The following is a 115,343-nucleotide window of genomic DNA, read 5'->3' as shown; positions in this document are numbered from 1 at the left end:
GATGTCGACGACGGGGATAAGGCCAACGCAGAGGAGCGCTCGAGCGCTGCCGTCGCCTCCGCCGAGCCATCCGCCTCCAGCGTCCGTTCGCTGCCCGACACAGTGGGCGCGCAACCAGAAGAGGACGCCTCACGCGCCATCGCGCCAACACAGGCCAGCGACGCGGTGTCGGAACTCAAGCCGGACGACGCCTCCGCGAGCCTGCGCACAACTCCCGAAGGAGAGAGCGAACAGCGAAACGACGCGTCGGCCTCACTTCGCGACAGTGGAGACGAGGGCGCTCAGTACAAGGACGACGCTTCGGGCATCCGAGGGAATCTCGACATCGCGAGCCCGCAGCCTGGAGACGAGGCGGCACCGACCGCGTCCACGGGCAAGAGCCCGTCGACTTCCGAAGACGCGCAGCGTGCGCAGGCAGCAGCTTCGCCCGGGGTCAGCGCGCAGCGAGATGACTCCGCGGACCGCATTCAGGGTGAGGACGGTGCGCAAGCCTCCGAACCCACCGCACGGCAAACGCTGGGACATGCAGACGCGCAGCGACAGGATGAAGCCGCGTCCAACGCAGCGAATCAGCGCGGCACGCTGAGCGCCGCGGTCTCCCCGGGCGAGGATGAAGCCCCCTCCCCCACGCCCATCGTTCGCCGTCCGCTCGGGCTCGATGATCCGCCGAGTGAGCGCGCCGGCCTCTCGCCCAGGAGCGGCAACCACCGTTCACGCTCCACGGCCGGTGCACACCGCGACGACGACTCACCGTCGCCCACTCCCATCATTCGCCGTCCGCTCGGGCTCGATGATCCGCCGAGTGAGCACGAGGGTTCGTCTCTCGCGAACGGGCATCGTCGCACGCGCGCGGATGGCTCGCGTCGTGAGGATGACACGCCGTCGCCGACTCCCATTGTCCGCAGACCGCTCGGCCTCGAGGACTCGCAACGGGAACGCGACACTTCGCAGGCCACGAGCAGCAAGCGTCGCGGAACTTCCACTGACGATGCGCAGGGCGAAGAGGATTCGCCGTCCCCTACGCCCATCGTTCGCCGTCCGCCGGGTCTCGAAGCCTCGCAGCGCAAAGACGATGCCGCTACGCGACCCGAGCGCGAGGAAGAAACGCCTCGCAGGACGGCTTCGTCCGGCCGAGTCGAGCGCGAAGAAGACGCGCTCACGGTTCGTCGACCGACGCCCCCTGAACTCGCCGCGCGCAATGAGGAGGACTCCGCCGCGGCGTTGAACGCGCGGAAGTCCGCGCCCATCGAGCGAGACGAGGAGCCCCCCGCCCCCACCCCCATTGTTCGCAGACCGGTGTTGGTGGATCGCGAGGCGGAGTCCCCGACTCCCACGCCCATCGTCCGCCGACCGGCTGCACTGGAGCGTGGCGAGGAGCCGCCCTCTCGCAAACTGAGCCCCTCGGATCGCGACGAGTCCGCGCCTCCGTCGCCCGTCCGTCGTCCGACGCCGCCCGAGCGTCCCGCGGAGCCGCCTCCCTCGCGAACCTCGACCGCCTGGGTCGAGGATCACGAGCTGCCGGCGCCCACGCCCATCGTCCCGATGCGCTCCGTCGTGCCGAGCCGCGTGCAGACGAAGACGGAGCTGCCTCGGACCACCTCGACCGGGGCATTCCCGGCCCTTCCGCCTCGCAGCCCGGATCCCGCGCGCAGCCCCGAGACGGAGCGCCCCGCCCCACCTCGGCTGAACACCGTGTCGGACACCGACCGCCCGCCCATCCGCGGCGGACTGCCCGCCTCCGACACCCCACGCACGGCATCGACGCGCATCCCCGTCCTCTTCGAGTCCGGCAAGGCCCCCGCCCCCATCCGCGGCGGCAGTGTCTCGGACACGGATCGCCCGCCGCCACTCCCTCCGCGCGCCACGGCCCCGCCGCCAGTCCCTCCCCGCCAGCCGCCGCCTCGGCTCTCGCCGGTGGACCTGCCGTCCCGTCCCGCCGCCCCGCCGGTCCTCAAGGCCTCCCTTCGCACCTACACGCCCGCGGACGACGAGCCCGAGGAGATCTCCTCGTCAGACGCCCAGCCGCTGGAGGACGAGGAGATCCACGAGATCGCTCCCGAGTCCGCCCGCGGTCGAGGCGACGAGCCCGAGGAGATCAGCGCCGACGAAGTGTTGGAGGCCGACGCCTCGCACGAGGACGCCGAGCTGGATGACGAAGGGCCTTCGCCCGAGCCACCGCCCTCGGCCCTCAACGCCTGGTTCGCCCAGCTCGCCCACGGCTACTGCCCTCCTGAAGGAACGCGCTTTGCCCGGCACACCCCACCCACGACGTTCCCCGGGCGGGATGACGGCCCGCAAACGCCTCAGGGCGCCTCGGATCCCGGCCCTGAAGGTCCGGTCCGCGGCCGCAACTCGTGAGGCAGCCAACCGAGCGACGCTTGGAAACTTTCCAAGGCTTGCTGCCGGCCGGTAGGATGTTCCGGTTTTCACTGCACTTTTTTCTGGGTCAAGGGCTTCATGGAGCGTCGGGTCCTCATCGTCGAAAGCCAGAACGACTTCGCCCTCAGCATGGCCACCGTGCTCAAAAGCGCGGGCTACCAGACGGCCATGGCGGCGACGTCCGCGGACGCTCAACGCGAGTTGGAGAAGCGCCGGCCTGATCTGGTCGTCGTTCGCGCGGAGCTGCCGGATCAGTCCGGGTTCACCCTCTGCGGGCAGATCAAGAAAGGCAAGTGGGGCCAGAACCTCAAGGTCCTCCTGCTCTCCTCCGACACGGGTGTGGAGGGGCTGAACCAACACCGTCAGACGCAAGGCGCGGCCGACGGCTACCTCGTCATCCCCTTCGAAATGGGCGAGCTGGCCTCGATGAGCGCCGGCATCGTCACGCCCGGGAGCGAGGACTCGGATGACTCGCTGGACGCGGCGCTCAACGGAAGCGCCCCGCGCGAGTCGCCGCCGCCCATGCCTCCGCCGCTGCGCACCAACGCGGGAGGCCCCCCGCGGCTGCCCAAGCGCGAGCGCCGCAGCGCCATCACCGACGAGGATCGCGCGTTCATGGACCGCGCCTTCCAGTCCATCGCGGACCGCAAGGCGGAGCTGCTGGCCGAGTCGCGCCAGCTCAAGCGCCCGCCCCCGCGCCGCGAGCTGATGGGCACCCCGGAGGGGAAGATCCAGATCCTCCGCGACGAGCTGAAGGGGCGCGAGGCCCAGCTCGCCCGCCTCTCGGAAATCTGGAGCGTGCGCGAGCGCGAGCTCCTGTCCGTCGAGGACCGCCTCCACGAGAAGGACGTGGAGCTGCAGGGCCTCAAGATGCAGGTGGATGATCTGCTGCGCCGCTTCAACGACGCCCAGCAGGCCATCGTCCAGAAGGAGCGCGAGCACGGCGCCACCGTGGATGACCTGCTCCTGCAGAAGTTCTCCGCGGAGAAGGACCTCATCGAGGTCGTCGCCTCCAAGGAGAAGGACATCAACGTCCTTCGCAAGGAGGTCCACAACCGCGACGACGAACTGGGGCGCCGGGCCGCGGAGATCGACCGCCTCAATGGCGAGTACGACAAGCTGGAGAAGCACCTCGGCGTCGTCACGCTCGAGTTCGAGGTCAAGGAGCAGGGGCTCCAGGAGACCGGGCGCGCCCAGGAGGCGGAGATCGCCCGCCTGCGTGAGCGCGGCGATGGGTTCGAGTCCGAGCTGGGTCGCACCATCAGCGAGCGGGATCAGCGCTACGCCGAGCTGACCGGCGAGCTGCAGGCCGTGCAGGAGCAGCTGCGGCGAACCGAGCAGGAGCGCGACGACACGGTGCGCGGCCTGGAGACGCGCTCGGCCACCGCCGAGGAGCACGCCGCTCGCTCCGACGCGGAGATCGAACGCCTCAACGCCGAGCGCGCCGCCCTGGAGCAGCGCCTCACCCAGCAGGTGGCCGAACTCGAAGGCGACCTGTCGCGCACCACGGGCGAGCGCGATCAGCTCAAGCTGGACAAGGACGCGCAGGAGGCGGAACTCACCCAGCGCGTCGAGGAGCGGGACTCGAAGATCTCCTCGCTCGAGCGCGAGCTGGCGGAGACCATCACCCGCAACGAGAACCACGAGGCCGACCTCAACTCGACCATCCAGCAGCACCTGGAGCGCATTGGTGAGCTGGAGGGCGAGGTCGAGGCCATCAAGGCCCACCTCGCGGACCGCGAGGCCGAACTCACGGGCGAGCTGGAAGCGCTCGGCCAGGCGAAGAACGAGCTGGAGCAGGACCTCACCGGGCAGATCCAAGACCTCCAGGGTCGCCTCCAGGCGCTCCAGGAGGCGAAGGACGCGCTGGAGCAGGACCTCAGCGGCCAGCTCCAGGAGCTGCGCGCGGCGAAGGAGGCCCAGGAAGCCGACCTCACCGGCCAGATTCAAGCGCTCACCGAGCAGCTCGAGTCCTCGCAGCAGCAGGGCGAGCAGCTCCAGGCGCGCGTGGCCTCGCTCGAGGACACCGTCGCTCAGCGCGACTCCACCATCGAGGGACTCCAGTCCGACGTCGCCGGACGCGACGCGCGCATCGCCGAGCTGACCGGCAACCTGGAAGCCACCAGCCAGACGCTGGCGGACACCCAGGCCACGCTCTCCAGCACGGAGGCCACCCTCGCCGAGACGCGCGGGGAGCTGGAGGCCACCAGCCAGCAGCTCGCGGAGACGCAGTCGCGCCTGGGCCAGACCGAGGAGACGCTGTCCAGCACCCGCGGCGAGCTGGAGGCCACCAGCCAGACGCTGGCGCAGACCCAGGAGACGCTCTCCCGCACCGAGCACGCCCTCGCACAGACGCAGGGCACGCTCGCCAGCACCGAGCAGACGCTGGCGGACACCCAGGCCACGCTCTCCAGCACGGAGGCCACCCTCGCCGAGACGCGCGGCGAGCTGGACGCCACCAGCCAGACGCTGGCGCAGACCCAGGAGCCGCTCTCCCGCACCGAGCACGCCCTCGCACAGACGCAGGGCACGCTCGCCAGCACCGAGCAGACGCTGGCGGACACCCAGGCCACGCTCTCCAGCACGGAGGCCACCCTCGCCGAGACGCGCGGCGAGCTGGACGCCACCAGCCAGACGCTGGCGCAGACGCAGGGAGCGCTGGAGCAGACCCGCGAACAGCTCTCCGCCACCACCCAGCAGCGCGACGCGCTGGATGCGGAGCTGAACGACACGCGCGGAGCCCTCCAGGAGACGAATGACTCCCTGGCGCGCACCACCCAGGAGCGCAACGCGCGCATCGCCGAGTTGCAGGCGCTCGGTCAGGCGAAGAACGAGCTGGAGCAGGAGCTGACCGGGCAGATCGGCCAGCTGCGCGCCGAGCTGTCGGAGACGCAGGGGAACTACGAGGCCGAGCGGGGCGCACACGCCCGACTGGCCGAAGAGACGACCGCGCAGATCCAGGCCCTCACGGGCGAGCGCGACGGGCTGGTGTCCGAGCTGGACGCCACGTCGCGGCAGCTCGCGGAGACGCAAGGACAGCTCACGGCCACGCGGGACGCCCTGGCCCACGAGCAGCAGGCGCACGTCACCTCCCGCCAGCAGGCGGCCAGCGCCCAGGCCGCGCTCGAAGGCCAGCTCGCCGAGGCGCAGACGCACGGCGAGGACCTGGCCGAGCAGCTCATCGTCACCAAGCACGAGCTGGGTGAGCGCGTCGCCGAGGTGACCCGCCTCACCTCCTCGCTGGCACAGTCCGAGGACGCACGGCACGACCTGGAAGAGCGCCACCACGCGCTCACCAACGAGTCCCAGCGCCGCGAGGAGCTGCTCCAGAACGACCTGACCACCAAGGGCAAGGAGCTGTCCGACACGCTCCGCAAGCTGACCCAGGTCACCCAGGAGAAGATGCGGCAGGGCGAGGTGCTCAACCGCGAGGTGGCCACCCGCACCGAGCAGCTCAAGCAGCTCGAAGGAAAGCTCCAGGCCCAGGCCGCCGATGCGAAGAAGCACGCGGATGCCATGGGCCAGCAGCTCGCCGGCGTCTCGGGCGAGCTGGACAGCGCGCGCAAGGTCATCGCCGAGCGCGACGGGCAGCTCCAGGGCGCGGCCCAGGCCCAGGCGCGGCTGGTCGCGGAGCGCGATGGCTTCGCGGGACAGCTCCAGCAAGCCGAAGCGCGCAGCCAGCAGCAGGCCCAGCAGGCCCAGGCCGCCGCTGGCGAGGCCAAGAAGCACGCGGATGACCTCGCCGCGAAGCTGGCCAAGGCGGAGCAGCGCATCGCGCAGCTCGGCCAGGAGGCCCAGGCTCGCGCCGCCGAGGCCGACACCAAGCTCAAGGACGTCCAGGGCCAGCTCGCGGCCCGCGTGAAGAAGATCCAGGACCTGGAGCTGGCCGTCGAGAACGCGCAGAGCGGCAAGCTCCGCGTCGAGAAGGAACTCACCGCCCGCGTCTCGGCCGCCGAGAGCAAGTCCACGGAGACCGCCGCGCGGCTCGCCACGGCCCAGAAGGAGCGCAAGGACCTGGAGGCCCGCCAGCTCAAGGAGCTGGAGGAGCAGTCCGCCAAGCAGAAGGCGGAGCTCGAGCGCCGCGACGCCATCAAGGCGCAGGAGGTCGCGCGCCTGCAGCAGTCCGTGCAGGAGAAGAGCAAGGCGCTCAAGGTCGCCGAGCTGGAGCTGGCTCGCTACAAGAGCAAGGCCCCCGCGGCGGCCGCCACGCCCGCCCCGGCCGCCAAGGCCGCCGTGAGCAAGACGCCCGCGCCGGTCGCGGACGAGGCGGATTCCGAGCTGCGCACCCAGCTCAACCCCGTGGTCCCCGCCGCGGCGGCTCCCACGCCGGCCAAGGCACCCGCGAAGCCCGCCGCCAAGGCCGCGGCGGCTCCGGCGGCGAAGAAGGCCGCGCCTCAGGCACCGCCGCAGCCCGTGCCGCTCGGCGAGGACCTGGAGGAGCCTTCGGATCGCACCGTCATGATGCAGCTGCCCACCAGCCCCGCCGCTGGCGAGGATGACTGGACCGCCCTGGTGGACGAGCTGGACAAGTAGCCAGAAAAGCGAGGGGCCCGCGCTCGACATGCCGAGCGGGGCCCCTTGCGTTGGTGCTTCATCTCATCCGCGGTCCGCCCGCTGACGGACATCCGGCACCCGCCGGATTTCCGGCGCCTACAGCGCCGCGCGGGCTTCGCGGATCAGATCCTTGAAGTGAAGGTTCGAGACCACGTCGCGAACCGACAGGCTGCGACCGTGCGCGCGAGCCTCAGTCCGAGCCTCACGCCACCGGGCACGCAGGGTGCGTGCCGCGATGTATGCCAGGAGCAGCGGGAAGCCGCCCGGCATGAACACGACCACGACCGCCATCGCCATCCTCAACCACGCCCACATGACTACCGACCTCGCTGCTGTTTCTTGGGTGCGCGCATAGAGATGCACGGTGCGTGCCCAGGGTGCGAAAAATATTTCTCACCCAAATTTCGAAGGGTTGCGGCGCGGCAGGACGGGCTGGGCGTGGAGATTCCGACCAAGACCCTGGCATTTTTGCCGCAGTTTTGAAGGAACCCCTCGGTTAAGGTCCGCTCGTGAACCCCTCGAATCCGACGACCGCCACCCGCCCGTTCGCCAGCGTGGAAGACGCCTCCAGCCGGCTGGAGCAGGTGGGATACCTGTCCTCTTCCGAGATCGCCACCGCGGCGTTCCTCGCGGACCGGATGGACAAGCCCATCCTCGTGGAGGGCCCGGCGGGCGTGGGAAAGACGGAGCTGGCCAAGGCCCTGGCCACGGCGCTCGACCGCGATTTCATCCGGCTCCAGTGCTACGAGGGGCTCGACGAGGCCAAGGCTCTCTACGAGTGGGAGTACGCCAAGCAGCTGCTCTACACCCAGCTGTTGAAGGACAAGATTGGCGAGATGACCGAGGGCGCCCGGACGCTCGCCGAGGCGGCGGACCGGCTCGCGACCGGCGACGCGGTGTTCTTCTCCGAGCGCTTCCTCCTGCCGCGCCCCATCCTGCGCGCCCAGCTCTCGGAGCGCCCTGCCCTCTTGCTGGTGGATGAGATCGACAAGGCGGACCCCGAGTTCGAGGCCTTCCTCCTGGAGGTCCTCTCCGACAACGCGGTCACCATCCCCGAGCTGGGCACCTTCAAGGCCCGGCACATCCCCCGCGTGGTGCTGACGTCCAACAACGCCCGGGAGCTGTCAGACGCGCTCAAGCGCCGGTGCCTGCACCTGCACATCGACTTCCCGGACCGCGAGCGCGAGCTGCGCATCGTCCGCGCGCGGCTGCCGCATGTGCCGCAGACGCTCGCCGAGCAGGTCATCGAGGCGGTGGCGGCCATCCGCACCCTGGACCTCAAGAAGGCCCCGTCCATCAGCGAGACGCTCGACTGGGCCCAGAGCCTGGCCCTGCTCAACGCCGAGTCACTGACCGCGGACGTGGTGGCCTCCACGCTGAACCTCGTCCTCAAGTACGAGGGCGACATCGAGAAGGCCCGCGCGAACCTGTCGCAGATCGCCCAGGCGTGAGCACGGTCTCTTGGTGAACGCCCTTCCGTGCTCCTGAAGGAACGCTTCCAGATAACGCGGCCGCTCGAGGAGATGGAGCTGGCACTCGTGCGCGCGTCGCTCGCGAGCCCCGGCCTGCTCGACGCGCGCGAGGAGGCCATCCTGCGCACGGCCCTGTCCCTCGCGCGGCTCTACAAGGTCCGCAGCGAGGGCTGTGACGTCGGCGTCGGCGCGCAGCTCACGCCCTTTCGCGAGGACGTGGAGCGGCGGCTCGGCCCCATCCTGCGAGGCAGCCGCCCCATCACCCGCGACCGGCTCGTGCCGCACGTGAGGGACTTGCGCGAGCAGAGCCTCCACGCCCGCGACGCGCTGGTGCGCCGCATGCGCTCGCGTGTGTCGGCAGAGGCCATCGACCACGAGGTCCGCCACAAGTCGCTCGTGCTCGTCGCGGGCGGAGGCGGTGGCACCGCGTTCGTCTACCTGGGCGCGATGAACCTGCTGGCCGAACACGGCCTCGCGCCCAAGCTGCTCGCCGGGACGTCCATGGGCGCCATCCTCGCGCTGATGCGCTCGCGCATGTCCCGGTTCGACCCCACCGAGATGATCAACATCGTCCGGGGGCTGTCGTTCCGGAAGCTCTTCCGCTTCATCTCCACGGAGAGCCGGTACGGCGTGCCCGCGGCGCTGCGGTTGTTCCTGCGCGCGGGCCTGGGCCGCTTCTTTGGCGCGGGCCCCGAGGGCAGCGGCATGCGCCTCAAGGACCTGCCGGTGCCCACCCTCATCGCCGTGGGAGGAATCCGCCGCGGCATGCTCCCCCGCCCGCTCGAGTACTACGAGCGCCTGCTGGGCCCCAGTCCCCTGGGACTGCTCAACCCCGCGAGCGTCGCGCGCCGCCTCCAGGCCGCGGTCGGCGCCATCTCCGAGCTGTTCACCCGGCCGGAAATCACCCTGCGCCTGCACCTGGGCGCGGACGACGACACCGCCGACTTCGACGCGCTGGACGCCGCGGGCTTCTCGTCCGCGCTGCCCGGCGTCATCCACTACGACGTGCTGCGGGAGGATCCGCACATGCACGGCCTGCTGGATGGCCTGATGGCGCAGCACGGCGTGGCGCGCCTCATCGATGGCGGGCTGGTGGACAACCTGCCCGCCAAGGCCGCGTGGCGCGCGGTGGCGAAGGGGCGCATCGGCACGCGCAACGCGTTCATCCTCGCGCTGGATGGCTTCGCGCCGAGGCTCGCCACGCCCCTGTGGATCCCGCTCCAGCGGCTGGCCGCGATGACGGTGGGCCCCAACCTGCCCTACGCCCACCACGTCAAACAGTTCACGCGCACGCTGTCGCCGCTGGACGTGGTGCCCTCGGTCGAGCAGGCCTCGAAGGCCCTGCACTTCGGGCGCAAGGCCCTCTCCGAGGACATGCCCTTCCTGCGCCGGATGCTCGCCCCGCTGCCGCCCATTGCCTGAATGTCCCCACGGGGGACTTTCACGCTTTGACCTCCCTGGTGGGTCGTGGAAAGAAGCTCGGGCGGTCCTCCCCCTCACCTCTGGAAGGAACCCCCATGAGTTCGACCAGCACCAGCACGCTGCGCGCGAATCACATCTGGCTGGACGGGAAGTTCGTCGCCTGGGACGAGGGCAAGGTCCCCGTGATGACGCACGCGCTCCACTACGGGCTCGGCGTCTTCGAGGGGATCCGAGCCTACAAGACGCACGACGGGCGGCTGGCCGTGTTCCGGCTGCGCGAGCACATCCAGCGCCTCCTCGACTCGGCGCACATCTGCATGCTCAAGCTGCCCTACAGCGAGGATGACCTCGTCGAGGCCACGCTGGAGCTGCTGCGTCGCCAGCGGGACTTGTTCGCCAACGGCGCGTACCTGCGGCCCATCGTCTTCATGGGCGACGGCGCCATGGGCCTGGGCGCGGTCAACCCCACCCGCGCCGCCATCACCGCGTGGGATTGGGGCGCGTACCTGGGCGACAAGGGCATCCGCGAGGGCATCCGCGCCAAGGTCAGCTCGTTCACCCGCATGCACGTGAACGTCAACATGGTGCGCGGGAAGATCACCGGCCAGTACGTCAACTCCATCCTCGCCAAGCGCGAGGTGGTGCTCGCGGGTTACGACGAGGCCATCATGCTGGACATCAGCGGCTTCGTCGCCGAGGCCTCCGGCGAGAACCTCTTCATGGTGAACAAGAAGGGCATCATCAAGACGCCGCCCCTCTCGTCGCCCATCCTGGATGGCATCACCCGCGACACCGTGCTGCGCCTCTTGCGCGACAGCGGCCGCCCCGTGGAGGAGGTCACCTTCACGCGCGACGCCCTCTACATCGGCAACGAGATCTTCTTCACCGGCACCGCCGCGGAGATCACCCCCGTGCGCGAGGTGGATGACCGCCAGGTCGGCGCCGGCAAGCCCGGCCCCATCACCCGGTTCGTCCAGGACACGTACTTCCGCGTCGTCCGCGGCCAGGAACCGAAGTACGCCGACTGGCTCACCTACGTTTGACGACATCCCCGTGACATCCCGGCGGCGGGAGGAAATCGAGTACAACCCCACCCGATGGCTCCCGCCGGGTATTCGTTCGAAGACAATCCGTTCAAGCTTGAGAACCCAGCCATTCTCGACATCGCCCCGGGCGAGCCGAAGTCGCTGGAGGACACCGGGCTCAAGATGGGCCTGCTGTCCGACATCGCGCTGAAGTACCTGTATTACACGGGAAACGGCACGGGGATGGGCATCGCCGACGAGATGCGCCTGCCGTGGACGGGCGTCGTCGAGCAGGTGGTGGACTTCCTCACGACGGAGAAGCTGGTGGACCTGCGGGGCGGCAAGGGCTTCGGCCGCGCCTCCGTGGAGTTCATCCTCACCGAGAAGGGCCGCGAGTACGCGCGCGACGCGCTCACGCGCAGCACGTACGTGGGCCCCGCGCCGGTGCCCATCGAGCAGTACAACGCGCTCATCAGCAGCCAGACCGAGGAGACGCCCGTCGTCAGCCAGGAGGACCTGGTGATGGCGCTCAGCCACCTCACCGTCTCCGCGGAGCTGATGGATAAGCTGGGCCCCGCGGTGAACTCGGGGCGCTCGCTGTTCCTGTTCGGCGCGCCGGGCAACGGCAAGACGAGCCTGGCTGAAGCCATCTCCCACATGTTCGGCGGTGAGGTGTTCGTCCCCCACTGCCTGGAGATCGACAACCAGATCATCAAGGTCTACGACCGGCTCATCCACACGCCGGTGCCGCTGGAGATGGGGCGGGACCAGTCTGGCCGCCGGCAGACCTTCGAGATGGACCACCGCTGGCTGCTGTGCCGGCGCCCCTCGGTGGTGGTGGGCGGCGAGCTGACGCTGGAGACGCTGGACCTCATCTACTCGGAGGGCACGCGCTTCTACGAGGCGCCGTTCCAGGTGAAGGCCAACGGCGGCATGCTCCTCATCGACGACTTCGGCCGTCAGAAGGTGCACCCCACGGACCTGCTCAACCGGTGGATCGTCCCGCTGGAGAAGCGGGTGGACTTCCTCACCCTGCACACCGGCAAGAAGTTCGAGATCCCGTTCGATCAGCTCCTGGTCTTCTCCACCAATCTGGACCCCAAGGAGCTGGTGGACGAAGCCTTCCTGCGCCGCATCAAGTACAAGATTGAGGTGGGCGACCCGGACGAGGAGACGTACCGGGAAATCTTCCGCCGCGTCTGCGAGGCCGCGGGCATCCCGTACGTGGAGCAGGCCGTCACCTACCTGCTGGAGCACTATTACAAGCCCCGCAGCATGCACCTGCGCGCCTGCCATCCCCGCGACCTGGTGTCGCTCATCAAGGACGCCGCCCGCTACCGCCAGCTCCCCCCCGCTTTGTCCAAAGATTTGCTCGACCAGGCGTGCGAGGTGTTCCTCGTCAACCTGTAGTGTGGGGATTTATTTGTTCCAAACGCTTGGAATTTCTAGAATCCGCGTGCCGTTGTACCGCCCGGCGCACGCTCCCGGACAGCGCCCGCGGAGGCCCGGAGCAAGAAGGAGCCGCAGTCCGTGAAGGAACGCTACCAGGACATCGACGAGAAGAACGAGGCGCTGCGCGAGTACCTCGACATCTACAAGGACAAGGCGCCCGCGCGCGAGTTCCTCGAGAAGTTCGAGATGTCGTGGATCTACCACGACGCCGCGCTGGAGGGCGTGGTCTACACCCATCAGGAGTTGATGGCGGCGCTGTTCCCCGCACGCACCAGTGCCGAAGCCTCCATGATTCCCGTGGTGCTGGAGGTCCGGAACCACAAGGCCGCCTGCGACTACATTCGCGAGGAATCGCAGGGCGCGAAGAAGCAGGCCGCCATCACGCTGACCACCATCAAGCGGATCCACGACCTGTTCCTCGGCAACACGCCCGAGGCCCTCACCGAGCGCGCGCGCATGGAGCGCCGTGAGCGCACGGAGAAGGAACTGGCCAAGGAGCGCGACCGCGCCGGCTTCCGCAAGGACATGCCGCTGCACCGCACCTACTTCCACGACATCACCCAGCCCGCGAAGATCCAGGCCCGGCTGGAGAAGCTCGTGGACTACACGGCCGGCGCCGAGTTCCGCGAGTTCCATCCGATCAAGCAGGCCGCCACGGTCCAGCACGAGTTCCTGCAAATCTTCCCCTTCACCGAGCACAGCGGGAAGGTGGGGCGCATGTGCAGCAACCTCATCCTGCTGCGCAACGGCTACATGCCCGCGGTCATCCACTCCATCGATCGCCAGCGCTACTACGAGTCCTTCCGGGGCCCGGTGGCCGCGTTCCGCACGGTGCTCATGGACGCGATGGAGAACTCGCTCGACAACGGCGTGAAGTACTTCCGCGACCTCAACCGCAAGTACAAAGCCATCGAGTAGGCGGCGGGGCGACATGTCCCCCATTCGGGGTGACGTGTCGCCCGCCCGGCGTGGGGGCACCCGGGCCCCTGTCGGTCGGGCTCCTGGTGAAGGACGGGCGGCGCGTCGACACCATTGAGGTGCGTGAGACCCGCTTCCCGAATGTCATCGGGAGGACATCCGACGGCTCGAATCCGCGGGCCGGAGGAAGTAAAGAAGAGCACCCATGCCCGTGACCCACTCTCTCCACAGCCGTCGCGCTCCGGTTGCCACCGGCGGCGAGCTGACGGAGCCCCCGCCAGCGCGGCTCGCCCATCTTCCTGCCCGCGACAAGCTGGAGCGCCTGCTTCGAGTGACCAAGGGACACCACCGGGCCCTCATCCTCACGCACGACAACCCGGACCCGGACTCGCTCGCGGCGGCCGTGGCGCTCGCTCACCTGCTGGAGCGCCGGGCAGGCATCGAGGCCCACGTGGGCTACGGCGGCATCATCGGACGCGCCGAGAACATCGCCTTCGTGAAGGTGCTGCGGCTGCCCGTGTCGCACGTGTCGCAGATCGACTTCACCGAATACGACCTGTTTGGTCTGGTGGACACGCAGCCGCCCGTGGCCAACCACTCGCTGCCGTCTCGGCTGCGCGCGGACATCGTGGTGGACCATCACCCGCTGCGCGACGAGAGCCTGCAGGCCCCCTTCGCGGACGTGGGCGGTGACTTCGGCGCCACGTCCACCATGCTGGTGGAGTACCTGCGCGCCGCGCGCCTGGAGCCCTCGGTGGAGGTGGCCACGGGCCTCTTCTACGGCATCAAGGCGGACACGCGAGACCTGGGCCGCGAGACGACCCAGACGGACGTGGACAGCTATCTGTGGCTGTTCCCGCGCTGCGACAAGTCGCTCTTGGGGCAGATCGAGCACCCCGAGCTGCCCGCGCGCTATTTCCAGATGTACCACACGGCCATCGAGCGGGCGAAGGTGTACGGGACCGCCGTCATCACCGACCTGGAGGAGATCTACTCCCCGGACATGGTGGCCGAGGTCGCCGAGCGCCTCATGTTCCTCGAGGGCATGAAGTGGTCGCTCGCGTATGGCACCTTCCGCAACCAGCTCTTCCTCAGCTTGCGCGTGAAGGACCGGCGCATGAACGCGGGGCGGCTCATCCGGGAGATCTGCGAGGACTTCGGCGGCTCGTCGGGCGGTCACGGCAGCATGGCCGGCGCGCGGCTCCCGCTGTCCGGCAACATCAACAAGCGCAAGGCCCTGAAGCGCGAGCTGGTGGCGCGGTTCCTCGAGTCGTTCGGCGTCTCGGATGAGCGGCCCGTCGCGCTGCTGTCGGCGCAGGACACGTGATCTACTGGGATCACAACGCGGCCGCGCCCTTGCGCCCCGAGGTGAGCGAGCTGCTCGCCCACACCTATTCGCAGGGCGGCTTCGGCAACGCCTCGAGCGTGCATGCGGCGGGACGCGAAGCGCGCGCGCGACTGGATGTTGCGCGCGCGCGCGTGGCCCGAGTGCTGGGCTGTGAGCCGAAGGAAGTCTGCTTCACGGGCTCTGGCAGTGAGTCGAACGCGCTCGCGCTCCGAGGTGCCTTCGCGGCGCGGACGACTCCCGCCCGCCGGCGCGTGGTGTCCTCCATCATCGAGCACCCCGCCACACTGGCCACCCTCGCGCAGTTGGAACGCGAGGGCACAGAGGTCGTTCGCGTGGCCCCGGGCACCGATGGCCGCGTGCCCCTGGACGCGCTGCTCGAGGCGCTCACTCCGGACACGGCGCTGTGCTCGCTCATGTGGGCCAACAACGAGACGGGCGTGCTGCAACCCGTGGCGGAGCTGGCCCGTGCGTGTCGTCAGCGAGGCATCCTCTTCCACACCGATGCGGTGCAGGCCGCGGGCAAGGTGCCGCTGAGCCTGCGCGAAGTGGACGCCGACCTCCTGTCGCTGTCGGCGCACAAGTTCGGCGGCCCGCAAGGCGTGGCCGTGTTGGTGGTGCGCAAAGGCGTGGACGTGCGCGCGCTCGTCCCTGGGCATCAAGAAGGAGGCCGCCGCGGAGGCACGCAGAACGTGCCCGCCGTGGAGGCGCTGGCCCTCGCCTTGGAGCTGGCGACCACCGAGCAACGCGAGTGCGCCGAGAAACAGGGAGCGCTGCGAGAGATCTTCGAGCGCGAGCTGCGAGCCTCCCTGTCGGGCGTGACAGTGAACGGAGGCGGAGCACCGCGCGTCCCCAACACCAGCAACGTGCGCTTCGAAGGCGTCGAAGCGGAGACACTGCTGATGGCCTTGGACCTGGAGGGCATCTGCGCGTCGTCGGGCGCGGCCTGCGCGTCCGGCACCCTGACGCCCTCGCATGTGCTGCTGGCGATGGGACTGTCCCCCACCCAGGCGCGCGCGAGCGTGCGCTTCAGTCTGGGGCCTGACACCACCCTTCACGAAGTGGAGCACGTGGTGCGAGCCCTGCGAGCCCATGTGCCCCGCGTCCGCGCCGTGACGGAGACACCGGTCGGTCGGAGCGCCTGAGCGTTCCGGCCGGGTCAGCGTGCCCCGGCTACCAGTCCTGCTCCGGGAGCTTCTGCTCGCGCACCTCTTCGTCCGGCTGCCCGTAGCCTGGGATGCCCTCCTTCGCCTCTCCCGGCTTGGGGGGATGCCGCTCGAAGCCGGGCGGCCTCACGGTGCGCTCGGGCTCAGCTTCGGTTGGGTCAGAACGGGGCTCGGTTGCCATGGCTCTCCTCCACGCGCGCGAACAGGCACGCGGAAGGAAAGGTCCGCATCCAGGCCAGGGCATCCAACCGAGGCCAAGGGACCCCACTGCCCCCTGCTCAGCCCACGCCCTTGCCGGGGCCCTGGGACTCGCTCGAAGCGTTGGCCGAACCCGCCGTGTCGTCACTCGCGCCGAACAGCCCGCGCACCACCGCGGCGATGGCCAGCGGCGTGCCGACCCGCTCGTCGTAGTGAGGCGCGAGGGCATGCGCGTACGCCTCCGCCGAGGGGAAACGGTCCTCGATGCGCTCGGAGAAAGCGCGAGCGACGACCTCCTCCAGCGCCGCCGGGATGTCCGGACGCAAGCTGCGCAGGGGCTGATAGTTCCGCGACAGGATGCCCGCGAACACCTCCTCGGGCGTCGCGCCGGTGAACGGACGATGGAGCGTGAGCAGCTCGTACAGCACCACCGTGGCGGCCCAAAGGTCCGCCTCCGGACTCACCGCGCCCTGGAGCGACTCGGGCGACAGGTAGTACGGCTTGCCCAGCACCTCGCCGCCCTGGAGCTGGCCGTCCACCAGCACGCGCGAGACGCCGAAGTCCCCCAGCTTGATCTCCCCCACGCGGGAGATGAACAGGTTGGAGGGAGACACGTCGCAGTGGACGATGCCCAGCGGCTCACCGCCCGGGCCCGTGGCGGTGTGCGCGTACGCGAGCGCCTCCATGAGCACCTTGCCCAGGTACACCGCGAAGTCGATGGGCAGCGGAATGCCGCGGACCTTGCAGCGCCGGAGGATCTGCCCCAGGTCCCGCCCGTCCACCAGGTCCATCACGATGAACGAGACGCCCTCGAGCACCCCCGCATCGAGCACCTTCACGATGTTGGGATGATCCAACTGCCGGGACAGGTGGGCCTCGCGCGCGAAGAGCGTCACCGAGGCAGGGTCTCGCGTCAGCGAAGGCAGCAGCCGCTTGAGCGCCACCGTCCAGCCCTCGAAGGGCCCGGAGCGCACGCGCGCGCGGTACACCTCGGCCATGCCTCCCTTGCCGAGCACCGAGAGGATCTCGTAGTTGCCGAAGACCCGCACAGGCTTCGACACAGGGGGCGTCGGGTTCACGGGCTGGCGCTTCCGAATCCTTGCGGCTCACGGCTCGCGGGCCGCTTGCGGCTGCGCGCCTGCTTGAGCAGCGGCTGGAACTCCGCGCCCGCATCGGACAGGCGCTTCAGCTCCGCATCCACCAGCCAGTGTCCTTCAGGCGCGGCCCAGCCTCGGCCCACGGCGCCCTTGAGCGCCTCCAACGCCTGCGCCCGCTTGTTCAGCCGGAGCTGCGCGCACGCCAACCAGAAGTACGGGTCGGCATGCCGAGGGTTCAGGGCCCGCGCGCGCTCCACTGTCGAGAGCGCCTCGGCGGCCTTGCCCAGCGCCAGCTGACTGGCGCCTCGGCCCAGCATCGCGGACAGATTCCGGTCATCCACCTGAAGGGCGGACTCGAACTGCGCCAGCGCCGAGCGCGCGTCCTGCGCCGCCAGCGCGCGGTGGCCCTGCTCCAACGCCAGCGCCACCTGCACTTCGGTCTTGCTGCGCTGTCCCGCCACGGAGGACGCGGGCCCGGAGCCACCACCGCTCGGAGCGGCCGGCGCCGCAGCAGCGGGAGTACCAGCAGGCGAGGGCTCGGCCGGTGGGGCGGTCGCTGGCGCAGCGGCGCCTCGGGGCGCGGCCTTGAGCACGAGCAACGAAGTCTGCGGCAGCGCCGACGACACCGGCGGGAGCGCGGGGGACGTGCAGCCCTTCTGCAGCCGCACCGTGCCCGACAGCGCACCGTCCTCCGGGTTCACCACGAAGAGCACGGGATACGTCTGCGCCGAGGGGCATCGCGGCCCGGACTGGCACACCGTCAGCGACGCCATGACGATGTTCCCCTGGAACTCCCCGGTGAGGAGCGTCTGCCGCGTGTCGAAGCCGCAGGGCCCATTGGGAGCGGGCATGCCCACCAGGTGGTCACCCTCGGTGTGAAAATTCACGGCGCCGAAGGCATCCCCTTGGTAGAGGCCGTCAATCGTCGCGCCCGCCCAAGCAAGGCAGGGAGCGACGCTGAGAATCGCCGCGAGACCCAATGTTGGAAACGGGGGCGCCATGCAGGGGCGGCGCTATCATAGGGGCCCCTCGCCTGGGTTGTAAACGCGCGAGGACGCCTTGACCGCACGCTCCCACGTCCTTATCATTTCGGAAGACTTCTCTGGGTTTTCCCAGCAGTTTCGAGAACTTAGAGATAGAAAGTTGTTGGAAGGGTTGTCCCCTGCGGGGCGCGTGATGCCCAGCAGAAATTCGAACCGATACGTCCATTCCGGGGTCCGTTTCGGTCGCCATGTGCAAGCCCTCCCCCTCACGGGGATGAGGGAAGCCTGCGGCGGCATGACTTCGGTCCCCACCTGGCTTTTAGGGTTCAATGGACGCTGGGCACACGGCCATACGGCGGGGGACTTTTTTTCGGGGGAGCGGCGGCGGTGAGCGAGACGGCGGTGGAAGAGGCGGCGGCGAGGAAGCAAACGCTGCGTGAGGAACTGACGGCGCGCCGCAAGGCGATGACTCCGGACCTCATCGACGTGCGGGGGCTCAAGGTCCAGTCTCGATTTCTGGCGACGCCCTACTACCAGCGGGCTCGGACGGTGGCGCTCTATGCCCCCATCCGGGGCGAGGTCCCCACGCGGGACATCCTCATCGCGGCCCTCCAGGACGACAAGGTCGTCTGCTATCCCCTCTCCCATGTGCACGGGCGCATCCTCTCCTTCCGGGCCATCAAGTCCGAGGCGGAGCTGGAGCCCGGGCGCCTGGGGGTTCGCGAGCCGTCGAACTCGTCGGACCTGATCCCCGTGGACCAGATTGACCTGTTCGTCGTTCCGGGCCTGGGCTTCAGCCGGGACGGCAAGCGGCTCGGTCGAGGCGGCGGGTACTACGACGCCACCTTGCGCGCCGCGAGCGCACGCAGCCGCCGCATCGGTCTGGCCTTCAGCGATCAGATCATCGAGGTGCTCCCTACCACCAGCGACGACGTCGACATGGACCTGGTGGTGACGGAGGCCGAGTCCCTGCGCGGCCTGCATCGAGACTGGGAGTTCGTCGACACGTGAAGGTCCTCTTCATGGGAGATGTGATGGGCCGCCCGGGAGTCGAGGCGATCCAGACGCTCCTTCCGGGGCTGCTCTCGCGGCATGGCGTGGACGTCGCCATCGCCAACGCGGAGAACAGCGACCTGGGCGCCGGCATGACCCCGGAGACGGCCGAGGCGCTGCTCGCCAGCGGCGTGCGGCTGCTGACCAGCGGCAATCACTTCTGGAGCAAGAAGCAGATCCTCCCGTGGATCCAGGAGCACCCGGACCTGCTGCTGCGTCCGGCCAACTACCCCAAGGGGACGCCGGGCCTGGGACACGGCCTGGTGCGCTTGCCCGACGGACGGTCCCTGGGGGTCATCAACCTGGAGGGGCGCGTCTTCATGAAGCCGCTCGACAACCCCTTCCTCGTCGCGCAGGGGTTGGTCGAAGGGCTGCGCCAGCAGACGCCCTGCATCCTGGTGGACATGCACTGCGAGGCCACCAGCGAAAAGAACGCCATGGGCGTGTACCTGGATGGCCGCGTGTCCGCCGTGGTGGGCACGCACACGCATGTGCAGACCGCGGACGAGCGCGTGCTCCCTGGAGGAACAGCGTTCATCACGGACGTGGGCATGTGTGGCCCGCTCGACTCGGTCATCGGGGTCCGCAAGGAGCAGTCCGTGGAGCGCTTCGTCACCGAGCGCCGGATGCCCCATGAGGTGGCCACCGGGCTCGTGTACCTGCAAGGTGTGGTGGTGGACATCGACGATGCCACTGGACTCGCGCGGGGCATCGAGCGCGTTCGCGAGCGTCTGCCCGGAACCTGAGCCCATGGAGCGCGCGGGAAGTCCGTCGCTTCGGGAGGGCTTTCAGGTAACGTCCGCCGCGCCATGAATCCGGACGCGCTGCGCAAGGCCACCCCCGAGGAGCAGTTCGAAGAAGTCACCCGAGGCACCGTGGATCTCCAGGTGCCCGAGGACCTGAAGAAGAAGCTCCAGCGCTCGTATGAGAAGGGCAAGCCGCTCATCATCAAGGCGGGCTTCGACCCCAGCCGTCCGGACCTCCACCTGGGCCACTCGCTGCTGCTCACGCGCATGCGGCGGTTCCAGGAGTTCGGCCACACGGTGGTGTTCCTCATCGGTGACTTCACCGCGCTCATCGGCGACCCCACGGGGAAGAACACCACGCGCCCAGCCCTCACCCGCGACGAGGTGAAGACGAACGCGGAGACGTACAAGCAGCAGGTCTTCAAGGTGTTGGACCCGGACAAGACGGTGGTCCGCTTCAACTCCGAGTGGCTCGATCAGCTCGGCACCGAGGGGATGATCAAGCTCGCCTCGCGCTACTCGGTGCAGCGCATGCTGGAGCGCGACGACTTCAAGAAGCGCTTCCGCGACAACCTCTCCATCGCCATCCACGAGTTCCTCTACCCGCTCTTGCAGGGCTGGGACTCAGTGGCGCTCAAGGCGGACGTGGAGCTGGGCGCGACGGATCAGCTCTTCAACCTGCTCGTGGGCCGGCAGCTCATGAAGGAAGAAGGCATGGAGCCGCAGGTCATCATGACCGGCCCCATCCTCGAGGGGCTCAGCGCGAAGCTCGTCGACGGAAAGATTGTCGGCGACAAGATGTCCAAGAGCCTGGACAACTACGTGGGCATCAACGAGCCGGCCGAGCAGATCTTCGGCAAGTTGATGAGCATCACCGACGACCTGATGTGGCGGTACTACGAGCTGCTGTCGTCGATGCCGCTGAAGGAAGTGCACGAGCTGCGCGCGAAGGTGCAGCGCGGCGAGGTGCACCCCAAGGCGGCCAAGACGGGCTTCGCGGAGGAGATGGCCGCGCGCTTCCAGGGCACCGAGGCGGGACGCAAGGCCGCCGAGGACTTCGAGAAGCGCTTCGCCAAGAAGGAGCTGTCCACGGAGGACCTGCCCCTCTTCGAGCTGTCGCTCGCGGGCGTCGAGAAGATGCCCGTCATCAAGGTGCTGCCCGAGACGAAGCTGGTGGCCTCGGCCACCGAGGCGCGCAAACTGATGGCCCAGGGCGGTGTCCGGGTCAACGGCGAGAAGGTGACGGACCCCAAGGCGGAGCTGGGCGCCGGCGAGTACACCGTGCAGGTGGGCAGGCTGAAGGCCGCGCGGGTCAAGCTGGCCTGAGCCCCGCGCCGAGAGTCAGCGCGGAGTTGCGCTAGGCTGGGATGCGCCATGCGCGTGTCCCTGCCGCTGTCCGCCTGTGTCTCGGTCCTCGTCCTCCTCGCGCTCCCCGCGTGGGCCTCCGGGGCCTTCGTGTCGGAGGTCCCCGAAGACGCGGTGGAGCAGCCCGAGTCGAAGACCGTCGTCTTCACCGTGGAGCCCGGCGTCTCCTATCCCCTCATCAAGAAGGGGGGCCCCAATCGCGCGTGGTGCAAGCTGAAGGGCCCCACCGCCGAGGGCTGGGTGCGCTGCGATGGCGCACCGACTCCGGACGTGACGCCCTCCGTGGGCGCCAAGGCGCTCGTGGCCGCGGACCATGCGAACTCCGCGATGCAGGGGTCCGGGCAACGCAGCCCCGCGGCCGAAGAGAAGCGACAGGAGCCTTCCGCGCCCCCGAGCTGGAAAGGCGCCACGGGCTGCGCGACGACGTGCGAACACGCGCCCCTCTTCACGGCACCTCCGACGCTCTCCCCGTTGGACCGGGAGGTGCTCGACATGTGCCCCGCGCGCCCGGACGTCAGCGTGAGCGCGGGCGACGTGCAGCGCTTCTTCGCCCGGCACCATGATGACGCGCGGATCCAACGCGCGCTCTCCGCCGCGGGTCGCGCGGGCTCGAAGCAGGCGGACATCGAGTGGCTCACGAGCCTCTGGGTGAGCACCGGCCCGCGCAATGCCTTCACGCACGTGTTCTGCGGAGACGACTGGGAGCGCGGCCCCATTGGGGGACTGCACTTCCTGCCGAGGTACGCGCAGCTCGAGGCCGAAGGAAAGCTTTGCTACGGCGGCCCGGCGCGCGGCGGCAATGCCCTCCAGGGTGGGCAGTACCGCATCACCTTCCGGGGCGTGGCGCCGTGGTCCTGCGGTGAGAAGCGGATGGGCGGCTTCCAGCGCACGCAAGACGCCGTGAGCATCGCGGCCATCGGGACGCGCGCCTTCGTCCGGTGCTGCGCGCGCGGTGGCGCGAAGAAGGAAGGCGGCGTGTACAGCGCACCGGACCTCGGTGGCTCGGCGTGGCGCATCTGGTGTGGCACGCGCAACGGCACCTACGGCATCGCGTCGCTCTACCCCACCGACGAAGCCCCGACCTGCTCGGAGTGAGCCGGGAGCGCGCCGCCCCACCCTCGCGGGGGACCGGCGCGCGCCACGGTCGAACTACTTGCTCGGCGCCACCGTCAGGCGAGCACCCGTCGAGTAGGCGGTGAACTCCGGCGCGTACATGGACTGGACCGTGGCGGGGCTCACCCGGAACGTGCCGGCCATGTTGGCGCGCAGCCGGTACTTGAAGGTGTACTCACCGGCCGGCAGCCACTCGAAGAAGAAGTTCGTCCCCGAGTCGCGCGTCTCCTCGTACCAGACGATTCCCAGGTCCCACTTGTGGCGGGACTGGGCGTTCTCGGGCTCCAGGCCGGCGGCCCGGGGGTCTCTCAGGTGCACGTACTCCGCCGCGTGCTTGGCGCGCAGGGACAGTTGCACCTCCACCTCGTCACCGGGCTGGAGCACCGCGCCCTCCTCCAGCGGCTTCAACGTGGCCTCGCGGCCCTCGTGCACTCGGCGGAAGTAGCGACGCGACACGTGGAAGAAGTCCCCGCGCTCCTCCTCGGGCAGCTTCTCCGTGGAGAAGCTCCACGTCGTCGAGGCGAACGCGAAGCCCGGCGTCGTCTTCTCCACCACCGTCGTCGCGGTCGCGGCGGAGACCTCGGGGCCCTGGAGCACGACCTGGTTCTTCTTCCCCGTGTACTCCTCGGGAGAGAAGGCCATCTCCACCACCTTCGGCCCCACCGTCACGCGGGCATCCTCGCGCACGCCCAGCGCTCCTTCCGCCTCCAGGTACTTCACGAGAGCGTAGAGCGCCTCCGCGGTGGCGCGCGTGGACTTCCAGTGGTTGAGCTTCTTGTCGAGCAGCAGCCACTGCACCAGTCCGTCGCGACGCGCGTCCTTCGGGCGCAGCTCCATCAGCGTGCCCAGCGCGAAGGCGTGGGACTCGGTGGTGTCGTTGTACCAGAGCCAGCCTCGGTCCTCCGGAGCCCAGTACGTCCCGAGTTCCTCGCTCGTCTTCGCCGAGTCCATCACGCTGTCCCAGACGCGCTGCGCGTCCTTCTCCCGCCGCGAGCGGTGCAGCGTCAGCGCGAGGTAGCCCTTGAGGTACGGCGAGTGCTCCTTCCAGTGCTTGAAGCTGAAGTCGAGGATGCGCTGGCGCTCGGCGGTCGTGAGCGCTTGTCCCGTGTAGTTCGAATCCGGGTACGCCGAGGCCGTGTAGTTGAGGAACGTGAGGAACTCCCAGCCCGTGTCCTTCTTCATGAGCTTGCTGGCGTACTCCTCGCGGAAGTGCCGGGCCAGGTAGCCCCAGGCGCGCTGGGTCATGTCCTGCGGAACCTCCACGCCGTACTCCATCGCGCGCGACAGGCCGTGCACGATGTACAGCGTCATGTACGGAGACGGCGGTCCGCCCGGCCACCAGGGGAAGCCGCCACTCGAGGTCTGCGACTTGACCAGTCGGTCCATGGCCGCCGCGCGCTCCGCGTTGGCCACGCGGGGATCCAACACGCGCACCAGCTCGCCCTCGGACTCTTCGCCCCCCCGAGCCGTCTGCAGCCAGGGCGTCTCCTCCAGGGCCATCTTCCGGTTGGGATCCACCGCGTCCCAGGTCTCGAAGCGGGTCGGCCGCTGGCTCAGCTTCTTCGCCATCGTCGCGACCGCGGGATAGCGGCTGTACAGGCTGGAGAGGATGCCCGACGACACGAAGCGATTGAGCGTCTGCTCCGTGCACTCGTAGGGGTAGTTCACCAGGTACGGCAGCGCCTGGAGCGCGGAGTAGAAGAGCTGCGTGTCCACCGTGACGACCAACTGCTCGTTCACGCGCGAGGGGTCATCTGCCTTGCGCAGATCGTCGAAGGTCATCACCTTCTTGTCCTTGCCGTGCAGCGTGACGAAGCGCGACTGCGCCAGGTGCATGCGGCCGGGCAGCACGGGCAACGGACGCAGCTCCCCGTCACTGAAGCCCGCCGTGCGGGCCACGACGCGGAAGGCCACGGGACCCACCCGCGTGGGCGTGGTGAGCGCGAAGCGCAGGTGCGTCCCCTTGCCGGGCGCCACGGTGAACGACTGGCTCGGATTCGAGACGCCGAAGTCCGCGAGCAATCCCTTCTGCGTCTCCGGATCCAAGATGTCGAGCGTGAGGGTGCCCTGCTGCGGCTGCGTCGAGGCGTTGTTCACCACGACCTCCAGCACCGCGCTGTCGCCCTCGCGCAGGAAGCGCGGAACGTAAGGACGCACCATGAGTTCCTTCACGCTTCGCGTGGTGCGCTGCACCGAGCCGCCCTTCAGGTCCCGCGTGAGCGCGTGCACCCAGACGCTCCAGGCCGTCACCGAGTCGGGGACGGTGAACTCCAGGGACGCCGAGCCGTCCGGCCCGGTGAGCACCTGCGGAATCCAGAAGGCCGTCTCCTCGAAGCGAGAGCGCATCGCCACCGCGGGCGCCGCCTGGGCGGACGCGCCGCCGGCCGACTTGGCGTTGGTCGCGACAGCCGATTCATCCCCTGCCAGCGCGGCGGCACGCGACTCCTCGCGCACCTCCCCAGGAGGCGCGGGAGGAGGCGGCGGAGCGCCCGGGGCGCGCGCGAACTCGGAATCCGCCGAGCGCATCGCCTTTCGGCGAACGCCTCCCAGGGTGCCGCTGACGAGCCCGCTGTACCGCTGGCCCGGACCGCCGATGCCATACCCCTCCTCGAAGCGCAGCCGATCCGGCTCAGGAGGTGACCAGGAAGGAATGCTCCCCAGGCCCGAGTCGAAGGCCCAGGACGCGGACATCTGCCCCAGCGTGGAGCCAAAGCCCACCCACCCCGCGCGCTGCGGGTACAGGTCCGCGACGGCGGGCGGCTGGTGCGGGCCAAACAGGTCCAACGACTGATCGTACATATAGGCGAGCAGCTCGGCGGCGCCCGCCTCCACCTTCGCGCCCTTCGGCCCCTTCACGCTCACGCGGAAGGTCTCCTTCGCGCCCGGGCGCAGCGTGTCCCGGAACGTGGCGAACTCGACGCTCAGCTCCTTGTTGTCATAGGGCACGAGCACCGTCTGCGAGGTGTGCATGAACTGCCAATCCCGCACCGTGGAGAGCACCGCCGTGAAGCCGCCACGGAGCGCCTCCGTCACGGGAATCTCCACCACGGCGGGTGACCTGCCGCCCGTCAGCTCGCGCCGCTCGATGCGGCGTTCGCCCTGGTACAGCTCCAGCACCATCGGCTGACCCTCGAAGCCGGAGAAGGCCAGCAACCGCGCGACCTCCCCCACGCGAACCGAAGGGTGCTCGAGCGACAGGAACGACGGGAGCGCGATGGGCGCGCGGTCCCCCGCGACCAGCAGCTCCTTCGCGGTGGTGAACTTCTGACCGAAGGCATCCAACGTCTCGTAGTGCAGACGGTAGGCGCCGGGCCGCAGCGCGGGCAGCTTCACCCGCGCCACGCCATCCGCGCCGTGCTGCACGTTGCCTTGCGCCTGCTCCGCGCCATCCGCCCACGCATGCAGGCTGCCCTCGGCCGAGCCGGGCTCGGCCCACCGCGGGCGCAGGGCATCCCCCGGCGTGGGTGTCACCACCACGTCGGGGTCCTTCGTGTCGACCGCCGTCGCGGGAGTCATCGGCTCCTCCGCGGGCAGCACCGGAGTCGCGGGCTGCTTGAGCGCCACCAGGCGCCAACGTCCAGCGCCCGCGAGCGGCGTCCCATCCAACGTGGAGCGCATGAGGCGCACCTCGGGGGTCGATCCCTCGCGGATGAAGCCCTCGTCCGTATCCACGCGCCCTTCGACCGCGACGAAGCCCAGCCGGAAAGCGCGACTGGCCGAGCGCGTCTCGCCGCCCTCGTCCGTCGCATCGGCCTCCACGCGATACCGCCACGACAGCTCAGGGGAGCGGGCCGAGCGCTCATCCGCCTCGGGCGTGAAGGTGACCTTGAACGAGCCATCGTCACCCAGCGCGGACGTGCCCGACGCCACCACCTGCGGCTGCGTATTCACGCGACCGAAGCCGCTCCAGAACCACCACCAAGGGAGCACAGGCTCGCGCGACACACGCCAGCGCACCGTGCCGCTCGCCACGGGCAGGCCGAAGTAATAGCGGGCCTCGCCCTGGAATGTGGCCGGCCGGTTGAGGCGCAGCGAGCCGTCCGCGTCCTTCAGCGTCACCTCGAACGTGGGCCGCTTGTACTCCTCCACGCGGATCGTCGCGGTCCCGGCGGGATCCGTCGACACCTGCCATGCCCCCAGCACGCGGCCCGTGGGGATGGTGAACTCCCCCGCCACCGAGCCGAATCCGTTGGTGCGCACCTCGCGCGTCTCCACGACCTGGTAGTTGGGATCCATCAGGGACACCGTCACCCGCGCATCCGGCTGCGTCTGATAGCGCGCCTGATCTCCCCGGCCCCTGAAGGACACGACCTTCCACGACACCTTCTGGGTCGGGCGGTAGATGCTTCGGTCGGTGAACACCAGCGTGCGCAACTCATCGGACTCGGGCGGCCGCTCCTGCTGGAACGAAATGCTGCCGAAGTTCACCAGCGCATCCGGCCCACGTCCGGCGACCAGGAAGAAGCCTCGGAACTGGAGCCCCTCGGGCGACTCGAAGGTGGCCTCGCCCCGAGGATCCGTGCGCCGCGTCGCCACCTCGCGGAAGCCCTGACGGTAGTCCGCGAGCACCAACCGCAGCTCCACCTCCGAGACGGGCTTCCCCGTCGCGCCGTCCACGACGCGCGCGCTCAAGCGCGTCCCATTCTCCATGCGCGAGATGAGGACCCACGGCGTCACCGTGAACGCGACGCTCAGCACCCGATTGCCCTTCGCCTTGAAGTCCTCGCGAGCAGAGGCCGCGATGACATAGGTCCCTGGCTTCGTCAGGGGCGGCGCCACGAACGTGCGGTGGTCGCGAAAGTCCGTCGTCGCGGGCAGCGCGGTGCTCCACGTGGCCACGGGCCGCTGCGTCTCGATGAGGTGCCGCAGCGAATCCCCATACGGCAGGAGGTTGTAGTCATCCACCTTGGAGAGCTGCTTGTCGACGTCGAGCGCGAACGCGCGGAAGTACAACGTGGGGAGGTTGCGATGCGTGACTTCCAGCGAGCGCTTCCCCGCGCCATCCGAGCGCATGGCCTCGAGCGCGTAGGTCGGCGCCTCCATGGACTTCTGCAGCGTCAGGCACCGCTCGCCGCCCACAGACTCCGGATAGGCCGCGGCGCACTCGGCCGCCAGCGCATGCGCGCGCACGCCGTGGTCCGCCGCGTTCTCGAAGTCCGCGAGCTGCCCCTGCCCCATGGCCCACCACGCGGTGTCGCGGAAGCCGGGCAAAAACGCGGCGAGGTGACGGCGCACGCGCGCCTTGTCCTCGGCCTCGCTGAAGTTCGAGTGGAGAATCTCGTAGCGCTTCAGCCGGGCCTCCAGCGTCGCCTCGCGCCGCCCACCCGCGCGGTGCCACGCCTCCAGGTCCCCCAACAACGAGGTCACCTTCACCAGCGGATGGACCGCGGGGTCCAACATCGCCACCGAGGGCGACTGCTCCAGCAGCGTCTTGGGGTCCAACCGGAACACCTCGTTGGATTGGTCGGGGAGCCAGTTGCTGCTGTCCGCCAGCAGGCCCACCCACAGGTACGTCACGGCGTCGCGCAGCGTGGAGCGGATGCCAGCGGGGTACGTGTTCGGCTCGATGTACTCGGCCAGCGCCTTCACCGACTCAGCGCCCAGCGCCTCGCGCTCCTTCCAGACGTCCGCATAGGCGCGGTTCGCCTCGGTGAGGATCTGCGCGTGTGTCCAGGACTTGAGGTCCACGGGACCGGTGGAGGTCACCTGCTCACGCTGGCGAACCTCCCAGCTGTAGGCGCTCGCATAGGTGACGAGCGCGTTCGCGTAGACGAGGTTCAGCGTCGCGCGGGACAGCACGCCCTTGGGCCAGGGCTGCTCGCGAAGGAACCGCACCGCCGTCTCGTAGCCATGCAGCGCCGTGCGCAGCTGCACCGTGCGCACGAGCGCGCGCGTCCACTCCGCTTCATCGGCGCGGGCCTTGGCCTGAGCGAGCCGGGCCTCGGTGCCTTTGGCCGCGGCCTCCAGCTTTTGATCCCGGACCTGTTGCTCGATGGTCCCCCACGTCGGAGGGGCGCCCCCCTGCGCCGCAGCAGGCGCCGAGCACAACACGAGCAAGAGGAGAGACAGCGTCGAGACGAGCGCCCCTAGGCGCGGGAATTCGAACATGGCCGGCACTCTAGACGCTGCCGGGCCCTCGTGCGTTCCCTCGCGCGTGTCACGTCGCGGTCGCGGGCGGGGCGGCGCGTCGGCGCAGACCCACGACGTAGACCTCCATGCTGGCGCCGCGCGTGGCCTCGGGACGAATGATCTTCACGTCCTCGAAGTGCGTCCGGACATCCGCGCGGAACTGCTCGAAGTCACCGCCCATGAACACCTTCGCCACGAACGACGAACCGGGCCGCCCCCGCGTCGCCGCGACCTCCAGTGCCTTGCCCGCGAGCCGCAGGCTGCGCGCCTCGTCCGTGGCCTTGATGCCGCTCGTCTTGGGCGCCATGTCGGAGATGACCGCGTCGAAGGGCCCGTCGTACATCGCCGCCAGCTTCGCGTCGAAGTCGTCCGCCAGCACGTCCAGCACCGCGGTCTGCACGAACTTCTGCGAGAACGGACGGATGGCGACGATGTCCACGCCGATGATCCGCCCCGTGGGGCCCACCACATCCACCAGAATCTGCAGGAAGCCGCCCGGCGCGGCCCCCAGGTCCAACACCGCGCCGCCCTTCTTCACCACGGGCAGGCGCTTGAGAATTTCATCCACCTTGAAGGCGGACCGCGCCCTCAACCCTTCTTGCTTGGCTTTCTGGAAATAGTGGTCTTTAGGACGGTAGGGCTTGCCCATGGCAGGAGCGGTCCCTACCATCCGCTACTGTCTTCGGAAAGCCGGAGCAGATGCGGGTGTCCGCACCCGCGCAACGGACGGACTTCCGGAGGGGTGATTTCATGGGCACCCGGAGCGTGACAGCGGCGCTGTGCATCTCGCTTCTCGCGGGCGGGGGTGCGGCCTTCTGCTACGTCCGTGCCGAGGCGCTCCAGTCCGAGGGGCGCTGGCTGATGGCCCGAGGCAGCGCCCAGGCCACGGAGTACGCGCAGCTGCTGGACGGCACCGTGGCGGACGCGCAGCTCAAGACCTTCACGGAGCGGCGCGTCGTCCTGGAACGGGCGGCACTCTGGCAGCGGGGCACGCTGCTGGGCATCCTGACCGCGGTGCTCTCGGCGCTCGGCGCCTATGTGCTGTTCCTCCTCAAGCGCCTGGACGAGCAGCTCCAGGACGCCGCCGCTCCCCTGGCGCCGGAGCCAGAGGACCCGCGAGCGCCTGCCCGGGCGTTCACGCCCAGTCCCCAGCGCTGAGTCCCCCGCGTCGCGCCGCGGCTCTGGCAGGATGCGGCCCGCCTCGTCCAGGAGGGACCATGCCCGGCTGCGCGCACTGTGGACGCCCGCTCGACATCATCGCGAATCAGGTGGGCCGGCGAGATACCTGCCCGGGCTGCGGGGAGGACCTGCGCTCGTGTCGCAACTGCCGGCACTTCGACCCGACGGTCGCCAAGGCGTGCAAGGAGCCCTTCGCCGAGGTGCCCAAGGACAAGGACGAGGCGAACTTCTGCGAGCTGTTCCAGCTCGGCCAGGGAGGACTGCACGTCAAGGAGAGCCGCGACGCCTTGCTGAACGCGGCGGAGTCTCTCTTCAAGAAGAAGTGACGCCTGCCTGCCGGGAGGGGGAGTTGAACTCGAAGGCCCGCCCCCGGTATTCGGTGCGGCCATGTCGCCCGATACATCTCCCGTCGACTCGCCCATGGGCGCCCGCTGCGCGCGCCACGAGGACCTCCCCGCCATCGCCATCTGCGGCCGTTGCGGCAGCTACGCCTGCTTCGATTGCAGGCGCCTCGGCTATGACTCCGGCATCTACTGCGTGGGCTGTGCGCCGACGCACCAGCTGGCGGAGCGTGGCGCCCGCTTCTCCGCGAACCTCATCGACCAGATCGTCGTCTATGCCCCCCTCCTCGTGCTGGGAATCCTGGGAGGCATGTTCGGTGACGAGGAGAGCGCGTCGGTCGGGCTGATCCTGCTGGGCATCCTCGGAACCCTGGGCGCGCTGGTGCTCCAGTGCGTGCGCGTCCATCAATCCGGGCAGAGCATCGGCAAGCGCATGATGCGGATCAAGGTGGTGCGCATGGACGGCAGTCGCGCGGACACCGCGCGCATCATCGTCCTGCGCAACGTGATTCCGACCTTGGTGGGCTCGTTCTGCAGCGTGCTCAGCATCGTCGACCCGATGTTCATCTTCGGCAACGAGCGCCGGTGCCTGCACGACCTCATGGCCGACACCATCGTGGTGAACGTGGACGACTGAGTCAGGGCGTCACGGCCGCCGCGAACTTCCGCTTCCCTTCCTTGAGGGTCAGGATGACGGCGGGCTTCACGGGGTTGCGGCTCGCATCCAGCGTGAGCGTCCCCGTCGCTCCCGGGAAGTCCTTGGTGGCCGCGATGGCATCCCGCAGCGCGGGCCCGGAGAGCGAGGGCGCGCGCGCCATGGCCGCGAGCACCACCTTCGCCGCGTCGTAGCCCAGCGCCGACGCGGCCTCGGGGAAGCGGCCGTAGCGGGCCCGGAACGCGGTGATGAAGCGCTGCAGCTCGGGCGCCGGGTTGTCCTCGGCGTAGTGCGAGGAATAGTACGCGCCATCCACCGCGCCCCCCGCCAGCTCGAAGAGGCGATCGGACTCCCACCCATCTCCGCCCAACAGCGGAACCGTGAGCCCCAGCTCACGCGCCTGCCGCGCGATGACGCCCACCTCGCTGTAGAAGCCCGGCAGGTAGATGGCCTGCGGCTTCGTCTTCTTCACCGCGAGCAGCGGCGCGCGGTAGTCCGTGTCGCCCTTCGCATAGCTCTCCACCGAGACCACCGTGCCGCCGCGCTTGCGGAACGCCTCGATGAAGGCCTCGCTCAACCCGAGCGACGAGGCGTTCTTCGCGTCATGGAGCACGGCCACGCGCTCCAGCCCCAGTTGCTCGCGCGCGAAGCGAGCCATCGCACCGCCCTGGAACGGATCGATGAAGCAGGTGCGGAAGATGTAATCCCCCTTCTTCGTCACGTCGGGGTGCGTGGAGGACGGCGTCACCATGGGCACGTGCGCCGCCTGCGCCGCGTCCGCGATGGCCAGTGAGCCCGAGGACGTCACGTCCCCGAGGATGACCGGCACCGCGTCCTGCGTGAGCAACCGCTTGGCCGCGGCCACGGACTCCTCGATGCGGCCTTGGCTGTCATAGGAGCGCAGCGCCACGGGGCGGCCTCGAATCCCGCCCGCCGCGTTCGCCTCCTCCACCGCGAACCGGATGCCATCCAGCACCACCGTGCCGAAGGCGGCCTCGGAGCCCGTGAGGCTCCCGATGGTGCCGATGAGGATGGGCCCCTGTTCAGAGGGAGTCCGCTCGGCGACGGGGGCGGGCGCGGGGGCCGCCTCTGACCCGCGCGCGGACTTCTGCTCGCACGACAGCGAGCACAGCGCGAGCACCGCGAGGCACGAGACGAATCGGGACATGGCGAGCGAACTCCGGTTCATGGTTCCTCTAGAGCATCTTGCCGGGGTTGAGCAGCCCGTGCGGATCCACCGCGCGTTTGATCGTCTCATGCAAGCGCATCGACGTGGGCCCCAGTTGCACACCCAGGAACGCTCGCTTGAGCGACCCCACGCCGTGCTCGCCCGTGATGGTTCCCCCCAAGCTCAGCGCCGCCTGGAGGATATCGTCGAAGGCCTGCTTCGCGCGCGTCAGCGCCACCGGGTCCTCGCGATCGAAGACGACCGTGGGGTGCATGTTCCCATCGCCCGCGTGGCCAAAGGTGCCGATGAGCACCTGTCGCTCCTCGGCGATCCGCTCCACCGCCGCGAACAGGTCCGCGATGCGCGACAGCGGCACGGCCACGTCGTCCAGCAGCGTCGCCCCTTGATGCTCCAGCGAGGGAAAGGCGAAGCGACGCGCGCCCATGAGCAGCTCGCCCTCGGCCTCATCCGCCGTGCTCAACACGAAGGTCGCGCCCGCCCGCTCACAGCTCGCGCGCATCTGTTCAATTTCCGCCACTCCCTGCTCACCGCCCGCGTCCGAGCGCGCGAGCAGCAGCGCCGCGGCCTCGACATCCAGCCCCATGGGCTTCCAGGCCTCCACGGCGCGCACGGTGGCGCGGTCCATGAGTTCGAGCAGCGAGGGCCGCGTCGCGCGCATGATGTCCGTCACCGCCGTCCCCGCGGAGACCAGCGTGGGGAATGACGCCACGAGCGTGGTGGCGCGCGGCGGACGAGGACGCAGCCGGAGCGTGGCCTCGGTGATGATGCCCAGCGTGCCCTCGGAGCCGATGAACAGGCGCGTGAGGTCATAACCCGCCACGTTCTTCACCGTGCGGCCGCCGGTGCGCACGACGGAACCATCCGCGAGCACCACCTCCAGCCCGAGCACGGAGTCTCCGGTCACGCCGTACTTCACGCAGCACAGGCCGCCCGCGTTGGTGGCCAGGTTGCCGCCAATGGACGAGAACTCCCAGCTCGCGGGATCCGGCGCATACCAGAGCCCCTGCTCCGCCGCCGCCGCCTTGACCGCGCCATTGAGGACACCGGGCTGAACGACCGCCACCATGCCGCTGGGGTCCACCTCCAGCACGCGATTCATCCGCGCCAGCGACAACACGATGCAGCCGTCGATGGCGTTCGCCCCACCCGACAGCCCCGAGCCCGCGCCCCGAGCGACCACCGGCACGCGCCCGGCCGCCGCCACGCGCAGCACCGCCTGGACCTCCTCCGTCGTTCTGGGCCGCACGAGAACCCGCGCCTGCCCCGAGGGCGCCCACTCGGCCTGGTCGCGCCGATGCGCCTCGAGGACGTCGGGGTCGGTGACCCACCCGTCGGCGGGAAGCACGGCCGCCAGCTCTCGCACCAGGTCGAACGCTTCCATCAACACGAACCTCTCGCAGTCATCGCAGCCTCAACGCGGCGCCCTCCCCGTCTCATCCCCATCCGGGAGAACCACCACACGTTTCCTCGCCCTGCCTCGCGGACGCGCGCGCCAGCAAAGCGCGGGACCCCCACGACGTCCAAGCAGAACTCCGCGCGCGAGCCCCTTGGCAAGATTCATAATCGCTTATATTATTCTCGTATGAAGGCGGGACTTGGCACGCAATTGCGACACCTCCTGGAGCTGCTCGATGGCGCCGTCGAAGAGGCCTACTCGCAAGAGGGGATCGACTATCGCCCACGCTTCACCCCCATCATGCGCGCGCTCATCGAACGAGAGCCCTCCACGGTGGGGCAGATCGCCATGACCGCGGGCATCACCCAACCGGCCGTGACCCAGACCGTCGCGCTCATGGTCAAGGCGGGGTTGGTGGCCGTGAAGTCCGAGGCCGATGACCGGCGTCAGCGGATGATCCACCTGACCAGCAAGGGGCGCACGATGCTCCCTCGGCTCCAAGCGTGCTGGCGGGCCACCTCGGGCGCGGCGGAGGAGTTGGACGCGGAGCTGCCCATGGCCCTGTCCCAGGTCCTGAAGCACGCCATCGCGGCGCTGGAGGCAAAGCCCTTCGGTCAGCGCATCGCGGAGGCCCGTCAGCGGATTGCCCCCGCCGTCACGAAGGACAAGCCCGCCTCGGGCGCCCCCGAGCCCACCGCGCGACGGCCGTCCAAGCGGGCCTGAAGGTCCGCGCATCACCCACCGCAAGCAATGAACGTAGAATGTGGCCCGCTTCCTCGGAGACGGGAGCGGGCCGCGCCACGCCCGAAGTATCTCTCCACCAGGAGTGCCTCACGATGAGAAGCCTGTTTGTCGGAAGCGATGGCGTGCGCAATGGATGGCGGGTGGCGGGATGGCTGCTCATGACCGTCGCCGGTATCGCGAGCCTCTTCTTCCTGCGCTCACTGCTGCCGGACTCCGTGCGCCCCTTCGCGTCGCAGCCCGCGCTCGCCTTCTTCGGCGTGCTCATCCCGACGTGGGTCTGCGTGCGGAGGGAGCGCGACACGCTGTCCGCCCGAGGCTTCAACGTGAGCGCGCGCACGGCGCGCGAGCTGGGGCTCGGCATCGCGGGCGGCATGGTCGCCGTGGGCACCGTGGCCCTGTGCGGCCGCGCGCTCGGAGGCTTCCACTGGACGTGGTCGCCCAACGGCTCCGTGCTCACTGTCCTGGCGAGCGCGGGGACCATGCTCGCGGTCGGCCTCTTCGAGGAGGCGCTCTTCCACGGCTATGCGTTCCAGCGAGCCATCCGGGGCCTGGGGCCGCGCTGGGCACAGCTTCTCATCGCCACCTGCTTCGTCCTCGCCCACCCCTTCGCCGGTGAAATCGAGCGGAGCGTCCTCATCATCGCGATGATCAACACCTTCCTCGCGGCCCTCATCTTCGGCGCGTGCTACCTGCGCACCCGCAACCTGGCCGTGTCGGTGGGCGCCCACATGGGCTGGAACTGGCTCCTGGAGTGCCTCGGCTTCGGCGTGAGCGGCCACGCTCCGAAGGGCCTGTGGATGGCCGTCTTCGACGGCGCGCCCGAGTGGCTGACGGGCGGGAGGTATGGCCTGGAGGGCTCGGTCATCACCTTCGGCGTGCTGGTCGTCATCTGCGGCGCGGTGATGCGCTGGAAGGCCCCCCGCACGGAGACCATCGCGAGCGCATCCCCCCAGCCCGCCGCGTAGTCTTGCGGGTGCCCGGAGTCCGCTCCGGGCACCTGCGACTCAGAAGCCGTACAGCTTGGAGATGATCTCCTTCATCACCTCGGAGGTTCCTCCACCGATGGTGATGAGGCGAATGTCGCGCCACATGCGGGCGATGGGCGTCTCCTCGATGTAGCCCATGCCGCCGAAGAACTGCTGGGCGTCGTAGGCCACGCGCTGGGCGAGATCTCCGGCGAACAGCTTCGCCATGGAGATCTCCTTCACGGGGTCCTTCTTCTCGTTGAAGAGATCCACCGCGTGGTACGTGAGGCGCCGCGCTGCTTCGATGGCGGTCAGGTGCTCCACGAACTTGTGGCGCCACACCTGGAACTTGATCAGCGGCCGGCCAAACGCCTCGCGCTCGGTTCCATAGCCCAGGGCGTCTTCAATCATCCGCTCCATCGCGGCCACCGTGGTGATGGCCCCCACCAGGCGCTCGCCCTGGAAGTTGGTCATGATGGAGTAGAAGCCCTCGTTCTCCGTGCCGAGCACGTAGCGCGCGGGGATGCGGCAGTCCTCGAAGTAGAGGATGGCCGTGTCCGAGGACAGGTTGCCCACCTTGTCGAGCTTCTTGGAGACGCTGAACCCCTTCACGTCCGTGGGGAACGTCACCAGCGAGATGCCGCCATAGCCGGCCTCGCCCGTGCGCACCGCGAGCGTGATGAAGTCCGCGCGCGTGCCGTTGGTGATCCACATCTTCGAGCCGTTGATGACGTAGTCGTCACCATCGCGCCGCGCGGTCGTCTGGATGTTCGCCACGTCCGAGCCGCACCCCGGCTCGCTCACGCCCAGCGCGGCGATCTTCTCGCCCTTGAGCGCCGGCTCGAGGAACTCGCGCTTCTGCTCGTCCGTTCCAATGTCGTTGATGATGGGCGTGGCCATCTGGCTCTGCACCAGGAGCGCCATGTTCACGCCCGCGTTGCGGCTGCGGCTCAGCTCCTCCGCGAACGCCGTGACGTACCAGTAGTCCAGCCCGCTGCCGCCGTACTTGGGGTCGTGGTTGATGCCCAGGAACCCCAGGTCGCCACACGTCTTGAACAGCTCGCGAGGGAAGATGCCGGCCCGGTCCCACTCCAAGCCGTGGGGCGTCAGTTCCTTCTCCACGAAGGCGCGCACCGTCTTGCGAAACGCCTCGTGCTCCTCGGTGAACGGGTTCAGCATGCGGCTCCTCGAGCAAGATTGATTCTTGAATCAATAACAGGCGCTTGGGGGACCCACAAGCACGGCCCATACGTCCCGCCCGGCGGAGTGACGCCCGCCGTTCAGGGAGGTGTTCGGTTCGCTGGTAGGCAACCTGGCGCGGCGCGGAAATGCATGAGGTCGAAGATAGTCCGCACTCCGGAGTATCTTCTTGACAGACAGTCGAGGTTCCGTAGTTATACGCGCCAAGAGACTTGGCAGCCGGCAGCCGCCTTCCCCGAGGAAGGTCAGGGCCCGGCAGGAGCGCGGAAGCGTGAATCAGCGAATCTGGGTGGCCGCCGTGGTGGCCGTGGCGTTGTCGACGGGGTGTGCGAAGGCGGACGCGGAGAAGGCGAAGCTGCCCGAGGCGCAGGGTTCCACCGCGCTGGGCGTCAAGGCCATCACCCCCTCCACGGAGCTTGACGCGAACGTGACGCGGGTGACGGGGCAGGTCCGCTCCAAGCAGGAGGCCACGCTGAGCGCCCAGGCCACCGGCACCCTCTTCAAGGTGAACGTGAAGGTCGGGGACCGGGTGAAGAAGAACGACACCCTGGCGGTGCTGGACACGTCCAACGTGCGCATCGGGGTGGAGCAGGCTCGGGCGGCCAAGGACATGGCGGACGCGGCGCTGCAGCTCGCCACGAGCAGCCTGGAGCGCACCCGCAAGGTGGCCGAGTCCGGTGGCGTCTCCGCCAGCGGCATGGACCAGGCGGAGATTGGCCAGAAGCAGGCGGCCGCTCAGGCGGCCCAGGCCGCCGCCGCGCTGAAGATGGCGGAGGAGAACCTGCGCGACATGTCCATCCTGGCGCCCTTCGACGGCGTCATCACCGCGCGGATGAAGAACGTGGGCGACACGGTGGCGATGATGCCGCCCACGCCGGTCTTCTCCATCGTGGACGACAAGGGCCTGGAGGTTCGGCTGCTGGTGCCCGAGTCCGTCATCGACAAGGTGCAGCTCGGCCAGGTCACCCCCGGCACCGTCAACCCCAGCGGCATGCGCTTCGAGGCGAAGGTCGCCAACGTGGGCGCGGTGGTGGACAGCACCAGCCGCACCGTCGAGGTACTCGCGGACGTGACGGGCACCACGCCCAACCCGCTGCGCCCCGGCGCGCTCGTGGAGATGGACTTCTCCAAGGGCAGCAACTCGGCCGGCCTCTTCCTGCCCGCGCAGGCGGTCACCGCCCGAGGCCAGGACGGCTTCGTGTGGGTGGTGGAGGACGGCACCGTGCACAAGCGCGACGTCCGCGTGGAGCGCGTGCTGCCTGGCTACGTGCGCGTGCTGCAGGGGCTGAGCGCGGATGACCGCGTGCTCGCCGACTCGTCGCTGGACGTCAAGGACGGCTCCGCCGTTCGCGTGGTGCAGTGACGTCCTTCTTCCTTCTGGACGCGGTCCGGCCGTCACGCGTGGCGGCCCCGCGCCTCACTTCCTTTCTGGAGTCCTGGGTATGAGCCCGCTCAAGACATTCATTGCCCGACCCATCTTCACCGCCATGCTCATGGCGGCGGTGGTGGTGTTCGGTCTCTATGCCTATCCGCGCATCGGCGTGGATCAGTTCCCCGACGTCGACTTCCCCGTCGTCACCGTGACGACGGTGCTCCCCGGCGCCGACCCTGAGTCGATGGAGAAGAACGTCTCCGATCCACTCGAGGAGGCGCTCAACACGCTCAACGGCGTGGACCAGCTGCGGTCCATCAACCTGGAGAGCGTTTCGCAGATCATCGTCCAGTTCAAGCTGGACACCAAGGTGGACGTCGCCGCGCAGGACGTGCGCGACCGCGTGCAGGCCACGCTGAGCAAGCTGCCGAACGAGGTCGAGACGCCGGTGGTCGAGAAGTTCGACATCGGCGCGGCGCCCATCATGACGCTGGCGCTCGCGGGTCCGCTGCCCATCGAGGAGCTGACGCGCGTCGCGGATGACGTGGTGAAGCCCGCGCTCCAGCGCAACGGCGGCGTCGGCAGCATCGACATCGTCGGTGGCCGGGACCGCGAGATTCAGCTCGTGGTGGATCCGAACCGCCTGCGCGGCTACGGGCTGGCCATCAGCGACGTGAGCCAGGCCGTCAAGGCGCAGAGCCTGGATGTCCCGGGGGGGCGCACGCTGGAGAGCGGCCGCGAGCGCGTGGTGCGCCTCACCTCCGAGGTGAAGAACGTGGACGAGCTGCGCGACATCATCATCGCCAGCCCCAACGGCGCCCCGGTGCGCGTGCGTGACGTGGCCGAGGTGGTGGACGGTCCCGCCGAGGCCCGCTCCGGCGCCAAGAGCGACGGCCGCACCGCCGTGGCCATGGTGGTCCGCAAGCAGTCCGGCTCCAACACCGTGCAGGTCGCCGAGGCCGTCAAGGAGTCCCTTTCCGACCTCAACACCCTGCTCCCCTCGGGCGTGCGGGTGGAAATGGTGACGGACAACTCGCGGTTCATCCGCTCGTCCATCCACGCGGTGCAGGAGGACCTGGTGCTCGGCGGCGTGCTCGCCGTGCTCATCGTGCTCGCGTTCCTTCGCAACTGGCGCTCCACGCTGGTGGCCGCCATCGCGCTGCCGGTGTCGGTGGTCGGCACGTTCGCGGTCATGGCCGCGCTCGGCTTCACCTTCAACATGATCACCATGTTGGCGCTGACCCTCTCCATCGGTCTGCTCATCGACGACGCCATCGTGGTCATCGAGAACATCGTCCGGCACATCGAAGAAGGTGCCCGGCCGATGGAGGCCGCGCAGGAGGGCGCCGGTCAGATTGCCCTCGCGGTGCTCGCGGTGACGCTGGCCATCGTGGCGGTGTTCATCCCGGTGGCCTTCATGGAAGGCATGATCGGCAAGTTCTTCTACCAGTTCGGCGTGACGGTGGCGGTGGCGGTGCTCATCTCCTACGCCGTCTCCATGACGCTGACGCCGATGCTGTCGTCGCGCATGTTGAAGGCGCACGCGCACCCCACCGGCCTGAGCGCGGCGGTGGAGAAGGTGCTGGTCGCCACGGAGAACGGCTACCGCAACATCCTCGCGGGCATCCTCAAGCGCCGCGCGCTGACGATGATCGTCGCGGTGGCGGTGCTCTTCTCCACCTTCGCGCTGGCGCGCTTCCTGAAGTTCACCTTCATCCCCGAGCAGGACAACGGGAACATCAAGCTCGCGGTGGAGCTGCCCATTGGGTCCACGCTGCAGGAGACGCAGGTCGAGCTGGATCAGATCTCCAAGCAGGTGAAGGCGCTGCCCGGCATCGCCTCCACCTTCTCCACGGTGGGCGGTGGCGTGCAGGAGGAAGTCCACAAGGGCGAGGTGCTCGTCAACCTCGTGGACGTCAAGGAGCGCGTCTACAAGCAGAGCGAGCTGAAGTCGTACCTGCGCAAGGTCGTCAAGCCGCGCCCGGGCGTGAACGTCACCGTGCAGGACATCTCTCCGGTGTCCGGTGGTGGCGCGCGCACCCAGCAGGTGCAGTTCAACCTGCGCGGCGACAACTGGAAGGAGCTGACGGCCGCCTCCGAAAAGGTGCGGCAGGCCATGCTCAAGAACCCGGGCCTGACGGACGTGGACATCACGTACCGCTCCGGCAAGCCGCAGTACGACGTGCAGGTGGATCGCGACCGCGCCGCCACGCTCGGCGTGCCCGCCGCGGCCCTGGGCAGCACGCTGCGCGCCTTCCTCGGCCGCGACAAGTTCCTCGACTACCGCGAGGGCGGCGAGACGTACGAGGTGAAGCTGCGCCTGCCTCCGGAGACGCTCGCGTCCGCGGACGCGCTCGGTCAGCTCACCGTGCGCGCGCCCTCGGGACAGCTCGTGGAGCTGCGCAACCTGGCGCGCATCATCCCCGCGGATGGTCCGGTGCAGATCGACCGCCAGCAGCAGAAGCGGCAGATCACCCTGCTCGCCAACCTCGCCAGCAACTACTCGCTCAGCGAAGCCATCAACTTCATGAACAGCTACGCGAGCAAGGAGCTGCCCAAGACGATCATCCACGACTTCGAAGGCAACGCGAAGGAGCTCGGGAAGTCGGTGGCGGCGTTCGGCACGGCGCTGCTCCTGGGCATCATCCTCATCTACATGATCCTCGCGGCGCAGTTCGAAAGCCTGGTGCACCCGTTCACCATCATGCTGTCGCTGCCCTTCGCGTTCATCGGAGCGATTGGCGCGCTGCTCATCACCGGCCAGTACATGTCCATGTTCGCCCTCATCGGCATCATCATGCTCATGGGCCTGGTGGTGAAGAACGGCATCCTCTTGGTGGACTTCACGCTCCAGGTTCGTGAGAAGGGCAAGACGGCCCACGAGGCCCTCCTGGAGGCCGCGCCGGTCCGTCTGCGCCCCATCCTGATGACGACCATCGCGATGATCGCCGGCATGGTGCCGGTCGCGGTGGCCAAGGGCGACGGCGCCGAGACGCGCGCGCCCATGGCCATCACCATCATCGGCGGCCTCATCACCTCCACGTTCCTCACGCTGGGCGTGGTGCCGGTGGTGTACTCGCTGCTGGATCAGGTCGCCGGGAAGTTCAAGCGGCGAAAGAGCACGGACGTGGCGCCGGGAGGCGCGCATCCCGCGCCCGGTGGACAGGAGGCTGAGCCCGCAGTGGCCCGCGTGGAGACGGCCTGATGCGCCGGCCGGCCTCCCCACCTCCCGCTTCCGAGGAGCGCGACGAGCGCCCTGACGGAGCGGGAGGCAGCGAGGACACTGACGACAACGCCGCGAACGAAGCACTCGCGGCGCTGTCGAGCCAGTCTCCCACGCCCGACTCCCGGCGCATGCTGACGCTGTTGATGGACTTGGGGCGCTTCCGCTCACTGCGCGACCCACTGGCCAGCATCTGCGAAGACCTGAACCTGACGCCAACGCAGGTCCACGCGCTCGTCTGGTTGGGCCATGACGGGCCCATGCATGTTGGCGTGCTCGCGCAGCGCATCGGCATCACCAAGAAGACCATCACCGGCGTGGTGGATCGACTCGCCGAGATGGGCACGGTGGAGCGCACGCGAGACACCGAGGACCGACGCGCCGTCGTCGCGAGCCTCACCGCCAGCGGCACGCAGCTGTCCGAACGCATCGCCCGCACGATGGACGCGGGCGTGCGGCAGCTGCTGTCGCTGATGGAAGCCGAGGACCGCGACGCCCTCTTCGGGATGCTCGAGCGGATCCTCGCACGCCTGCGGGCTCACCAGGCCGAGTGAGCCGAGGTGCGGGAATGGACGAGGGCTGACACACTGCCTCGTCCATGTCCCTCGCCGCCTCGACGCTCCTGGGCCTGCTGCTCGCTTCGCCCCCTTCCTCGCCCGCCCAGGCACTCCACGCGCAGTGCCGCGCGCGGGCGGCGGACCCGGGCCATCCGTGGGCGCTCGCGCATGGCATGGACCTGGATGGCAAGACCTTCCGCGCGCGCGATGGTCGCCTCGCGGCGGACGTCATCGTGGGGGACTTCCTGCACCGAGCCCCCGGTGACGCCGCCACCGCGGATCTCTTCTTCGACGCACGCACCGCCGAGGGCGTGCCCGTGGAGCCCCACCCCGCGCTTCAGGTGAAGACCCTGCTCCTGGCGGGCCTGCCCTTGTCGCGCAGCTTCTCCACGCGGGACGGCACCGTGACGTTGCACGCGCTGGTGGAGGACCTGAAGCGCGACTTCCGCCCTGCCCTCGCCCAGTCACCCGACGGAGCGTGGACGATTGACGCGCTGTCGCATGTGCTCTCCCCGGGCGACACGTTCCGAGATGGCGCGGGAGACGAGGTGCGCATCGACGCCGTCATGGACACCGCGCTCGGCACGCTCGAGGCCGCGCAAGCCGACCTCGCCGCGGGGATGAAGTCAGGACTGCGCGAAGTCCCCAAGCGAGGCCAGGGCATCTACGCGCACCCGTGCGGTGGGCTGCACTGGTTCCAAGCCGTGGCGAGCTGGGCGCGCTTCGCCTCGGTGCGCCGAGCGTGGGGCCGGCGGCTGGACACGCAGGTGGACGTGCTCCTCTACCGGCTGGACTCGGAAGCGCGCCAGTACGAGACCGCGCTCTCCGCCGAGCCCGCGTACCGTGTTCGACTCCTGTCCCAGATGGTGAAGTTCTACGGCCACCTGCTGGAGTCACTCGGGCGCTACCGAGACGAAGCAGGCTGGCGCCCCACGGCCGCACAAGCCAAGGCCGTGGAGCGAGCCCTCACCTACCTGGAGCGCGCCACGAGTCGCCTGGAGGCAACGGGCGCCTACCGCGACACCGACACGCTGGCGACAAGCGATCCCCAGCTCGCACTGGACCTCGTGGGCGATGCGTGTCACGCCGCACGAGGTTGGGACTTGTGGCAGCCGCGCGCCCCGAAATGACACGCGTCAGGAGTCCCGTCGCGCGCCCTTGGGCATCAGGCGCCCCAGGCCCGCTTCGAGCACCGCGCGGCCCGACGTGACGAGGCGACGGCCGCGCTGGCGCGCCACGAACATGGCCCCCAGCACGAGCCGCTCGGCGCGCATGCGCAGCAGGTCCGCGCGCAGCTCGCCGGGTGTCACCAGTCGGATGCGTCCCGCCTCGTAGGCCTCGCTGATGGCGCGGCGCTGGAGCTTGCCGCTGCTCGTCTTTTGAATCTGACCATAGCGGATGAAGAGCACGTCCTCGGGAGACACCGTCACGCCCACGCCGGACAGGACGGACTCGCACACGCGGCGACGGCTCTCCTGCTCGCGCTCCAGCGCGGAGGGGTGATTCACCTCGGCGAGCACCACGATCTTCCCCTTCACCTGGATGACCACGGTGCGGCCCGCGCGGATGAAGGGCAGCCGCTCCACGGCCTGCTCGAAGTCCGGCGAGAAGAAGCTCTGCCCGTTCACCTTGATGCGATCATTCACGCGGCCGGTGATGTACAGCTCGCCGTCCTGGACGAAGCCCAGGTCGCCCGTCGCATAGAAGCCGTTCTCACCCAGCAGGGGGCGCTCGTCCTGGTAGTAGGTCGCCGCCAGGGTGCCGCCCCGCAGCTCCACCTCTCCCATCTCGCGCTCGCCACACACGTGTCCGTCGTCGGCGCGCAGGCGCACTTCGAACTCGGGCAGGGGACGTCCCACGGAGATGGCGGACTGGCCGTTGGGCGCCATCACCAGGCGCGACTCCTTGCTCGGTGCCGCGGCCGCCACCATCAGCACCACCTCGGCCATGCCATAGCAGGGCATGAACACATCCCGCCGCAGGCCGTACGGCGCCAGCATGTCGATGAACGCGTGCATGTTGGGGATGTTGATGGGCTCGCTGCCCAGGTAGACCGTGCGCAGCGCGGACAGATCCAACTTGGCCAGGTCCTGGCGGTCCGCCTCGCGCAACGTCTTCAGCGCGTAGTCGATGGCGAAGTTGGGGATGACCGCGTGCGAAGCGCGCTGCGTGCTCAGTTGCTCGAGCCAGCCCATCGGATCCAACAGGAACGCGGCCGGCTGCGACTGGTGCAGATCATTGCCGCCCGTGAGGGTGGACAGGAACGAACCGATGAGCCCCATGTCGTGGTACAGGGGCAGCCAGCTGCAGCAGCGGTCCTCGATGCGCCGCCCGTCGTGCCGCGCGATGAGCCGCAGGTTCTCGCGCAGGTGGGCCTGGGTGATGGGCACGCCCTTCGGGAATGACGTCGACCCCGAGGAGAACTGCACGAACGCCAGCTCGTCCGGCGACACCTCGCGCAGGCGAGCACCGGGCTTGCGCGCGTTGGCTGGCGGCAGCGCCAGGCGCTCCAGCGACAGCGTCACCGAGGACAGGCTGGGCGCCTCGAGCACCCGACGCACGCCGTACCGCTGGGCGATGCGATCGAGGAACTCGCTGTACGTCACGCGGGGCGTGCTGAGGATGTACGGCTTCACCGACAAGGGCAGCGCGCCCAGTTCGAGCAAGCCGAAGAAGGAGAAGATGACTTCGGGCGAGGTCTCGAACGGGAGGATGACCTGCTCTCCCCGACGAACACCGCGCGCCTGGAAGTGCTCGGCGGCCGCGGCCACGCGTGAGGGGAACTCCCGGTAGGGAATGAAGAGGGGCGCGTGAGCGAAGTCTTCGTACAGGAACAGGCCCTTGTGGGCGTCCTGCGTTTCCAGACGCTGAATCAGTTCGAGCATGGTGCGCCTCCTCCCGACGACTCATCGGGGGTGGGAATGGCCACGCGCCGCATCCACTCCATCACGCGTGGCAGGACCTCCTCTCGCGCGCGCTCGCCGCGAACGAGGTCGAAGTGCCCGAAGTCCTTCGAGTGGCCGTGGGCGCGACCAAACGTGAGCAACTCCTTGCGCGACGAGCCCAAGCTGTCGACCAGCTTGCGTGCCCGCCGAGGCGAGGCATGGAAGACGTCCGCGGCCCCCACGCCCGCGAACACAGGCAGCGCCACGCGTGGCAGCGCCGCCCAGTAGTCGGTGGCACCGTCCAGGCTGCGAAAGGCTCCGGTGGGCGCCCAGTCAGAGAACTGCCGCATCACGCCCGCGGGCTCATCCGAGGGCCCCTGCTTCAGCGCTCGCGCGGGGAAGCGCCCCAGCACTCGGGACACCCACCGGGCGACCCCGAACTGGAGGCGCTTGTTCACGCCGCCCTCGCCAAAGTCATTCACCGCCGAGGAGAGCGTGCAGACGCCCGCGACCATCTCCTGGAGCTCCGGCGCCACCGCGAGCGCGGCGAGCACCGCGTAGCCCGCCATGCTGTGCGCCAGGATGAACAGCGGTCCCTCATGGCGCGCGCGCATCGCGCGGATCAGGTCCGGGATGTCGTCGCGCACGTAGGTGTCAAAGGACCAGTCCCAGGCGCGGCGCTCGGGCCAGCGACTCTGGCCGTGTCCGCGTAGCGAGGCCACGTCCACCGCGAAGCCCGCGTCCAGGAACGCGCGCGCGGGGCCCTCTCCGCTCGCGCTCAAGAAGAAGCGCCCGTCGGAGAACAACCCCGGGATGAAGAGAACAGCGGGCGCGCGCGCCCCCGGCGAGACATGCCGGACATGGAGCGCATGGCCCCCCCGCGTTGGCACCCAAGAGTCCTCGGCGGGCACGGGAGCGTGTCCGGGCGCAGCGGCAGTGGAGCTCATGACCGAACCCCTCCTTCACCTCCCGACCGCAGGGGCTCTCGCGCGGCGGCCAGGAAGTCCTGGAGCGAGCACAGGGTGCGAGACTGCTCGTCGATGAAGGCGACGTGGACCGAGGCCTCCACGGCCATCTGGCGGCCTCCCTCCGTGAAGACGCGCTGACGGAAGCACACGCGGTAGGTGACGCCGTCCTCCAGGTCCTCGGGCGGAGGCGCATCAATCACGGTGCGCACGCCCACTTCCTGGGGATGAATCTCGCGGCGGTAGTCGACCTCCACGCGAGACACCACGGGAAGGATGTGCGTGCGGTGGCGAACGCCGTGCAGCTCCATCCACGCCCAGCGCCCCGCTTCCAGGTACTCCAAGACGGTGGCGTTGTTGACGTGGCCCAGGCTGTCGAGATCGTTGGGGCGGACGCGCAGAGTCAGGATGGATTCGTCGAAACGCACGAAGGCCCTCGGCCGGTGGGAGAAGCGGCGTTCAGGGTCGCGGCGTCAACGTCACGACGACCACCGTCGAGACGAAGCCGCCACTGTGAGACAGCGACAACAGGGTGTGCCAACCCTCGCGTTCCGCGTGCTCGCGCAACGCACCATGAAACTCGAAGCGCGGGGCATGGCGCGCATCGTGATGCAGCTCCGCATCCGTCCAGAACCACCCGTCCACGGGCGGGAGCGCCTTGAAGAGCGCCTCCTTCGCGGAGAAGCCCGCGGCCAGGCTCTCGTGCGGGGAACTGGCGCGCGCGAAGTGCGCCAGCTCCGCCTGCGTGAAGAAGACGCCCGGCTCGCGAAGCCCCTCCACGGACTCCAACTCGTGGACGGCTTGCAGGTCGTGCCCCAGACCGATCAGCACCCGACCAGATCCATCCAAGTGTCCTCCACCTCCTGCGCGGAGGACACGGTCATGCCGGTGATGCGCTTGAGCGCGTTGAAGATGAGCGCTTCCTTCTTCTCGATCGCATCCGGGCTGTACAGCCCTTCGCGGTGCTCCACCTGGTCCCACCAATTGACGTGCGTGCCGCGAGACTCCACGTGGTCGCGCTTGCTGCCGTGCACCTCGCCGCCCTCGCGCAGGAACAGGTGCGCCACCGCGAAGGCCTCCTTGGCCTTGTACTCGCCGCTGTCCACGAGCGCCTTGGCGAACGCGATGAAGTAATTCATGTGCTGGATCTCATCCGCGCCCACCTGCTTGAAGAGCGCCTTGAGCCCTGGATCCTGGATGACGCGCGCGCAGTGCCCGTAGTTCACCGCCGCGACGATCTCCGAGATGGACAAGAGCGTGAGCGTGCGCAGCATGTCATCGTCCGGGAACACCTTCCGGTACTCGATGAACGTCGCGTCACTGATGGGCTCCAGCTCCAGCATCCGCGAGAGCCGGTTGAAGCTCGTCTCGTGGTGCGCCTCCTCCTCGTTCCAGTAGCGGCTCCACGTGCCGCAGGCCTGGAGGATGGACGCCACCACGTCATTGCGCCCCTGCCACTTGCGGCACTCCGCGTCCGCCAGTCGCTCCAGGCGATCCGCGCCCGGCTTGGTGGTCAGCTCGGCGCGCCCCGCGTTCCACACGAGGTTGCGATCCGACTCGCTCAGCCGCTGGATGTCGACCGCGCCCACCATCTCCATCGCGCTCCAGCGCCGCGACTCGTGCAGGCGCTGTTGCTCCCACGTCAGGTCCACCAGCGTGCGGTTCTCGCGCGTGATGGCTTGATACAGGTCCGCGACGATGACGGGCCGATTCGCCGCGCCGGCCCCCGTCTCGTGCTCTACGTGCCCCGAGCCACCTTGCTCGAGGATGGCCTCCGCGGAGGACTCACGCGCCACGCGAGGGGAAACCGTCGTCATGCGGCCCTCCCCTGCTGAGCCTGCGCCTCCTGGAGGAAGACCTCGAGGACGCGGGAGATGGGCGTGTCCAGCGACAGCGCCGGCAGGCGCACGCGAAGACCGAAGTCCTTGCGCAGCCCGTTCGACGTGCGCGCGAAGGCCTCCATCAAATCCACGCTGTTCGTCATCCGCTCCGATCTCGTGATGAGCGCCGCCAGTGTCAGGTCCTCACCAAAGAGGTCCGACTCCGGTAGGCCCACGTGCTCCGCGAACTTCCTGCGGATGTAGGTCTCCATCTCGTGGATGTCGGGCATGCAGGGTGCTCTCCTTCCCCAGGCCGATAGAAGTGTCCCAACAGAGACAAAATGAAAGTTGAAGATGCGGCAGCGCGAGTGTCAACAGTGCTTCCAACGTTCCGCGGTGGGGAGTGGGCACCGACCCCAGCGCGTTACGCACCCAGGCGGGAGATTTCCTCGGCGGTGAAACCCGCCTCACCCAGAATCGTGCGCGTGTGCTCTCCCAAAGCGGGCGGCTGACGCAGCGGCGTATCGCCCATCCGCAGGGGCGTCAGCAAGTGCGTCACCTTCCGCCCGAGACGAGAGTCCTCGCCTTCCACGAATAGTCCGCGTGAGCGCAACTGAGCGTCCGAGAGAACGTCATCGCCCTCGGCGACGGGCTCCACGCAGAAGTCCGAGCCCGCCAGTCGCTCCTGCCAGGTCGCGAGCGGTTGGCTGGCGAAGAGGTGCTCCAGCTCGGCCCGCACGCGCGCGGAGGCTTCACCTGGCACGTAGGCGTCCTCGAGCAGCTCAGGGCGACCCAGGCGCGCGAGCAACGCGGCGAAGAACTTGGGCTCGAGCGCGCCCACGGCGAGCCAGCGGTCATCCGCGGTGCGGTACAGGCCGTAGCAGGGGTAGCCCCCGTTGAGCGGCTCGCGGCCGCGAGCGAGCGGCGCGCCCTCGGATCCGACAAACAGGCGCGCGGCCAGATGCAGGTGCAGGAAGGCGAGCGCGCCGTCCGCCATGGACACGTCGACGAAGCGCCCCACGCCCGTGCGCGCGCGTTCATGCAGCGCCGCGAGGATGCCCACCAGCGCGAAGAGGCTGCCGCCACCGATGTCCGCCATCTGCACGCCGGGGAACGCGGGCGCGCCATCCGCGGCGCCGCCGTAGCCCAGCAGGCCCGCGCGCGCCACGTAGTTCAAGTCATGCCCGGCCTTGAGGCGATCCGGCCCCGTCTGCCCGTACCCCGAGATGGAGCAGACGATGAGCCGCGGGTTGCGCGCGCGCAGCGTGGCTTCGCCCAGCCCGAGCTTCTCCATCACCCCGGGACGGAAGCTCTCCACCAGGACGTCGTAGTGCTCCACCAGGCGCAGGAGCGCGCCGCGGCCTTCGGGCGTCTTCAGGTTGAGCGTGAGTGAGCGCTTGTTGCGATGCAGGCCGTAGAAGAGCGCGCCCTCGCCATCGCGCTGGGGCGGCATGTGCCGCGTGCCATCTCCGCCTTCGGGGTCCTCGACCTTGTCCACGAGCGCGCCCAGGTCCGCGAGCACCAAGGTGGCATAGGGCCCAGGCAACAGGCGCGACAGGTCCAGCACACGCAGACCAGCGAGCGGCAACGACGACATGCGGGGGATTCTCCTGAGGCTTGAAACAGCGACGGCGCGCCCCTCCCTGCGGAGACAGGCGCGCCGCGCGAGCGGGGAGTCACGCTCCGAAGGGCGGGCTCCCACGCGGGCTGAAGCGGAAGCGGGACCTGCTCAGGCCAGCAGCTTTCCCAGCTTCATGGCGAGGCCCATGTCCATGGGCTTGAACTTCAGCTTGCCCTGCATGGCCGCCATCTGGGGGTTGAGCTGCTTCTGGCGGATCTTCACGAAGTCGTCGTTGCTGCAGCTGACGGTCATCTTCGGGGTGCCTTCGGCGCCCGACGTGACCCAGCCCTCCGCCTTCGTGAGGTCCAGCGTCCAGGTGCCACCGCCGTCGCCGGAGATGGTGAAGTGGATGACCGCGTTGATGTCCTTCGCAAGCTCCGGCTTCTGCTTGAGAACGTTGGGGATATCGGTCTCGAGAATGTCCTTCGAGGTCACGGCGCGCTCCTTGGACTGGGTGTTGATTGGTGAATCAAGACCGCGCAGACCGTAATGGCGCACCCCGAGGAGGTCAAGCCGCTCGACAGCGCTGATCACGCCCCCGTGTTCGCGACGGCGGGCGTCAGGGAGTTGCGAACCATTTCCAACAGGTCGTTCAGCTCGAAGGGCTTGGCGAGGTGGCCCACGGCCCCGATGTCCGCGGCCTTGCTGCCCACGTTGCGATCCGCGCTGAGCACGATGAGCGGAATGGATGCGACGTCCGGGTTCTGCCGCATGCGATGCGCGAACTCCCAGCCATCCATCACCGGCATCATCAGGTCGAGCAGGATGAGGCGCGGTGGATCCGGCTCCAATCGCTCCAGGGCTTCCTTGCCGTTGCGAGCGCGGCGAATCTCAAAGCCCTCGGCCTCCAGGATCTCCGAGAGGGCTTCGAGGATATCGGGGTCATCGTCCACGACGAGGACCACAGGCGAGCCAGGTTGCTGTCCATTGAGCGAGCTCAGAGCCGTCTCCCCGATGCGCTGCCAGTGCCAAGCTTCCATCATCCTCGCGCTGGCCGCCGCAAGAAATCACGCGCGCCCACGCCGAGCGGGCGCACGTTGCAAAACCGACAATCGCTGCCCACCCTTCCGCTGACTCGCAGCCCGGGAGGTCGCGCGCGTGAGGGGAGCCGAGGACATGGCGGCGGAGGGCGGCTCGGACGCCCCGGGGCTCGTGTTGCTGCCTCGGCGGGGAGCCCCCCGACTGCTCGGTCGCGCCCTGCTGGATCACCTGGGGCTGGAGATGCTTCCGCCCGACGTGGGCTCGCTGTCGCAGCTGCTGGAGGCCGCCGGCTTCCGTCCGCGCCCCGGCAACACGCGCCTGTGGGAGCGCGAGGGCCGCGTGGTGCTCGCGGGCGAGGAGTGGCTGGAGGACGACGCGGCCTGGCTTGGGTGGACCGTGCTGCCCCCGTGGAACGAGGACCGGGTGGACCGCCAGGTTCGCTACCTGGGCATGGCGTCGCACGACCTGCGAGGCTCGCTGGCGAACATCCGCTCGTATGCGGCGCTGTTGCTCAATGGCCGCGTGCCGCTCGAGCCCAAGGCGCAGCGCGGCCTGGAGACCATCCTGCGCAACGCGGACCGGGCGCTCGCCTTCTCGCAGGACTTCTTCGACGCGAGCCGCGCGGACCTCGGCTCGCTCGCGTGTGAGCGGGAGCACCAGGCGCTGCTGCCCGTGCTGGAGGCCGCCGTGGCCCGTGCTCGCCCGGCGACCGAGGGGGCTCACGTCTCACTGGGGCTGGACGCCCCCCTGCCGCTGCCCGAGGTCGAGATGGACGCAGGTCGCATCCAGCACGCGGTGGAGGCGTACGTGCACCACCACCTGCTGCATGCCCAACCTGGAGAGCGCATCCGCGTGAGCGCCCTGCCCGCGGGCTCCCGAGTGCGCGTGGCGGTCCGGCGCGACGGCGTCGCGCTTCCCGAGCAGGATGCTGCCGCCATCTTCCTGCGCGAGGAGCGCGCGTTCCGCGAGCGCAAGCTGGAGGATCCGCTCCGCGTCCACCTCGCCCGACAGGAGATTGAAGCGCACGGTGGCACCGTCGGCGTGGAGACGGATGCACAGGGCAGCACGCTCTACTTCACGCTGCCTGTAGAGGCGCCACTTCAACCTGGTCCACCAGCGACCATCCAGGCGTGACACCCCCACTGGAGTTGCTGGCGGACGGACCGTCCCATGGCTATGCTCCGCCCGTTTTAACTGCGAGGAGCGGTACGATGGGACTGAAGCTGCCTGAGTTGATTCTGATTTTCGCGGCGCTGCTGCTGCTGTTCGGGGGCTCGCGTCTGCCGCAGCTCGGCGCCTCGCTGGGAAGCGCCATCCGCAACTTCAAGCGCGGATTCAGCGGGGATGAGCACCAGGATGCGCCCGAGGAGAAGAAGACCGGCGCGCTGGCCAGCGCCTCGTCCGTCGAGAAGGACGTCGCGGCCAAGTCTCACAGCCACCAGGGTTGAGCGGTCCGCCAGCGAGCCGCTGGCCCGTCCCCCTGAAGCCGCCGCCCGCTCCCCTTCGGCCCCTGCTGCCGGAGTGAGCGGGCGTTGCCTTTTCAGGCGAGCTGCCGTCCTGCCGCTCGACCTGGGAAGGCCCGGACGGAACCGGGCCCTCCCGAGTTCACGACGCTAGTCGTTGGACTTGCCGCCCTCGTACAGGGCGTCGATGGTCGACTTGTACTTCTGGCTGCACACCTTGCGCTTCACCTTCATCGTCGGCGTCAGCTCACCGGACTCCTGGGTGAAGTCCGCCTCCATGACGGCGATCTTCTTGATGGTGGCGTACGGAGGCGAGTCCGCGTTCACCTTCTTGATGATCTCCTCGACCGCGACCTTGATCTCCGGGCGGCGCGCGTTCTCCGCGTAGGAGCCCACGGGCAGGCCCTTGTCCTGGAGCAGCTTGCGCGCCGGCTCCTCCGCCACGGTGATGAGGGACACGAGGAACGGCCGCTTGTCGCCGTACACCATGGCCTGGCTGATGAGCGGGAACGTCTTGAGCGTGTTCTCGATGTTCTGCGGCGCCACGTTCTTGCCGCCCGCCGTGACGATGATGTCCTTCTTGCGGTCGGTGATGCGCAGGTAGTTGTCCGCGTCCAGCTCACCGATGTCGCCCGTGTGGTACCAGCCGTCCGGCTCCAGCGCCTCGGCGGTGGCCTGCGGGTTCTTGTAGTAGCCCTTCATGACGCAGGGGCCACGCACCAGGATCTCACCGTCCGGAGCGATCTTCACCTCGGTCCCCGGGATGGGAGGACCGACCGTGCCGATCTTCACCTTCTCCGCCCGGTTGGCGTTGCACGGCGCGGCGGTCTCCGTCAGGCCGTAGCCCTCCAGCACCTTGAAGCCGAGCAGATCGAAGAAGTAGGCGATCTTGTTCGACAGCGGCGCGCCGCCGGAGATGAAGACGCGCATGTTGCCACCCAGCTTCTCGTCCAGGGTGGCGCGCACCTTGGAGAACACCAGGCGCTTGGCGAGCATGAAGCCGAGCGAGTTGTACTCCCGCCCCTGCATGCGCGCGTCGGCGTACTCATCGAAGAGGCCGAAGGCCCAGCGGGCCAGCCGGCCCTTCATGCCCGGCGCCGAGGCGGCGTTGGCCACCACGTTGTTGTAGACCTTCTCGAAGACGCGCGGCACGGACGGCAGCACCGTGGGCCGCGTCTCCACCAGGTTGGACAGCAGCTTGTCCACCGACTCCGCGATGATGAGCCGGTAGCCCATGCTCAGCCACGCGGCCTTCGCCACCTGCGCGAACACGTGCGCCAGGGGGAGGAAGAGCATCACCGAGTCGCCGGGCACCATCAGTCCCATCGACTGGGTGGCCTGCGCCTGGTACGCCCAGGTGCCGTGGGTGAGGATGACGCCCTTGGGGTCACCCGTGGTGCCCGAGGTGTAGATGATGCAGTTGGTATCGTCTGCGCCCACCTTGGCCACGCGCTCGTCGAACGCGGTGGGATGGGCCTCGTGCTCGGCCTGCCCCTGCTTCATCAGGTCCGCGAGCTGCATCTCCACGCCGCCGGCCGCCACCTGGCCATCCTGCACGACGATGTGACGCAGCGAGGGACACTCGGACAGCCGCTGGCGGATGCGCGAAAGGCGCCCGGCCTGCTTCGCGTCCTTCTCGTCGGAGTCGACGAAGAGGAGCACCGTCTCCGAGTGGTTGATGATGTAGCGACACTCGTCCGGCGTGTTGGACGAATAGATGGGGACGGTGATGGCCTGCGCCGCGCTGATGGCCAGGTCCCAGACGATCCACTTGAGGCTGGTGTTGGCGAAGATGGCCACGCGATCGCCCGGCTTGATGCCCTGGGCGACGAGTCCCGCCGACACGATCTTCACTTCGTCCAACACCTGCCCGAACGTCACATCCTGCCAACGCCCATCCACCTTGTGGGTGAGCCCCGCCTTGGAGGCATTCTGGGCGCGCTGGATGAGCAGTTGAACAAGGTTCTGCTCCTGCGACCCGGAAGCGGCAGTCACCGCTGCGACCTGACTCTCTGCCCTCACTTGAGCTCCTCCTCGATGTCGGCTTCGACCTTCTTGGCCCATTCCTGGATGCGCTGGCCCTCGGGAGGGTCGAACGCGGTGCTGCCTTGCTTCACCTTCAGGATCGCTTCGCGCGCCTGCTTGGCCTTGCCGTCCTTCAGCAACGTCTCAGCCAAGTAGTAGTTCGCCCGGAGCATCTCCGGAAACTTCGCGATCGCCTTCTCATAGAACGCCGCGGACTTCCCCAGGTCTCGCTTGGGCCACGGCAGCTCGTAGTGGTAGCGGCCCTTCGCCAGCCAGGGTGAGCCCCGGGCGAACGTGGGGTCGATGCGGAGCGCCGCATCCAGTCGCTCGTTGAACTTGCTCTCCAGGCCCTCGCCCAGGGCCTTCATGACCCCGACGGCCTGCGAGTAGGCGCCGATGCCCGCGGCGGCGTAGTAGTGCCCCTCCACGCGGTCCGGGGCGAGCTTCATGGCCCGCTCTCCGAGATCCCACGTCTGGCGCCCCAGCACACGCTTGAGCTTCGACTCCATGGCGCCATCGGCTTCCCACTGCCGGATGCGCGCCGTGCGCCACACCAGCTCGTAGTCGTCCGGAGTCGCCTCCATTGCCTTCTTGAGCGCGTCCTCCAGCTCCTTCACCGTCGCGGCATCACCGCGCTTGGCGTAGAGGGCATCCAGGGTCGCGAGGAGCTCGGAGTCCGCAGCCTGTGCTGGCAAGGCCGCGAGCAGCAAAAGGGCAAGCAATTTCAGGCGCATGGACCGTCGTGTTACCACGCACGCTCGCCCACCAGCAACCCGGAGCGTCCCCTGCTTCCCCGCAACGACACGGGCGGAACCAGCAGGGCCAGCTCCCCTGCCAGTCCCGCCCGGATGGGGGACGCACGACGTCCTGGGGGCCTCAGGCGGCGTCCGCCGTGGCCGTGTGCTCCTCGTTCTCGTTGAACGCGGAGAGGTAGCGCTCCAGGAAGTTCTTCGTCTTCAGCTCGACCTGGCGCACGCGCTCGCGCGACACACCCCAGCGCTGCCCCAGCTCTTCCAGCGTGAGCGGCTTGTCCTGAGTAAGCCGCTCCGTGAGGATGTCCCAGCCCAGGTCGCCGATGCGCTTGCGGACCTTGGCGAGGGCCTCCTGGATCTCCGTGTCCTGCTCGCGCGACAGGAACGTGTCCTGAGGCGAGGGGCCGTTGTCCTCGATGCGATCCAGGAAGGTCGTCTCGCCTTCCTCGTCGATGGTGGCGTCCAGCGAGAAGTCCACCATGCTGCCACGCTCTGCTTCGCCGCCGCGCACCTGGCTGCGGTTGTCCTTCAAGTAGCGGGTGATGTAGGCCCGAATCCACCACACCGCGTACGTGGCAAAACGCACATTCTTTTTGGGATCGAAATGTTCGATCGCCTTCATGAGGCCCACGTTGCCTTCCTGGACGAGGTCATCCAGGCGTGCACCGCGATTTGCGAACTTCTTGGCGACCGCGACCACGAACGCCAGGTTGGAACTGGCGAGCGTCTGCCGAGCGCTCTCGTCACCCTTCCGCGCCAGCCGCGCCAGCTCGTACTCCTGCTCGCGCGTCAATTGCTGGTGCCCCCCCAGGTGACGCAGGTATTGCGACAGTCCCTCTGCCGCATACTTCGTCGAGTTGGCCATGATTTCCCGTCCTCCGTTCAAATGCAGCCGGAAGCGCTCGTCCCCCGTCGAAACGCGTCCGCATGCATCTAGGACGCGCAACGACGGAAAGGGTTTCTCATTCCTGCCAAGGGGGCATTCCACGCCCTTAAGCGTGTCAAAAGCCCATCATGCGCATCGCCTTCTCAGGACTTGGAACGTGAGAAGCGCGACGCACACACGGGGTTCGAGCGATCCGGCCCACTGACTAGGAACGCTTGGGCGCGGGGAACATTTTCTCCGGGTTGAGCAGGCCTGATGGGTCAAAGAAGGCCTTGAGCCGTCGCTGCAGATCCAGCAACGCCGCGGACTGCTCCAGCGCCAGATATTCCCGCTTGGCGTGGCCTACACCGTGCTCGCCGGTGATCGTTCCACCCAGCTCCACCGTCATCAACAACATGCGGCGCAACGCTTCTTCCACCAACGAACGTTGAGCGGGGCCGTCGTAAAGGATGTTCGCGTGGAGGTTGCCGTCGCCCGCGTGGCCGTAGGTGGCGACAGTGAGGCCCAGCTCGGCGCCCATGGCCTTCAGGCGCTCGATGATCTCCGGGATTCGCGAACGTGGGACGACGATGTCCTCGGAGATCTTCGCGGGCTTGAGCGCTCGAAGGGCGGGAGAGATGACCCGGCGCGCGGCCCACAGCTTCTCTCGCTGCGAGTCGTCCTGGGCCACGAGTGACTGTGTGGCCCCCTGGCGATCGCAGATGTCCCCCAAATGGGACAGCTCGGCGAGGACGCCCTCCTGCGAGTTGCCGTCCACCTCGACGATGAGCGCGGCGCCCGCGCCCGGAGGAAACGCGAAGCTCCCGCGGTGGACGATGGCGGCGATGGCCACATCATCGATGAGTTCCAGGCAGCGGGGCAGGATGCCGGCAGCCAGCACCGCGGACACGGCGCGCGCGGCACTCAGCACCGAGGGGAAGACGATGAGCGCCGTCATCACCCGCCGGGGCAGCGGGATGAGCTGGAGGATGATCTCGGTGGCGACGCCGAGCGTGCCCTCCGAGCCCACGAAGAGGCCCACGAGGTCATATCCCGCCACGCCCTTGATGGTGCGGCGCCCCACCTGAAGGACCTCGCCCTCCGGCGTAACCCAGGTGAGTCCGATGATGTAGTCGCGCGTGACGCCGTACTTGAGCGCGCGAGGGCCGCCTGCGTTCTCCGCGACGTTGCCCCCCATCGTGCAGAACTCCCACGAGTTGGGATCCGGTGGATAGAAGAGGCCTCGCTCCTCCACCGCGCGCATCAGGTCCCCGGTGATGACCCCGGGCTCGACCACCGCGGTCAGGTCCTCCACCGAGATGGCGCGGATGCGGTTCATCCGCTCCAAGCTGACGGCCAGCCCACCTCGCAGGGGCAGCGAGCCCCCGCTCTTGCCACTGCGCGCGCCGCACGGAGTGAAGGGCACGCCGTGCGCCTGGCACTGCTTGAACACAGCGGAGACCTGCGCGGTGTCCTCCGGAAAGACGACGGCGTCCGGGAGGAACTCCCCGCTGTCCGACTCGTCACGGCCATAAGCCGCGAGCGTCTCCACATCCTGGCGCACCTGCCCGGGCGCGAGCACCCGCGCGAGGTCCTCCAGGAGCCTCGCCACGCGCGCAGGCTCCACGCGAGTGAAGTGCGCGCGCTCCGTCATCGCCGCGCTCCCAGTCGAGCCCACAACTCACGCCGCAGCGGTCCATCGCGCCGAAGGCGTCCTTCATAGGCCTCCGCATGCGTGGTGGCGTCCCGCTGGTGATCGCCACGCAGGCGCAGGCAGGACTGCTCCGCCTCGATGATGCAGGCGGTGGCGGGACTTCCGAGCACGCGGGCCAGCGAACCGGCCACGTGGCGAGCGAGATCCTCTTGGAGGATGAGCCGGTGGGCGAAGCAGTCCACCAACGCGGAGAGACGACCGAAGCCCACCACACGCGAGCCCGGCACATAGGCCACGTGCGCGCGCCCCGTGAAGGGCAGCAGGTGATGCGGGCACATGGAATGGAAGCGCAGGTCCGTCACCACGACCATCTCCCCGGAGGAATCCGGCGGCGCGGGGAAGGTCTCGCCCAGGGCGGACTCAGGCGTCTGGAGATAGCCGTCCAGGAACTCGTGCACCCAGGCCTCGGCCACACGCTCCGGGGTGTCCACCAGATTGGCGTCCTCCAGCGGGAGCCCCGCGGCACGCAGGAACTGCCCCACCGCCGCGGCCATCGCGGTCGGATCGGGCCTCGCGGCTCCAGCGGACGCGCGCGACGAGGGGGCGGGACGACGACGGACTCGGGACGAAGGCACGGGGTGGCGACTCCCTGGCGTTGGCCAGCGTTCAGACGGCGGGGAAGCTACCCGAAGCGTCCACGAGGATCTCGTCGCCTCGCATCGCCACTTCATAGATGCGAACACGAACGCCTGAGCGCTCGGGGCAGACCCCCGTCCGCAGGTCGAACGGCCAGGCATGCAGCGGGCAATGAAGCAGGTGCCCCGCGACGTCCCCCTGGGACAGCGGGCCCCCTCGGTGAGGACAGGTGTCCGCGAGCGCGAACACCTGCTCGCCCACCCGCACGAGCGCAACAAATGCGTCACCCACGCGCACCACCGCGCGGCCTCGCGCATCCAGGTCCGAGAGTCGCGCCACTGGAATGAACTGCCCGCCCGCTTGTCCGTTCATGAGGAGTCACGCTCTCAACGCACCGCGCCCTGCCCCATTTCCAGCGCGCCGAGAACGCAGCGCCGCATCCGTGGATTCGGCCCGCTGGCCGAGCCGCCTCGCCTTGACACCCTTGAACCCCGTCAGTAGAGCAAGCAAGATCCCTCTCCTGCCCTGATGCCCACGCGCTCCCACAGCCTTGCCCGCATCGTCGCGACGTTGCTCGTCGCGTTCTGGGCTGTCCAGCCGTTGGGCATGGTGCTGCATGTCCAGGAGCATGCACACCGCTTCTGCCCCGAGCATCAGGCTTTCGAGGAGAGCGCGCGCGGCACGAGCATGGGGATGGCGCGCCTCGCGGCGAGCGCGCCCACGCTCTCGAGTGTTCCCGCCGCGGTGGCGGACTCGACGCGTCCCACCCACGAGACGTGCCCCATCCTCACGGGCGCCCCGCAGTTGCAGGCCCTGCACGCTGACTCGGGTGTCCGCCCGCAGACATGCTGGACGGTGAGCCCGCCGGCCACTGCTCCGCCGACTCCGTTCACCCCCCTCGCTGTCCTCGACACCGCTCCGAAGGCCTCGCCGCCCGTGCGCTCGCTGTCCGCGTAGCGCTTCGTTGGCCATTGCAGGTCTTTTGCGTCGACGTCCGCCCTGGGCAGTTCGCGGGCGTCCGGTTTCGAGGAGCATCTCGTGTCATTTCCGTCGCGCCAGGTTCCTGGCGTTCTCATGGGCATTGCGCTCGCCCTGGGCCTGTGTGGCTCGGCCGCGCGCGCCCAGCAGCCGCAGTCTTCCCCTCCCTCCGACAACTCCCCGCCTCCTGAATCGAGCACCGAGGCCCCCACCCTGAGTCCCGAGGACATGGCGGAGATTGAATCCGCCGTGGGCAAGGACAGCTCCGGCAAGCCACCGGCAAGCTCGGGGGCCTCACCTGCCTCACCCACCGCGACGGATGACTCGGGGATAACGCCCCTGAAGCTTCCGTCTGCGCTGAGTGGCGGCAACAACCTCCTGGACCTGAGCTTCATCCTCGACATCGCTGCGGCGGGCTTTTCCTCCAAGGAGCCCTTGCAAGGCGGCGGGCACGACCCCACCTCCAACGGGTTCAACCTCCAGCAACTGGAGCTGTCCATCGGCTCGGTGGTGGATCCGTACTTCCGCTTCGACAGCAACCTCGTCTTCAGCCAGTTCGGCGTGGAGATTGAAGAGGCCTACGTCACCACCCTGGACCTTCCGGCCAACCTTCAGCTTCGCGCCGGACAGTTCCTCACCCGCTTCGGCCGCATCAACTCCACGCATCCCCACACGTGGGACTTCGTGGACCAGCCGTTCGTCATCAGCCGGGACTTTGGCGGCGAGGGCAACCGAGGGCTGGGCGTGGAAGCCTCCTGGCTCACCCCGCTGCCCTGGTACGTCGAGGTCGTCGGCAGCACCACCGACGCGAAGGGCGAAGGCACCGCGCGCAGCTTCTTCGGCGCGGCGAACGAGCGGGTGCTCTCGCCCTGGGATCTTCAGTACACGGGCGCCCTCAAACAGTTCTTCCCGCTGAGCGATGACCTGTCCCTGCTCTGGGGCCTGTCCGCCGCCACGGGGCCGAATCCCACCGGGTACCGCAACCACACCAGCATCTACGGGACGGACGTGTATCTGAAGTTCCGCCCCATCCGCGCCGAGAGTTCCCAGCAGCTCGTGTTCCAAGCGGAGGTCCTCTACCGCCGGCGCCAGGTTCCGGACGACCTGCTCACGGACTGGGGCGGCTACGCGCAGACGGTGTGGCGCTTCGCCAAGCGGTGGGGCACGGGCGTGCGCTACGAGTTCGGGACGCCCGCGCACAATCGCGCGGGGCTCGTCGCGGAGGATCCGCTCGATCCCGAGTGGACTACCAACCGCCAGCGCATCTCCGCGCAGGTGACGTACTGGCCCACCGAGTTCTCGCGCCTGCGCCTGCAGGCCGCCACGGACCGGGTGGGCTGGCGCGACACGCCAGACTACTCGGCCTTTCTCGCGCTTGAAGTCGTGACGGGTGCCCACGGCGCCCATGCCTTCTGACCCATCCAGGAGCCCCTGACATGCGATTCATCTCTCAGCTCGCGGCCCTGTGTGCCGCTGTCGTGTCCCTCTTCGCCGCGCCCGCGCTGGCGGAACTCAAGGTCGTCGCCACCCTTCCTGACCTCGCCGCGCTGGCGAAGGCGGTGGGCGGAGACAAGGTGGAGGTCCAGTCCCTGGCCCTCCCCACGCAGGATCCCCACTTCGTGGACGCCAAGCCCAACCTCGCGCTGGCCCTCAACCGCGCGGACCTGCTCATCGCCGACGGTCTGGATCTGGAGATCGGTTGGTTGCCCACGCTGCAGATCGGCGCTCGCAACAAGAAGATCCAGACGGGCAACCCCGGCCACCTGGACGCGTCCCAGTTCGTCCGCGTCCTGGAGGCGCCCACCGTAAAGGTGGACCGCAGCCAGGGCGATGTGCACCCCGGCGGCAATCCGCACTTCACCTATGACCCGCGCGCGGCGCTCGCGGTGGCGAAGGGCATCGAGGCGCGCATGGAGCAGCTCGATGCCGCGAACGCCGCGACCTACAAGGCCAACCTGGAGAAGTTCAGCCGTGAGTTGGAGGCGGCGCGCACGGGCTGGGAGAAGCGACTCGCGGGCCTGCGCGGCGCCCCCGTCATCGCGTACCACAAGACGACGGCGTACCTGCAGGACTGGCTCGGGTTCGACACCATCGAGTTCCTCGAGCCCAAGCCCGGCATCCCGCCCAACCCGTCGCACGTGGCCCAGGTGCTCACCGTGGGCAAGACCAAGAAGGCGCGCCTGGTGCTGCGCGAGGAGTACTACCCCGACGGCACCGCGCGCCTCGTCGCCTCCAAGATTCCCGCGCCGCTCGTCGTGATTCCCGGTGGCACCGACTTCCGCGGAGGGCAGACGTACCTCCAGCACATGGAGGACTTCGTGACGAAGCTCGAACAGGGCCTCGCCGGGAAGGGCAACTGACGCCATGCGTGCCACACGACTCCTTCCCCTCCTCCTCCTGTCGGGATGCGCGCTCGGAGACGGCGAGGGCTTCGCGGTTCTGGAGCCCTCCGTTCGCGCGGGCTACGTCACCCCTGCCGACCGCGACGCGGGTCAGGGCTATGCGCGGCTCGCCTCGGATTTTCAGGTGAGGCTGACCCACGCCACGGTGACGTTGGGTGACATCGATCTGCTCGCGAGTTCGGGCAGCAGCTCGGGCACCGCCTCGTTCGATCCCGCGAACCCGCCCGAGGGCTACACGCTGTGCCACGGTGGCCACTGCCACCGGGATGACGGTGCCCTCATCCCCTATGACGAAGTCGCGGCCGAGCTGAGCGGCGGTGGCGTCAGCACGCGCACCGTGGCGAGCCTGCCGGTCGAAGCGGAACTCGACCTGCTCGCGCCCGAGGCTCGCGCGCTCACGTGTCAGCCCGGATGCGAGCTTCCGCAGACCACCGTGACGAAGGGGCGGTGGAGCGTCACCGCGCTGCGCCTCACCGGCACCGTGCGCGACACTCGCGCCACGCCCCGAGTCCAGGGCGAGCGCGTCTTCCGACTCACCCAGCTCACCGCTCCCGATGGAGACGAAGGCGAGCCCGTGGCCGTGCTGAACAACGCCCTGGATGTCCCTTCGGATCGAGAGAACAAGCCGCGCGTTCTGCTCGGACTCCAACTGGAGGTGACGCCCGCGTTGTTCGATGCGGTGGACTGGTCCGCGGTCGTGCCCGCTGCGGATGGCGTGCTGGATCTCGACACGCCCGCGAACGAGGCCGTGCGACTGGCGCTGCTCGCGAACGTGGCCCGGCTGGGCCCTACCTCGGAGGTGAAGCGTGAAGGCCGGTGAGCCGGAGACGTCGAGCGCGGGGGCCTCACACCTCCCCGCCGAGAAGGCGCTGGGCGAGCCGCTCCTCACCTGCGAGAAGCTCGTCATCGGATATGGCGGCAAGGCGATGTTGCCGCCCATCGACCTGACGGTGCGACGCGGGCAGTTCGTGGCCGTCATCGGACGCAATGGCTCCGGCAAGAGCACGTGGTTCAAGACCCTGCTGGGCTTGATTGAGCCCGTGTCCGGCTCCGTCGATCGGGCGGGGCCGCATGTGCGCAGTGCCTATGTGCCGCAGACGTCCGCCATCGACGCGCTGCTGCCCGTGCGCACGCGCGAGCTGACGGCCTGGGGCCGGCTGTCGGGATGGAACTTCCTGCGCCCCTTCGCCGCGCGCTCGGACCGCCATGCGGTGGACACGGCCATCGATACGGCGGGAGCTCGCGCCATCGCCCACCGTCCCTATCGCGAGCTGTCCGAGGGGCAGAAACAACGCGCCCTCCTCGCGCGCGTCATCGCCACAGAGGCCGACCTCGTGCTGCTCGATGAGCCCACGGCCGCCATGGACGCAGTGGCCGAGCGCGAGACGATGCAGCGCCTGTGCGCACTGTCGCGCGAGCGTGGGCTGGGCGTCGTCGTGGTGAGTCACGACCTCATCGTGGCCGCCGAGCACGCCGATGTCCTCCTCTTCGTCGACCGAGAGACGTCCGCCATCGTGATGGGCGATGCGCGCACCGTCTTCTGTCACCCCGCATTCCGCCGCCAGTACGGCGACGACTACTGCCAACGCGCACCTCCGGGACCACACCGTGGAACAGACGCTGGTTGACCCTTCCAAGTGGGAGCAGTTCCGCGCGGGCTGGGAGCTGTTCCGAGATCCCATCCTGTGCGCGCTCATCGCAGGCTGCGTGCTCGGCTTCCTCAGCGTCTACGTGGTGCTGCGGCGCATGGTGTTCGTCAGCGCGGCCGTGACGAACTCCGCGGGCCTGGGCGTGGCGCTGGCCTTCTATGCGGAGATCCACCTGGGTCAGCATGTGGAGCCCGTCGTGGGCGCCACCTTGCTGGCCGTGGCCGCCACGCTGCTGCTCATGGTCGAGCCCGCTCGACTGCGGCTCTCTCGCGAGAGCTTGCTGGGCATGGCCTATGCGCTGACAGGCGGAGCGGCCATCCTCGTGGGCGACCGCATCTCGCAGGAGGCCCATGACATCCAGGGCATCTTGTTCGGAACCGCGGTGCTCGTGACGCCCGAGCAGTTGGCGACGGTGGCCATTGTCGGCGGCCTCGTGCTGTTCATCCACCTGTGGTGGTACCGAGGGCTCACCTTCGCGAGCTTCGACCGAGTCGGCGCCAGCGTTCAGGGGCTTCCCGTTCGCGTGCTGGACACCGTGCTCATGGTGTCCATCGGCGTCATGGTGGGCGTGTCCACGCGGGCACTGGGCTCGCTGCCCGTGTTCGCGTTCTCCACCGTGTCCGCCATCGCCGCGCTGGTGTTGGACCTGCGCCTGCCCTGGACGTTCCTCGCGGCCACCCTCGCCGGGGGCATCGCGGGCGTGGGTGGCTATCTGTTCGCCTACTTCAACGACTTTCCGGTAGGCGGCTCGCAGACAGTCGTGTCGGCCGTGCTCGTGGGGCTCGCGATGGCGGTTCGACTGGTGCGCAACGCGGTGAGCAAGCCGAGCTGAACCGCGAGTTCAGCGGACCGCGGCGGAGATCTTCTTGAACTCGGGCGTGCCCGCGCGCCCGAGCAAGTCGAAGAGCGCGGCCTCCACCGTGAGGATCCGCGCCCCCGCGTCCCGCGACAGCTCCAGCCCCACGCGCCGATCCTCCGCCGTGCGAGAGAGGACGGCGTCCGCGAGGAGGTAGGGCTCGAAGCCTTGCTCCGCGAGGTCGCGAATCGTCTGGAAGATGCAGATGTGCGTCTCCATGCCCACCACCAGCACCTGACGGCGCGGCCCCAACGCGGAGAGCACCTCGGGCACGGCGGCGCTGAACTCCAGCTTCTCCACCGGCTTCACGTCCCCCAACCGCATGCGCAGCAGCGAGTGCGTCGGCCCGAGCCCCTTGGGGTACTGCTCCGTGACGAGCACCGGCAGACCGAGCGCTCGCGCGCCTTCGATGGCCGCGTTCGTTCGGGCCAGCATCCGGTCCAGGTCGTCCCGGTCCATCACCGCGCACAGGCGCTCCTGGATGTCCACGACGAGCAGCGCGGTCTGGTCCTGCTTCAGGCGAAACGAAGGCATGGCGTCTCCTGGGAACCGGACGCCTAGAAATGCGAATGCCTCGCGCGCGTCAAGCGCCACGCGGGGACACCCTCGTCTCCGTCATCGGCAGGACAGCGGTTCTCGAACGGGCGACGGCACGGGTTCGTGTTCGCCCAGTCACCCATGGCACCTGTCGCTGGCCGCTCGCCATCTGCTTGGGCACACGTGGAACAAGGGAGGTGCCCGCGTGAAGTCCTCCTCTTGCTCCGGTCATCGGAGCGACACCGCGTTCACTCCGAACTCCGGTGCCAGCGCGCGCGGCCTGCGTCACCGCGCCCACGCTGGCACCTCCCTTGTTCCGCGCGACGTGCAGCACGTTGTGTCGCCACGTGTGTCACGCCGCGATGGACCATCCCCCACGCTTCCGTTGCTTCACTTCATGGCGCGACGACGGGGGCCTCGCGCGTCGGCTCGAAGCCTCTTCGGAGCACTCGTGAGGAGCCTTGCAAACGTTCCGCGCACGGCTCGTCCGCGCGTGGATCCGTCTCCTCGGGGGCTCAGCAGTTCCATGGCCGTCTTGCGTCGTCGTCCGACTCCGACTGGGCAGCCATGGACTTGCCGTGCCCCGTCGCGGCGTACGTCATCGGGGAGAATGCGCGCGGCTCTGGCCATGGCTCAGTGCGCATGCCCGTGCTCGCCCGATTCCTCGATGACGAGCGAGACCTGATTCACCGGCGTCGGGCCGAAGGTCAGCGTGTGCGTGCCCACGCCGAGCGGCACGACGTGGCGGCCTCGGATGTCCGTGCACGACGCAGAACTCGTCGCGTGCTCTTCCACCTCGACGACCTGTCCTGCCGACGTGGTCACCGTCACGGGCACGTCGGCGCTCGTGAAGAAGACGTAGTCCTCGGCCGCGGTCACCGCGAACGAGACAGCGCCCCCCTTTCCGCCCGTTGCGTCCTGCAGCGCGATGTCGTAGCGCTTGTGGTCGTTGCTCACCGCGGGCCCCGCGCCCTCGCGCACGGCGGTGATGCTGACGCCGGGCCCTTTCTGCAAGTGCTCACACCCCTCCTCATCGACAGAGGACGAAGTGGCCGGATCATCGCCACACGCGGCGAGCAGCGAGGTGAACAGCAGGACTGCGGGCAGGGACTTCTTCATGGTGCGACTCCAGTGTGATGCGACGTGAATGGGGCGCACGACGCCGCACCTCGTCCCCAAGGAGACGAGTCACGGCGCGCGCGCAGCACTGCGGTGAGACCGAAGGGAGCCCACGCGAGGCCGGCATCCGCCGAGCACGGTCCGCTCAGCAGCGCATCCGACGGCGCGACACCTCAGGACGCGGGCACGCTCATCGCGCGCACGAGTCCTAGCGGTCGAGCCTGGATGGCGCGCGCCTGCCACGGGGCACACGAGGGCCCTCGCGCACGGACACGCGCACCGGACGTGGACTCAGACGCGCGGAGGTGAGGACTTGGGGGCGAGCCGCAACCGCTCCACGGGCTCCGCGTGGAAGCGGAACACGGCGAGCGCGGGACTGGCTCGGGAGGACAACACCTGCGACTGCAAGATGCCCGGCGCCGGAGCGGGCGCCTCTCGGCGGAAGAAGGCGTGGTGGCAGTGCGCCTCTGCGCCGTGCCCCACCCCCATCGCCCGTTTCGATTGGGCGAGGCGGACGTCATCGAACGCCGCTTCCAGCGCCTTCTGGCGTCCGTCTCGGGCCACCTCGTCCAGGTGGATCACCTCGCCGTGCTCCAAGCAGGTGACGTGCTGGACGAGCGCGAAGTGCAATACGCTTCCCGCGTAGGCCATCGCGCACACGAGCACCAGCGCCAGCATTCCTGGGCGCTCGGCTCGGTGTCTCGGATGGGGATGGCGGCGGAGCATGCTCACGTCAACGCAGTTTCAACTGAAAATGAGTTGCGTTTGTAAGCCAGTCTACGCTTGCGCGCAAGCTTGGACCCCGTGTCCACTCCCGACACGACGACCTCCACGGTCGATGGCGCGCCCTCGCACGTGAACGGCGTGACGCCCGCCCCCGCCCGCTCCCTGCGCGGGCGGGCGCGTGTCGGATGGCAGGAGCCACTGCCCTACCGGGAAGAGTGGCCCCGCCCATGCGTTGGTGGGTGGACCACCCCTGCCCCTTGGACGTAGGGTCCGCGCCGTGCAAGAGCTACTGGACGTACTTCGGAGACAGGCGCAGCACTTCGGGCCCGAGCTGGCGCGCGTGGCCTATCAGCGCGGGCTCGCCGTGACCAAGCCGGACGGCAGCACCCGGCCCATCCCCGTCACCGCCACGCCGGTGATCCTCGACGCGGCGGAGATCCGTCGTCGCGCGGGACTCTCGGCGCACCTCGCCTCGGCCACGGTCAAGATGACCCGCGCCGTGCTCGATGGGCCGGACGCCGAGCTGTTGCTGGGCGCGCTCTCGCCCCTGGAGCGCTCGCTGGCGGAGCGCACCTGGAGGCAGGCCACCCGCCTGGCCACCACCCGCGTGGACTACTTCGTCTCGGGTGGGAAGCCGTGGGCGCTGGAGGTCAACGCCACCATCCCGGCCATGCAGGGCTATTCGGACATCGCGGCCCGGACCTTCATCGAGGTCGTGGGCCGTCACTTCCGCTATCCCGAGAAGGGGCTGGGCGCGCTGCTCGCGCTCAATGGCAGCAATCCCCTGGCGCTCTACCGGGCGCTGCTGGAGGGTTACGCCGCGGAGCGCGCCGGGAAGATGCCCGAGACGGTGGCCCTCCTCTGCCGCCGCAATGATGCGCAGGTGTCCGAGCTGCGGTGGCTGTGCGAGCGCTTCCGCGAGTACGGCGCCGACGCGGACGTGGTGCATCCGGACGAGGTGTCCGGTGACGACGCGTTCATCGTGAAGGGCAAGCGCTACGACCTGGTGTACCGACACCTCTTCGTTCGCCGCTTGGAAGAGACGCCGTCGCCCTGGGTCCAGGACTTCCTGGGCGTGGTGCCGGGCAAGAAGGCGGTCTTCCTGAATCCCCCCGCCTCGCAGGTCGAGGTGAAGACGACGTTCGCCCTGCTCTCCCAGGCGCTGACGGAGCCCGCGCTCGCCGAGCGCGCGAAGCTCACGCCCGAGGAGCTGGAGGCGATTGCCGCGTCCGTGCCCTGGACGCGGCCGTTCCGGCACATGCCGGGCACCGCGCCGGATGGCTCGCGCGTCTCGGACGTGGTGGCCACGGTCATCGCGGACCCCAGCCGCTTCGTGCTCAAGCGCTCGTGGGACTACGGCGGCAAGGCCGTGTTCCTGGGGCGCTCGGTGGGCACGGTGCCCTACGAGGAGCGCGTGAAGGCCGCGTATGGGTCCTCGCTCACGTGGGCGGAGCTGTGCGAGCGCGCCGCCACGGATCCCGCCGGCGGCGGCTACGTGGTGCAGGAAATCGTCGACACCACGCCCGAGGATCACCTCCTCTGCGGCGAGAACAGCGTGCTGCCCACGTCATTCTTCGTGGACTACTCGGCCTATGCCTCTGTTGGACTAGGGAAGCAGCCGGCCTGGGGAGGCGTCTGCCGGGGCTCGATGTCCGAAATCGTCAACATCGTGGGTGGGGGTGGCGTTCTTCCCCTCATCACCACCGAAGTCGCGTCCAAGCTTTTGACCGCGTGGAAGGCGATTTAAAGCGTCTCAAGTACGGGAAGGCGCTTTGAAGCGCCTCAAGTGCAGGAAGGCGCTTTGAAGCGCCTCAAGTGCGGAAGAGAGAGAACACACATGGCCTGGGAAACTTCTGGCTGGCAGACCGCCGAGTCGCCGACGGCGAACGAGCTGTTGATGCAGCAGTCGCAGCGCGCGTTCATGACCCGCGTGTACGCGTGGATGTTCGTGGGCCTGATGATCACGGGTGCCACCGCGTTCGCGACAGTCGCGAACGAGGCGTGGCTCACCACCGTCCTGCAGTGGCGCTTCGGGTTGATCATCGCGCAGCTGGGCCTGGTGCTGGTGCTCTCGGGCATGGCGCCTCGGCTGTCTGGCCCGGTGGCGGGCGCCCTGTTCGTGGCCTATTCGGCGCTCACGGGGACGACGCTGTCCGTCATCTTCCTCGTCTACACCATGGGCTCCATCGGGCAGGCGTTCTTCCTGGCCGCGGGCGTCTTCGCGGCGATGGCGCTCTACGGCACCTTCACCAAGAAGGACCTCAATGCGTGGAAGAGCTTCCTGTTCATCGGGCTCGTCGGCATCGTGCTGGCTGGCGTGGTCAACCTGTTCCTGAGCAGTGACGGGCTCGGCTTCGTCACCGCCTGCGCCACGGTCCTCGTCTTCGCGGGCCTCACGGCGTACGACAACCAGAAGCTGCGCCAGTACCACGCGAGCAGCGGCTTCAGCAGCGCCGCGACGCTCAGCATCGTCGGCGCGCTGATGCTCTACCTGGACTTCGTGAACCTGTTCCTCGCGCTGGTCCGGCTGCTGGGCAAGCGCCGCTAGTCCACGCAAAATTCGCGGTCCCCCAGGCGGGGCGCTGGCGTGCCACCCCGGCACGCATCAGCGCTCCGCCTTCGTCTTTTCAGGGCCTACCCAGACATCCAGCAAACGTCCGCGAGTGATCACGACCGGTTGCGCGAGCGTGACGCTACATGCAACGCCACCGTGTCAACACGATGGTGAACGGCGCTATTGCCACGGCGGCCGGCACGCTCTAGATCGGCGCCCCTGCCCGTCCGCACGCCTCACGGTCAGCCGCCCCAGCACGGTTCCTTGCCGGTCCAAAAAACCCTCCACCAAGTGGGTAGGCAAATGCCCAGCACTATATATTGTGGAGACCTGGGACTGGACGGGGGTGCTGGGCCCTTCGGACACGGCCACGCAGGCAGTCTCGGAGCGGGCACCTCCCTCTGGAGTTCGAGCCCTTCCAGGCAGGCGGCCTGGGTGCGTGACGCGGGCGCCACACGGGCCCTGCGAATCCTTTCGCGAACCCCCGAGAGAACCCTCGGAATCTCGCGACATTAGCGTTTTGCAAATTTTGCATCAGCACTCTGAGTGGACATTGGAGGCCGGCGACATGGAGACGGAGCTGAGCGCGAATCCCGCGTTGAATGGGTCGGAGCGGCGTAGGACGAAGGGCAAGGCGGAGGGCAGCGCGACGACGGGGCTGACCGTGGAGCGTTTCTTCACGACGCCCGGCGTGGATCCGGCCGATGAGCTGGCGTGGGAGTACCGCAGCGCGAACATCACCGGCGAGGACGGCAAGGTCGTCTTCGAGCAGAAGGACATCGAGGTCCCGCGCCCCTGGTCGATGCTGGCGACGAACGTGGTGGCGTCGAAGTACTTCCGTGGGACGCCGGGCACGCCCGAGCGGGAGTCGAGCGTGCGCAAGCTGGTGGCGCGCGTGGTGGACACCCTCACCCACTGGGGCGTGGACGGCGGCTACTTCAAAAGCGACGCGGACCGCGATGCGTTCCACGCCGAGCTGACGCACCTGCTGCTGCGCCAGAAGGCGGCGTTCAACTCGCCGGTCTGGTTCAACGTGGGCGTGGAGGAGAAGCCGCAGTGCTCCGCGTGCTTCATCAACAGCGTGGAGGACTCCATGGAGTCCATCCTCGGGCTGGCGCGAACCGAGGGCATGCTCTTCAAGTACGGCAGCGGCACGGGCAGCAACCTGTCCTCGCTGCGCGGCAGCAAGGAGCTGCTCGCGGGCGGTGGCACCGCGTCCGGCCCGGTGTCGTTCATGAAGGGCTTCGACGCGTTCGCGGGCGTCATCAAGAGCGGCGGCAAGACGCGGCGCGCGGCGAAGATGGTCATCCTCAACGCGGACCATCCCGACATCCTCGAGTTCATCCGGTGCAAGTCGTCCGAGGAGAAGAAGGCCTGGGCGCTCATCGAGGCCGGGTATGACCCGTCGTTCAACGGCGAGGCGTACGCGTCGGTGTTCTTCCAGAACTCGAACAACTCGGTGCGCGTCACCGACGACTTCATGAAGGCCGTGGTCAACGACGCGCCGTGGACGACGCGCGCGGTGCGCGACGGGCGCGCGCTGGAGACCCATCGGGCCCGCGACCTGTTCCGGGAGATCTCCGAGGCCGCGCACCTGTGCGGCGACCCGGGCCTCCAGTTCGACACCACGGTGAACGCCTGGCACACGTGCGCGGGCACGGCGCGCATCCACGCGTCCAACCCCTGCTCCGAGTACATGTTCCTGGATGACTCGGCCTGCAACCTGGCGTCGCTCAACCTGATGCACTTCCGCACGCTGGAGGGTGGCTTCGATGTCGCCGCCTTCAAGCACGCGGTGGACGTGGTGCTGCTGGCGCAGGAGATCATCGTCGGCTTCAGCCGCTACCCCACGGACCGCATCGAGCGGAACAGCCACGACTACCGCCCCCTGGGCCTGGGCTACGCCAACCTGGGCGCGCTGCTGATGGCCAGCGGGCTGCCGTATGACTCCACCACGGGGCGCAACTACGCGGCGGCCATCACCTCGCTCATGTGCGGCGAGGCCTACGCGATGAGCGCTCGCATCGCGGGCAAGCAGGGTTCGTTCGCCGGCTACGCCAAGAACGCCGAGCCCATGCTGGGCGTCATCCGCAAGCACCGCAAGGCCGCCTACGCCGTGCAGCCCGAGGGCGTGGGCGCGGAGCTGTTCGAGGCCCAGCGCCACGCGTGGGACGAGGCGCTGTCGCTCGGCACCGAGCATGGCTTCCGCAACAGCCAGGTGACGGTGCTCGCGCCCACGGGGACCATTGGCTTCATGATGGACTGCGACACCACCGGCATCGAGCCGGACATCGCGCTCATCAAGTACAAGAAGCTGGTGGGCGGCGGGATGCTGAAGATCGTCAACCAGACGGTGCCGTTCGCGCTGGAGAAGCTCGGCTATCCGCAGACGCAGGCGCACGACATCGTCGCGTACCTGGATCGCCACGACACCATCGAGGGCGCGCCCTTCCTCAAGACCGAGCACCTGCCCGTGTTCGACTGCGCCTTCAAGCCCGCCAAGGGACAGCGCAGCATCGCGTGGATGGGGCACATCCAGATGATGGAGGCGTGCCAGCCGTTCCTCTCTGGCGCCATCTCGAAGACGGTCAACATGCCCACGGACGCCTCGGTGGAGGACATCGAGAAGGCGTACCTGGAGGCGTGGAAGCGCGGCCTCAAGGCCATCGCGGTGTATCGCGACGGCTGCAAGCGGACCCAGCCGCTCAACACCTCCGCGCAGGCCTCGGCGCCGCAGCCTGCCGCTGCCCCCGAGGTGGCGCCCGCCGTCACGCCCGAGCCCCACGCGCAGCGCCGTCGCCTGCCGGACGAGCGCCAGTCCATCACGCACAAGTTCTCCATCGGCGGCCATGAGGGCTACCTCACGGTCGGCATGTACGAGGACGGCACGGCCGGCGAGCTGTTCGTCGTGATGGCCAAGGAGGGCTCGGTGGTGAGCGGGCTGATGGACAGCTTCGCCACCAGCGTGTCGCTGGCGCTCCAGTACGGCGTCCCGCTGCGCGTGCTCGTGGACAAGTTCATCCACACGCGCTTCGAGCCGAGCGGCTTCACCGGCAACCGCGACATCCCCATCGCGAAGTCCATCACCGACTACATCTTCCGGTGGCTCGCGCTGAAGTTCATGCCTGCGGAGCAGGGTCAGGACGAGGTCGAGGTGTTGCCCGTCCTCACGCAGGGCTCGACGGTGCCTGTCGCGCAGGCACAGCCCGCGACAATCCAGCTCCCCGTGCAGCCCTCGCGCAGCACGTGGCGGAATCAGGCGGACGCGCCTCCGTGCCACACGTGCGGCGCGATCATGGTGCGCAGTGGTGCCTGCTACAAATGCGCGAACTGCGGCACCACGAGCGGGTGCAGCTGAGCCCACGCGGCTCGGCGTGACGCGACGGGGCTCCGGTGGCTTGATCCACCGGGGCCCTGTTCATGTCAGGGGCTCAGCCCGCTCGCTCGTGCTGCTGGAGACGCCCATACGTCTCGGTGACCTTCTCCGCGATCCGGGTGACCTCCGCGACCAGCTCCGGATCCACGGGCGCAGGGCCGTGCTCGGCCACGAAGAACGCGACGGGACGACCGCGCACGCGCAGGGGCGCGACCAGGAGATGGGACGCGGGCTCGCACAGGGCCGCGAAGATGGTCTCGTCCTGAGGGCAGTCCGGCGCGCTGAACACGCGAGGCGCCCCGCTCGACAGCGCGGAGGCGAAGAGGGATGGCGACTCCAGGTCGACGGACAGGGCCGCGACCTGCGGGCTCTCGCTGCCAGCGCCCCAGGCTCGGCCAACTCGCGCGAGGCCGAAGCTCTCTCCCAACAGGAACGCACGACGGAAGCGCCCCGCGCTGTAGGCCAGGAGCAGCTTGCCCACGAGGCCCTGCGTGCCCACGCGCTCCAGGACCGCAAGGAGCTGCTCGGCGCTGACGGCGGGCCCCTCCGTGGGCGTCTCCAGCGACGCACTCGCGGCCGCGAGCAACGCCATCGCTGCTTCGTTGCCATCGGCGGGTGGCTGCCACGGCTGCATGAAGTCCCACGCCGAGGCCAGGGCCACGTTGTCACCCTCGGGCGCGGCCGAAGCGGGTGCGTCGAGCTCCACCGCGCGCCCCTTCCACGCTGGCTCCGAAGACTCCTTCGCCGGCTCCCCATGTCCCTGCCAGCCGACGAACTCCCACGTCGAAGCGAGTTGCATCGGCTCATCCGAAGCCGGGCCGAGATCATCGAGTTCGATGGGGACTCGAATGCGCCGCTCGGGGATTGGGGCCGGCTCGGAGGGAGCGGACTCCAGCCCCCACGCGGGAGCGGATGGACCAGCAGCGTCATCCTGAACGGCCGCGATGGGCATGGGCATGGGCGACGCTTCTGTGAGCGTGCCGGCGCGTGCCGGCTGGGACTGGAGTGAGCTCGAGCCTGCTTCGCTCTCGGGCTCCGTCAGGCGCGGACCGGGCTCGCTCGCAGAGTGAGCGGGGACCTGCGCTGCGGAGACTTCGCGCGCTTCGTTCTGTCGTGCGGCCGTTGGCAGCGAAGCATCGTGAGCCGTGGCCTTGGACTCAGGATCTTGAGCCGACTTCGGATCCGTATGCGGTGCCAACTGCGCTTCGGTCGCGGACTCCGTCTCGTTCACGGCGAGGGAGGAACTGGATTCGGTTGCCGGTGTGGCGGGCTTGGGTTCCGTGCCTCGCGCAGGCCCTTCGTCCGAGGACTTCTCCATCCGGGCAGGTGCCACATCCCCTGTTACCCGAACGTCTGGTGCACTCACGGGCGCTTGGGGCTCCGGAGCGTGCACCACTTGGGGCGCCCCCTTCGCGCTCCCCTGCTCTGCGTCTAGTTCGAGCAACCCGATGGGGGCCGCCGTGTCTCCCGTCGGCTCGGCGGACACGAGTTCCACTTCGAACAGCGCGATGGACGCGGCCGTGTCGCCCGCATGTCCCGCGGCATTGGGCTCTCCTTGACGCAACTCAACGGGCGATGCCGTGGAGTCCATCTGCGGCGTGGACACGGGCTCTGGCACCCGGCCATCGGCGCCCTCGCTGCTCGTTCCGTCGGCGTCTCGCACCACGCTGACGGGCGCTACGACAGCGGCATGCTCGGGAGTCGAGGACTCAGGCACTCCCATCACGTCGCGAGGCGAGTCTCCCGCGGCGCGCTCGAGGGTCTCGGCATCGACAAGCGCGAGGTCCTCGCGCTGCGGCTCCACCCCAGCCGGGGTGTCCACTCCCACGAGCGCGGCGAGTTCAGCCGAAGCTGGCAGCGCGCTGGGCACGTCGGTCGAGGCAGCTTCGACTGCGGTGGACCGCTTCGAATCGGGCTCCCCGGCAATGGCGGGAAGCGGGACGGATGCCCACTGTTCCTCGCTCGGCGGAGCACCGACTTCGGACCGCGGCGCTCCCTCCGCGGCAAAGGCAGGACTGCTCGCCTTGGCGTCCTGAGTGGATCCGAAGGGCTCGGGTGTAATGCCCGATTCGGCAACCAGTTCGAAGGCATCCGCTGAATCCGTCAGCAGCGACTCCACACGCGTTGCTTCATTCGATGGAGTGGCGGCGGTGAGGTTCGCGACGGGCTGTGGATCCTCGTGCGACGACACCGCCACATCGAGGACGATTGGTGCGGCCTCGTGCGCTTCCGTCGTCTGCATCGCGCTCTGCGCGGGTTCTGAGACTTGGGCTGTCGACGGCGGTGCTTGCTCGAATGCCGGCTCGCGCTCCTCGATCGTCGCCGACGGTGTCGCAGCGACGAGGACGGGTTCGGCTTCTGTCGCGACCGCAGACAGGTCCAAGAGCGACGCGTCTTCGTGCGTCGTCGGTGCGAGCCCATCTTCCGTCGCGCTCGACGGGGTGGGCTGGAGACTCTCGACGCCCATCAACTCCGAAGCCGCGGCATCGCCCCACGACAACTCGGTGAAGGACACAGGGACCGGCGCAGCATCAACGGTGTCGAGTCCCGGGGCTTCGCTGAACTCAATAGGCGCCGCGGCAACGAGGTCTGCGGCAGCCTCTGCCAGCAGAGAGGGCGTCTCTGGGGCAGGCGTTGCCGGTGACTCGACGGGCGACTCTGTCGCTGGAGACGCTGGCTGAGCATCGAACGCCGAGGCCCACGTGGAGCTCTCTTCTGGCGCCGATGATCCTTCGCTCGGCCGTGATTCCTGCACATCGACCGGCGAAGGAGCGTGTTCGACGGCTCGCTGCGAGCCCAGCTCCACGCCAGGTTCGCGCGTGGACTCCTGCGGCTCCGCAAGTACCACCGGCGCACTGTCCACATCGATGTCGAGGACATCCGAATCGATGGCCTCGATGTCCTCGATCGGCTCCAGCGCGAGTGGATCCGCCGATTCGCTTTCGCTGGCGTCGGCCGACAGAGACTCGGCTCCTGCCACGAACAGCGGAGGCGTTGGGATGACCGCCTCGGGCATGCGACGCGGTGGCTCGGCGAGCGGCGGCATCCCTGCTTCCGTCACAGCGGTCAACGCCCCGGGAGGGAACGCGCTGGGCGGCTGAGTGCTCGACGGGCTGGGACGCAATCCTGGCTCAAGCGGCGGAAGTCCTGCCGCGCTCGGGGCTCCGCCAGCAGAAGGCACGGGCCGAGACTGCGGTTGCGGAACCTGTCCCATTACGGGTTGCGCGACCGGACGCAGCGCGCCTGGCGGAAGCGGTCCCGTGGGTGGACGAACTCCTGCGTCTCCCGCGAACGCGCCGGTGCCCTGCGAGGCGGGCATGCCTTGCGGCGTCAGTTGTCCCGGCACCAAAGTGGTGGACGGCTTCACGCCAACGGGACTGCCCTGCACCGGCGGGCCACGGCCCGTATCAAGGGGGCCCTGAGGCCGAGGCGCCATGCCTGGCGGCGCTCCTGGTGGGGCGCGCGTCACGCCACCTGGCAACGGCGCGCCAATCGGGGGAGGCATCGCAGTCACGCCCGGGCGCGGTGCCATGGCGGGCGCGGCCTCGGCTGGCGGCATCGGAGGACTTGCTGGACGCGGAGCGTTCCCAGGTGCGGCAGCTTGCGCTGCGGCATCCACCGCCAGCATCGGAGGGCCACCTGCTCGCGTCGCGGAACCCGGGCTGGATGCATGGGCTCCAGGGGCTGAGGGCATTGCAGGGCCAACCGGGTGTGCCGGTGCGCCCGGACCTACGTTCGGGTGGACGCTGTCAGGCCGAGCCGTCGGGGGCACGCCTGGGCGGGACGCCATGGAAGACGACACACCCTCGGGTGATGGCACTGGCGGGCCTGCTGGCCGCGCACCCATTCCTGGCGCTCCGGACACGCGTCCAGCTTCACCTGGCGGCATCGGCGGCCCTGAAGGGCGAGCCATCCCGGGTGGCGGCATGCTCCCTGGAGACATCCCCGGCGCCATTGGAGACCCGGGCGGGCGCGCCGGAGTCCCCTGGGCAGGCCCCGGAGGTCGTGAGGCCATTGGCGGCGGCCCCACGGGCTTCGGGGCCATTCCGGGCGGCGGCGAACCGCTCGGGGCATTGGTGCGCATCCCGGGCGGAATCACTCCTCCTGGGGCACCCGCTGTGCTCGCAGTTCCCGGCGGCGCGCCTGTAGGCCGCGCCATCATTCCGGGAGGCTGGGCCATGCCCGCGCCTCGATCTTCTCCTCCCACCGGACTCAGGCCCGGAGATGACGGACGGCGAGGAGGCTCCCCCGCGCTGGGCCCCGATACCGCGGGCATTCCTGGCGAGGAGGGTCGCGATACACCTCCCGCAGGAGGCCCACCCGCTCGCGACTGCATGCCGGGCGGCTGCGCGGAGCCGCTCGGCGTGGCCCCCGTCACAATCGGCGCTGCGGGCCCCTGCGCTCCCGCCACTCGTGACTGCATTCCGGGCGGCTGCGTGGTTCCGCTCGACATGACGCCCGTCACAATCGGCGCCGCTGCGTCCTGCGCTCCCGCCGCTCGCGACTGCATTCCGGGCGGCTGCGTGGATCCGCTCGGCATGACGCCCGTCACGATGGGCGCTGCGAACTCCTGCGCTCCTGCTCGCGACTGCATTCCAGGCGGCTGCGCGGCTCCAGTCGGACTGGCGCCCATCGCGATGGGCGCCGCTGACTCATGCCCTCCCGCCGTGCGCGCCTGCATTCCAGGCGGCTGCATGGGCGCCGTAGGGCGCGCGGGAGGCGGAGCCACAGGTGCTCGAGGTGGCTCCGACGGAGCGAGGCGCGGTGGCGATGAGGGCCTGGCTCCCGCGAGCGGAGACAACACGGGCGGCCCTCCTGTGGGCCCAGCCGAAAGCACGGGCGGCGCGACCTGCGCCTCTCCGTCCTCCGTGAAGTCGATCATCGCTTCCGGTGGCGCGAGTGCCCCTCCGTTGCCGCGCAGGGGCGCCGTGTCCCCGGTCTCCGAGCCCCACTGCACCGCGGCCGCATCGACAGGCTCCGCGTCATCACTCAGGAACTGCCCCGGCGCGAGTCCTCCGAACATCGCCGCCGCACCCGGCTCGGCACGCACCGGCGCTGGAGGCATCGAAGCCGGAGGAGCCACGGGCGCCATCGCGGCGGGCCTGCCAGGAGGAGCCACGGGCAGCGGTGCCGCCGGGCGACGCGCCGCCGACACCGCCTTCGGCCGCGACGAGCGCACCGGCCGCTGAATCCCATAGCGCCGAAGCTGATACTCGAAGAGCCGAAGCTCGGGCGTCACGTGCGGGATGATGCGCAGCCCCGTGATGAAGCCGAGCGCATCCACGTGCTGGATCTCCAGCGGGCTCGCCAGGGCGACCTTCAGCCGCCGCCCCTCCTGCGCCAACGGAAACGCGAGGTGCTTCTCCGCCTGCGCCGCCGTCAGCAGCTTGAGCGCCGCCTCGGGGACGACGTCGAAGTCCGCCTCCATCGCCACCGGCAGGCGCATCTGCTCGCCCAGCGCCATGCCCAGCGTGTCGATGTCCAGCCACCCCATCTCCACCAGATGGGACCCCAGCCGGCCGCCGTAGATGAGCTGGGAGTTCAACGCCTCGTCGAGCTGCGCCTGCGTGATGAGGCCCTTGCGGACCAGGATCGCTCCGAGCTTTTCGGCCATGGGAGGGCCGATTCTAGACAGCTTCCGCCGTCCGGTACTGGCCCCATTGGTCCGGGCGGGGCACAGCCTCACCACCCGGGGTACGCTCGACGTGAAATCACGAACACTCCGAGCACGCGAATCCGCTTGGGCTCAGCGAGGGCCGCGCCGGTAGATGTCCGGCGTGTTGACCTCCATGAAGGTCGAGGGATGGGCCAGGGGTGTGAACCCGGACTGCGCATACAGCCCGTGGGCATCCCGGGTGGCCAGCAGCCACCGCCGCAAGCCCTGCAGCTCGGGGTGGGCCATGATGCAGGTCATCAGCCACTTCCCCAACCCATGGCCTCGGGTGGACTCGGAGACGAACACGTCCGCGATGTACGCGAACGTGGCGAAGTCCGTCATCACGCGAGCAAAGCCCACCAGCTCGCCGGTGTCTTGCGCGTACACCCCGAACGGCAGCGAGTTTGCGCAGGCACGCCGCACCACTTCCAGCGGAATGCCCGCCGCCCAGTAGGACGTCTGGAGGAACTGGTGCACCCGCTCCACGTCAACCCGTGCGCGGTCCGTGCTGATGACAAAGCCGTCCCGCGTCCACTCCTGGGTCTGCATCCCGCGACTCCGTCAGTAGGCGTTCTTCGACAAGAAGCCCCCCAGCGCGGTCCGCAGGAGGATCTTCAGGTCCATGAGCAGCGACCAGTTCTCGATATAATAGAGGTCGTACTCGATGCGCTTTTGAATGGAGGTCTGGCCGCGCAGGCCGTTGACCTGCGCCCAGCCGGTGATGCCCGCCTTCACCTTGTGCCGCAGGTGGTAGCGCGGAATCTGGCGCTTGAACTCCTCGATGAACACAGGGCGCTCGGGGCGGGGACCCACGAGGCTCATGTCGCCGCGCAGCACGTTGAAGAACTGGGGCAGCTCGTCGATGGAGTACTTGCGCAGGAACGTCCCGATGGGCGTGCGCCGCGGATCATCCGCGCGGGCCATCGTCGCGCCCTGCACCTCCGCGTCGATGCGCATCGTGCGGAACTTGAGGATGGGGAAGGTTTGCCCATCCATCCCCATGCGCTCCTGGCGGTAGAGCACCGGGCCGCGGCTGGTCAGCTTCACCGCGAACGCCGTCAGCAGCATCAGCGGCCCGCTCAGCATGATGGCCAGCAGGGAGAAGAGGATGTCGAAGGCGCGCTTGGCCACGCGGCTCCAGCCATCCATCGGGTCGCCCTGGAGGCTGATGATGGGAAGCCCGCCGAACTCCTCCAGCCCGCCGTACAGCGTGATGTACTGGTACAGGTCCGGCACCACCTTCACGTCCACCGTGCGCAGCGCCAGCTGCTCCATCAGCGGCTTGACGTGCGCCTGGTCCTCCAGCGGCACCGCGATGATGACCTGATCCACCGGCCGCGCATCCAGCACCGCGTCCACTTCGGCCACGTGGCCAACGACCTGCACGCCGTTGACCCACTGCCCCACCTTCTCCGGGCGCAGCGTCAGCAGGCCCGTCACGCGGAAGCCCAGCTCGCGGTGGCCCTCCACCGTCTCAATCACGCGGTGGCCCAGCTCTCCCGCGCCGATGACGAGGATGGACTTGAGGTTGAAGCCGCGCCGACGCACCTCGCTCAGCACCAGCCGGAAGGCCAGGCGCGACAGCGAGATGAAGATGAAGGCGTAGAGGACGAAGATGGCCAGCGTCAGGCGCGAGTACCGCTCTCGCGCGAAGTACGTCAGCGCCACCAGGATGAGGGTGGCGGTGATGGTGGCCTTGAAGAGTTCGAACAGCTCGCCCACGTTCGTGCGCGAGCGGTTCGTCGCGTACAGCCGAGCCTGCTGGAACGTCACCGGGAAGATGACGAGCACCATGGTCAGCGAGACGAGCGTCTCGTCCCACGGCGGGATGCCCTCGGTGATGGGCACCACCCCGGAGAAGCGCGTGACGTAGGCAAGCCCGAACGCCAACGCGAGCATCACCACGTCGGCGGCGACCTTGATGGACGTGTAGAAGCGCTGGAGACGACCGAACACTTCTGTGCTCCCGGGAACAAACCGTTTGAGTGGCCTGCCCCCCTGCAAGACCCACACCCTGGGGCCGTCGGGCCGTCATTTCCTGGACAGCCCGGATACGCAGGGCCTCCTAGCATGCCGTTCGTCGTGAAACCAATAGGTTGGCCGGACGAACGACTCGCACGGAGCGTGAGGGATGACGGGGGACCCTCGGGAAGTTGGGGAGGGGACGGACAGCCTTGTCACACCGTTGGGGGGCGCGTGGACACTTTGGCTCGGAGCGCCTCGACCTCGGCCTGGATGCCTCGCTGAAAGCTCGCGCGGGAGAAGCGCTCGGCTTGCGCGCGGGCAGCCTCCGGACGGAAGCCGGGCTCCCAGGCGGCGAAGCGGTGCACGGTGTCGATGAGCGCCTCGGGGGTCTGCTCGGAGAAGAACAGGCCGGTGCGGTCGGTCACGGTCTCCAGCGCCCCACCCCGCCCGAGCGCGAGGACGGGGCGGCCGGTCGCCTGGGCCTCCAGGGGGGTGATTCCGAAGTCCTCCTCCGGCGTGAAGATGAGCGCGCGCGCATCGCGATAGAGGGTCGGCAGGGCCTCGTCCGGCACGGAGCCGAGGAAGCGGATGTGCGGCGGCAGCGGTCCGGACGTGAGGCGCGCGGCCTCCTGGCCGGTGCCCACCACCCACAGGGGCGTGTCCAGGTGGCGGAAGGCCTCCAGCGCCACGTCGAGCCGCTTGTAGGGCGCGAACGCCCCGAGCCACAGGAAGTAGCCCCCCTGCCCTCCGCCCTCGAGCGGGAGGCGTGTGAAGCGCTCCAGCTCCACGGGCGGATGAACGACGGAGGCCTCGCGGCCCCAGAAGCGACGGATCTTCCCGGCGATGTGGCGGCTGTTCGCGACGAAGCGGTCCACGCCCGCCGCCGTGGTGCGATCCCACCGCTGGAGGTACGGGCGCACCGCTCTGGCCGCGGCGCGCACGGGCACGCTCGCTCGACCCGGGCCGAAGTAGTCGTCGAAGAGATCCCACATGTACCGCATGGGCGCGTGCACGTAGCTCAGGTGGGGCACATCGCTCGGGTGCCTCAGGCCCTTGGCCACGCAGTGGCTGGAGGAGAGGACCAGGTCATAGCGGCCCTCCAGCCGGAGGGACTCGATGGCGCGGGGGAACAGCGGGAGGAAGTGCCGGTAGCGCGCGTGGATGCCCGGGATGTGCTGGAGGAAGGACGTGATGATGCGTCGCTCCTCGATGCGCGGCGGCTGGCTGCCGGGCTGATGGACGAGGGTGTACAGGTCCGCGTCGGGGTACAGCTCGCAGAGGGCGTCGAGGACGCGCTCTCCGCCGCGGTGGGTGACGAGCCAGTCGTGGACGAGGGCGACCTTCACGGGGCGCGCCTTGTAGCACCCACAGACGCGCCGCGCCGCCCTTCCCGCCCCAAGGTCGCCTGTCCGCTCGCGGGGCACGTGACGCGCCAGGAGCGCCCGCCGTGTGGTAGGCCGGACGTGTGGCCACCCTCCTCATCGACCTGCGCATGGTGCGCGGCCGCTTGCATGGCATCGCGCGCTACGCGCTGGAGCTGGCGCGGCGCCTGCCCGCGCTCGCCCCGGACCTGCACTTCGCCGCACTCGCGCCACCCGAGGGTCTGCCCACGGACCTGGGCGAGCTGACACCGCGGATGCCCGTGCACCGCGCGCTGGCGGGGTTCCTCTCGCCCTGGGAGCAGCCCGCCCTGGCGGCGGACCTGGCGCGCCTGTCGCCCCGGCTGTTCCACGCGACGTCGTTCTCGCTGCCCCTGCTGTGGCGCGGTCCGCTGGTCGCCACGCTGCATGACGCCAACCACGTCGCGCTGCCGGAGAACTACTCGCCGGCCCAGGCCATCTACTACCGCGCGGTCGTCGGCCCTCGGGCGCGCCGGGCCTCCGCGCTCCTCACCGTGTCCGAGTTCTCGCGGGACGAACTCGCGCGTCACCTGAGCCTGTCGCCGTATCGCATCCAGGTCATCCACAACGGCGTGGACGCGCGCTTCCAGCCCCCGTCCGCCAGCGAGGCGCGGGCATTCCGCGAGCGCCACGAGCTGCCGGCCCGCTACGTGGCCGCGGTGGGCAACGCCAAGGCGCACAAGAACCTCGCCCTCCTCCAGCACGTCGCCCCCGAGCTGCCCGTGCCCGTGGTGCTCCTGGCGGGCCGCGGCGCGGTGGCGCATGAGCTGGGACTGCACGAGAACGTCGTGGACCTGGAGGAGTTGCCCGAGTCCGACATGCCGCTGTTCTACGGCGCGGCGGCGGCGCTCCTGCTGCCCTCGAAGTACGAGGGCTTCGGCCTGCCCGCGCTGGAGGCCATGGCCACGGGCTGCCCCGCGCTCGTGGCGGACGCGACCTCCCTTCCCGAAGTGGTGGGGAACGCCGCGGTGCGCCTGCCTCCGGATGACGCCCAGGCCTGGAAGGACGCCACGCTGCGCATCCTCCGGGACGAGGTCCAACGGCGCGAACTCATCGAGCTGGGACGCGAGCGCGCCGCGCGCTTCACCTGGGACGACTGCGCGGTGCGCACGCTGGCGACCTACCGACGCGCGCTCGCGACCCCGCAGGGCTGAGGCCTCCGCTAGGCGCGGGGGACGTCCGTCTCCGGGTGGACCTCGCCGCGCAGCACCTCGCTGCCGTCGGCCAGTCCCAGCCCCCAGACGAACATGAACGACAGGTGCACGCTGGGGTGGAACGGCAGGTAGTGCACCAGCGCCAGCACGTGGAAGCCGACGAAGGACAGCAGCGCGCCCGTGGCCGCCAGCGAGCCCGCGCGGTGCCTGCGAACCAGCGCGCGCGCCAGGAGCCCGTGCATCAGCACGAGCAACAGCAGGCCCACGAGCCCCGTCTCCGCCCAAGCCGTCAGCCACAGGTTGTGGGAGTCCGTGGCCAGGAGGTCCGTGATGCCCGTCTCGGCCTGCGTCGCGAGGGCCGCCGGCTTGTGGTTGCCGAAGCCCACGCCCACCCACGGATGCTCGCGCACGAGCTGCCAGCCCACGGACATCGCCAGCGAGCGCTCGCCGCTGCCGAACAGGTTGTCCACGGCCTTGGCGAAGCGCTCGCGCCACGCGGGGGTCACCGCCACGGCGACCACCAACGCCACGGCCACCAACAGGCCCGCGCGACGGGGCGTACCTCGAAGGAGGAGCAGCAGCGCCAGCACGCACACGCCCAACGCCGCGCCGAGTGCCGCTCGCGCGAATGCACCGTAGAGCGAGAGAAGCAGGCCCATCACCACCGCGCCCGCGAGCAGGCGGCGTCGCAAGGAGCGCGCCTCCCCCAGCACGGCCAGGGCCGGCCCCAGCGCGGCGATGGCTCCGTGCGCGAAGCGCAGGCGATGGAAGAAGAAGCCTCCGGCCGCGTAGCGCGGCTCCTCCTCCGTGCCGAAGTTCTCATGCAGGCGAGACAGGTTGAGCTTGAGGAACCCAGGCGGCTCCCATGGCCAGCGCACGCGGTGCTGGAAGAAGCCAAGCGCCGCCGCCACCAGCCAGCCCCCCGCGACGATGCCCGCGAGCATGAGCCATGGCACGCCCAACGTGCCCACGCACGCCACCGCCGCACCCGCCACCGTGTCCAGCGCCTGGCCATAGCGCGCGCCGCGAGGCCACTTCGAGGCCGCGCCCGTCATCAACGCCACCGCAGGGGACACGAGCTGCCATCCGCACAACGCCACGCTGGCCAGGACGAAAGCGCGAACATCCGACGGGAGCCGCAGGCGACGTGACACCGCGAGCCAGAGTGCCACCGCCATGCTCAACACCGCGCCGGCCTGGAGCACGGCTTCGGCGAGGACGAGCCCCACCGCATACAGGCCCAGGACACAGGAGACGAGGCGACCCAGACGAGCGCTGGAGTGACGAAGGTGTTCAGGGTTCATGGCGGGCCTCACCCACGCGAGGCGCCGCGCAGGCTACCTCACCGCCGGCCGTCGTCGCGGATGTCGTGAAGTCCCCCTGACAGAAGGCAGGAAGGGGCGCCCTAGCGCAGGGCGAACCAGCGACGCGGGAGGTGGACCCAGCCCTCGCCGCGCAGCCACAAAGTGGCGGCGGCCACGGACAACAAGAACATGGGCATCCACGCGGCCACCGGGGGAGCCAACCGCTCCGAGAGCACCAGCGTGCGGCAGATGACGATGATGCCCCACATCGCCACGGTGATGAGCAGCCCCTCGACGATGGCCGCGGTCAGGTGCCCTCGGCGATTCGTGCGCAGCGCCAGGCCCACGGCCAGCAACGCGGCAGGCAGCCCTGCCAGCGAGTAGGCGAAGCGGTTGTGCATGGCGAGTTCGTACTGGCGCGTGTCCAACCCCACCTCCGCGCGCGCCACCACCTGCTCCCGCAGCTCGCGCACCCGCATCTGCTCGGGCCGCCCCGGACGAATGCGGAAGGTGCGCGCGCCCACGCCCAGGTCCACCTCGCGGGACGCGTCCTGACGAACCTGCGTGCGCCCGTCGTCCGTGAAGGAGCGCTCGATGACGTCCGTCAGCTCCCAGCGCGTGCCGTCCACGGATTGCATGTGGGCCGCGTCCAGGCGACTGCGCAGGCGGAAGTCCTTCGTGAGCGTGAGGACGGAGACATTGTCGAAGCCGCCCTGCGCATCACCGCCCCGCAGGAAGAAGATCTGATCGCCCCGGCGGAACCACTGCTTCGGCGTGTAGTACAGGCCCCAGTCGCCCCAGCGATTGAAGCGCTGGGTGGTGATGTCATCCACGCGGCGCCCGGCATGCGTGGCCACGTTCTCCTCGAAGAACACCAGCCCCACGCACGCCACCAGGGCACACACGCCAATCGGGACGTAGAGCGCCGAGGGACCGAAGGTGAGCGCGCGCATCGCCGTCACCTCGCCTCGCTTGCGCAGCGACGACACCGTGGTCCCGGCGGCCAAGAGCAGCGCCGCGGGCCCGAGCTGCTGCACGGACACCAGCCCCTTGTAGCCGTACAGCTTCATCACGTCCCACACCCAGCCCTCGCCGCCATACGCCTTCGCCCGGTCGACGAAGTCCACGACGAGGAACACCGCCACCACGCCCGCCAGGATGCCCACGAAGCTGAGCAGGTACGTGCGCAACACGTAGCCGAAGAGCGTGCCCCTCACCGCACCGTCCCCGAGCGACTCACGCGCACCATCGCCACCACGCCCAGCACCATGAACAGCACGTTGGCGAGCTGCCCTGACAGCAGCACCGGCATCTTCCCCTGCTGCCCCAGCTGCTCGAACGCGCGGCTCAGGAGGTAGTACAGGACGTATCCGCCCAGCGTGAGCAAGTAGCCCCAAGCCCGCCCCGCCTGCCGTCGCCCGATGGCGAGCGGCGTGGCCAGCAGCGCGAAGGCCACGGGCGCGAGCGCGTTGCCCAGCCGGCTGTGCAGCGCCATCAAGAAGGGCTTGGGATCCTCCTGTCGCTCCTCCGCGTCCTTGGCCGCGGCGATCAACTCCACGGGCGTCAGCTCCTCCTTCGGCGAGCGGAAGCGATTGCGGCGCGTCAGCGAGCCGCCGATGCCCACGTTCATCTCCGCCCGCTCGAAGCCGACGACGCTGTAGTCCGACGAGGAGCGATTGGCGCGGTGCACCTCGCCCTCCTCCAGCGCGATGGTGAGCCCCTCGCCTTTCGACGCGCCGACCTTCCCGCGGTGCGCGAGAACCAGCAGGGGGGCACTCGGGTCGCGGTCGTCATGGAGGAGGACGTTCGTCCATGCGCCTCCAGGCGTGACTCGCTCCGCGTACAACGTCAGGTCGCTCAGGTCCTCGTAGAACACGCCGGACTTCACGTCGCCGGCGACGTTCTTCTGGATGACCTCGTTGACCAGGTCCTTCACGCTGGTGAGCCCCCAGGGCTCCGCGGTGGACGTGAGCAGACACATGAGCGCGCTGAGCACCACGCCCACGGCCAGCGGCGCCGCCAGCAACTGCATCGGACCAATCCCCAAGGCCTGGAGCGCGGTCAGCTCCCGGTCCTCACCCAACCGCCCCAATCCGAGCAGGATGGCCAGCAGGAAGGCGATGGGCAGCGCCATCACCAGGAAGTGCGGCGACAGGTACGCGATGAGCCGGCCCAGGTCCCCCAACGTCACCGCGGATCCGAGCAGCACCTCCGTGCCGCGCAGGAACTGCATGACGAAGAGCAACAGGAACATGAACGCCAGCCACACCGCGAGGGGGACCAGCAGCTCCCGGAGCAGGTATCGCGCGAGCAGCTTCACGGACTCGCCCGGAGCCCCCGCGCGCCAATGTCCGAGCGGAAGTGCATGCCCTCGAAGCGCACCGCGGACACCGCCGCGTAAGCCCGCTCACGCGCCTGCACGAGGTCGTCTCCTCGCGCGCACACCGTGAGCACCCGGCCACCCGCCGTCACCAGCGCGCTGTCCTTCTGAGCCACGCCCGCGAGGAACACGAAGCCGTCGGCCGGCACCGCGCCGAGCCCGTCGATGCGCTGCCCCTTGCGCGGCGCCTCGGGATACCCCTCCGCCGCCATCACCACGCCCACCGACACGCCGGGCCGCTGGACCAGCGGGCGCGACACCAACGTCCCCCGTGCACACGCATCGAGCAACGGCAGCAGGTCCTCGCCGAGCTGGAGCATCAGCACCTGCGTCTCCGGGTCTCCGAAGCGCGCGTTGAACTCCAGCACCTTGGGCCCGCTCTTCGTCAGCATCAGCCCCGCGTAGAGCACGCCGCGAAGGGGCGTCCCGCGCGCCTTCAGCGCCGCCAGCGTGGGCGCGATGACGCGCTCCCCGGCCTCGATGAGCGCTTCGCCCGTGAGGAAAGGCACGGGGCAGAACGCGCCCATGCCGCCCGTGTTGGGGCCCGAGTCACCGTCCCACACCCGCTTGTGGTCCTGCGACAAGGGCAGGAGCACGTAGCGCTCGCCGTCGCACAGGGCCATGAGCGACACCTCCTCGCCCTCGAGCAACTCCTCCAGGACCATGCGCTGGCCCGCCGAGCCCATGGCCCCCACCGCGCGCACACCCTCGCGAGCGGTCTCGACATCCGGTGCCACGATGACGCCCTTGCCCGCAGCCAGTCCGTCCGCCTTCACCACGATGCGGCCCTGGGCGACCGCGTAGGCCTCGGCTTCGGCCACGTCCGTGAACACGCGGAAGGCCGCGGTGGGCACGCCCGCCTCGGCCATGATCTCCTTCGCGAAGGCCTTGGAGCCCTCGATGCGCGCGGCGGCGGCCACGGGGCCGAAGCAGGGGATGCCCGCAGCCTCGAGCGCATCCGCCACGCCCGCGACCAGCGGAGCCTCAGGCCCCACCACGACCAGGTCCACCTTCTCCGCGCGCGCCAGGGCGACGACGGCCTCGGGGGACTCGGCGTTCACCGGCACGTTGGTGCCAAACTGCGCGGTCCCCGGGTTGCCGGGACCGCACAGCAGCTTCGTGAGCCGGGGGCTCTGGGACAGCTTCCACGCGAGCGCGTGCTCACGTCCACCCGAGCCAAGCAGCAGGACCTTCACGTCAACCTCGCTGGTTCAACAGATAGAGCAAGCGCTTGGCGGGGAGGTTCTCCGCGTCCAACCCCACCACGCGCAGCAGCGTCGCGCTCGAAGTCGCCGGATGCGTGTCCGCCTCCAGCTCCGCCAGCTTCACCTGGGCCGTCAACAGCGACTGGGACAACCGGAGCGCCTCGCGCAGCGAACGCTTGGCGGGCTCGACCTGGCGCGCATCGGCCAGCGCGAGCCCCAGCGCCAGATGCGCCACCGGAAGCTGCCGACCCACCGTCACGGCCTGCGTCGCCAGGCTGCGCGCCGCCGTCGCGTTGCCCGCGCGCAGCGCGATGAGCGAGCGGTAGGCCAGCGCGTTCGCGTTGTTGCTGTCGACCTCGAGCACGGCCTTGAAGTGGCGCTCCGCCACGTCGACCGCCCCCTGCTCGAAGCGCAGGAGGCCCTCGTACAGCAGGGGACGCACGTCCTCCGGATGCCCCTCGCCGAGCGCGAGGATGACACCCTCCGTGCCCTCCAGCGTGTCCTCGGGGCGCAGCCAGAAGCGCGTCACCGCGGGCCGAGGTGCCAGCCGCTGCGGGTCCCCGTCCTGCGCCTGGAAGAGGATGCGGAAAGTCTCATCCCGTCGGGTTCCACCCGCCGCCGCCGCCACGCCCGCCAGCAGCTTCGCGTCCAGTCGCCGGCCGTCCAGCTCCACCGACTGCTGGAAGCGCTCCAGCGCCTCGGCGGGCTTCTTCTCCAGGAGCAGCACGCGGCCCTCCAGGAGCTTCTCGAGCGCGCCGTCCTCCAGACGTCCCTGGCACGCCTTCCAGTGCGTCCGCGCCTTCGCCGCGTCCTTGCGGCCCAGCGAGACGAGCAGGAGCTGGAGATGCGCCTCGGGCAGGTTGGGCATCAAGCCCAAGGCTTCGTCGGCGGCCTTCGCCGCCGCTTCCGCATTGCCCGCCGTCCGCTCCGCCGCCGCCAGGTGTGCGAGCACCTCGGCGACCTCTCGCGGGGCATAGCGAGCGCGGCCCTTCAGCAAGGAGCGAAGCTCGCGCGCCGCGGCGCCGGGACTTCCTTCACTCTGGTAGCGCAGCACCGCGAGCGCCAGCGGAGCCCGCAGGTCTCCTGCCTGCGACTTCACGCGGGCCTCGTACAGCCGCCGCGCCTCGGTCGGCTCGCCCACTTCCTGGTAGATGCGCGCGAGCGCCGCCAGGCTGTCCCAGTCCGTGGGGTCCAGCTCCAGTCGCTTGCGCAGCTTCTCCAGCGCGAGCGAGTACTCGCCCGCGGCCTCGTGCGCGAGCGCGCGGTAGAAGTGCACGCGCTTGAGGTCCGGCGCCAACTCCAGCGCCGAGTCGAACCGCTCGCGAGCCAGCTCCTTCGACGTGGACAGGTACGCGCGCCCCAGCACCAGGTACGCCTCGGCCTTCTGCGCCGGCGTGGCCGTCTTCAGGGCCAGCACCGAGTCGGCCAGCGTGCGCGCCCGCTCCCACAGTTCGGGCTGGCGCGAGCGCGTGAGCAGCAGGTTCGCGTGGGCCACCAGCAGCGCAGGCAGATGATCCGTGCGGCCCTCCGCGGCCTCCACCAGCCCGCGCGCCTCCTGGAAGGTGGCTTCGTCCATGCCCGCGCCCTGGCCGAGCGCCACGGACTGGACATATCCCGCCACGGCCGCGTCGTTGCGCGGGTCCAACAACAGCGCCTGCTGGAACGACTCCTCCGCCTCCGCGTAGGCGCGGCGCTGCTCTCGTCCGAGCAGAGCCACGCCCTCGGCGTACTGCGCATCGCTGGTCCCCGACAGGTCCAGATACTGGAGGCGCCATCGCCCCAGCGCCGCCTCGATGGCCTCGGGAACCGCCTGGGAGCGCGCCGCCGTCGCCACCGTCCCCGCCTCGAGCTGCCGCGGCTTCAGGACGAAGAAGTACCCACCCGCGCCCGCCGCACCGAGCAACAGGACGACGAGCGCCGCCAGCGGGCCCTTGCTGCGGCCCGAGTCGAGCCGAGCCACCCGCGCAGGCGCGACCGCCACGTGAGAAGTCCGCGTGATGGTCCGAGCACCGCTGCGAGGCTCGGCGCCCAGCGCGGGCGCCGGAGCGGCCCGCGAGCCACTCCGGGGCTCCACGCTCAGCGAGGGCGCCTCGCCGTCCGGTGCCGACAGCAGCGGCAGGTCCAGGTCCGTCCCCGGCGCCGAGCGAGCGACGACCGCGGGCGACGGCGCCGGCGCGCGCTGCCGACAGTCGTCACACATGCCGAGTGCCTGGTCGAACGGATCCGTCAGCGGCTTGCCGCACGTGCGGCATCCCGACGTGGCCTCGGCCTGGGCCGGCGAGGCGGCAACAGGAGCGGGAGTCCGCTGGCCCAACGAGACGACGACCGCCGGCGCGGTGCGCCCTGCGCCAGGCGTGGGCGGCAGTTCCTGCGGAGCCGGGCCCAGGAAGTCGAGCAGGGGATCGCCCGACGGCACGGCAGACGACGGCACGCCCAGGTCCGCGAACGGGTCCACCTGTGCTGCCCCCGGCCCCTGAGGCGCCGGCGCGGCGAAGTCAGCGAACGGGTCCGCGCTGGCCACCGGAGTCCGGGGAGCCGCACGGGGCGCGGGAGCCGCCCGAGCACCCGGCGCGGCCGCGGGCCGAGAACCACTGCGAGGCTCCGGGCTCAGCGTGGGTGGCGCGGCGCCTCCGCTGCTCCGAGGCTCGGCACCCAACGCGGGCGCGGCGGCGTTGTCGGGACTGCTCCGAGGCTCGGCTCCGAGGGCCGGAGCCCCCGCGGACGAAGCCGTGGGGTCTCGCTTCACGAGCTGGAGGTGCCGACAGCGCGGGCACTGGGCACGGACACCCTTGGGCGAGATCAACCGATCGTCGATCGCGTAGGCGGCCGCGCATTTCTGACAGACGATGCGCATGGATTCAGTGGCGGAAGTGTCGCACTCCCGTCACCACCATGGCCATCCCCTGTTCGTCCGCGGCGGCGATAACCTCCGCGTCACGCACCGAACCTCCTGGGTGGATGACGGCCGTGGCCCCGGCTCGGGCCGCCGCGTCGAGTCCGTCCCGGAAGGGGAAGAAGGCGTCCGAGGCCACGGCGCTCCCCTTGAGGGCCTCGCCCCCTCGGGACTGGGCGATGCGCACCGAGTCCACCCGGTTCGTCTGCCCGCCGCCCTGCGCCAACAGCTGCGCCTCCGACGCGAAGACGATGGCGTTGCTCTTCACGTGCTTGCAGACCTTCCACGCGAAGCGCAGCGCCCGCTCCTCGTCCGGCGTGGGCGCGCGCTTGGAGACGACCTTCCACTCCAGCGGCGGCTCCACGGCGTCGCGGTCCATCAGCAACAGCCCGCCCGACACGCTGCGTCCATCCAGCTGGGCCCGAGGACGGGCCGTGGGAGACGCCAGCGCGGGGCCCGCCTCCAAGAGCCGCAGGTTCTTCTTGGCCGCCAGCACCTGGAGCGCGGCGGGCGAATACGACGGCGCGATGACCGCCTCCAGGAAGGTCTCCGCCATGGCCTTCGCCACGGACTCGTCCACCTCCCGGTTGAGGGCGACGATGCCGCCGAACGCGGACACCTCGTCCACCTTGCGCGCGGTGCGGTACGCCGTCTCCAGCGAGTCATCCACCGCCACGCCGCACGGCGTGTTGTGCTTGATGATGACGGCGCACGGGCGCTCGGGGAACTCGAGGACGAGGCCCAGCGCCGCGTCCAGGTCCAGGATGTTGTTGTACGAGAGCTCCTTGCCCTGGAGCACCTTCGCGAACGCCACCGTCGGCTCCGGCGGAGCCAGGCGCTCGCGGTAGAAGGCGCCGCGCTGATGGGGGTTCTCGCCGTAGCGCAGACCCTGGGCCTTCTCGAACGTGAGCGACAGCTCCTCGGGGAACGGCTCACCCGCCTGCGAGGACAGCCACCCGGAGATGGACGCGTCGTAGGCCGCGGTGTGCGCGAAGGCCTTGCGCATCAGGCGGCGACGGGTCGCCTCGCCCACCGCCTTGCCCGCCTCCAGCTCGGCCAGCACCGCCGGATAGTCATCCGGATCCACCACCACCGCGACGTGCTTGAAGTTCTTCGCCGACGCGCGAACCATCGCCGGACCGCCGATGTCGATCTGCTCGATGATCGCGTCCTCGGACGCGCCCGAGGCCACCGTCTGGCGGAACGGATAGAGGTTCACGGCCACGAGGGAGATGGGCTCGATGCGATTCGCCGCCATCTCCGCCCGGTCGCTCTCCAAGTCGGGGCGCCCCAGGAGTCCACCGTGGATGCGGGGATGCAGCGTCTTCACCCGGCCGCCAAGAATCTCGGGGCTCTGGGTGTGCTCGGAGACCTGCGTCGCGGGGACTCCCGCGCCCTTCAAGGTCTCCAGCGTGCCTCCCGTGGACAGGAGGCGGAAGCCCAACCGAACCAGGCCTTGGGCAAAGGGAACCAGACCGCGTTTATCGGAAACGCTCAGTAGGGCCAGCACGTCTGCGCCTCGGTTTGCGGGAGGCGGCGGTCCTAGCAACCACCCCCCAGGGTGTCAACGCAACACGTTGGACACCCGTCCGCAGGCGACATCACGCTCGACTCCCCTCAGGGCTTGCGAGCGGACACAGGAGGATCGGTCTCGGTGGCCTCGCGCAGCTTCATGAGCCCGCGCGTCTCCACCTGACGGATGCGCTCGCGCGTGAGGTTCATGATCTCCCCCACCTCCTCGAGCGTGATGCCCCCCTTCTCCGCCACGTCCAGGGCGCAGGTGTGCTCGAGCTCCCAGATTTCCTTGTCCGGGAAGTTGAGCTTGATGGAGCCCGTCTCGGGGTTCACGTCCAAGTAGAGGTTGTGCTTGCAGGAGACGAACAAGCACGGACGCGGGCCGTTGACGCAGTCCGCGCGCGTGCGCGGGCGCTCGTCATCCACGGTCTTCAGGAGGTCTCCCTCCTCCGGGTCCAGCTGGCCCGCGAGCCGGCGACGGCGCAGGTCCCTGGCCATCTCCTTGCGCGACATCGTCTTGGAGCGACGGCGCTCCGCGGGCTGCTCCTCCGCTTCTCCCCCATCGCCCTCTAGCTGCTTCACTTCCGACATGTCCCCTCCAGAATCTTTGGAGTCTATCCGGTTCCCTGGGGCCGGCATTCTATTGCGAACGGATCGTTTCGTCTTCGCGAGCCGTGACAGCGCTGCCTAGCCGGGCCACATCCCGGACCAGATCCTGCGCTCTTTGCCTCAGCGTTGCCAACTCCGCCTCGAGCACACGCCGGTGTGACCCGGCCGTGCTCCGCTCCCCCAGCTCCTCCTGAAAGCCATCGAGCACCTCGGCCAGATCGCGCTCCAACTGGTCGATGTGGTTGCGGTGAAACACGAACGAGCGGCGGATGTCCTCCAGGGTGTGCCCCTCCGCCATCATCCGCTTGATGACATTGATGCGGCGCACGGCTTCCACCGGATAGAGCCCGAGGCTCCCCTGGTGCTTGCCCTTGCGCCCCACCCGTCGGCTGCGCGGTAGCAGGCCAGCCTGGACGTACTTGCGAAACGTCGCCTCCGAGAGGCGAACCCCCCGAGGTCGAAAGATTTCCAGGATGGCCGTCGCGGGCAGCCCCCCCGCGTTTTCGCGCTCGATGCGTTCGAGCTCGTCGGGGTCGAGCAACTCCATGGATTCCATTGAATATAACCTACTGAATGGAGCGCATGTGTGCCAGAACGGCCCCATCGGTGTCAAGGTCGACCAGGACGAACGCCGAGCGGGCGCGACGGCGCGAACGCGACGAGAAGGGCCTCGACGCAGCGAGTCAGATCGCGGCTGGAGACGGCACGAAACGGCGCGGCGGAGGGCTCACGCTCGCGTCACGACTCGGTGAAGTTCGAAGGGGTCAGCGCCCAGTGGTGGCGCGGAAGTCTCGCGACACGGAGCCGTTGGCTGGGATGGTGACACTGAGCGACTTCGCGCCGCTCGGATGTTCGAAGGTGAGCTTGTAGGTGCCGGCGGCGAGGCGATAGGACGCCAGGCCCTGGACCTCGCCCAGCCGCTTCCCGTCGAGGAAGACGGTGGCGTACGGCGAGGCCCTCAACTTGAGGGTCCCCAGGGCCACCACCCCCGCATCCGCAGGAGCGGAGGACACGGTGGGAGGTGGCACGGTCGGGCGCCGAGGCTCGTCAGCGAGGGCCGCCTCGCGCTTGAGCCCCTCGACCTCGACCTCGGACTCCGAGGCGGACTTCACCTGCCCCGTGTCGCCGCCTTTGTGCGCGGGGACGGCAGGGCCGGACTCGCTGGGCTTCGTCAGTTGCGCAACAGTGTCCGAAGGAGCCGTGACCACGGGGGCGGACTCAGGCGGATTCGCCTGTCGCGAGTCGTTACCGACCTGGGCGGGGACGGCCGGGGCAGGCCCGGGAGTCATCGGCTGCTGGGCGGCCGGATTCGCGACGACCGAGGGAGACGTGGCGGCGGGCTCCGAGCGAGACGCAACCGGCGACTCCTCCGAAGAGCGCGCCCGAGGTACGGCCACGAACCCGATGAGCCCCGCGAGTCCAAGTGCGCCCGCGCCTACCCAAGGCCACGCCTTGCGGCCCTTCGCCGCGACATGGGCAGAGCCTGCTCCCAGAGCACCTTCAGAGGAAGCGTGCCCTGCTCGCCCGGCCGTCCTCACGCCATCCGCACGGCTGGGGCCGACTTCGCCGGGGCGTGATGACGGCGCAGCCGAGGCACCTGCTCCATTCAGGAGCGCGGGCTTCCCCTCGACACCGGCGACTCCGCTTGAGGGCCCCGACGCCACCGATGCAGCGTTGTCTCCACCCGCGAGCGCAACCTGCGCAGCCGCAGCGCTGCCCTTGCCGACCTGCGCAGCCTGTGCGGCGGATGCACTCGCCTCACTCGACTGTCGGACCGGTGCGGCCGAAGCATCCGCGCCACGCGGGAGTTCCACCGGCTTGGCGGACCCCACGGACCTGCGCGGGAGTTCTGACTGCGCATCGGCATCGTCGAGCTCGTCCGGCGCGGCGCCAAGGGCCCCGTGCGCGCCTTCCCTCAACGCCGGCACTGAGATGGTCGACACGTCTTCGCCGCGAGGTGCGCGCTCAGCGGCGCCTCGGTCCGCGGACGCTGCGTCTGGCGTGCCTGACCGCACCGCGGCGATCGGAGCGGCCACGGGCGGCAGCGAGGGGACCGCAGCCCCTGCGGGCCGCACCGACAGGCGCACCGCGGGCAGCGGCATCATCGGCGTTGCCGCGGGAGGAAGCTCCGGCGAGCCATCCTCACGACGAGGCAGCACCACCGTGGCCGCATCCACATCTTCGTCTGGAGAGAGTCGCTCCCCTGCGAGGGGACGGTCGCGACCGGGCCGCATCACCGCCGTGGGCTCGCGCGCAACGGGAACAGCAGGAGACTCCACGCCCCCAGACGCACCACCCTGCCCCACGTGAGAGCGGTCGCGCACCGCGGGCAGGGCCACATAGGTGGCGGCCTCGGGGAAGAGGCGGCGCAGGAACATCCCCACGTTCGTGTCATCCACCGAACGCGCATGCTGAAGCGCGCTCTGGGCCAGCGCCCGCTCCAGCTCCGCCGCGGTCTGGAAGCGCGCCTGAGGGTCGCGATGGAGCGCTCGCATCACTGCCGCATCGAGATCCGCGGGCACGTCGGGATTGAGCCGAGCGGGCGGCGGAATCAGGGAGTGCTGCACCGCGCGCAGCACCGCCACCTCGGAGTCGCCCTCGAACAGACGGCCCCCGGTGAGCATCTCCCACAGCACCACGCCCAGGGCGAAGATGTCCGTGCGCGCGTCCACCGCCTCGCCCCGAGCCTGCTCGGGCGACATGTACGCGAACTTGCCCTTGAGGACACCCGGCTGTGACAGCCGGTTGCCCGCCTTGGCGATGCCGAAGTCCGTCAGCTTCACGGCGCCGTCGAAGGACAAGAGCACGTTGTGCGGCGTGACATCGCGGTGCACCAGATGGAGGTGCTCGCCGTTGATCTTCAGGCGATGTGCCGCGTGCAATGCCCGAGCGACCTCCGCGCCGATGTGAGCCACCAGCGTCGGCGGGGTGGGCGAGAGCTGCTCCTTGCACCGCTTGCGCAGCTCCCACAACGAGCAGCCGCGCACGTACTCCATGGCCAGGTAGTACGTGTCCTCGTGCTTATCGAAGTCGAAGATCTGCACCACGTTGGCGTGGTTCAGCCGCGAGGCCAGCCGCGCCTCGGCGATGAACATCTGGACGAACTCGGAGTCGCTCGCCAGGAACGCGCGCACGCGCTTGATGACGACTTCCTTCTCGAAGCCCTCCGGTCCTCGGGCCGTGCACAGGTAGATCTCCGCCATGCCGCCCTCGGCGAGCTTGCGGCGGACGACGTACTTCCCAATGCGGGTTCCGGCTTCGAGCGTCACGCGTGCATCCGAGGCGGGCCTAGTCGAGCTTCACGCTCACCACGTTGAGGTCGATGGGACGAACCTCGATGCGGCGGCTCACGGTCCGCTTCAGCTCGGGGTTGGAGAACTTGCAGTCATACGTACCCACCCGCAGCTCCACTTCCTTGAAGGGAGTCTCGCCCAGCTTGCGCCCGTTGCAGCTCACCTCGGCCCAGGGCGTGGCCACGAAGCGAACCAGCGCCATGCGATCGCCGCCCTTCGGCTCGCCGCGAACCACCTCGCGCGCGGGAGTCGCGCGCGGCTCGGCCGGCTTTGACTCAGGGCGAGCCGGCACAACAGCGCGCGGCGGAGTCGCTTCGCGCGGTGTGGTCTCCTTCGGCGCGGCCGTGGGCGCAGTCTGCGGAGCAGGCGCGGGGGTGGCCGCAGCCTGGGGGGCCGTGGCGGCTGCGACGGTCGTCGCGGGAGTGGGCGCGGCCTGCGGCGAAGGCGTCACAGCGGGCGCATTCGTCGCGGGAGCCACCTGCGTCGCAGCGCCCTTCTCCGGCGGAGGCTGGGTCCTCACGGGTGGAGGCGGCGGCCGCAGCGCGGGCGGGTTCAGGGGCGCCGTGGCAGCGGGCTCCGCATCAGGGCGCAAGAGCAGCCACAACGCGAGGGCCGCCAACACCACCGCCGCGCCGATTCCTCCCCACAGCCCCACGCGGCTCGAACGCGCCGACCCCTCGGTCACCGAAAGCGTCGCGTGCTCCGTGAGCGTGTCGGTCCGCGGCGGAACAGGCCGCATCGCCGGAACGGACACGCGCGAAGGACCGCGACCACTCACAGCCGGAGCAGGCTCCGCCACCGGCACTCCCGCCCGAGACACCCGCGCCTCGGGCCCCGGAGTCGCGCGGGCAATGGACACGCCCGAGCGCGACGCCGCACGAGGCTCGGCCACGGGTCCAGCGTCCGCCGCGGGCACACCGCGCGACGAGGTGGGCGAAGGCCGCGCCACCGCCCGTGCATCCATCGTGGGCGCGTCCTCCTCCACGGCGGGGCGCAGCGGCTGGCGCAGCGACACCGTCGCGCTTCGGGACGCGGCGCGATGATCCACCGTGGGCGCGTCCTCGTCCTCCTCGAGGTCTGGCCGCGCCGTCGGTGGGAAGCTCAGGCCCCGGGGCTCCATCATCGCCAGGGTGGGCGCATCCTCCTCCACCACCGGCGGCATCCCCGGTCGAGACGGACGCGCCTCCGCGGCCGGCAGCCCCTCTCCCTCCAGCCGCTGTGCGGGCACCATCCGCGAGGCCCGAGCCGGGGTGATCGGATCCACCGCGCGCCGAGTCCCCGTGGAGGCGCGAGGCGGCTCGGCCTCGGGCTCATCGCGGCGCAGCTCCGGGCGGCTGGGACGATTCGCGTGGGCCGTGCGCGGCCGCAGCGTGGCGGTGGGCTCGCTCTCCGAGCGCCCCGTGTTCGGCGGCAGCGAAGGCTTCAGGCCCGTGCGCCGCGCGGGGCTGGCCGAATCAGCCCGGGCCGAGGACGGCGCCGACTCGGAATCCTCGACGAGGAACTCCCCCGCGCGCGACTCCTCCGCCAGGCGCTCGGCGAAGGCCTCCTTCATGAAGGCGCCCAGGTGCGCCGTGGAGGACGGCAGCCGGTTCTGGCTCAGCCAGTCCTCGAGCGCCAGCTGCAGGTGCAGCGCCTCCTGGAAGCGAGCCTCGGGCTCCTTCGCGAGCGCCTTGAGCACGATGGCATCCAGGCTCTGCGGCACCCGCGGCGCCACCTGCGACGGCACGGCCACCTGGCACTCGGCCACCGCCGCCAGCGTCTGCAGATCCGAGGGGCGCTTGAAGAGGCGCGCGCCCGTGAGCAGCTCGTAGAGCACCACGCCCAGCGCGAACACGTCCGAGCGGCAATCCACGCGCATCCCCGCGGCCTGCTCCGGGGACATGTACGAGTACTTGCCCTTGAGCACCCCGGAGCGCGTGACGGTGGCCTGATCCGCCGCCTTGGCGATGCCGAAGTCCACCACCTTCACGCCACCCTCGAACGTCACGAGGATGTTCTGCGGCGACACGTCCCGGTGGACGATGCCCAAGGGCCGCCCCGCCGCGTCCGCCTTCTTGTGCGCGTAGTCCAGGCCCGCGCACGCCTCGATGAGGATGCGACACGCCAGGGGGACCGGCAGCGGCTGACCTACCGCCTCGGACTGCTTCCACACGCGCCGCACGTCCGCGCCGTGGATGTACTCCATGGCGATGAAGTACGTGTCCGCTTCCGCCCCCAGGTTGAAGATCTGCACCACGTTGGGGTGGTTGAGCCGAGCGGCGATGCGCGCCTCGTCCAGGAACATCCGGACGAACTCCGCGTTCTCCGTCAGGTGCGGGAGGATCCGCTTGAGGACCAACAGCTTCTCGAAGCCCTCCGGGCCCTGCTGGCGCGCCAGGTAGATCTGCGCCATCCCGCCCATGGCGAGCCGCTTGAGGAGTTGGTAGCTGCCGTAGGTTTCGATGGACACGGCCCGGCCGCGCGAGAAAGGCCCCCGAGCGTAGGCGGCCCAGCCAGGGGAATCAAACACCCTGACGCTCAGCGCGGGTGGATTGCGCCCAACCCGCCGACTAGCGCCGGGCGGCGCGAACCTCGCGGGTCTCCCGCATCAGCGCTTCCAGCTCGTCCAGGTGGCGCCGGAGCACCGGCATCAGGACGGGCGCGGCATCCACCCGGTCGAACAGGTCCAGGATGCGATCCACCTTGCGCTCGATTTCCCCGGCCCGGGCCGGGGAGATCCGCCGCAGGAGCATGTCCGCGCCGGCCTCCATCAGCACGCGCGCCACGGCGTCCCGGGAGGCGAGCGGCTCCTCTCTGCGTTGGCCCTCGCCCCGGATGACGCGAAGCCCGGCCGCGCGGAAGCCCGCTCGGGACGTCGAGTTGCCTTCGGACATCTGGGAGCTCACCGGGTGCCTCCTCGACAGCGACTGCAGGGACCTGCTCAGGGTACTCACCGCGAGAGGTCCTCCAATTTTCTGGTCATCCGCACAGATGACTGCAGAGCTGTAGCACCCGGGACCGACATGAACGTCCGAGGCCGGATTCCCGGCCCTTCGCGTGCCTCACACTCGCGCCGCGCCTCAGTGGGCCGCGCACGAGCGCCGATACGAGATGTCCACCTTCGCGCCGGGCGGAGGCACCTGGGTGAAGATGACGCTGTGGGTCGCCCCGTCGTAATGCCACCCATTGTTCATGCGCACCCCATCCACCGTGACCTTGATGGTGCCCGCATCCGGGAGGTCGCTCAGCGGGAACCGGTCCTGCGCGCTGAACGCCTTGTTGGCCACCGTGCGCAAGAGCGGCGCGTAGTCCCCCGCGCAGATGTTGAGCGTCTCGCCGCCCGTGCGCGCCGTGGCCTCCGCGTAGCGCGTGCCCGCCCCGCCCGCGGTGGCGCAGGCCTGCGCCGTGGGAGCAATGGCGTAGAACGTCGCGCGCTGAGGCTGATTGATGCCCTTTCGCTGGTGCGCCCACTGCACATAGGTCTCCACCGCGTCGGGCGAGTGGTCGTCCTCGTCGCCCACGAACACCACCACCAGCGCCGCCTCGTCGCGCAGGAAGCCCGCGTTGCCATCGCCCGGCAGCGACGTGCGCGGATCATCCGCGTTGTTCACCAGCGGGATGCTGAGCGCGCGCCGCATCGCCTCGAAGCCCTGCTCCACCTGCGCGCACTGCCCCACCTGCACGTTGTTCTGGAGCCGCTTGGCCAGGTCCGGCATCGCGCTCGTGAGGATGCGCGGCGCGCTGTTGTCCACCGGGAAGAAGCGCCCCGCCTCCCCCCCCAGCGCTCCGCCCGGACACGCGCCCGACACCGGCGAGATGCCCGTGGTCGTCACCGCCACGTGCATGTCCACGCCCTTGCCCTGGGCCGCGTCCACGAACGCCGGGATGGCGGAGTTGAGCCGCGGCTGCTCCTCGACCATGGACGCGGTGTTGTCCACCACGAACAGCACGTCCACCTTGCTCACGTCCTGCTGCACGAAGCTGTCCGTCTTGTCCGTGCGGTTGGACGACTCGCCGATGAGCGGCACCAGCAACGGCGCCGGCAAGTCATCCGAGGCCACGAACAGGGGCGACAGGTTCATCCCCTGCACCTGCGCGGCGTAGTCCACCTCCACCGTGAACGAGGCCCCAGGCTGCAACTGGAACGTGGGCGGCGCGGGGTGGTCGAGCAGCTTGAACTCCGAGTCCGTCGTCCCCGGGCCAATCCACACGTTGCGCACCCCGACGGGAGCCGCGCAGGCGTTGAGGTAGTTCACCTCGCGAGGCCGAGGCGGACAGTCCTTGCGCGCGATGCCCCAGTCCACGAAGCCCGGCGACGCCACCAGACACGCCATCTGCGAGTGCGCCTTGAGCGGCACGTGCAGCACCGGACGCGCCGGCTCCATCTGCTCAATCTGGAGCGAGCCGGTGAAGTCCCCGCCCGTCAGCGGCGACAGGAAGGCCACCTCGAAGCTGAACCAGTCTCCTGGATACAGGATGCCGCCATACAGCTCGCCGCCCGGCATGACGAACACGCCGCCCGCGTTGTCCGTGAGGCGGATGTTCTTCACCGGGCACAGGTCCGTGCCCTGGTTCTCCAGCTTGATGCCCAGCACGGCGCCCTGCCCCGGCGGCACGGTGCCAAAGTCCAGCTCCTGCGGCGTCATCACCAGCACGCAGGGCGCATGCGGCTCGGCGGTGCCACGGAAGTCCATCTGCACCGTGCCCGCCGAGAACGCATCCGTCGTCAGCACCAGCGAGCCCGAGGCCGGCCCCTCGCGCAGCGGCTCATAGAACACGTCGAGGTCGATCTCCGCGCCGGGTGCCAGGGTGTAGGGCAGGTTCAGCGGCGTGTGGTTGAACTGCGGAGCGCCCGTCGGGTCCGCCCGCCACTCCAGCCCCTGGAGCGTGAGCAGCCCCGCGTTGGACGCGCCGCAGTTCTTCACGTTGACACGCACCCGCGTCTTCGAGCCGAGCGGCTGCGGTCCAAAGTCATACGCGACGGGTGAAACACACAGCTCGGCCGCGCCGCCATAGCCCTTGAGCTGCACCGGCAGCTCGGGATGGCGCTTGCTGTCGACGTGATACAGCGCCTCGTCCTCCGCGGGCCCCATGTGGCCTGGGCTGTAGCGCAGCTCGAAGCCCCGCACCTCGCCTGGCTGGAGCACGAGCGGGAAGCCTGGATTCGACTGGCTGAAGGACAGGTCCATCCCCGCCAGGGTGAGCGCGGTGAGCGTCACCGGCTCCGTGCTGATGTTGTGGACCCGCGACTCGCGCCTGGCGTCGCGGTCCACCGGCACCGGGCCAAAGTCCAACACCTCCGGCTCGGCGACCACCGCCCGCTCGAGCGCCTCCGCCGCGATGAGCACCGGCACATCCGCGCAGCCGTGACACGGCGCCACCACGAGCGCCACCTGCTTGAGCCCCACCCGCACGGGGTTGAAGGTGAGCAGCAGCTCCGTCTTCTCCCCCGGGCCCACCGTCACCGGCGCGGCGGCGAACTCATCCTTGTCCGCGCCGAGCACCCGCGGCGTCACCTCCACCGCCAGCTCCGTCGGATTCTCCAACTGGAGGCCCAGCGTCTTGCTGGACTCCGCCTCGATGCGGCCGAAGTCCAGCTGGGTCGGAGACACGCGCGCCCAGGCGTCCACGCCCGCGCCCGACAGGGGAATGCGCAGCAGCGGCTCCATCCGCGTGTCCGAGCGCACCACCAACGTGCCCGCCAGCCCGCCCGCGGCCTGCGGCGCGAAGCGGACCTTCAGCGTGCAATCGCGGCCTGGCGCCAGACTGTGCGGCCCATCGTCCGTGAAGCCCGCGAGGTACGAGCCATCCGGCCCCTCCACCCAGGCTTCGTTCACGGTGACGCGCGCGCGCCCCACGTTGCGCAACGTCACGTCCGCTTCGCGCGCGTCGAAAATGGCCACCCGCTGGAAGTCCACCCCGCCGGGCGTCGCCGTCAGCCGCCCATCCGCCAGCGTCGAGCGGTCGCGATCCGCGCACCCCCACACCAGCCCCACCATCACGAGGCCCCACCAGCCCCAGCGCCCCTTCATGGCACCCATCCCTTCCCCGCCGTCCCCACCCCTACCCTCCGACATCCCAATACATGGAGGTCAAGGGGAGCTGGTGGCGAAGCTAGGCACCCATGCCGGGACGGGCAACCACCCACGCCTGGGAATTCTCAGGGAGCTGCCGGCTACACCTTGGGAATGCGCAGGGTCTTGCTGATCATCGCGCTTCCACTCGCGACGTAGAGCAGCGCCAGCGGGTGGAGCCCGAACGGCCCCACCTGCCACAAGCCGCCCGCGAGCTGCGCGCCGATGAGGCCCTTCCACGTCAGCACCGCCAACACCATCACCAGCAACAGACTGGTGGGGATGGGCGTCCCCTCGAAGTACTTCACCTTGCCAGTCTCATCGGAGAGCGCCGCGGAGGTGACATTGAAGCGCGCCAGCCGGCTGATTCCACACGCCACGAAGTACAGCAGGGCCACCACGTCCAATCCGCCACGGAGGCCCGCCGCGAACCCCAGCGCCGCGGGCGCCATGCCAAACGAGATGACGTCCGCCAGCGAGTCGAGATCCGCCCCCAGGGGTGACTTCTTGAAACGCCACCGGGCAATCCGCCCATCCGCCACGTCCATCACCAGCGCCACGGGCATCAACCCATACGCCAGCCATAGGAAGTCCAGCGTGCCCGTCGCCAGGTACTGCATGGCGGCCAGGATGCTGCCCGCCCCGGCAAAGCCATTGCCGAGCGTCACGAAGTCAGCCAGCACGAAGGTGCGAATCATCGAGAAGTGACGCCGCGGGCGACGGGCCCGGGGCTGCGGCTGCTCGGTCGTCATGGGACCCATCTCCTAACACACGCCCTGTTCTCCCTGTCTTCCAGAACTCATGGCGCACCGCGTCTCCCACGTGGAGCATGAGAAGAGTCAAATCCCAGAAACATTTTGACGCTGGAATCACCGCGTCCCTAGGCTCGGCCCGCCATGCACGACCGCACCTCCCTATCGCTCCCTCGCGGCGCGGCCCGGTTCTTCCGAGCCTCCCGTTGGCAACTTCCTCTCTTCGCATCGCTGGCACTTGTCACCGCTGCGGGCTGTGGTGACGACGACAAGGATCCGCCCGTCACGCCGCCGCCGTCGGCCCCGAAGTACGAGGCCACCATCCGCCGCACCAGCCACGGCATCCCGCACATCACGGCGAAGGACATGGGCAGCCTGGGCTTCGGTCAGGCCTACGCCTTCGCGCAGGACCACGTCTGTACGCTGGCGGATCAGATCGTGAAGGTGCGCAGCGAGCGCGCCCGGTACAACGGTCCTGGCGCCGGCAACGCGAACGTCGGCTCGGACCTCGCGTACCTGTCGCTGGACATCTACAACAAGGCGCGCGTCGCGTTCGACACGCAGCCGGATGAGATCAAGGACCTGCTGCGCGGCTACGTGGCCGGCTACAACAAGTACGTGGCGGAGACGCCGGCGGATCAGCTCCCCGCGCCCTGCACCAAGGCCGCGTGGGTCAAGCCCATCACCGAGGTCGACCTGCTGGCGTACGACCTCAACATCACCCTGACCGGTGGCGTGAACCAGCTCGTGCTGGCCATCGCCGCGGCCACCCCGCCGGCCACCACGGGCGCCCAGCGCCTGGTGGAGCCGTCCATGGAGCAGCTCAAGGAGCTGCGCAAGGCGGACTTCGGCAGCAACGGCTGGGCCATTGGCGCCGAGCGCTCGTCCACCGGGCGCGGCATGGTCATGGCCAACCCGCACTTCCCCTGGGAAGGCGAGCTGAAGCTCTGGGAGAGCCAGCTGACCGTCCCCGGTGAGATGAACATCTACGGCGTGGGCCTGCTGGGCGTGCCCGCCGTGCTCATCGGCTTCAACGACAACATCGGCTGGACGCACACGTTCTCGTCCGGCGCGCGCATGACGGTGTACGGGCTGACGCTCGTCCCGGGCAAGCCGACCAGCTACTACTACAAGAAGGAAGACGGCACGACCGAAGAGCGGGCGATGACGGCGCGCACGTTCAGCGTCCTGGTGAAGCTGCCCGAGGGCTCGCTCACCACCATCACCCGCACGCTCTACAGCAGCCACTACGGCCCCATCATGGCCATCCCGGGCACGGCCGACTGGACCACCAAGTCGGTGCTGTCCGTGCGTGACGCCAACATCGACAACGCCACGTTCCTCGATCAGTTCCACTCGATGAACAAGGCGAAGAGCATGGCGGAGTTCCAGGCGGCCTACGCGAAGGCGCAGGGCATCCCCTGGGTGAACACCATGGCGGCGGACAAGGATGGCAACACCTGGTACACCGATGCCTCCCCCACCCCGAACCTGAAGCCCGAGGCCCAGGCCACGTGGAACTACGCCAAGGGCGTGGACCCGGCCACCAAGACCTTCTGGGACACGCTGGGCGTGGTGCTCCTGGACGGCAGCACGGCCCAGAACGAGTGGCAGAACGACCCGACCGCGCGCAGCCCGGGCCTGGTGCCCTTCAGCAAGATGCCGCAGATCGCCCGCCGCGACTTCGTCTTCAACGCCAACGACAGCTACTGGCTGGCCAACCCCGCCCAGCCGCTGACGGGCTTCTCGCCCATGCACGGCCTGGAGAAGGTTCCGCAGACCACGCGTACGCACATGAACCTCATCACCCTCACCGAGAAGAGCGCGACCGGCGCCTCGGGTGAGGATGGGAAGTTCACGATGGATGAGCTGAAGACGGCGGTGTTCAGCAACCGCAGCAGCACCGCCGAGGCGCTGCGCGCCTCCGTGGTCGAGCGCTGCACGGGCAAGACGACCATCCCGTACAACAACAAGAACGTGGACATCAGCCGCGCCTGCACCATCCTGGGTGCGTGGAACGGCCGCTTCGACGCGGACGCCAAGGGCGCCATCATCTGGCGCGAGCTGGGCGGCACCGTTCCCGAGCTGAACCTGATGAGCGCCGGGACGTTCTTCGCCGTCCCGTTCGATCCGGCCAACCCCATCACCACGCCGAACACGCTGACCCCGGCCCCGGCCCAGGGTGACGACCCGGTCCTCGTGAAGCTCGCGCAGGCCGTGGACACGCTGAACACGGCGGGCATCGCGCTCGACGCGACGCTCTCCTCGGTGCAGTTCACCGCGCGCAGCGGCACGCGCATCGGTCTGCACGGTGGCATGTCGCGCGACGGCGTCACCAACGTCGTCTCCTACGGCACGCTCAAGTCCACCCTGGACGCGACCGCCGCCCGCGGCCCCGTGCTCAGCGCCCGCACCGGCCTGACCAAGGACGGCTACATCATCAACAACGGCAGCAGCTTCGTCATGGCCATGCAGTTCACCGACAGCGGCCCGACCGCTCAGGCCGTGCTGACCTACAGCGAGTCTGACGACCCGAAGTCGCCGTTCTTCGCGGACCAGACGCAGCTCTTCTCCAAGAAGCAGTGGCGCCCGATCCTCTTCACCGATGCGGACGTGAACGCCAACCTGCTGGCCCCCGCCACCACCATCACCGGCGGCTAGTCCCCGCACGCGGCCTCCGTCCCTCCTTGAGGGCGGAGGCAGCGCCCCACCCCGGGAGCCCTCGCGGTTCCCGGGGTTTTCTTTTTTCCAATCCCTGTCTTGAATTCAGTCCCACGGCGTTTGGGGACTGGGATTGGACAGGCAGGTGCGAAGGCGACGGGGGATGTCGGAGGGGCGCGGGTAAATCCAGACGCCCCGCGGTCGCAGGACACCGTCCAATGTCAGACAGTGCAATGGGCCAGACTGCGCCATGACAACACTTCAGGCGCTCGAGGGCACATCATGTGTTGTCTGCGCAATGTCAGCCCTCGGGGCTACTTTCGTCGCCCAGAGGCAAGCGCAGGATGCCGCTAGCCCCGCCGAGTCAGCACCGCGGTTGCTCGACGAGACGCAACGGACCGGGACGGGCCCGGCCCATCAACCAAGGAGTCACGGGACGCCATGGCACCTCCGGTTTACAGGACTGACATCATCGACAAGGTCTTCTTCCTCCGGTGGGACTCGCCACCGAACCAGGATGAAGTCCTGTCGGTCTTCTCGAAGATGCAGCAGGCATATCAGCAGTTCCAGCAGCCGATGATTCTGGTGTCCAGCGCGGGTTCGAAGGCGGCGGTGCCCAACAGCGAGCAGCGCCGAAGCCTGTCCAACATGCTGTCGGACGCGCGGCCGTTCTTTTCGGAGATCCACGTCATCATCGAGGGGAGCGAACTGCAGCACAACCTTCAACGCGTCATCGTGTCCGGGATGCTCATCGTCACGCGCACGTACGACGACCAGTTCATCCGGGTGCACAAGAACGCGGAAGGGGCCGCGCCGTTCATCGCCAAGCGCCTGGGCGTGGACGGCGACCGCATCATCAGCGAGGCGCGCACGCGCGGCATCGTCGCCTGAGCGGGCCGGGGCCGCGGCCCTCTTCAGCCCCCGCTTCCTCGCGCGGCGCGGGGAAGACGGGGGCTTTGTCTTGGGCGGCTCAGCGCGTGGCCGTGCGCGGCGTCGCCCCGGGACGCGAGGCGGGGATGGTGCCGCGCACGTAGCGGTGATCGAAGAGGTCCACGTAGAGGTACTCGGGCCAGGACACCATCTCCGAGGGGCCCAGCATCACCCCACGCATGATTTCACTCACCATCAGCCCGGCCGCGGTGGTGGCGCCAATGACACACGTGGGCGCGTGGCCTCGGCCCTGGTAGCAGGCGTCCATGTATTCCTGGAGCATGTAGCTGCCCAGGTGGGGGATGATCTTCGGCAGGTCGATGCGGCCGTCCGGCAGGATGTAGAGCTCCTCGTACAGCGGCGCATCCGGCTGGAAGACGTGGAGCGCGGCGCCAAAGCCCAGCATGAGGCCCGTCATGATGGGGACCTTGCGGCGGCGGCACGCCTGGTGGAGGGACTCCTTGGCGCGCGCGCCCGCGATGTCGATGACCTCCACCACGTAGTCCACGGGGGGCAGGCCCTCGGCGCCAGCGAGCACGTCCTCGATGTTCTCGTCGGTGATGCCCTCGGACACCCGACGCAGGCGCAGGTCCGGGCGAATATCCCGGCACATGCGCCCCACCACCTCCACCTTGGATTGGTTGAGGGTGCTCTCGAAGCACCCCACCTGGCGGTTCATGTTGTGGCGCTCGTAGACATCGAAGTCCGCCAGGGTGAGGCAGCCGAAGCCCAGGCGCGCAAGGTCCACCGCGCACTGTCCTCCCGCGCCGCCCACGCCCGCCACGAGCACGTGGGTCTGGGAGAGCTTGTGCAGCAGCTCCGGGGTCATCACGCCGAGGTTGCGTTGGAATCGTGGGTCGACCATGGGTGTCCTCCTCACTTCTCCATGCAGACGTAGAAGTTCTCGCCGTAGTAGTCGTCTCCGTCCACGACGAGCGCGCGGCGGAAGCCCACGCGCTCCAGCTCGGCCACCAGCGCGTCCGGCTCGTAGAACGTCACCATCTCGTTGGGGTCCGTGGTGAGGCGGCGCGCGCACGACTCGTGGTGCGTCACCGCGGCCTGGAGCGCCTCGCCCCAGCGCCCCTCGGCCTTCCACTCCTCGATGGAGTGGCGCAGCACCTTCTGGAGATCCGGCCGCGGGCGCTTGTTGCTCGTGGCCAGCAGGACGCCGCCAGGCTTGAGGTGCGTGAAGGCCTCGCGCAGCGCGCGCACCGGCTCGCGCACGTAGAAGAGGACGTTGTTCATCACCACCGCGTCCGCGTCGCCCGCGACGTCGGCGGGGAACTCCGTCACCGTGCCCGGCTGCACGCGCCAGCGCGCCCGCACGCTGTCGGGCTCCGCCGCCTGCTTCAGCACCGCCCGCGCCAACATCGCCGGGTTGTTGTCGAAGCCAGACACGGTGTGGCCACGCCGCGCCAGCCGCTCACTCGCCAGACCCGTGCCGCAACCCGCGTCGATGACATACGGGCGATCCAACGTGTCTCGCAGGATCTTGCCGAGCTGGCGCTTGTAGCAGGGCAGCTCCGGAATCATCTGATCGTAGCTGTGTGCGAATTCGGTCCAGATGTTGTCCACGAGGACTGGGTTCGACATGGGGCCTCCCGCTGGGGTGGTGGGGCCTTCCGTTGTCGGTCCTTTCCCACCTCACCCGCGAGGGGTTCCCCCTAGCGTGTGTTGAGCACTCCCCCAGTTCCGCCTCCGCTGTCCGACGCCCATCACTTCCAGCGTTGAGTTCCTGTCTCAGTATTCATGTCTTGCCTTGTGAGCACGGACATGTTCATTTGCGGACAATTACCGCCCTGATGCATTGCGGCACCGGAGGCGTCCGCCGTTGAGCGGACCCAGTGCGGCACTGGTGAGTCGCATGCATCAGCGGTGAAGGGCCGGAAGACGCGAGCAATGGCGAGGGGTTGCGCCGAATCCCGCCCCACTGGACTTCGCGGGTGAAGTCCGACCCTGAAGGGCACTTCCAGTCTTTTCAGGTACTTAGCTGATGGCGCGGATTCTGCTCAAGGCGGGACCGCGTCTGGGTCAGGGCCGGAAGGGATGCTTCCCTGTAATGCACACATCTGGATTCGAGGTCGGTATGCGTTCCATGTTGAGCTTTGGCATCGCGTTCGCCCTGCTGGGGCTTGGCTGTGGCGAGGGTGTGATTCCCGCGGGTGAGGAGGGGGCCTGGCAGGTCCCGGCCGCGGCGGAGGTCCAACAGGCGCTGACGGTGGAGACGAGCGCCCTGGCGCAGGAGGACCTGACGGCGCGACTGGCCACCCAGGTCCCCGAGCGGGAGTGGCTGTTCGGCAACGTGGCGCACTACACGTACCGGCTCCAGGTGGGGCCGAGTCCGTATGACGTCCTCGTGGTGCACCGCGTGGTGAAGGAGCTGCTGCCCTGGCACGCGCTGCGCGGGGGCAAGGCCGTCTTCATGATTCACGGCGACCTGTGGGGCTTCACCTCGGCGTTCCTGTCGGGGGCGAGGACGCAACAGGTTCCGGTCCGGCAGTCCATCGCGGCGTATCTGGCCGACGAGGGGCTGGACGTCTGGGGCATGGACATGCGCTGGGTCAACGTGCCGCTGGGCCTCACCAACTTCGACTTCATGGCGAACTGGTCCATGGCCACCCACGTGCAGGACGTGCGCGTGGCGCTGTCGCTGGCGCGGGCCATGAGGCAGCCGGGCCTGGGCAACCCGGACCGGATGTTCCTGCTCGGGTGGAGCCGCGGCGCCGCGGTGGGCTACGCCTACCTGAATGCCGAGTCCCAGTGGCCGCGCGCGCTGCGACAGGTGGATGGCTTCATCCCCATGGACATGGCGGTGCGCTTCTCCCCCCAGGATGATCTGCAGCGGCAGTGGGCGTGCGCTCGCTACACGAAGCTCAAGGAGCTGCGGAACACTCCCGGCAACCCTGTCTACGAGGGCGGGCTGCTGGGCACCGCGCCGGGGACCACGGTGAAGCTGATTGGTCAGCTCGCCAGCGCCGCGCCGAATGCCCCGTCCCCCATCCCGCTCACGGACGGACCCGTGCTGACGCCGCCCACCAACCGCCAGTTCGCCATCATCGCCGCGGCGGCCACCTCCGCGCTCTTCACGACGCGCGCCCTCAACCCGATGACGCCGGGCTACCACCTCACGGCGGGCATCCCGGATACGTCCACCAACCTGCCCGAGGCGCTCACCTTCACGCGCGAGACGTACCTCTTCGACTACCTCCAGATGAGCGCGCCCTATCAGAGCCTCAACGAGGTGGTGGAGCTGGAGGGCCAGCTGTGCGGCGACCTGGACGTCCCGTACGACGACCACCTCAAGGACGTGCGCGTGCCGGTGCTGTACGTGGGCGCGGGCGGTGGCGTCGGGCGCTACGGCGAGTACTCGCTCACCCTCCTGGGCAGCACCGACAAGACGGTGCGCATCATCCGCACGCAGTCGTCGGAGAACACGCGCGCGCTGGACTACGGCCACGCCGACCTGTTCCTCGCGAGCGATGCGAAGGACCGGGTGTGGCAGCCCATTGCCCAGTGGATCCGCTTCCACTGAGTCAGGACCTCAGTCCGCCTTCCAGAGTCCGTGGCGGCGCGCGCGGCGGCCCAGCGTGACGGGGTCCATGCCCAGCGCGACCGCCGCGCGCCGCAGCACTCCGCCGTGGCGCTCCAGCGCCTCGCGGATGAGTTCCCGCTCCACGTGGTGCAGGCGCGCGCGCAGGGAGCCATCGCTGGATTGCTCCCCGCGCGGCGGCACCGCGCTGAGCATCCCCGGTGGCAACAGGCGCCGCGTCACCACCTCCCCCGGCCGAGACAACAGCACGGCGCGCTCCATCACGTTGCGCAGCTCGCGCACGTTGCCCGGCCACGCGTAGCCTCGCAGCACCTCGGAGGCATCCGGGGCCACGCCCGTGGCGGAGCGCTTCAAGGACAGGTTGAACTGGTCGAGGAAGGCGCGCGCCAGCTCGGGGATGTCCTCGGGCCTGTCGCGCAGCGGGGGGATGTCCAGGGTGAAGCTGTTGAGGCGGTAGAAGAGGTCTGCCCGGAAGCGGCCCGCGCGAACCTCTTCCCCGAGGTCGCGGTTGCTGGCCGCCACCACGCGCACGTCCACGTGCCGCACCTGCGTGCCGCCCACGGGGCGCACGTCGCCCGTCTCCAGTACGCGCAGGAGCTTGGCCTGGAGGTTCGGGGTGGTGTTCTCGATTTCATCCAGGAAGACGGTGCCCCCATTGGCCAGCACGAAGAGGCCGGGGTGGTCCGCCACCGCGCCGGTGAAGGCGCCCTTCACGTGGCCAAACAGCTCGCTCTCCAGAAGTGTCTCGGTGAGCGCGCCGCAGTCCTGCACCACCAGCGGCACGTCACCGCGCCCGCTGAGGCGATGGAGGATGCGCGCGAGCACCTCCTTGCCCGTGCCTGTCTCGCCTTGCAGCAGCACCGCCACGCGGTGCGGGGCAACCAGCCGCACCATCTCCATCACCCGCTGCATGGCGGCACTGCGAAAGCCCACGTCGTCCGAGCCGCGCCCAGGCCCCGCGGGCGCATGGGACAGCGCGCGCTCACGCAGCAGGTTGCGCTCCAGCTCCAATGCCATGCGCCACTGCTCGGTGCGCACGCCGTGCTCACGACAGGCTTGGAGCACCGCCTGGCGCACCAGGTCGACCCGCGGCTCGGGCCCCAGCGCGCGGAAGATGCGTCCAGTATTGAACAGGGCCACCAGCCGCTCCGGTGCGGCGGGGGCGCAGTAGATGATCCGCGAGGCCAAGTCGCTCGGCGGGCCCGCGCCGGAAGGGTCCACCTCGGCGCGCAGGACGGCCAGGCGCTCCACCAGCTCCAGGGCCTGCTCCTCGACGTTGCCACACACCAGCAACGCGGCCATGTCCCCGCGCGCCAGGAGCGAGTGCGCGTCAGAAAGGGTCGAGGCGAAGTGGGGCGTGGCTTGTCCCTCCAGCGCCATGCGCAGGCCGCGAGCCTCCTCGGCGCTGGCGAAGGCCACGGCGACCTGGACGTGCGCGGTGGCCAGGTAGCGCGCCAGCTTCAGGCCGTCCGAGCCCTCGAAGGCCCGGAAGCTCACGCCCAGCGCGGCCACCATCCCCGCCGCGCCCGTCATGTCGTGGCGCCAGCGGACATCCCCCCGCACGCGCACGTGCGCGCCCGTGCCCGGCAGCAGGAAGGACATCTCCACCGCCTCGCTCTCGCGCGGCCCCTCGGAGGTCGTGCGCGGCGTGGCGATGAGGCCGATGCCCGTCTCGCTGATGTTCACGGCCCAGCAACCGTGCAGCGACGGCTCGGTGACGACCTTCACGTACAGCGGCTTGCGCTCGCTCCGTGGGACATAGGCTGAAACCGGCCTTGTCATGGCGTGCGTCACTGTACCGGCCTCGTTCGCAGCGACGCGGGTATTTCTGGCTGACAGCGGTTGCCCCTTCTCCGCGGAAGTCTGGATCTTGTCCGCGATCAGACCCTTCGGGAAGCCGGGTGGCCACCCACCCGCTCCGAGCGTGCGCGTCATGAGCCCGTGACCCGCCGCCGCGAGCGCCGCTCAGGGCGAGCGTCCGCGTCGACGCGTCCGGCCTCGACCGTGCGCGCCATTCCAGCCGCGATGCGCCATGTCCACGGGCCCTCCCCCCGCGTCCCCGGGCGCTCGAGCGCGGACGCGGGCCAATGACTGCCATTTCTCTGCCCGACGCCATATCGCCCCGCAGGGCTGCCTCCACCTCCGGGCCCCCGGGCCCGCGCCCTCCGGCGGCCTCGCCACCCCTGCGTCACGTCAATCCCTCACATCGGTTCACAGCCATGTCTCTCCATGCAGCCCGTGGCGCCGCTTCCGGCTCACGCGCACCACGAGCCTTCGCGCCCGAGGCCGGCCCTCATCCATGACCCGCAAAGACAATCATCCCCGAGAGCCTGGACAGACATTCACAAACAGCACGGAACGAGCTTCGCGGTGGGGAGAGCCCAGGCGGTGACTTCACCTGGGCGCAGGCCCCGGAGGGCGCTCCGCGTGGCCACGGCGTTCAAGGCCCGGAGCGATGCAGCCTCGGGCGCGACGCCGACGGAAGGCAGCCGAGCGAGCCCCTCGGGGACGACCGCCGCGGGGCACACTCCCGCTCGGAATCCAGTGGAACCGGGCGCCGAGGAGCGGCCTTTCGCGGCTGCGACTTCCGCGCGCGGTGAGCGGGGACTCGCGGCGCGAGGAGACCTCGGCACGGACCGTCTGAGTCATGGCGCGACTGGCGGCGCGGGCAGGCGACCTCAGACTGTGGACAGGCTGCATGTTTTCACTCTCGCGGCTGAAAACCCATGTCTGTGATTCGGCGCGCCTCCTACTGAGCATGCAGGCGTGTTCAGCATTGGTTGTGCTCAAAACAAAACTTCGCTACACCCTTTCTCACTTGGAGCCCCGGAGGCCATCTCGGCCACCGGACGGAGAACGCCTCACCCCCAGAAACGTGCGGTCTCACCCTCGGCCGCGGGCACCTGTCCGCCATGCCGCGGGGGTCCTGTCCGCGCTTCCCGCCGCAAAGCCAGACGTCCCTCGTCCGCGCGTCCCCCCACGCGCGCCTCATCCACGACTGTCTTTCCCCCCCGACCCCTCATGAAGAAATCACTTCTGCTGGTCGAGTCGTTGCTTGTCACCGCCGCGCTGGGCTGCGGCGCCCCCGAACTGGTTCCCTCGGAGTCGACGTACGAATCCGCGGGCTCGGGCTCAGTGATGGCGAGCGCCTCCGCGGCGCTCACCACCCAAGGATGCACGCAGCTCTCCATCGTCGCCGTGAAGGCCAGCGGAGACGACGGCAACGGCCCGGGGAACACCCTGGACGACACGATGACGACGCGCTGGAGCAGCCTCGGCAAGGGTCAGTGGATCGACTACGACCTGGGCACCGTCCAGAACGTGAATGGCGTGTCCATCGCGTGGCATCAGGGCAACCTGCGCGCGAGCAACTTCACGGTGTCCGTGGCGCCGGACGGCTCCAACTACACGCAGATCTACAGCGGCAAGAGCTCCGGCAAGACGACCGCGGCCGAGACGTACACGTTCACGGGCCGCTCGGCGCGCCGGGTGCGCATCACCGTCAACGGCAACACCCTCAACGACTGGGCGAGCATCGCCGAGGCTCGGGCCTGTGGCACCGGTACCAGCCCGGGAACGGGAACGGGGACGACGCCGTCGACCAATCCCAACCTCGTCTGGCGCGGCGACTTCGAGACGGGCGACCGCAGCCAGTGGGACCGCACGCAGATGGTGAGCGCGGACCGCCTCCAGGTGGTGACCTCGCCCACGCGCGAAGGCCGCTACGCGCTCCAGGCCACGGTGAAGCAGGGAGACGATCCCATCAACGCCAGCGGCAACCGCAACGAGCTGGTGAAGATGACGCGCGAGCCCGTGGGCTCTGAGTACTTCTACCGCTGGAGCAACCTCTTCGCCTCGAACTACCCGAGCGCCAAGACGTGGCAGCTCTTCGCGCAGTGGCACCACGAGGGCAGTGACGGCTCGCCGCCCGTCGAGTTCTACGTGAACGGGGAGGAGATCCTCCTCAAGGTTGGCGGCAGCGGAGGCACCATCGTCTGGCGCACGCCGCTGGTGCGCAATGCGTGGCAGGACTTCATCTTCCACGTGCGCTGGTCGCCCAACTCCACGGTGGGCTTCGTCGAGCTGTACCACAACGGCAAGCTCGTCCTGCCCAAGCGCGCCATGGCCACCCAGTACTCCGGCATGCTGAACTATTTGAAGGTGGGCCTGTACCGCAACGACACCATCGTCCCCGTCGGCGTCGTCTATCACGACGGCTGGGTGATGGGCCGCACGCTCCAGGACGTCCTCAACAGCACCTACAAGGTGAATTGAGCTGACGCGCGACGCGCGCCCCGTGCCCTCCGAGGGCGCGGGGCGCGGGTCTTTCATCACGCGGCGATTCCCGGGTAATCTCAGCTGAACTCCTGGGGGTTGTCTCCATGCGCTTGCGCGCATTGCTCGCCGCCGTGCTGCTCACCACCGGTTGTTCGACCACCTATGCCATCCCTCGCTCGGAGCTGCCGCGCCTGGATGGCTGGAAGGATGATCGCAGCGTCCGGCTGACGGAGGTGGGCGACATGCGGCCGGGGGAGGCCAAGGAGACGCGCTCGCTGCGTGACGTGCAGGGCACCGAGCACACCTTCAGCGCGGACACCCCGCTCGTGCTCGTGCGCCGTGACGGAGCGACGGTGGAGGAGCGCTTCGTGCAAGTGCACGTGGATGACACGCGCTTCGTGGGCGTCCCGCTGTCTCAGCCGGAGCAGCCCGTGGAGGTGCCCCTGGAGCAGGTGCAGGCCGCGAGCGTGCGCCACTTCAACCTGGCGCGCACGATGCTGCTATCGGGCGGCGTGGCCGCGGGAATCCTGGCGTCCGTGGCGACGATGGTGTTGCTGTTCGCTCCCAAGGAGCACGCGAGCAACGGCACGACGGGAGAGAACCTGCCGTGCACCCACGCCTGCCATCAATGACAACACCTGGACCAGCGAGTGTCAGGGTTTGTCCTGCCGCAGGCGCAGCAACCCCTCTTGCGTCACCGAGGCGACGAGCCGTCCGTCGCGCGTGAAGACATGCCCGCGCGCCAGCCCCCTCGCGTTGCCGGCCCACGGACTGTCCATGCTGTACAGGAGCCAATCGCTCACGCGCAGGTCTCCGTGAAACCAGAGCGCGTGATCCAAGCTGGCCATCTGCATGTTGCGCTGCATGAAGCTGGCGCCGTGCGGATGCAGCGCGGTGGCGATGAGGTTGAAGTCCGAGGCGTACGCCAGCACCGAGCGATGGAGCTGCGGGTCCTCCGGGAGCGGGCCGTCCGCGCGGAACCACACGTGCTTGACGGGCGCGGTGCGCTCGGGCGCGAACGGATCCACCCACGTCACGGGCCGCATCTCGATGGGCTTGGCGCACAGGAACTTCTCGCGCACGCGCTCGGGGATGAGGTGCGACTGGCGGCTGAGCAGCTCGATGTCCGTGGGGAGGGACTCGGGCGGCGGCACGTCGGGCATGGGCGCCTGGTGCGAGAAGCCGGGCTCGTCGCCCTGGAACGAGGCCATCAGCGTGAAGATGGGCTGTCCCTTCTGGATGGCCACCACCCGGCGCGTGGTGAAGCTGCCGCCGTCGCGCACGCGGTCCACGGTGTAGACGACGGGCAGCGCGGCGTCGCCGGGGCGCAGGAAGTAGCCGTGCAGCGAGTGCACGGTGCGCTCCGCTTCGACGGTCTGGCTCGCGGCCGACACGGCCTGCCCCAGCACCTGGCCACCGAAGAGCTGGCGGAAGCCCAGGTCCTGGCTGCGCCCTCGGAACAGGTTCTCCTCGATGGGCTCCAGCTTCAGCAGCGACACCAGCTCGTCCAGCACGCGACTCATTCCACCCTCCACGCGCGAGCCCCGCGCTCGCGCCGAGTGGCCGCCACGCTACCGCGTCCACGCCTCCCGCGCGCACTCCCGCAGTGTCGCGCCACGAACACCTCCGCGAGGTTTCCATGGGGCAGCTCTCCGTGCGCGCCGTGAGTGAGACCCTGCGCCGCCACCCGGTGTGGACCGGCGTGACGCTCACGTTCCTCGCGAGCCTGCTGCTGCGCTGGCTCTACCTGCGCACGGCGCCGGACCGGGACTGGCCCTTCTCCATCTTCTTCTACGGTGACTCGCGCTTCTTCCACACCGCCGCGCTGGCCTGGGCGCGCGGCACCGAGCCCGAGGCCACCCTGCCCTACCACCCGCCCCTGTTCCCGTGGTTCCTGAGCCTGCTGTACCGCGCGCTCGGTGAGCCCCAGGGCAGCGCGTATCCGTACAAGCTGGGCCTCGCGGTGCTGGGCTCGGGGACGGTCGCGCTCACCTGGGCGTGGTGGCGCAAGCTCCTGGGCACGGGCTGGAGTCTGCTCGCGGCCGGGCTCTACGCGTCCAGCTTCGGTTGGCTGGTGCTGTCCACCACGTACAGCAACGAAGTCCTCTACGCGCTGCTGCTCTCCGCCACCTGCGCGCTCGTGCTCGCCGGTCCACGGTCCTGGCGCGGGGCGCTCGCCCTGGGCGCGGTGATGGGACTGGGCACGCTCACCCGCGCCGAGCACCTGTCCCTGTGGCCGTTCCTCCTGGGCTTCGCGTGGCTTCGCCGCGCGCCCTCCACGCCGCCGAGCGCCTGGCTCTTGCGCTGGGGCGTGGCCCTGGGAGTGTCAGCGCTGGTGCTGCTGCCCTCGGCGGTGCACAACGCGCGCGTGCTGCGCGAACTCAACGAGCGCACGCCCCAGCTCGAGCCCCTGCCCGAGTTCACCCCCGTGACGGTGTATGGCCCCATCAACTTCGCCATGGCCAACCACACGGGCGCCACGGGAGGCTTCGCGCCGGACCTCATCAACCAGGGAGGCCACAACGGCCAGCTCGACGCCACCCTGCCCGCGCACCGCCACCTGTTGCTGCATGGCTACGCCGAGGGCCTGCGCTGGCTGGCCGAGCACCCCTCCGACGCCGCGAGCCTGCTGGGCGCCAAGCT

Annotated in this window: 88 protein-coding genes and 1 other RNA gene (2 of these 89 cut by a window edge); 41 read left to right on the top strand and 48 right to left on the bottom strand. The window is 69.3% G+C overall.

Annotated elements, in window-relative coordinates; all coding sequences use genetic code 11:
• Nucleotides 1–2,358: the 3' portion of a glycosyltransferase gene (locus JGU66_26170; protein ID MBJ6764277.1), read on the top strand. It extends 1,677 nt beyond the left edge of the window; only the last 2,358 of its 4,035 coding nucleotides appear in the window; its start codon lies off the left edge, out of view; the stop codon is at nt 2,356–2,358.
• A 99-nt stretch (nt 2,359–2,457) separates the two neighbouring features.
• Entirely contained in the window at nt 2,458–6,912 is a 4,455-nt protein-coding gene (locus tag JGU66_26165) for a response regulator (protein ID MBJ6764276.1), read from the top strand.
• A gap of 117 nt (nt 6,913–7,029) precedes the next feature.
• Here the strand turns inward: JGU66_26165 and JGU66_26160 are convergent, their stop codons facing one another.
• Nucleotides 7,030–7,248, bottom strand: coding sequence for a hypothetical protein (locus JGU66_26160; protein ID MBJ6764275.1), 219 nt, complete (start codon nt 7,246–7,248; stop codon nt 7,030–7,032).
• Nucleotides 7,249–7,442: 194 nt separating this feature from the next.
• On the opposite strand from JGU66_26160, the gene JGU66_26155 reads away from it, so the two are divergent.
• The 7 genes from JGU66_26155 (at nt 7,443) to JGU66_26125 (ending at nt 15,712) form a co-directional block, all read left to right on the top strand.
• Nucleotides 7,443–8,384: a MoxR family ATPase gene (locus JGU66_26155; GenBank protein ID MBJ6764274.1), complete on the top strand. Its 942-nt coding sequence runs from the start codon at nt 7,443–7,445 to the stop codon at nt 8,382–8,384.
• Between the two features lie 72 nt (nt 8,385–8,456).
• A complete protein-coding gene (locus tag JGU66_26150) occupies nt 8,457–9,827 on the top strand; it encodes a patatin-like phospholipase family protein (protein MBJ6764273.1) in 1,371 nt (456 codons plus the stop codon).
• Nucleotides 9,828–9,922: 95 nt separating this feature from the next.
• A complete protein-coding gene (locus JGU66_26145) occupies nt 9,923–10,870 on the top strand; it encodes a branched-chain amino acid transaminase (protein MBJ6764272.1) in 948 nt (315 codons plus the stop codon).
• A 54-nt stretch (nt 10,871–10,924) separates the two neighbouring features.
• Complete coding sequence (locus JGU66_26140; protein MBJ6764271.1) at nt 10,925–12,262, top strand: ATP-binding protein; 1,338 nt, start codon at nt 10,925–10,927, stop codon at nt 12,260–12,262.
• 120 nt (nt 12,263–12,382) lie between these two features.
• A complete protein-coding gene (locus tag JGU66_26135) occupies nt 12,383–13,222 on the top strand; it encodes a Fic family protein (protein MBJ6764270.1) in 840 nt (279 codons plus the stop codon).
• A gap of 205 nt (nt 13,223–13,427) precedes the next feature.
• Nucleotides 13,428–14,549: a DHH family phosphoesterase gene (locus tag JGU66_26130; GenBank protein ID MBJ6764269.1), complete on the top strand. Its 1,122-nt coding sequence runs from the start codon at nt 13,428–13,430 to the stop codon at nt 14,547–14,549.
• Nucleotides 14,546–15,712, top strand: a complete 1,167-nt coding sequence (locus tag JGU66_26125) for a cysteine desulfurase (GenBank protein MBJ6764268.1) — start codon at nt 14,546–14,548, stop codon at nt 15,710–15,712. The genes JGU66_26130 and JGU66_26125 overlap by 4 nt, the downstream gene beginning before the upstream one ends.
• Nucleotides 15,713–15,740: 28 nt before the next feature.
• Here the strand turns inward: JGU66_26125 and JGU66_26120 are convergent, their stop codons facing one another.
• The 3 genes from JGU66_26120 to JGU66_26110 form a co-directional block, all read right to left on the bottom strand.
• Nucleotides 15,741–15,914 (bottom strand): hypothetical protein, encoded by a 174-nt coding sequence (locus tag JGU66_26120; GenBank protein ID MBJ6764267.1) that lies wholly within the window; start codon nt 15,912–15,914, stop codon nt 15,741–15,743.
• A gap of 97 nt (nt 15,915–16,011) precedes the next feature.
• On the bottom strand, nt 16,012–17,010 hold the full coding sequence (locus JGU66_26115) for a serine/threonine protein kinase (GenBank protein MBJ6764266.1): 999 nt from the start codon (nt 17,008–17,010) through the stop codon (nt 16,012–16,014).
• Nucleotides 17,007–17,915, bottom strand: coding sequence for a tetratricopeptide repeat protein (locus tag JGU66_26110; GenBank protein MBJ6764265.1), 909 nt, complete (start codon nt 17,913–17,915; stop codon nt 17,007–17,009). The genes JGU66_26115 and JGU66_26110 overlap by 4 nt, the downstream gene beginning before the upstream one ends.
• A gap of 269 nt (nt 17,916–18,184) precedes the next feature.
• Here JGU66_26110 and ssrS point away from each other — a divergent pair.
• From ssrS to JGU66_26085, 5 genes are all read left to right on the top strand, one after another.
• Nucleotides 18,185–18,377, top strand: a non-coding RNA gene (ssrS, locus tag JGU66_26105) — 6S RNA.
• A gap of 21 nt (nt 18,378–18,398) precedes the next feature.
• Nucleotides 18,399–19,022 carry a 5-formyltetrahydrofolate cyclo-ligase gene (locus tag JGU66_26100; protein ID MBJ6764264.1) on the top strand — a complete coding sequence of 208 codons (624 nt, stop codon included), beginning with the start codon at nt 18,399–18,401 and terminating at the stop codon, nt 19,020–19,022.
• Nucleotides 19,019–19,810, top strand: a complete 792-nt coding sequence (locus JGU66_26095; protein ID MBJ6764263.1) for a TIGR00282 family metallophosphoesterase — start codon at nt 19,019–19,021, stop codon at nt 19,808–19,810. The genes JGU66_26100 and JGU66_26095 overlap by 4 nt, the downstream gene beginning before the upstream one ends.
• 63 nt (nt 19,811–19,873) lie before the next feature.
• The gene (locus JGU66_26090; GenBank protein ID MBJ6764262.1) at nt 19,874–21,136 is read left to right on the top strand and encodes a tyrosine--tRNA ligase; all 1,263 of its coding nucleotides are present in this window, start codon (nt 19,874–19,876) and stop codon (nt 21,134–21,136) included.
• 48 nt (nt 21,137–21,184) lie between these two features.
• Nucleotides 21,185–22,270 carry an EndoU domain-containing protein gene (locus tag JGU66_26085; GenBank protein MBJ6764261.1) on the top strand — a complete coding sequence of 362 codons (1,086 nt, stop codon included), beginning with the start codon at nt 21,185–21,187 and terminating at the stop codon, nt 22,268–22,270.
• A 54-nt stretch (nt 22,271–22,324) separates the two neighbouring features.
• Here the strand turns inward: JGU66_26085 and JGU66_26080 are convergent, their stop codons facing one another.
• Both JGU66_26080 and JGU66_26075 read right to left on the bottom strand, forming a co-directional pair.
• Entirely contained in the window at nt 22,325–28,396 is a 6,072-nt protein-coding gene (locus JGU66_26080; GenBank protein ID MBJ6764260.1) for a hypothetical protein, read from the bottom strand.
• A 49-nt stretch (nt 28,397–28,445) separates the two neighbouring features.
• Nucleotides 28,446–29,087 carry an RlmE family RNA methyltransferase gene (locus tag JGU66_26075; protein ID MBJ6764259.1) on the bottom strand — a complete coding sequence of 214 codons (642 nt, stop codon included), beginning with the start codon at nt 29,085–29,087 and terminating at the stop codon, nt 28,446–28,448.
• A gap of 80 nt (nt 29,088–29,167) precedes the next feature.
• Here JGU66_26075 and JGU66_26070 point away from each other — a divergent pair, with 80 nt between their 5' ends.
• From JGU66_26070 to JGU66_26060, 3 genes are all read left to right on the top strand, one after another.
• On the top strand, nt 29,168–29,575 hold the full coding sequence (locus JGU66_26070) for a hypothetical protein (GenBank protein MBJ6764258.1): 408 nt from the start codon (nt 29,168–29,170) through the stop codon (nt 29,573–29,575).
• Nucleotides 29,576–29,634: 59 nt separating this feature from the next.
• A complete protein-coding gene (locus tag JGU66_26065) occupies nt 29,635–29,922 on the top strand; it encodes a hypothetical protein (protein MBJ6764257.1) in 288 nt (95 codons plus the stop codon).
• Nucleotides 29,923–29,983: 61 nt separating this feature from the next.
• The gene (locus JGU66_26060) at nt 29,984–30,574 is read left to right on the top strand and encodes an RDD family protein (protein MBJ6764256.1); all 591 of its coding nucleotides are present in this window, start codon (nt 29,984–29,986) and stop codon (nt 30,572–30,574) included.
• Nucleotide 30,575: 1 nt separating this feature from the next.
• On the opposite strand, the gene JGU66_26055 is transcribed toward JGU66_26060, so the two are convergent.
• Nucleotides 30,576–31,760: an ABC transporter substrate-binding protein gene (locus JGU66_26055; GenBank protein ID MBJ6764255.1), complete on the bottom strand. Its 1,185-nt coding sequence runs from the start codon at nt 31,758–31,760 to the stop codon at nt 30,576–30,578.
• 28 nt (nt 31,761–31,788) lie between these two features.
• Nucleotides 31,789–33,162 carry an FAD-binding protein gene (locus JGU66_26050; GenBank protein ID MBJ6764254.1) on the bottom strand — a complete coding sequence of 458 codons (1,374 nt, stop codon included), beginning with the start codon at nt 33,160–33,162 and terminating at the stop codon, nt 31,789–31,791.
• Between the two features lie 201 nt (nt 33,163–33,363).
• Between JGU66_26050 and JGU66_26045 the strand changes: the two genes are divergently transcribed.
• Nucleotides 33,364–33,900, top strand: a complete 537-nt coding sequence (locus JGU66_26045) for a MarR family transcriptional regulator (GenBank protein ID MBJ6764253.1) — start codon at nt 33,364–33,366, stop codon at nt 33,898–33,900.
• A gap of 113 nt (nt 33,901–34,013) precedes the next feature.
• Entirely contained in the window at nt 34,014–34,886 is an 873-nt protein-coding gene (locus JGU66_26040) for a CPBP family intramembrane metalloprotease (GenBank protein ID MBJ6764252.1), read from the top strand.
• Nucleotides 34,887–34,925: 39 nt separating this feature from the next.
• Here JGU66_26040 and JGU66_26035 read toward each other — a convergent pair whose 3' ends face one another.
• Complete coding sequence (locus JGU66_26035) at nt 34,926–36,065, bottom strand: acyl-CoA dehydrogenase family protein (protein ID MBJ6764251.1); 1,140 nt, start codon at nt 36,063–36,065, stop codon at nt 34,926–34,928.
• Between the two features lie 292 nt (nt 36,066–36,357).
• On the opposite strand from JGU66_26035, the gene JGU66_26030 reads away from it, so the two are divergent.
• The 4 genes from JGU66_26030 (at nt 36,358) to JGU66_26015 (ending at nt 42,368) form a co-directional block, all read left to right on the top strand.
• Nucleotides 36,358–37,449, top strand: coding sequence for an efflux RND transporter periplasmic adaptor subunit (locus JGU66_26030; protein ID MBJ6764250.1), 1,092 nt, complete (start codon nt 36,358–36,360; stop codon nt 37,447–37,449).
• A 79-nt stretch (nt 37,450–37,528) separates the two neighbouring features.
• Nucleotides 37,529–40,663: an efflux RND transporter permease subunit gene (locus JGU66_26025; GenBank protein ID MBJ6764249.1), complete on the top strand. Its 3,135-nt coding sequence runs from the start codon at nt 37,529–37,531 to the stop codon at nt 40,661–40,663.
• Complete coding sequence (locus tag JGU66_26020) at nt 40,663–41,235, top strand: MarR family transcriptional regulator (protein MBJ6764248.1); 573 nt, start codon at nt 40,663–40,665, stop codon at nt 41,233–41,235. Before JGU66_26025 ends, JGU66_26020 begins: the two co-directional genes overlap by 1 nt.
• 44 nt (nt 41,236–41,279) lie before the next feature.
• A complete protein-coding gene (locus JGU66_26015) occupies nt 41,280–42,368 on the top strand; it encodes a hypothetical protein (protein MBJ6764247.1) in 1,089 nt (362 codons plus the stop codon).
• A 6-nt stretch (nt 42,369–42,374) separates the two neighbouring features.
• Here JGU66_26015 and JGU66_26010 read toward each other — a convergent pair whose 3' ends face one another.
• The 9 genes from JGU66_26010 to JGU66_25970 form a co-directional block, all read right to left on the bottom strand.
• Nucleotides 42,375–44,123 carry an AMP-binding protein gene (locus JGU66_26010; protein ID MBJ6764246.1) on the bottom strand — a complete coding sequence of 583 codons (1,749 nt, stop codon included), beginning with the start codon at nt 44,121–44,123 and terminating at the stop codon, nt 42,375–42,377.
• Nucleotides 44,111–45,070, bottom strand: coding sequence for an alpha/beta fold hydrolase (locus JGU66_26005; protein MBJ6764245.1), 960 nt, complete (start codon nt 45,068–45,070; stop codon nt 44,111–44,113). Before JGU66_26005 ends, JGU66_26010 begins: the two co-directional genes overlap by 13 nt.
• Nucleotides 45,067–45,516 carry an acyl-CoA thioesterase gene (locus JGU66_26000; protein MBJ6764244.1) on the bottom strand — a complete coding sequence of 150 codons (450 nt, stop codon included), beginning with the start codon at nt 45,514–45,516 and terminating at the stop codon, nt 45,067–45,069. Before JGU66_26000 ends, JGU66_26005 begins: the two co-directional genes overlap by 4 nt.
• Before the next feature lie 31 nt (nt 45,517–45,547).
• Nucleotides 45,548–45,919 carry a 4'-phosphopantetheinyl transferase superfamily protein gene (locus tag JGU66_25995; protein ID MBJ6764243.1) on the bottom strand — a complete coding sequence of 124 codons (372 nt, stop codon included), beginning with the start codon at nt 45,917–45,919 and terminating at the stop codon, nt 45,548–45,550.
• Nucleotides 45,913–46,905 carry a ferritin-like domain-containing protein gene (locus JGU66_25990; GenBank protein ID MBJ6764242.1) on the bottom strand — a complete coding sequence of 331 codons (993 nt, stop codon included), beginning with the start codon at nt 46,903–46,905 and terminating at the stop codon, nt 45,913–45,915. The genes JGU66_25995 and JGU66_25990 overlap by 7 nt, the downstream gene beginning before the upstream one ends.
• The gene (locus JGU66_25985; protein MBJ6764241.1) at nt 46,902–47,198 is read right to left on the bottom strand and encodes a hypothetical protein; all 297 of its coding nucleotides are present in this window, start codon (nt 47,196–47,198) and stop codon (nt 46,902–46,904) included. Before JGU66_25985 ends, JGU66_25990 begins: the two co-directional genes overlap by 4 nt.
• Before the next feature lie 134 nt (nt 47,199–47,332).
• Nucleotides 47,333–48,505, bottom strand: coding sequence for a CoA transferase (locus JGU66_25980; GenBank protein ID MBJ6764240.1), 1,173 nt, complete (start codon nt 48,503–48,505; stop codon nt 47,333–47,335).
• 132 nt (nt 48,506–48,637) lie between these two features.
• Nucleotides 48,638–48,964 (bottom strand): SCP2 sterol-binding domain-containing protein, encoded by a 327-nt coding sequence (locus JGU66_25975; GenBank protein MBJ6764239.1) that lies wholly within the window; start codon nt 48,962–48,964, stop codon nt 48,638–48,640.
• 95 nt (nt 48,965–49,059) lie between these two features.
• Entirely contained in the window at nt 49,060–49,509 is a 450-nt protein-coding gene (locus tag JGU66_25970; protein ID MBJ6764238.1) for a response regulator, read from the bottom strand.
• Nucleotides 49,510–49,645: 136 nt separating this feature from the next.
• Between JGU66_25970 and JGU66_25965 the strand changes: the two genes are divergently transcribed.
• Together JGU66_25965 and JGU66_25960 are read left to right on the top strand one after the other, a co-directional pair.
• Nucleotides 49,646–50,644: a HAMP domain-containing histidine kinase gene (locus tag JGU66_25965; protein MBJ6764237.1), complete on the top strand. Its 999-nt coding sequence runs from the start codon at nt 49,646–49,648 to the stop codon at nt 50,642–50,644.
• Nucleotides 50,645–50,721: 77 nt separating this feature from the next.
• Nucleotides 50,722–50,958, top strand: a complete 237-nt coding sequence (locus JGU66_25960) for a twin-arginine translocase TatA/TatE family subunit (protein ID MBJ6764236.1) — start codon at nt 50,722–50,724, stop codon at nt 50,956–50,958.
• Nucleotides 50,959–51,123: 165 nt separating this feature from the next.
• On the opposite strand, the gene JGU66_25955 is transcribed toward JGU66_25960, so the two are convergent.
• The 6 genes from JGU66_25955 to JGU66_25930 form a co-directional block, all read right to left on the bottom strand.
• Complete coding sequence (locus JGU66_25955; GenBank protein MBJ6764235.1) at nt 51,124–52,995, bottom strand: long-chain fatty acid--CoA ligase; 1,872 nt, start codon at nt 52,993–52,995, stop codon at nt 51,124–51,126.
• Nucleotides 52,992–53,732: a hypothetical protein gene (locus tag JGU66_25950; protein MBJ6764234.1), complete on the bottom strand. Its 741-nt coding sequence runs from the start codon at nt 53,730–53,732 to the stop codon at nt 52,992–52,994. The genes JGU66_25955 and JGU66_25950 overlap by 4 nt, the downstream gene beginning before the upstream one ends.
• A gap of 142 nt (nt 53,733–53,874) precedes the next feature.
• The gene (locus tag JGU66_25945; GenBank protein MBJ6764233.1) at nt 53,875–54,615 is read right to left on the bottom strand and encodes a sigma-70 family RNA polymerase sigma factor; all 741 of its coding nucleotides are present in this window, start codon (nt 54,613–54,615) and stop codon (nt 53,875–53,877) included.
• A 226-nt stretch (nt 54,616–54,841) separates the two neighbouring features.
• The gene (locus JGU66_25940; protein MBJ6764232.1) at nt 54,842–56,269 is read right to left on the bottom strand and encodes an FAD-binding protein; all 1,428 of its coding nucleotides are present in this window, start codon (nt 56,267–56,269) and stop codon (nt 54,842–54,844) included.
• Nucleotides 56,266–57,000, bottom strand: coding sequence for a GTP cyclohydrolase I (locus JGU66_25935; GenBank protein ID MBJ6764231.1), 735 nt, complete (start codon nt 56,998–57,000; stop codon nt 56,266–56,268). The genes JGU66_25940 and JGU66_25935 overlap by 4 nt, the downstream gene beginning before the upstream one ends.
• Complete coding sequence (locus JGU66_25930; GenBank protein MBJ6764230.1) at nt 56,936–57,277, bottom strand: nitrite reductase (NAD(P)H) small subunit; 342 nt, start codon at nt 57,275–57,277, stop codon at nt 56,936–56,938. Before JGU66_25930 ends, JGU66_25935 begins: the two co-directional genes overlap by 65 nt.
• Before the next feature lie 156 nt (nt 57,278–57,433).
• Here JGU66_25930 and JGU66_25925 point away from each other — a divergent pair, with 156 nt between their 5' ends.
• The 6 genes from JGU66_25925 to JGU66_25900 all read left to right on the top strand — a co-directional run bounded on the left by JGU66_25925 (nt 57,434) and on the right by JGU66_25900 (nt 62,766).
• Complete coding sequence (locus JGU66_25925) at nt 57,434–57,862, top strand: hypothetical protein (GenBank protein ID MBJ6764229.1); 429 nt, start codon at nt 57,434–57,436, stop codon at nt 57,860–57,862.
• An 81-nt stretch (nt 57,863–57,943) separates the two neighbouring features.
• Nucleotides 57,944–59,299: a zinc-regulated TonB-dependent outer membrane receptor gene (locus JGU66_25920; protein MBJ6764228.1), complete on the top strand. Its 1,356-nt coding sequence runs from the start codon at nt 57,944–57,946 to the stop codon at nt 59,297–59,299.
• 20 nt (nt 59,300–59,319) lie between these two features.
• On the top strand, nt 59,320–60,243 hold the full coding sequence (locus JGU66_25915; GenBank protein MBJ6764227.1) for a zinc ABC transporter substrate-binding protein: 924 nt from the start codon (nt 59,320–59,322) through the stop codon (nt 60,241–60,243).
• A 4-nt stretch (nt 60,244–60,247) separates the two neighbouring features.
• Nucleotides 60,248–61,105 carry a hypothetical protein gene (locus tag JGU66_25910; protein MBJ6764226.1) on the top strand — a complete coding sequence of 286 codons (858 nt, stop codon included), beginning with the start codon at nt 60,248–60,250 and terminating at the stop codon, nt 61,103–61,105.
• A gap of 106 nt (nt 61,106–61,211) precedes the next feature.
• Nucleotides 61,212–61,913, top strand: a complete 702-nt coding sequence (locus JGU66_25905) for a metal ABC transporter ATP-binding protein (protein MBJ6764225.1) — start codon at nt 61,212–61,214, stop codon at nt 61,911–61,913.
• Nucleotides 61,894–62,766, top strand: a complete 873-nt coding sequence (locus JGU66_25900; GenBank protein ID MBJ6764224.1) for a metal ABC transporter permease — start codon at nt 61,894–61,896, stop codon at nt 62,764–62,766. The genes JGU66_25905 and JGU66_25900 overlap by 20 nt, the downstream gene beginning before the upstream one ends.
• A 9-nt stretch (nt 62,767–62,775) precedes the next feature.
• Here JGU66_25900 and JGU66_25895 read toward each other — a convergent pair whose 3' ends face one another.
• The 3 genes from JGU66_25895 to JGU66_25885 all read right to left on the bottom strand — a co-directional run bounded on the left by JGU66_25895 (nt 62,776) and on the right by JGU66_25885 (nt 65,124).
• The gene (locus JGU66_25895; GenBank protein MBJ6764223.1) at nt 62,776–63,324 is read right to left on the bottom strand and encodes an isochorismatase family protein; all 549 of its coding nucleotides are present in this window, start codon (nt 63,322–63,324) and stop codon (nt 62,776–62,778) included.
• A 636-nt stretch (nt 63,325–63,960) separates the two neighbouring features.
• Nucleotides 63,961–64,446: a hypothetical protein gene (locus tag JGU66_25890; protein MBJ6764222.1), complete on the bottom strand. Its 486-nt coding sequence runs from the start codon at nt 64,444–64,446 to the stop codon at nt 63,961–63,963.
• Nucleotides 64,447–64,737: 291 nt separating this feature from the next.
• Complete coding sequence (locus JGU66_25885; GenBank protein MBJ6764221.1) at nt 64,738–65,124, bottom strand: hypothetical protein; 387 nt, start codon at nt 65,122–65,124, stop codon at nt 64,738–64,740.
• 325 nt (nt 65,125–65,449) lie between these two features.
• Between JGU66_25885 and JGU66_25880 the strand changes: the two genes are divergently transcribed.
• The 3 genes from JGU66_25880 to JGU66_25870 all read left to right on the top strand — a co-directional run bounded on the left by JGU66_25880 (nt 65,450) and on the right by JGU66_25870 (nt 71,084).
• Complete coding sequence (locus tag JGU66_25880; GenBank protein ID MBJ6764220.1) at nt 65,450–66,919, top strand: hypothetical protein; 1,470 nt, start codon at nt 65,450–65,452, stop codon at nt 66,917–66,919.
• Nucleotides 66,920–67,009: 90 nt separating this feature from the next.
• A complete protein-coding gene (locus JGU66_25875; GenBank protein MBJ6764219.1) occupies nt 67,010–67,720 on the top strand; it encodes a Bax inhibitor-1/YccA family protein in 711 nt (236 codons plus the stop codon).
• A 574-nt stretch (nt 67,721–68,294) separates the two neighbouring features.
• Nucleotides 68,295–71,084, top strand: a complete 2,790-nt coding sequence (locus tag JGU66_25870; GenBank protein MBJ6764218.1) for a vitamin B12-dependent ribonucleotide reductase — start codon at nt 68,295–68,297, stop codon at nt 71,082–71,084.
• A gap of 73 nt (nt 71,085–71,157) precedes the next feature.
• On the opposite strand, the gene JGU66_25865 is transcribed toward JGU66_25870, so the two are convergent.
• The 4 genes from JGU66_25865 to JGU66_25850 all read right to left on the bottom strand — a co-directional run bounded on the left by JGU66_25865 (nt 71,158) and on the right by JGU66_25850 (nt 80,069).
• A complete protein-coding gene (locus JGU66_25865; protein ID MBJ6764217.1) occupies nt 71,158–76,716 on the bottom strand; it encodes a hypothetical protein in 5,559 nt (1,852 codons plus the stop codon).
• 132 nt (nt 76,717–76,848) lie between these two features.
• Entirely contained in the window at nt 76,849–77,307 is a 459-nt protein-coding gene (locus tag JGU66_25860) for a GNAT family N-acetyltransferase (GenBank protein MBJ6764216.1), read from the bottom strand.
• A 12-nt stretch (nt 77,308–77,319) separates the two neighbouring features.
• Nucleotides 77,320–78,714 (bottom strand): undecaprenyl-phosphate glucose phosphotransferase, encoded by a 1,395-nt coding sequence (locus JGU66_25855; GenBank protein ID MBJ6764215.1) that lies wholly within the window; start codon nt 78,712–78,714, stop codon nt 77,320–77,322.
• Between the two features lie 221 nt (nt 78,715–78,935).
• Nucleotides 78,936–80,069: a glycosyltransferase gene (locus JGU66_25850; GenBank protein MBJ6764214.1), complete on the bottom strand. Its 1,134-nt coding sequence runs from the start codon at nt 80,067–80,069 to the stop codon at nt 78,936–78,938.
• A 146-nt stretch (nt 80,070–80,215) separates the two neighbouring features.
• On the opposite strand from JGU66_25850, the gene JGU66_25845 reads away from it, so the two are divergent.
• The gene (locus JGU66_25845; GenBank protein MBJ6764213.1) at nt 80,216–81,277 is read left to right on the top strand and encodes a glycosyltransferase family 4 protein; all 1,062 of its coding nucleotides are present in this window, start codon (nt 80,216–80,218) and stop codon (nt 81,275–81,277) included.
• Between the two features lie 8 nt (nt 81,278–81,285).
• Here the strand turns inward: JGU66_25845 and JGU66_25840 are convergent, their stop codons facing one another.
• From JGU66_25840 to JGU66_25780, 13 genes are all read right to left on the bottom strand, one after another.
• Nucleotides 81,286–82,581: an O-antigen ligase family protein gene (locus JGU66_25840; GenBank protein ID MBJ6764212.1), complete on the bottom strand. Its 1,296-nt coding sequence runs from the start codon at nt 82,579–82,581 to the stop codon at nt 81,286–81,288.
• 101 nt (nt 82,582–82,682) lie between these two features.
• A complete protein-coding gene (locus JGU66_25835) occupies nt 82,683–83,798 on the bottom strand; it encodes an LptF/LptG family permease (GenBank protein MBJ6764211.1) in 1,116 nt (371 codons plus the stop codon).
• Complete coding sequence (locus tag JGU66_25830) at nt 83,795–84,901, bottom strand: LptF/LptG family permease (GenBank protein ID MBJ6764210.1); 1,107 nt, start codon at nt 84,899–84,901, stop codon at nt 83,795–83,797. Before JGU66_25830 ends, JGU66_25835 begins: the two co-directional genes overlap by 4 nt.
• Complete coding sequence (gene purD / locus JGU66_25825; GenBank protein MBJ6764209.1) at nt 84,898–86,157, bottom strand: phosphoribosylamine--glycine ligase; 1,260 nt, start codon at nt 86,155–86,157, stop codon at nt 84,898–84,900. Before purD ends, JGU66_25830 begins: the two co-directional genes overlap by 4 nt.
• A 1-nt stretch (nt 86,158) precedes the next feature.
• On the bottom strand, nt 86,159–89,020 hold the full coding sequence (locus JGU66_25820; protein ID MBJ6764208.1) for a zinc-ribbon domain-containing protein: 2,862 nt from the start codon (nt 89,018–89,020) through the stop codon (nt 86,159–86,161).
• 4 nt (nt 89,021–89,024) lie between these two features.
• Nucleotides 89,025–90,569: a bifunctional phosphoribosylaminoimidazolecarboxamide formyltransferase/IMP cyclohydrolase gene (gene purH / locus JGU66_25815; GenBank protein ID MBJ6764207.1), complete on the bottom strand. Its 1,545-nt coding sequence runs from the start codon at nt 90,567–90,569 to the stop codon at nt 89,025–89,027.
• Nucleotides 90,570–90,676: 107 nt separating this feature from the next.
• On the bottom strand, nt 90,677–91,165 hold the full coding sequence (locus JGU66_25810; protein MBJ6764206.1) for a DNA-binding protein: 489 nt from the start codon (nt 91,163–91,165) through the stop codon (nt 90,677–90,679).
• Nucleotides 91,166–91,214: 49 nt separating this feature from the next.
• Entirely contained in the window at nt 91,215–91,739 is a 525-nt protein-coding gene (locus JGU66_25805) for a MerR family transcriptional regulator (GenBank protein ID MBJ6764205.1), read from the bottom strand.
• Between the two features lie 208 nt (nt 91,740–91,947).
• A complete protein-coding gene (locus JGU66_25800; GenBank protein ID MBJ6764204.1) occupies nt 91,948–94,452 on the bottom strand; it encodes a protein kinase in 2,505 nt (834 codons plus the stop codon).
• 19 nt (nt 94,453–94,471) lie between these two features.
• The gene (locus tag JGU66_25795; GenBank protein MBJ6764203.1) at nt 94,472–96,925 is read right to left on the bottom strand and encodes a protein kinase; all 2,454 of its coding nucleotides are present in this window, start codon (nt 96,923–96,925) and stop codon (nt 94,472–94,474) included.
• A gap of 100 nt (nt 96,926–97,025) precedes the next feature.
• The gene (locus JGU66_25790) at nt 97,026–97,349 is read right to left on the bottom strand and encodes a hypothetical protein (GenBank protein MBJ6764202.1); all 324 of its coding nucleotides are present in this window, start codon (nt 97,347–97,349) and stop codon (nt 97,026–97,028) included.
• 186 nt (nt 97,350–97,535) lie between these two features.
• Entirely contained in the window at nt 97,536–100,487 is a 2,952-nt protein-coding gene (locus JGU66_25785) for a choice-of-anchor D domain-containing protein (GenBank protein MBJ6764201.1), read from the bottom strand.
• Between the two features lie 143 nt (nt 100,488–100,630).
• The gene (locus JGU66_25780) at nt 100,631–101,281 is read right to left on the bottom strand and encodes a CDP-alcohol phosphatidyltransferase family protein (protein ID MBJ6764200.1); all 651 of its coding nucleotides are present in this window, start codon (nt 101,279–101,281) and stop codon (nt 100,631–100,633) included.
• A 144-nt stretch (nt 101,282–101,425) separates the two neighbouring features.
• On the opposite strand from JGU66_25780, the gene JGU66_25775 reads away from it, so the two are divergent.
• Both JGU66_25775 and JGU66_25770 read left to right on the top strand, forming a co-directional pair.
• Complete coding sequence (locus JGU66_25775; GenBank protein ID MBJ6764199.1) at nt 101,426–103,942, top strand: penicillin acylase family protein; 2,517 nt, start codon at nt 101,426–101,428, stop codon at nt 103,940–103,942.
• Between the two features lie 441 nt (nt 103,943–104,383).
• The gene (locus JGU66_25770; protein MBJ6764198.1) at nt 104,384–104,833 is read left to right on the top strand and encodes a DofA protein; all 450 of its coding nucleotides are present in this window, start codon (nt 104,384–104,386) and stop codon (nt 104,831–104,833) included.
• Between the two features lie 79 nt (nt 104,834–104,912).
• On the opposite strand, the gene JGU66_25765 is transcribed toward JGU66_25770, so the two are convergent.
• Both JGU66_25765 and JGU66_25760 read right to left on the bottom strand, forming a co-directional pair.
• Nucleotides 104,913–105,737, bottom strand: coding sequence for a ThiF family adenylyltransferase (locus tag JGU66_25765; GenBank protein MBJ6764197.1), 825 nt, complete (start codon nt 105,735–105,737; stop codon nt 104,913–104,915).
• An 11-nt stretch (nt 105,738–105,748) separates the two neighbouring features.
• Nucleotides 105,749–106,465 (bottom strand): class I SAM-dependent methyltransferase, encoded by a 717-nt coding sequence (locus tag JGU66_25760; GenBank protein ID MBJ6764196.1) that lies wholly within the window; start codon nt 106,463–106,465, stop codon nt 105,749–105,751.
• 493 nt (nt 106,466–106,958) lie between these two features.
• Here JGU66_25760 and JGU66_25755 point away from each other — a divergent pair, with 493 nt between their 5' ends.
• Nucleotides 106,959–108,404 carry a hypothetical protein gene (locus JGU66_25755; protein MBJ6764195.1) on the top strand — a complete coding sequence of 482 codons (1,446 nt, stop codon included), beginning with the start codon at nt 106,959–106,961 and terminating at the stop codon, nt 108,402–108,404.
• Nucleotides 108,405–108,413: 9 nt separating this feature from the next.
• Here JGU66_25755 and JGU66_25750 read toward each other — a convergent pair whose 3' ends face one another.
• Complete coding sequence (locus tag JGU66_25750; protein MBJ6764194.1) at nt 108,414–110,204, bottom strand: sigma 54-interacting transcriptional regulator; 1,791 nt, start codon at nt 110,202–110,204, stop codon at nt 108,414–108,416.
• A 1,239-nt stretch (nt 110,205–111,443) separates the two neighbouring features.
• Here JGU66_25750 and JGU66_25745 point away from each other — a divergent pair.
• Both JGU66_25745 and JGU66_25740 read left to right on the top strand, forming a co-directional pair.
• Complete coding sequence (locus JGU66_25745) at nt 111,444–112,697, top strand: heparin lyase I family protein (protein ID MBJ6764193.1); 1,254 nt, start codon at nt 111,444–111,446, stop codon at nt 112,695–112,697.
• A 107-nt stretch (nt 112,698–112,804) separates the two neighbouring features.
• The gene (locus tag JGU66_25740) at nt 112,805–113,332 is read left to right on the top strand and encodes a hypothetical protein (protein ID MBJ6764192.1); all 528 of its coding nucleotides are present in this window, start codon (nt 112,805–112,807) and stop codon (nt 113,330–113,332) included.
• A gap of 21 nt (nt 113,333–113,353) precedes the next feature.
• Here JGU66_25740 and tesB read toward each other — a convergent pair whose 3' ends face one another.
• Nucleotides 113,354–114,223, bottom strand: a complete 870-nt coding sequence (gene tesB / locus JGU66_25735) for an acyl-CoA thioesterase II (protein ID MBJ6764191.1) — start codon at nt 114,221–114,223, stop codon at nt 113,354–113,356.
• Nucleotides 114,224–114,339: 116 nt separating this feature from the next.
• Between tesB and JGU66_25730 the strand changes: the two genes are divergently transcribed.
• Nucleotides 114,340–115,343: the 5' portion of a glycosyltransferase family 39 protein gene (locus JGU66_25730; protein ID MBJ6764190.1), read on the top strand. The gene runs 496 nt beyond the window's last position; 1,004 of the gene's 1,500 nt are visible here — the first part of the coding sequence; the start codon lies at nt 114,340–114,342; its stop codon lies beyond the right edge, outside the window.

This window comes from Myxococcaceae bacterium JPH2 (genome assembly GCA_016458225.1).
Lineage (GTDB): Bacteria > Myxococcota > Myxococcia > Myxococcales > Myxococcaceae > Citreicoccus.
Note: the sequence above shows the minus strand (reverse complement) of the source record. Positions and strands in the feature narration are given on the sequence as shown.

Excerpts from the sequence above, each read along its gene's own strand:
- JGU66_25845 (MBJ6764213.1), top strand. The coding sequence starts at position 80,216 with ATGGTGCGCGGCCGCTTGCATGGCATCGCGCGCTACGCGCTGGAGCTG.
- JGU66_26055 (MBJ6764255.1), bottom strand. The coding sequence starts at position 31,760 with ATGTCCCGATTCGTCTCGTGCCTCGCGGTGCTCGCGCTGTGCTCGCTG.
- JGU66_25925 (MBJ6764229.1), top strand. The coding sequence starts at position 57,434 with ATGCCCACGCGCTCCCACAGCCTTGCCCGCATCGTCGCGACGTTGCTC.
- JGU66_25775 (MBJ6764199.1), top strand. The coding sequence starts at position 101,426 with ATGCACGACCGCACCTCCCTATCGCTCCCTCGCGGCGCGGCCCGGTTC.
- JGU66_26005 (MBJ6764245.1), bottom strand. The coding sequence starts at position 45,070 with ATGAGCTCCACTGCCGCTGCGCCCGGACACGCTCCCGTGCCCGCCGAG.
- JGU66_26070 (MBJ6764258.1), top strand. The coding sequence starts at position 29,168 with ATGGGCACCCGGAGCGTGACAGCGGCGCTGTGCATCTCGCTTCTCGCG.
- JGU66_25965 (MBJ6764237.1), top strand. The coding sequence starts at position 49,646 with ATGGCGGCGGAGGGCGGCTCGGACGCCCCGGGGCTCGTGTTGCTGCCT.
- JGU66_26025 (MBJ6764249.1), top strand. The coding sequence starts at position 37,529 with ATGAGCCCGCTCAAGACATTCATTGCCCGACCCATCTTCACCGCCATG.
- JGU66_25780 (MBJ6764200.1), bottom strand. The coding sequence starts at position 101,281 with ATGACGACCGAGCAGCCGCAGCCCCGGGCCCGTCGCCCGCGGCGTCAC.
- JGU66_25865 (MBJ6764217.1), bottom strand. The coding sequence starts at position 76,716 with ATGGCCGAAAAGCTCGGAGCGATCCTGGTCCGCAAGGGCCTCATCACG.
- JGU66_26050 (MBJ6764254.1), bottom strand. The coding sequence starts at position 33,162 with ATGGAAGCGTTCGACCTGGTGCGAGAGCTGGCGGCCGTGCTTCCCGCC.
- JGU66_25905 (MBJ6764225.1), top strand. The coding sequence starts at position 61,212 with ATGTTGCCGCCCATCGACCTGACGGTGCGACGCGGGCAGTTCGTGGCC.
- JGU66_25895 (MBJ6764223.1), bottom strand. The coding sequence starts at position 63,324 with ATGCCTTCGTTTCGCCTGAAGCAGGACCAGACCGCGCTGCTCGTCGTG.
- JGU66_25960 (MBJ6764236.1), top strand. The coding sequence starts at position 50,722 with ATGGGACTGAAGCTGCCTGAGTTGATTCTGATTTTCGCGGCGCTGCTG.
- JGU66_25755 (MBJ6764195.1), top strand. The coding sequence starts at position 106,959 with ATGCGTTCCATGTTGAGCTTTGGCATCGCGTTCGCCCTGCTGGGGCTT.
- JGU66_25950 (MBJ6764234.1), bottom strand. The coding sequence starts at position 53,732 with ATGCGCCTGAAATTGCTTGCCCTTTTGCTGCTCGCGGCCTTGCCAGCA.
- JGU66_25930 (MBJ6764230.1), bottom strand. The coding sequence starts at position 57,277 with ATGAACGGACAAGCGGGCGGGCAGTTCATTCCAGTGGCGCGACTCTCG.
- JGU66_25740 (MBJ6764192.1), top strand. The coding sequence starts at position 112,805 with ATGCGCTTGCGCGCATTGCTCGCCGCCGTGCTGCTCACCACCGGTTGT.
- JGU66_26120 (MBJ6764267.1), bottom strand. The coding sequence starts at position 15,914 with ATGGCAACCGAGCCCCGTTCTGACCCAACCGAAGCTGAGCCCGAGCGC.
- JGU66_25980 (MBJ6764240.1), bottom strand. The coding sequence starts at position 48,505 with ATGTCGTCGTTGCCGCTCGCTGGTCTGCGTGTGCTGGACCTGTCGCGC.
- JGU66_25785 (MBJ6764201.1), bottom strand. The coding sequence starts at position 100,487 with ATGAAGGGGCGCTGGGGCTGGTGGGGCCTCGTGATGGTGGGGCTGGTG.
- tesB (MBJ6764191.1), bottom strand. The coding sequence starts at position 114,223 with ATGAGTCGCGTGCTGGACGAGCTGGTGTCGCTGCTGAAGCTGGAGCCC.
- JGU66_26065 (MBJ6764257.1), top strand. The coding sequence starts at position 29,635 with ATGCCCGGCTGCGCGCACTGTGGACGCCCGCTCGACATCATCGCGAAT.
- JGU66_25890 (MBJ6764222.1), bottom strand. The coding sequence starts at position 64,446 with ATGAAGAAGTCCCTGCCCGCAGTCCTGCTGTTCACCTCGCTGCTCGCC.
- JGU66_26145 (MBJ6764272.1), top strand. The coding sequence starts at position 9,923 with ATGAGTTCGACCAGCACCAGCACGCTGCGCGCGAATCACATCTGGCTG.
- JGU66_25860 (MBJ6764216.1), bottom strand. The coding sequence starts at position 77,307 with ATGCAGACCCAGGAGTGGACGCGGGACGGCTTTGTCATCAGCACGGAC.
- JGU66_25840 (MBJ6764212.1), bottom strand. The coding sequence starts at position 82,581 with ATGAACCCTGAACACCTTCGTCACTCCAGCGCTCGTCTGGGTCGCCTC.
- JGU66_25985 (MBJ6764241.1), bottom strand. The coding sequence starts at position 47,198 with ATGCCCGACATCCACGAGATGGAGACCTACATCCGCAGGAAGTTCGCG.
- JGU66_25745 (MBJ6764193.1), top strand. The coding sequence starts at position 111,444 with ATGAAGAAATCACTTCTGCTGGTCGAGTCGTTGCTTGTCACCGCCGCG.
- JGU66_26035 (MBJ6764251.1), bottom strand. The coding sequence starts at position 36,065 with ATGCTGAACCCGTTCACCGAGGAGCACGAGGCGTTTCGCAAGACGGTG.
- JGU66_25805 (MBJ6764205.1), bottom strand. The coding sequence starts at position 91,739 with ATGGAATCCATGGAGTTGCTCGACCCCGACGAGCTCGAACGCATCGAG.
- JGU66_25970 (MBJ6764238.1), bottom strand. The coding sequence starts at position 49,509 with ATGGAAGCTTGGCACTGGCAGCGCATCGGGGAGACGGCTCTGAGCTCG.
- JGU66_25915 (MBJ6764227.1), top strand. The coding sequence starts at position 59,320 with ATGCGATTCATCTCTCAGCTCGCGGCCCTGTGTGCCGCTGTCGTGTCC.
- JGU66_25765 (MBJ6764197.1), bottom strand. The coding sequence starts at position 105,737 with ATGGTCGACCCACGATTCCAACGCAACCTCGGCGTGATGACCCCGGAG.
- JGU66_25810 (MBJ6764206.1), bottom strand. The coding sequence starts at position 91,165 with ATGTCGGAAGTGAAGCAGCTAGAGGGCGATGGGGGAGAAGCGGAGGAG.
- JGU66_25820 (MBJ6764208.1), bottom strand. The coding sequence starts at position 89,020 with ATGCGCATCGTCTGTCAGAAATGCGCGGCCGCCTACGCGATCGACGAT.
- JGU66_25945 (MBJ6764233.1), bottom strand. The coding sequence starts at position 54,615 with ATGGCCAACTCGACGAAGTATGCGGCAGAGGGACTGTCGCAATACCTG.
- JGU66_26085 (MBJ6764261.1), top strand. The coding sequence starts at position 21,185 with ATGCGCGTGTCCCTGCCGCTGTCCGCCTGTGTCTCGGTCCTCGTCCTC.
- JGU66_25875 (MBJ6764219.1), top strand. The coding sequence starts at position 67,010 with ATGGCCTGGGAAACTTCTGGCTGGCAGACCGCCGAGTCGCCGACGGCG.
- JGU66_26060 (MBJ6764256.1), top strand. The coding sequence starts at position 29,984 with ATGTCGCCCGATACATCTCCCGTCGACTCGCCCATGGGCGCCCGCTGC.
- JGU66_26130 (MBJ6764269.1), top strand. The coding sequence starts at position 13,428 with ATGCCCGTGACCCACTCTCTCCACAGCCGTCGCGCTCCGGTTGCCACC.
- JGU66_25935 (MBJ6764231.1), bottom strand. The coding sequence starts at position 57,000 with ATGAAGTGGCGATGCGAGGCGACGAGATCCTCGTGGACGCTTCGGGTA.
- JGU66_26150 (MBJ6764273.1), top strand. The coding sequence starts at position 8,457 with ATGGAGCTGGCACTCGTGCGCGCGTCGCTCGCGAGCCCCGGCCTGCTC.
- JGU66_25990 (MBJ6764242.1), bottom strand. The coding sequence starts at position 46,905 with ATGACGACGGTTTCCCCTCGCGTGGCGCGTGAGTCCTCCGCGGAGGCC.
- JGU66_25910 (MBJ6764226.1), top strand. The coding sequence starts at position 60,248 with ATGCGTGCCACACGACTCCTTCCCCTCCTCCTCCTGTCGGGATGCGCG.
- JGU66_26010 (MBJ6764246.1), bottom strand. The coding sequence starts at position 44,123 with ATGCTCGAACTGATTCAGCGTCTGGAAACGCAGGACGCCCACAAGGGC.
- JGU66_26160 (MBJ6764275.1), bottom strand. The coding sequence starts at position 7,248 with ATGTGGGCGTGGTTGAGGATGGCGATGGCGGTCGTGGTCGTGTTCATG.
- JGU66_25750 (MBJ6764194.1), bottom strand. The coding sequence starts at position 110,204 with ATGACAAGGCCGGTTTCAGCCTATGTCCCACGGAGCGAGCGCAAGCCG.
- JGU66_25760 (MBJ6764196.1), bottom strand. The coding sequence starts at position 106,465 with ATGTCGAACCCAGTCCTCGTGGACAACATCTGGACCGAATTCGCACAC.
- JGU66_26045 (MBJ6764253.1), top strand. The coding sequence starts at position 33,364 with ATGAAGGCGGGACTTGGCACGCAATTGCGACACCTCCTGGAGCTGCTC.
- JGU66_26020 (MBJ6764248.1), top strand. The coding sequence starts at position 40,663 with ATGCGCCGGCCGGCCTCCCCACCTCCCGCTTCCGAGGAGCGCGACGAG.
- JGU66_26090 (MBJ6764262.1), top strand. The coding sequence starts at position 19,874 with ATGAATCCGGACGCGCTGCGCAAGGCCACCCCCGAGGAGCAGTTCGAA.
- JGU66_25770 (MBJ6764198.1), top strand. The coding sequence starts at position 104,384 with ATGGCACCTCCGGTTTACAGGACTGACATCATCGACAAGGTCTTCTTC.
- JGU66_26015 (MBJ6764247.1), top strand. The coding sequence starts at position 41,280 with ATGTCCCTCGCCGCCTCGACGCTCCTGGGCCTGCTGCTCGCTTCGCCC.
- JGU66_25870 (MBJ6764218.1), top strand. The coding sequence starts at position 68,295 with ATGGAGACGGAGCTGAGCGCGAATCCCGCGTTGAATGGGTCGGAGCGG.
- JGU66_26040 (MBJ6764252.1), top strand. The coding sequence starts at position 34,014 with ATGAGAAGCCTGTTTGTCGGAAGCGATGGCGTGCGCAATGGATGGCGG.
- JGU66_26140 (MBJ6764271.1), top strand. The coding sequence starts at position 10,925 with ATGGCTCCCGCCGGGTATTCGTTCGAAGACAATCCGTTCAAGCTTGAG.
- JGU66_25790 (MBJ6764202.1), bottom strand. The coding sequence starts at position 97,349 with ATGTCCGAAGGCAACTCGACGTCCCGAGCGGGCTTCCGCGCGGCCGGG.
- JGU66_26080 (MBJ6764260.1), bottom strand. The coding sequence starts at position 28,396 with ATGTTCGAATTCCCGCGCCTAGGGGCGCTCGTCTCGACGCTGTCTCTC.
- JGU66_25885 (MBJ6764221.1), bottom strand. The coding sequence starts at position 65,124 with ATGCTGGCGCTGGTGCTCGTGTGCGCGATGGCCTACGCGGGAAGCGTA.
- JGU66_26075 (MBJ6764259.1), bottom strand. The coding sequence starts at position 29,087 with ATGGTAGGGACCGCTCCTGCCATGGGCAAGCCCTACCGTCCTAAAGAC.
- JGU66_25940 (MBJ6764232.1), bottom strand. The coding sequence starts at position 56,269 with ATGACGGAGCGCGCGCACTTCACTCGCGTGGAGCCTGCGCGCGTGGCG.
- JGU66_26165 (MBJ6764276.1), top strand. The coding sequence starts at position 2,458 with ATGGAGCGTCGGGTCCTCATCGTCGAAAGCCAGAACGACTTCGCCCTC.